The 115,343-nt window shown below is 62.8% G+C and carries 92 protein-coding genes, 10 pseudogenes and 1 other annotated feature (1 of these 103 running past the window's edge); of the genes and pseudogenes, 64 read left to right on the forward strand and 38 right to left on the reverse strand.

Going from position 1 to position 115,343, the window contains the following annotated elements; genetic code table 11:
* On the reverse strand, positions 1–916 hold a 916-nt coding region (locus QE385_RS19090), incomplete at its 3' end, for a hypothetical protein (protein ID WP_307104975.1).
* A 161-nt stretch (positions 917–1,077) separates the two neighbouring features.
* Here QE385_RS19090 and dapF point away from each other — a divergent pair.
* Positions 1,078–1,941: a diaminopimelate epimerase gene (gene dapF, locus QE385_RS19095; RefSeq protein WP_307104977.1), complete on the forward strand. Its 864-nt coding sequence runs from the start codon at positions 1,078–1,080 to the stop codon at positions 1,939–1,941.
* Between the two features lie 86 nt (positions 1,942–2,027).
* The gene (locus QE385_RS19100; protein ID WP_307104978.1) at positions 2,028–2,198 is read left to right on the forward strand and encodes a hypothetical protein; all 171 of its coding nucleotides are present in this window, start codon (positions 2,028–2,030) and stop codon (positions 2,196–2,198) included.
* Here QE385_RS19100 and QE385_RS19105 read toward each other — a convergent pair.
* A protein-coding gene (locus QE385_RS19105) for an IS3 family transposase (RefSeq protein WP_278434641.1) occupies positions 2,195–3,435 on the reverse strand; the annotation gives its coding sequence in 2 pieces (ribosomal slippage) (positions 2,195–3,088 and positions 3,091–3,435; 1,239 coding nt in all). The two genes, QE385_RS19100 and QE385_RS19105, sit on opposite strands and share 4 nt — an antisense overlap.
* Before the next feature lie 231 nt (positions 3,436–3,666).
* On the opposite strand from QE385_RS19105, the pseudogene QE385_RS19110 reads away from it, so the two are divergent.
* From QE385_RS19110 to QE385_RS19125, 4 pseudogenes are all read left to right on the forward strand, one after another.
* Positions 3,667–3,918 (forward strand): annotated as a pseudogene (locus tag QE385_RS19110) (transposase); the annotation flags it as partial.
* A gap of 76 nt (positions 3,919–3,994) precedes the next feature.
* A pseudogene (locus tag QE385_RS19115) lies at positions 3,995–5,243 on the forward strand (IS256 family transposase).
* A gap of 49 nt (positions 5,244–5,292) precedes the next feature.
* Positions 5,293–5,720: pseudogene (locus QE385_RS19120) on the forward strand (IS5 family transposase); the annotation flags it as partial.
* A 216-nt stretch (positions 5,721–5,936) separates the two neighbouring features.
* Positions 5,937–6,437: pseudogene (locus QE385_RS19125) on the forward strand (IS630 family transposase); the annotation flags it as partial.
* Positions 6,438–6,464: 27 nt separating this feature from the next.
* On the opposite strand, the gene rfbA reads toward QE385_RS19125, so the two are convergent.
* The 4 genes from rfbA to rfbC are packed head-to-tail and all read right to left on the reverse strand — an operon-like array spanning position 6,465 to position 9,873.
* Positions 6,465–7,361: a glucose-1-phosphate thymidylyltransferase RfbA gene (rfbA, locus tag QE385_RS19130; protein ID WP_307104982.1), complete on the reverse strand. Its 897-nt coding sequence runs from the start codon at positions 7,359–7,361 to the stop codon at positions 6,465–6,467.
* On the reverse strand, positions 7,358–8,254 hold the full coding sequence (rfbD, locus tag QE385_RS19135; protein WP_307104984.1) for a dTDP-4-dehydrorhamnose reductase: 897 nt from the start codon (positions 8,252–8,254) through the stop codon (positions 7,358–7,360). The genes rfbA and rfbD overlap by 4 nt, the downstream gene beginning before the upstream one ends.
* Positions 8,254–9,303 carry a dTDP-glucose 4,6-dehydratase gene (gene rfbB / locus QE385_RS19140; protein ID WP_307104986.1) on the reverse strand — a complete coding sequence of 350 codons (1,050 nt, stop codon included), beginning with the start codon at positions 9,301–9,303 and terminating at the stop codon, positions 8,254–8,256. The genes rfbD and rfbB overlap by 1 nt, the downstream gene beginning before the upstream one ends.
* A gap of 9 nt (positions 9,304–9,312) precedes the next feature.
* A complete protein-coding gene (rfbC, locus tag QE385_RS19145) occupies positions 9,313–9,873 on the reverse strand; it encodes a dTDP-4-dehydrorhamnose 3,5-epimerase (RefSeq protein WP_307104988.1) in 561 nt (186 codons plus the stop codon).
* Between the two features lie 750 nt (positions 9,874–10,623).
* Here rfbC and QE385_RS19150 point away from each other — a divergent pair.
* A pseudogene (locus QE385_RS19150) lies at positions 10,624–10,861 on the forward strand (IS481 family transposase); the annotation flags it as partial.
* A gap of 30 nt (positions 10,862–10,891) precedes the next feature.
* Here the strand turns inward: QE385_RS19150 and QE385_RS19155 are convergent.
* A pseudogene (locus QE385_RS19155) lies at positions 10,892–12,010 on the reverse strand (IS3 family transposase).
* A 186-nt stretch (positions 12,011–12,196) separates the two neighbouring features.
* On the opposite strand from QE385_RS19155, the gene QE385_RS19160 reads away from it, so the two are divergent.
* From QE385_RS19160 to QE385_RS19185, 6 genes are all read left to right on the forward strand, one after another.
* Entirely contained in the window at positions 12,197–13,042 is an 846-nt protein-coding gene (locus QE385_RS19160; protein WP_307104989.1) for a hypothetical protein, read from the forward strand.
* Positions 13,043–13,180: 138 nt separating this feature from the next.
* Positions 13,181–13,315, forward strand: a complete 135-nt coding sequence (locus QE385_RS19165) for a hypothetical protein (protein WP_307104990.1) — start codon at positions 13,181–13,183, stop codon at positions 13,313–13,315.
* 70 nt (positions 13,316–13,385) lie between these two features.
* Positions 13,386–15,086, forward strand: coding sequence for an asparagine synthase C-terminal domain-containing protein (locus QE385_RS19170; protein WP_307104992.1), 1,701 nt, complete (start codon positions 13,386–13,388; stop codon positions 15,084–15,086).
* A 28-nt stretch (positions 15,087–15,114) separates the two neighbouring features.
* Positions 15,115–16,062 (forward strand): glycosyltransferase family 2 protein, encoded by a 948-nt coding sequence (locus QE385_RS19175; RefSeq protein ID WP_307104994.1) that lies wholly within the window; start codon positions 15,115–15,117, stop codon positions 16,060–16,062.
* Between the two features lie 475 nt (positions 16,063–16,537).
* Positions 16,538–17,554 carry an HlyD family secretion protein gene (locus QE385_RS19180; RefSeq protein WP_307104996.1) on the forward strand — a complete coding sequence of 339 codons (1,017 nt, stop codon included), beginning with the start codon at positions 16,538–16,540 and terminating at the stop codon, positions 17,552–17,554.
* Positions 17,515–19,686 carry a peptidase domain-containing ABC transporter gene (locus QE385_RS19185; protein WP_307104998.1) on the forward strand — a complete coding sequence of 724 codons (2,172 nt, stop codon included), beginning with the start codon at positions 17,515–17,517 and terminating at the stop codon, positions 19,684–19,686. The genes QE385_RS19180 and QE385_RS19185 overlap by 40 nt, the downstream gene beginning before the upstream one ends.
* A 25-nt stretch (positions 19,687–19,711) precedes the next feature.
* Here the strand turns inward: QE385_RS19185 and QE385_RS19190 are convergent, their stop codons facing one another.
* Together QE385_RS19190 and QE385_RS19195 are read right to left on the reverse strand one after the other, a co-directional pair.
* Positions 19,712–20,845 carry a hypothetical protein gene (locus QE385_RS19190; RefSeq protein ID WP_307104999.1) on the reverse strand — a complete coding sequence of 378 codons (1,134 nt, stop codon included), beginning with the start codon at positions 20,843–20,845 and terminating at the stop codon, positions 19,712–19,714.
* Positions 20,845–21,618 (reverse strand): hypothetical protein, encoded by a 774-nt coding sequence (locus QE385_RS19195; protein WP_307105002.1) that lies wholly within the window; start codon positions 21,616–21,618, stop codon positions 20,845–20,847. The genes QE385_RS19190 and QE385_RS19195 overlap by 1 nt, the downstream gene beginning before the upstream one ends.
* Before the next feature lie 181 nt (positions 21,619–21,799).
* Between QE385_RS19195 and QE385_RS19200 the strand changes: the two genes are divergently transcribed.
* The 5 genes from QE385_RS19200 (at position 21,800) to QE385_RS19220 (ending at position 25,594) form a co-directional block, all read left to right on the forward strand.
* The gene (locus QE385_RS19200; protein ID WP_307105004.1) at positions 21,800–22,036 is read left to right on the forward strand and encodes a hypothetical protein; all 237 of its coding nucleotides are present in this window, start codon (positions 21,800–21,802) and stop codon (positions 22,034–22,036) included.
* On the forward strand, positions 22,033–22,854 hold the full coding sequence (locus tag QE385_RS19205; RefSeq protein ID WP_307105006.1) for a hypothetical protein: 822 nt from the start codon (positions 22,033–22,035) through the stop codon (positions 22,852–22,854). Before QE385_RS19200 ends, QE385_RS19205 begins: the two co-directional genes overlap by 4 nt.
* A 69-nt stretch (positions 22,855–22,923) precedes the next feature.
* Positions 22,924–23,838, forward strand: a complete 915-nt coding sequence (locus tag QE385_RS19210; RefSeq protein WP_307105008.1) for a transketolase — start codon at positions 22,924–22,926, stop codon at positions 23,836–23,838.
* Positions 23,835–24,770, forward strand: a complete 936-nt coding sequence (locus tag QE385_RS19215) for a transketolase family protein (protein ID WP_307105010.1) — start codon at positions 23,835–23,837, stop codon at positions 24,768–24,770. Before QE385_RS19210 ends, QE385_RS19215 begins: the two co-directional genes overlap by 4 nt.
* Entirely contained in the window at positions 24,764–25,594 is an 831-nt protein-coding gene (locus QE385_RS19220; RefSeq protein WP_307105012.1) for a galactosyltransferase-related protein, read from the forward strand. The genes QE385_RS19215 and QE385_RS19220 overlap by 7 nt, the downstream gene beginning before the upstream one ends.
* Positions 25,595–25,624: 30 nt before the next feature.
* On the opposite strand, the gene QE385_RS19225 is transcribed toward QE385_RS19220, so the two are convergent.
* Entirely contained in the window at positions 25,625–26,926 is a 1,302-nt protein-coding gene (locus tag QE385_RS19225; RefSeq protein ID WP_307105014.1) for a M1 family aminopeptidase, read from the reverse strand.
* A gap of 262 nt (positions 26,927–27,188) precedes the next feature.
* Between QE385_RS19225 and QE385_RS19230 the strand changes: the two are divergent.
* Positions 27,189–28,112, forward strand: a pseudogene (locus QE385_RS19230) (IS3 family transposase); the annotation flags it as partial.
* Positions 27,460–27,576 (forward strand) — a sequence feature (AL1L pseudoknot). Its footprint overlaps the pseudogene before it by 117 nt.
* A 2-nt stretch (positions 28,113–28,114) precedes the next feature.
* On the opposite strand, the gene cysN reads toward QE385_RS19230, so the two are convergent.
* From cysN to QE385_RS19245, 3 genes and pseudogenes are all read right to left on the reverse strand, one after another.
* A complete protein-coding gene (cysN, locus tag QE385_RS19235; RefSeq protein ID WP_307105015.1) occupies positions 28,115–29,965 on the reverse strand; it encodes a sulfate adenylyltransferase subunit CysN in 1,851 nt (616 codons plus the stop codon).
* 1 nt (position 29,966) lies between these two features.
* Positions 29,967–30,866, reverse strand: coding sequence for a sulfate adenylyltransferase subunit CysD (cysD, locus tag QE385_RS19240; protein ID WP_307105017.1), 900 nt, complete (start codon positions 30,864–30,866; stop codon positions 29,967–29,969).
* A gap of 607 nt (positions 30,867–31,473) precedes the next feature.
* Positions 31,474–31,602, reverse strand: a pseudogene (locus tag QE385_RS19245) (IS3 family transposase); the annotation flags it as partial.
* A gap of 741 nt (positions 31,603–32,343) precedes the next feature.
* Here QE385_RS19245 and QE385_RS19250 point away from each other — a divergent pair.
* From QE385_RS19250 to QE385_RS19310, 13 genes are all read left to right on the forward strand, one after another.
* A complete protein-coding gene (locus QE385_RS19250; RefSeq protein ID WP_307105019.1) occupies positions 32,344–32,832 on the forward strand; it encodes a sigma factor-like helix-turn-helix DNA-binding protein in 489 nt (162 codons plus the stop codon).
* A 25-nt stretch (positions 32,833–32,857) separates the two neighbouring features.
* Entirely contained in the window at positions 32,858–33,217 is a 360-nt protein-coding gene (locus tag QE385_RS19255) for a hypothetical protein (protein WP_307105021.1), read from the forward strand.
* Positions 33,217–33,696, forward strand: a complete 480-nt coding sequence (locus tag QE385_RS19260; RefSeq protein WP_307105022.1) for a hypothetical protein — start codon at positions 33,217–33,219, stop codon at positions 33,694–33,696. The genes QE385_RS19255 and QE385_RS19260 overlap by 1 nt, the downstream gene beginning before the upstream one ends.
* A complete protein-coding gene (locus tag QE385_RS19265; RefSeq protein ID WP_307105024.1) occupies positions 33,666–34,133 on the forward strand; it encodes a MarR family transcriptional regulator in 468 nt (155 codons plus the stop codon). Before QE385_RS19260 ends, QE385_RS19265 begins: the two co-directional genes overlap by 31 nt.
* 336 nt (positions 34,134–34,469) lie before the next feature.
* The gene (locus tag QE385_RS19270; RefSeq protein WP_307105027.1) at positions 34,470–35,330 is read left to right on the forward strand and encodes a replication initiator protein A; all 861 of its coding nucleotides are present in this window, start codon (positions 34,470–34,472) and stop codon (positions 35,328–35,330) included.
* Between the two features lie 499 nt (positions 35,331–35,829).
* Entirely contained in the window at positions 35,830–37,077 is a 1,248-nt protein-coding gene (repC, locus tag QE385_RS19275) for a plasmid replication protein RepC (RefSeq protein WP_307105029.1), read from the forward strand.
* A 132-nt stretch (positions 37,078–37,209) separates the two neighbouring features.
* On the forward strand, positions 37,210–37,824 hold the full coding sequence (locus QE385_RS19280) for a hypothetical protein (RefSeq protein ID WP_307105031.1): 615 nt from the start codon (positions 37,210–37,212) through the stop codon (positions 37,822–37,824).
* 51 nt (positions 37,825–37,875) lie between these two features.
* The gene (locus QE385_RS19285; protein WP_307105033.1) at positions 37,876–38,208 is read left to right on the forward strand and encodes a single-stranded DNA-binding protein; all 333 of its coding nucleotides are present in this window, start codon (positions 37,876–37,878) and stop codon (positions 38,206–38,208) included.
* A gap of 357 nt (positions 38,209–38,565) precedes the next feature.
* A complete protein-coding gene (locus QE385_RS19290) occupies positions 38,566–39,444 on the forward strand; it encodes a toprim domain-containing protein (RefSeq protein ID WP_307105035.1) in 879 nt (292 codons plus the stop codon).
* Between the two features lie 122 nt (positions 39,445–39,566).
* The gene (locus QE385_RS19295) at positions 39,567–43,787 is read left to right on the forward strand and encodes a strawberry notch family protein (protein WP_307105037.1); all 4,221 of its coding nucleotides are present in this window, start codon (positions 39,567–39,569) and stop codon (positions 43,785–43,787) included.
* A gap of 125 nt (positions 43,788–43,912) precedes the next feature.
* Positions 43,913–45,958: a ParB/RepB/Spo0J family partition protein gene (locus QE385_RS19300; RefSeq protein WP_307105039.1), complete on the forward strand. Its 2,046-nt coding sequence runs from the start codon at positions 43,913–43,915 to the stop codon at positions 45,956–45,958.
* A 131-nt stretch (positions 45,959–46,089) separates the two neighbouring features.
* Positions 46,090–47,019 carry an ArdC family protein gene (locus QE385_RS19305; RefSeq protein WP_307105041.1) on the forward strand — a complete coding sequence of 310 codons (930 nt, stop codon included), beginning with the start codon at positions 46,090–46,092 and terminating at the stop codon, positions 47,017–47,019.
* Entirely contained in the window at positions 47,016–47,984 is a 969-nt protein-coding gene (locus QE385_RS19310) for a phosphoadenosine phosphosulfate reductase family protein (RefSeq protein WP_307105043.1), read from the forward strand. Before QE385_RS19305 ends, QE385_RS19310 begins: the two co-directional genes overlap by 4 nt.
* 1 nt (position 47,985) lies before the next feature.
* On the opposite strand, the gene QE385_RS19315 is transcribed toward QE385_RS19310, so the two are convergent.
* Positions 47,986–48,339 (reverse strand): hypothetical protein, encoded by a 354-nt coding sequence (locus QE385_RS19315; RefSeq protein WP_307105045.1) that lies wholly within the window; start codon positions 48,337–48,339, stop codon positions 47,986–47,988.
* Positions 48,340–48,370: 31 nt separating this feature from the next.
* On the opposite strand from QE385_RS19315, the gene QE385_RS19320 reads away from it, so the two are divergent.
* The 5 genes from QE385_RS19320 to QE385_RS19340 all read left to right on the forward strand — a co-directional run bounded on the left by QE385_RS19320 (position 48,371) and on the right by QE385_RS19340 (position 51,480).
* Positions 48,371–48,607, forward strand: coding sequence for a hypothetical protein (locus QE385_RS19320; RefSeq protein ID WP_307105047.1), 237 nt, complete (start codon positions 48,371–48,373; stop codon positions 48,605–48,607).
* Positions 48,604–48,981, forward strand: coding sequence for a DUF2513 domain-containing protein (locus QE385_RS19325; RefSeq protein WP_307105049.1), 378 nt, complete (start codon positions 48,604–48,606; stop codon positions 48,979–48,981). The genes QE385_RS19320 and QE385_RS19325 overlap by 4 nt, the downstream gene beginning before the upstream one ends.
* A 169-nt stretch (positions 48,982–49,150) precedes the next feature.
* A complete protein-coding gene (locus QE385_RS19330; protein WP_307105052.1) occupies positions 49,151–49,783 on the forward strand; it encodes a hypothetical protein in 633 nt (210 codons plus the stop codon).
* A gap of 51 nt (positions 49,784–49,834) precedes the next feature.
* Positions 49,835–50,479 carry an antitoxin of toxin-antitoxin stability system gene (locus QE385_RS19335; protein ID WP_307105054.1) on the forward strand — a complete coding sequence of 215 codons (645 nt, stop codon included), beginning with the start codon at positions 49,835–49,837 and terminating at the stop codon, positions 50,477–50,479.
* A complete protein-coding gene (locus tag QE385_RS19340; protein WP_307105056.1) occupies positions 50,476–51,480 on the forward strand; it encodes a hypothetical protein in 1,005 nt (334 codons plus the stop codon). The genes QE385_RS19335 and QE385_RS19340 overlap by 4 nt, the downstream gene beginning before the upstream one ends.
* Before the next feature lie 203 nt (positions 51,481–51,683).
* Here the strand turns inward: QE385_RS19340 and QE385_RS19345 are convergent, their stop codons facing one another.
* Positions 51,684–51,995: an SDR family NAD(P)-dependent oxidoreductase gene (locus QE385_RS19345; RefSeq protein WP_307105058.1), complete on the reverse strand. Its 312-nt coding sequence runs from the start codon at positions 51,993–51,995 to the stop codon at positions 51,684–51,686.
* A 312-nt stretch (positions 51,996–52,307) separates the two neighbouring features.
* Here QE385_RS19345 and QE385_RS19350 point away from each other — a divergent pair, with 312 nt between their 5' ends.
* Positions 52,308–53,267: a DUF2493 domain-containing protein gene (locus QE385_RS19350; RefSeq protein ID WP_307105063.1), complete on the forward strand. Its 960-nt coding sequence runs from the start codon at positions 52,308–52,310 to the stop codon at positions 53,265–53,267.
* A 173-nt stretch (positions 53,268–53,440) separates the two neighbouring features.
* Here the strand turns inward: QE385_RS19350 and QE385_RS19355 are convergent, their stop codons facing one another.
* The 3 genes from QE385_RS19355 to QE385_RS19365 are packed head-to-tail and all read right to left on the reverse strand — an operon-like array spanning position 53,441 to position 55,675.
* Positions 53,441–54,253, reverse strand: a complete 813-nt coding sequence (locus QE385_RS19355) for a hypothetical protein (protein ID WP_307105065.1) — start codon at positions 54,251–54,253, stop codon at positions 53,441–53,443.
* A gap of 7 nt (positions 54,254–54,260) precedes the next feature.
* A complete protein-coding gene (locus QE385_RS19360; RefSeq protein ID WP_307105067.1) occupies positions 54,261–54,788 on the reverse strand; it encodes a hypothetical protein in 528 nt (175 codons plus the stop codon).
* Positions 54,785–55,675, reverse strand: a complete 891-nt coding sequence (locus QE385_RS19365) for a hypothetical protein (RefSeq protein ID WP_307105069.1) — start codon at positions 55,673–55,675, stop codon at positions 54,785–54,787. Before QE385_RS19365 ends, QE385_RS19360 begins: the two co-directional genes overlap by 4 nt.
* 788 nt (positions 55,676–56,463) lie before the next feature.
* On the opposite strand from QE385_RS19365, the gene QE385_RS19370 reads away from it, so the two are divergent.
* Positions 56,464–56,877 (forward strand): single-stranded DNA-binding protein, encoded by a 414-nt coding sequence (locus QE385_RS19370; RefSeq protein WP_307105071.1) that lies wholly within the window; start codon positions 56,464–56,466, stop codon positions 56,875–56,877.
* 52 nt (positions 56,878–56,929) lie between these two features.
* On the opposite strand, the gene QE385_RS19375 is transcribed toward QE385_RS19370, so the two are convergent.
* Positions 56,930–57,142, reverse strand: a complete 213-nt coding sequence (locus QE385_RS19375; RefSeq protein ID WP_307105073.1) for a hypothetical protein — start codon at positions 57,140–57,142, stop codon at positions 56,930–56,932.
* 17 nt (positions 57,143–57,159) lie between these two features.
* A complete protein-coding gene (locus QE385_RS19380) occupies positions 57,160–58,518 on the reverse strand; it encodes a hypothetical protein (protein WP_307105075.1) in 1,359 nt (452 codons plus the stop codon).
* A gap of 686 nt (positions 58,519–59,204) precedes the next feature.
* On the opposite strand from QE385_RS19380, the gene QE385_RS19385 reads away from it, so the two are divergent.
* Both QE385_RS19385 and QE385_RS19390 read left to right on the forward strand, forming a co-directional pair.
* Positions 59,205–59,369: a hypothetical protein gene (locus QE385_RS19385; protein ID WP_307105077.1), complete on the forward strand. Its 165-nt coding sequence runs from the start codon at positions 59,205–59,207 to the stop codon at positions 59,367–59,369.
* A gap of 104 nt (positions 59,370–59,473) precedes the next feature.
* Positions 59,474–60,781: a HEPN domain-containing protein gene (locus QE385_RS19390; protein ID WP_307105079.1), complete on the forward strand. Its 1,308-nt coding sequence runs from the start codon at positions 59,474–59,476 to the stop codon at positions 60,779–60,781.
* Between the two features lie 15 nt (positions 60,782–60,796).
* Here the strand turns inward: QE385_RS19390 and QE385_RS19395 are convergent, their stop codons facing one another.
* From QE385_RS19395 to QE385_RS19410, 4 genes are all read right to left on the reverse strand, one after another.
* On the reverse strand, positions 60,797–61,843 hold the full coding sequence (locus QE385_RS19395) for a phospholipase D family protein (protein ID WP_307105081.1): 1,047 nt from the start codon (positions 61,841–61,843) through the stop codon (positions 60,797–60,799).
* A gap of 26 nt (positions 61,844–61,869) precedes the next feature.
* On the reverse strand, positions 61,870–62,802 hold the full coding sequence (locus QE385_RS19400; RefSeq protein WP_307105083.1) for a hypothetical protein: 933 nt from the start codon (positions 62,800–62,802) through the stop codon (positions 61,870–61,872).
* 102 nt (positions 62,803–62,904) lie between these two features.
* Positions 62,905–63,759, reverse strand: a complete 855-nt coding sequence (locus QE385_RS19405; RefSeq protein WP_307105085.1) for an Abi family protein — start codon at positions 63,757–63,759, stop codon at positions 62,905–62,907.
* Between the two features lie 826 nt (positions 63,760–64,585).
* Positions 64,586–64,921 (reverse strand): hypothetical protein, encoded by a 336-nt coding sequence (locus QE385_RS19410; protein WP_307105087.1) that lies wholly within the window; start codon positions 64,919–64,921, stop codon positions 64,586–64,588.
* Between the two features lie 362 nt (positions 64,922–65,283).
* On the opposite strand from QE385_RS19410, the pseudogene QE385_RS19415 reads away from it, so the two are divergent.
* Positions 65,284–65,562, forward strand: a pseudogene (locus QE385_RS19415) (DUF3768 domain-containing protein).
* A 363-nt stretch (positions 65,563–65,925) separates the two neighbouring features.
* Positions 65,926–66,069, forward strand: coding sequence for a hypothetical protein (locus QE385_RS19420; protein ID WP_307105246.1), 144 nt, complete (start codon positions 65,926–65,928; stop codon positions 66,067–66,069).
* A gap of 242 nt (positions 66,070–66,311) precedes the next feature.
* Here the strand turns inward: QE385_RS19420 and QE385_RS19425 are convergent.
* Positions 66,312–66,551: pseudogene (locus QE385_RS19425) on the reverse strand (PIN domain-containing protein); the annotation flags it as partial.
* A complete protein-coding gene (locus QE385_RS19430; RefSeq protein WP_307105090.1) occupies positions 66,514–66,831 on the reverse strand; it encodes an antitoxin in 318 nt (105 codons plus the stop codon). The gene QE385_RS19430 and the pseudogene QE385_RS19425, both read right to left, overlap by 38 nt.
* Positions 66,832–67,392: 561 nt before the next feature.
* Here QE385_RS19430 and QE385_RS19435 point away from each other — a divergent pair.
* The 3 genes from QE385_RS19435 to QE385_RS19445 all read left to right on the forward strand — a co-directional run bounded on the left by QE385_RS19435 (position 67,393) and on the right by QE385_RS19445 (position 72,983).
* A complete protein-coding gene (locus QE385_RS19435) occupies positions 67,393–68,814 on the forward strand; it encodes a hypothetical protein (RefSeq protein ID WP_307105092.1) in 1,422 nt (473 codons plus the stop codon).
* Between the two features lie 120 nt (positions 68,815–68,934).
* Entirely contained in the window at positions 68,935–71,895 is a 2,961-nt protein-coding gene (locus QE385_RS19440; protein WP_307105094.1) for a LodA/GoxA family CTQ-dependent oxidase, read from the forward strand.
* Positions 71,892–72,983, forward strand: coding sequence for an NAD(P)/FAD-dependent oxidoreductase (locus QE385_RS19445; RefSeq protein ID WP_307105096.1), 1,092 nt, complete (start codon positions 71,892–71,894; stop codon positions 72,981–72,983). The genes QE385_RS19440 and QE385_RS19445 overlap by 4 nt, the downstream gene beginning before the upstream one ends.
* A gap of 294 nt (positions 72,984–73,277) precedes the next feature.
* On the opposite strand, the gene QE385_RS19450 is transcribed toward QE385_RS19445, so the two are convergent.
* From QE385_RS19450 to QE385_RS19460, 3 genes are read right to left on the reverse strand one after another with little or no spacing between them, the layout of a single operon-like run.
* Entirely contained in the window at positions 73,278–73,898 is a 621-nt protein-coding gene (locus QE385_RS19450; RefSeq protein ID WP_307105098.1) for a hypothetical protein, read from the reverse strand.
* Positions 73,899–73,946: 48 nt separating this feature from the next.
* Positions 73,947–74,240, reverse strand: a complete 294-nt coding sequence (locus QE385_RS19455) for a hypothetical protein (RefSeq protein WP_307105100.1) — start codon at positions 74,238–74,240, stop codon at positions 73,947–73,949.
* Between the two features lie 50 nt (positions 74,241–74,290).
* On the reverse strand, positions 74,291–74,875 hold the full coding sequence (locus QE385_RS19460) for a phage tail protein (protein WP_307105102.1): 585 nt from the start codon (positions 74,873–74,875) through the stop codon (positions 74,291–74,293).
* Positions 74,876–75,095: 220 nt separating this feature from the next.
* On the opposite strand from QE385_RS19460, the gene QE385_RS19465 reads away from it, so the two are divergent.
* The 3 genes from QE385_RS19465 (at position 75,096) to QE385_RS19475 (ending at position 83,917) form a co-directional block, all read left to right on the forward strand.
* A complete protein-coding gene (locus QE385_RS19465; RefSeq protein WP_307105104.1) occupies positions 75,096–76,580 on the forward strand; it encodes a putative Ig domain-containing protein in 1,485 nt (494 codons plus the stop codon).
* Positions 76,519–83,124: an Ig-like domain-containing protein gene (locus tag QE385_RS19470; protein ID WP_373424742.1), complete on the forward strand. Its 6,606-nt coding sequence runs from the start codon at positions 76,519–76,521 to the stop codon at positions 83,122–83,124. The genes QE385_RS19465 and QE385_RS19470 overlap by 62 nt, the downstream gene beginning before the upstream one ends.
* A gap of 451 nt (positions 83,125–83,575) precedes the next feature.
* Positions 83,576–83,917 (forward strand): hypothetical protein, encoded by a 342-nt coding sequence (locus QE385_RS19475; RefSeq protein ID WP_307105107.1) that lies wholly within the window; start codon positions 83,576–83,578, stop codon positions 83,915–83,917.
* Between the two features lie 159 nt (positions 83,918–84,076).
* Here QE385_RS19475 and QE385_RS19480 read toward each other — a convergent pair whose 3' ends face one another.
* From QE385_RS19480 to QE385_RS19505, 6 genes are all read right to left on the reverse strand, one after another.
* A complete protein-coding gene (locus QE385_RS19480; RefSeq protein WP_307105109.1) occupies positions 84,077–84,364 on the reverse strand; it encodes a hypothetical protein in 288 nt (95 codons plus the stop codon).
* Between the two features lie 4 nt (positions 84,365–84,368).
* A complete protein-coding gene (locus QE385_RS19485) occupies positions 84,369–87,632 on the reverse strand; it encodes an error-prone DNA polymerase (RefSeq protein WP_307105111.1) in 3,264 nt (1,087 codons plus the stop codon).
* A complete protein-coding gene (locus QE385_RS19490; RefSeq protein ID WP_307105113.1) occupies positions 87,629–89,413 on the reverse strand; it encodes a DNA polymerase Y family protein in 1,785 nt (594 codons plus the stop codon). The genes QE385_RS19485 and QE385_RS19490 overlap by 4 nt, the downstream gene beginning before the upstream one ends.
* A complete protein-coding gene (locus QE385_RS19495) occupies positions 89,328–90,068 on the reverse strand; it encodes an ImuA family protein (RefSeq protein WP_307105115.1) in 741 nt (246 codons plus the stop codon). The genes QE385_RS19490 and QE385_RS19495 overlap by 86 nt, the downstream gene beginning before the upstream one ends.
* Positions 90,069–91,099: 1,031 nt before the next feature.
* The gene (locus tag QE385_RS19500) at positions 91,100–91,606 is read right to left on the reverse strand and encodes a MucR family transcriptional regulator (RefSeq protein WP_307105117.1); all 507 of its coding nucleotides are present in this window, start codon (positions 91,604–91,606) and stop codon (positions 91,100–91,102) included.
* Between the two features lie 207 nt (positions 91,607–91,813).
* Positions 91,814–93,021 (reverse strand): IS3 family transposase gene (locus QE385_RS19505; protein WP_373424739.1). Its coding sequence is split into 2 segments (ribosomal slippage): positions 91,814–92,697 and positions 92,697–93,021, totalling 1,209 coding nucleotides; the frame shifts between segments, so codons are not numbered across the junction.
* Positions 93,022–93,348: 327 nt separating this feature from the next.
* Here QE385_RS19505 and QE385_RS19510 point away from each other — a divergent pair.
* The 6 genes from QE385_RS19510 (at position 93,349) to QE385_RS19535 (ending at position 100,519) form a co-directional block, all read left to right on the forward strand.
* The gene (locus QE385_RS19510; RefSeq protein WP_307105121.1) at positions 93,349–93,624 is read left to right on the forward strand and encodes an HU family DNA-binding protein; all 276 of its coding nucleotides are present in this window, start codon (positions 93,349–93,351) and stop codon (positions 93,622–93,624) included.
* A gap of 146 nt (positions 93,625–93,770) precedes the next feature.
* Positions 93,771–94,667, forward strand: a complete 897-nt coding sequence (locus QE385_RS19515; RefSeq protein WP_307105123.1) for a DMT family transporter — start codon at positions 93,771–93,773, stop codon at positions 94,665–94,667.
* A 129-nt stretch (positions 94,668–94,796) separates the two neighbouring features.
* A complete protein-coding gene (locus QE385_RS19520) occupies positions 94,797–95,072 on the forward strand; it encodes a hypothetical protein (RefSeq protein WP_307105125.1) in 276 nt (91 codons plus the stop codon).
* 250 nt (positions 95,073–95,322) lie between these two features.
* On the forward strand, positions 95,323–95,511 hold the full coding sequence (locus QE385_RS19525) for a hypothetical protein (protein WP_307105127.1): 189 nt from the start codon (positions 95,323–95,325) through the stop codon (positions 95,509–95,511).
* 192 nt (positions 95,512–95,703) lie between these two features.
* On the forward strand, positions 95,704–96,537 hold the full coding sequence (locus tag QE385_RS19530; RefSeq protein ID WP_307105128.1) for a hypothetical protein: 834 nt from the start codon (positions 95,704–95,706) through the stop codon (positions 96,535–96,537).
* Between the two features lie 214 nt (positions 96,538–96,751).
* The gene (locus QE385_RS19535; RefSeq protein WP_307105130.1) at positions 96,752–100,519 is read left to right on the forward strand and encodes a hypothetical protein; all 3,768 of its coding nucleotides are present in this window, start codon (positions 96,752–96,754) and stop codon (positions 100,517–100,519) included.
* Between the two features lie 25 nt (positions 100,520–100,544).
* Here the strand turns inward: QE385_RS19535 and QE385_RS19540 are convergent, their stop codons facing one another.
* A complete protein-coding gene (locus tag QE385_RS19540; protein ID WP_307105132.1) occupies positions 100,545–102,242 on the reverse strand; it encodes a hypothetical protein in 1,698 nt (565 codons plus the stop codon).
* A 587-nt stretch (positions 102,243–102,829) separates the two neighbouring features.
* Between QE385_RS19540 and QE385_RS19545 the strand changes: the two genes are divergently transcribed.
* The 5 genes from QE385_RS19545 to QE385_RS19565 all read left to right on the forward strand — a co-directional run bounded on the left by QE385_RS19545 (position 102,830) and on the right by QE385_RS19565 (position 110,039).
* Positions 102,830–103,405 carry a nucleoside monophosphate kinase gene (locus QE385_RS19545; protein ID WP_307105134.1) on the forward strand — a complete coding sequence of 192 codons (576 nt, stop codon included), beginning with the start codon at positions 102,830–102,832 and terminating at the stop codon, positions 103,403–103,405.
* Positions 103,402–104,943 (forward strand): hypothetical protein, encoded by a 1,542-nt coding sequence (locus QE385_RS19550; RefSeq protein WP_307105135.1) that lies wholly within the window; start codon positions 103,402–103,404, stop codon positions 104,941–104,943. The genes QE385_RS19545 and QE385_RS19550 overlap by 4 nt, the downstream gene beginning before the upstream one ends.
* A complete protein-coding gene (locus tag QE385_RS19555) occupies positions 104,943–106,283 on the forward strand; it encodes a hypothetical protein (RefSeq protein ID WP_307105137.1) in 1,341 nt (446 codons plus the stop codon). Before QE385_RS19550 ends, QE385_RS19555 begins: the two co-directional genes overlap by 1 nt.
* Before the next feature lie 109 nt (positions 106,284–106,392).
* On the forward strand, positions 106,393–106,980 hold the full coding sequence (locus QE385_RS19560) for a DNA adenine methylase (RefSeq protein ID WP_307105139.1): 588 nt from the start codon (positions 106,393–106,395) through the stop codon (positions 106,978–106,980).
* On the forward strand, positions 106,977–110,039 hold the full coding sequence (locus QE385_RS19565) for a class I SAM-dependent DNA methyltransferase (RefSeq protein ID WP_307105141.1): 3,063 nt from the start codon (positions 106,977–106,979) through the stop codon (positions 110,037–110,039). The genes QE385_RS19560 and QE385_RS19565 overlap by 4 nt, the downstream gene beginning before the upstream one ends.
* A 392-nt stretch (positions 110,040–110,431) precedes the next feature.
* Here the strand turns inward: QE385_RS19565 and QE385_RS19570 are convergent, their stop codons facing one another.
* Complete coding sequence (locus QE385_RS19570; protein WP_307105143.1) at positions 110,432–110,995, reverse strand: recombinase family protein; 564 nt, start codon at positions 110,993–110,995, stop codon at positions 110,432–110,434.
* A 231-nt stretch (positions 110,996–111,226) separates the two neighbouring features.
* Here QE385_RS19570 and QE385_RS19925 point away from each other — a divergent pair, with 231 nt between their 5' ends.
* Together QE385_RS19925 and QE385_RS19575 are read left to right on the forward strand one after the other, a co-directional pair.
* Complete coding sequence (locus QE385_RS19925; protein WP_373424740.1) at positions 111,227–111,475, forward strand: AbrB/MazE/SpoVT family DNA-binding domain-containing protein; 249 nt, start codon at positions 111,227–111,229, stop codon at positions 111,473–111,475.
* Positions 111,405–111,857 (forward strand): type II toxin-antitoxin system VapC family toxin, encoded by a 453-nt coding sequence (locus tag QE385_RS19575; RefSeq protein ID WP_307105146.1) that lies wholly within the window; start codon positions 111,405–111,407, stop codon positions 111,855–111,857. The genes QE385_RS19925 and QE385_RS19575 overlap by 71 nt, the downstream gene beginning before the upstream one ends.
* 870 nt (positions 111,858–112,727) lie before the next feature.
* Here QE385_RS19575 and QE385_RS19580 read toward each other — a convergent pair.
* A complete protein-coding gene (locus QE385_RS19580) occupies positions 112,728–113,687 on the reverse strand; it encodes an IS481 family transposase (protein WP_307105149.1) in 960 nt (319 codons plus the stop codon).
* Positions 113,688–114,606: 919 nt separating this feature from the next.
* Between QE385_RS19580 and QE385_RS19585 the strand changes: the two genes are divergently transcribed.
* Positions 114,607–115,287 (forward strand): ParA family protein, encoded by a 681-nt coding sequence (locus QE385_RS19585; RefSeq protein WP_307105151.1) that lies wholly within the window; start codon positions 114,607–114,609, stop codon positions 115,285–115,287.
* On the forward strand, positions 115,284–115,343 hold the 5' end (the start) of the coding sequence (locus tag QE385_RS19590; protein ID WP_307105153.1) for a hypothetical protein. Its footprint extends 282 nt past the window's final position; 60 of the gene's 342 nt are visible here — the first part of the coding sequence; the start codon lies at positions 115,284–115,286; its stop codon lies off the right edge, out of view. The genes QE385_RS19585 and QE385_RS19590 overlap by 4 nt, the downstream gene beginning before the upstream one ends.

Consider the following 115,343-nt stretch of genomic DNA (forward strand, 5'->3'; position numbering starts at 1 on the left):
ATGCTCGCTGCCGATCAAGAAAGCTGTCGCACGGTCCGAAACGCCCGCCCCGTTCGATCAACTCGGCGAACGCTGCGCGCACTTCTGCGATCAACGTCGGGTTCAAATCGGTTTCGCTACCCCAGACTGGAGTAGTATTGAGATCTATTGGGTAGACATTTCCCTGGTCATCTAAGACAAGGTCCAGCGCTGCGAAGTCGACGCGTAGCTCGCTCGCCAAGCGATGTGAAATCGCTAAAGCGTTGTCAGGTGCTAGGGGGAGCTGGCTCGCGTCCTGCGTCGATTGCAGCCCGCAACATAGACGCTGGTCCATTTCTTTGACCAGCCGGTCCGAGTGTGATGTGGCGACTGCAACGTAGTCGCCAACGACGTATGATCGTTGAAACGTGCCCGTGACGTTACCGATGTAGCGTTCGACTGTGATCCGACTGTCGTGCCAGTATTCTTGCGGCAGGTCTTTGCGTGCAAATTGATGGACCCGCTCGGGATAAGGCCACAGCGGGGGAACCATGTCTTGCGTCAATTCGGCGGGTAACAGCCTTTCGTAGCGTCCATAGTGGTTAGCGCGAGCCTTTACGACCAGCAGCTCGTCAGGATCGCCGTCGGGGCCAGTGCGGACGATGGGGAGCCCGGCTGCGGCACAAGCGGCCTGCAGCGCCCATTTATCGATACTTTCGAAGTATCCGTTCAATACCGGGCGACCTCTGGCTTCCAAGTCCGCTCGCCACTGAACGAAATTTGGAAAGGCTGCTGCTGGGCGGCTCAGATTAACGTGGATCATTGCCGCTTCGACATCAGAGTCGGCCATTCTCAGTTCGCTTCCCGGCTCGACCGTGATGGCTTTCGCATTGGGAACTGCGTGGGTGATCAAAAATCTGTCCCAGGCGTTCCATTCGAATACGGTCAGTTGCGTCATGCCAGCGGAACCCCAGCCGCGCGGCGCTCTCACGGCTCGCGCAAATTAATCCACTACACTCATCGCCTATGTGAGCGGAAATGACAAGAAAAATTGAAGTTGCTATTACTTGATGCAACGACCGATTCAGGACCCCAAAGAAACTGATTAGGGCACCCCGCGTGAAAATTTGGAAACTACATGCGCTCGGCAATCATTTTGTTTTCGTTCAACACCTTGACGGGTTGAATTATCCTGAGCTGGCTCGCCTTCTTAGCCGTACCGCCGTCTCTGTCGGTTCCGATGGCCTGCTTATGATCGATTGCGCTGTGAAGCCCCCTCGGGTGCGCATGTGGAACCCCGACGGGTCGGAAGACTTCTGCGGGAACGGCATGTGCTGTGCGGTGCATCTGCTAGACCGGCTCGGATTTGGACCGGTATCGAAGATTGACACGCCATACGCTGCTGTGCCTGTGCGCATAGAGCAGATTGACCGAGCGCAGTCGCAAGTCACGATCGAGATCGGCAAAGGTATCTTCGATCCAATACAAATCCCCTTGGCGGTATCGTATGCAACGCCCAACTCGTTCGGTTTCGACGTTTCAGTCGCTGGCGAGACGCTGCAGCTCGTTCCGTTGAACAACGGTAATATGCACAGCGTGATTTTCATCAACGAGCTTCCAGAAGACGACGCATTCTTCCGGTTTAGTCCGCTGATCGAAAATCATCCACTGTTTCCGGCACGGACTAATGTACTCTGGTGCGTTGTCCGGGACGGTGAGATATATATGCGAATTTGGGAAAGGGCAGTTGGCGAAACATTAGCATGCGGGACCGGATCGGCGGCGGCCGTCGTGGCCAGCGCACGTGCAGGCATTCCGCTCCCGGAATCGGTGCAGGTAATTATGCGCGGCGGACGAGCAGCCGTGTCACTGAAACCAAACACCGTTGCTTTGACGACCCGCGTTAAACTCGTTTTCGAAGGCGAACTGATCCAAGATATTTCGACAGCATTGGTGGCCCCCCGCCGTCCAGCAATCATGTAGCTTCGGGCCGGTCCATGCGTCGCCAAAGCCCAACCATCAATATTTGTTGAGGCAGTCGGCTTTGCCCGACCGTGAACGGGCTGCTTATGAAGGCATGGCTTCGCACAGAAGTGAGTTCCGTCGCGATGGTCTTAATCAATTTCGCCTTTGAGGCTGCCATCGTCGCACAGGTCCGCTTAGCCGTTGCCCTTGACGTGGTCGCACGCCAGCATCTACCGGACGCGCGGTACGGCAAGATCGATGTTGTTGCCCCCTAAATGGCTGACAGGGCCTCGCGTGTTGTCGCGATGAACTCGCGGGGTGACCTGTAGCCGAGGGCGCGGTGTGGATGCACCTCATTATAGTGGTCGAGCCAAGCTGGCAGCTGCGCGATGACGGTCTGCGCGTCGGGCTTGGGGTTCACGCGGACGTAATCGCGCTTGAGGGTGCGGACGAACGCCTCGGCCATGCCGTTGGACTGCGGGCTGCTGACCGGGGTGGTGCGCGGCACCAGCCCGATGTCGCGAGCAAAGGTGCGGGTGTCGCGGGCGGTATAGCAGCTGCCGTTATCCGTCAGCCACTCGATTGGCTGGGGTACGCGGTTCACCCGACCGTAGCGGTGCTCGACGGTGGCGACCATCAGGTCCTGCACATCCTCGGCGGTGATGCCGCTCGTGGTTGCCACATGCCCCATTGCCTCGCGGTCGCAGCAGTCGAGCGCGAACGCGACGCGCACCTTCTCGCCGTTGTCACAGGCGATCTCCAGCCCGTCGGAGCACCAGCGAGTGTTGCGCTGGTCGACGGCGACACGGCCGTCGTGACGGCGCTCCTCGTGCCGTCCGCCGCCTCTTTGGAGCAGCAGTCCATGCACCTTCATGACGCGGTAGACGCGCTTGGGATTGGGAGCAGCGCGACCGGTCTGCTCGGCTTGGCGGCGCAGCAGGGCATGGACGCGGCGATAACCGTAGGTGGGCAGATCGGCGACAAGCGCCCGGATGTCGGCGACTAGGTCGGCGTCCGGCAATGGTGGCCGTCCGCGCGGTCGTGGCGGTGGTCGGTTGCGCATCGCAGACAGATGCGGGCGGGCGACGCTGAGCGCATCGGCTACCGCGGTCACAGAATGTCCCCGGGCAGCGAGGTCGAGCGCAAGAGCAGTTTTTTTGGGCCTGCGGCCCGGGACACGGCCTCACGCAGCAGCTCGTTCTCCATGGCCTTCTTGCCGAGCAGCCGCTGCAGTTCGCGCACCTGCGCCTCCAGCGCCCGGTACTCGGACGCTGGCACCACCTCCTCGCCGGCTGCCGCGGCGGTCAGCGCGCCCTGGTTCATCAGGCGCCGCCAGGTGAAGACCTGGCTGCCGCTGATGCCGTGCTGGCGGGCGACGAGCGACACGCTCATTCCCGGAAGATACGTCTCCTCGACGATCCGGACCTTCTCCTCCGGTGTCCACCGCCTCCGGCGCTGGACACCGGAGAGGACCTCGCCGTCATTGTAACGCCTGGTCGTACCGTCAGTCATATGCCTCACTCTTATCCAAGAGCGAGGCCCTGTCAGGTCATTTGAGGGGCCACCTCAATCGATGAAAGCAAGTGGCCTGCGATCTCGCCGTCCAGCAGTCAATCGCAGGTCCTCAAAAATAGATCACTTTCGAAATAGCAGCCGATACTCGCTAGGGTCAAAACCCAATCAGCATCTTGAGGGATGATGGTTTTCTTGATTCACTGGTGCGTGGATCAGGAGGAGTGAGGCATGGCGCTGTTCTGGTTGTCTGATGAAGCGTGGGCAGCGATCAAGCCGCATCTGCCCAAGAACCAGCATGGTGCACGGCGGGTAGACGACCGGCAGGTGATCTCCGGGATCGTGCATGTGCTGAAGGTTGGTTGCCGCTGGTGTGACTACCCGGCCGATTACGGGCCATCGACCACGATCTACAACCGAATCAACCGTTGGTCGCGCCATGGCTTCTGGCTCAGGCTGCTCGATGCGCTGGTGGATGTCGGCGTGGTTACCAAAGGCACCGGGGACTGTCAGGATTTCCGTGTGTGAGCGGGCATAATGGGTACGAGGAGTTCTCCCTATGTCACGACGCAAAGAACCGACGATACCGAACGAACTGCTCGATCAGCTGCTGGCTGGCGGCGCGGCGAGCGCTGCGTTCGAGCAAGGCGGCCTGCTGGATTCACTGAAGAAGGCGCTGACCGAGCGCGCCTTGAACGCGGAGATGGACCATCACCTTGCCGGCGATGACGGCGCTGGCAACACTCGGAACGGTTACGGCCGGAAGACCGTGATGACCGACACCGGCAAGCTGGCGATCGACGTACCGCGCGACCGCCAAGCGAGCTTCGACCCGCAGCTGATTGCCAAATACCAGCGCCGCTTTCCCGGCTTCGATGAAAAGATCGTGTCGATGTACGCGCGGGGTATGAGCACCCGCGAGATCGTGGGGCACCTGCACGATCTGTACGGCATCGACGTGTCGCCCGATCTGATCAGCACGGTTACCGACGCGGTGCTCGACGAGATCGTTACCTGGCAGCAGCGACCGCTCGATCCGGCCTACCCGCTGGTCTTCTTTGACGCGCTGCGGGTGAAGATCCGTGACGAGGGCATGGTCCGCAACAAGCCTGTCCCGAGCATGTCGAGGGGGCCATCCACATCGCGCTGGGCGTCCGCGCCGATGGTGCCAAGGAGGTGCTTGGCCTGTGGCTCGAACAGAACGAGGGCGCCAAGTTCTGGCTGAGGGTGATGAACGAGCTTCGCAACCGCGGCGTCGAGGATATCCTGCTCGCCGTCGTCGACGGCCTGAAGGGCTTTCCCGACGCGATCACCGCCGTGTTCCCGGATGCAATCGTGCAGACCTGCATCGTCCACCTGCTCAGGAACTCAATGGACTTCGTCTCCTGGAAGGACCGCAAGGGCTTGGCGACCGCGCTGAAGGAAATCTACCGCGCAACCGACGCCGATACCGCTGAGAAGGCGCTGACGGCGTTCGAGGCAGGCCCTTGGGGCACCCGCTACCCCGCCATCGGGCAGAGCTGGCGGCGCGCCTGGGCCGAGGTGATTCCGTTCTTTGCCTTCCCCGACGAGGTCCGCCGGATCGTCTATACCACAAACGCGATCGAGGCGCTGAACTCCAAGCTCAGGCGGGCCGTCCGAGCCCGGGGCCACTTTCCCAGCGACGAGGCCGCCACCAAGCTGCTGTACCTGATCTTGAACCGCTCGAAAAAAAAGAGTGGAAGATGCCACCACGTGAGTGGACCATGGCCAAGGCCCAGTTCGCCGTCATCTTCGGCGAACGCTTCATCAAGGCCATGGCGGCGTAATGTTCAACCACCCGCTCACACACGGAAATCCTGACAGTCCCAAGGCACCGCGATCGACAGCACCTACATCAAGGCGCAACGCGCAGCCTTCGGCGGAAAAGGGGGCACCGGACCCAGGCCATTGGGCGCTCGCGTGGTGGATGGACGACCAAGATCCATGCGCTCACCGATGTCATCGGCCGTCCCTATGCGTTGATGTTGACGGCTGGCAATGTCAGCGACGTAAAGGCAGCGCCCGCACTCCTCGAACGTGCCGGCCGGATGCGATACCTTCTTGCTGACAAAGGCTATGATGCCGACCGACTACGCCGCTCGCTGCGTGACGCCGGAGCCGTTCCTGTCATTCCAGACCGGCTCAACCGGAAACGCGCCATTCGATACGACAAGGACCGATACCGTGTCCGACACCTAATCGAGAACGCTTTCTACAGTCTCAAGGACTTCCGCCGTGTCGCCACCCTCTACGACAAACTCGCCGCCACCATGCCCGAACTCGCCGCCCGGCTGCTTCGAGAGCGGCAGGTCGCAGTGCATCCGGCATCCTTGTCGCGTTTTCTCAAGGCGGCAGAATTCACCGTCAAAAAGATGCTACTGGCGAGCGAAGCCGGACGCGATGACGTAGCGCGGGCGCGCCGGACATGGCGGTCGGGCCGCCAACCTCGAATGCGCCAGGAGCCGCACCGGCTGGTGTTCGTGGATGAAACCGCGACGACCACAAAGATGGTCCGGCTGCGGGGGCGCGCTCGTCGCGGCCAGCGTCTCAAGACCAGCGCTCTCTTTGGTCGCTGGGGTACGCAGACCTTCATTGCAGGTCTGCGATGTGACGGCCTGAGCGCCCCCTGGCTCATCGACCGGCAGATGAACCGCGACATCTTCGAGACACGGGTCGAGACCCAGCTCGCTCCCACCTTGTCGCGCGGCGACATCGTCATCCTCGACAATCTTTCCAGCGGCAAGAGCCCAAAAGCCGCCGCGATCCTCAAGCAGCGCGGCGCCTAGTTCCTGTTCCTGCCGCCATACTCGCCTGATCTAAACGCCATCGAGATGGCGTTCGCCAAGCTCAAAGCCCATCTCCAGCGCATGGGGGCCAGAACCATAGATGCCCTCTGGCAAGCCGTCGGCCACATCTGCGACCTCTACTCGCCAGATGAATGCCGGAACTACCTCAAGGCCGCTCGATATGCGCCAGATTGAACGCTCGATGCTCTAGCGCGGCATTCATCACCTTGCAGATACTGTCACGCTCTGATGACGATCGTTCACTGCGTTCAGGATCGCGCGGCCATAGGCCGTTCTGGCAAATTTCTCGCCCGCCGCGCGCGCTTGATCCACTGAGATAAAGCCCTTTTCGAGTGCGATTTCCTCCAGACAAGCGATCTGGATGCCCTGCCTGCGCTGCAGCGTACGGACGAACTCGCTGGCTTCCAGCAGGCTGTCGTGGGTGCCGGTGTCGAGCCACGCATAACCGCGCCCCATCTGCTCGACGTGGAGGTCACCAAGCTCCATGTAGAGCCGGTTGAGATTGGTGATCTCCAGTTCGCGGCGCGCCGATGGTTTCAGCTCGCGGGCCATATTCACGACGCGATTGTCATAAAAATAAAGGCCGGTCACCGCATAGTTGGACTTTGGCGCGGCAGGCTTTTCCTCCAGCGACAGCGCTTTGCCGTCCACGCTGAGCTCGACTACACCATAACGCTCCGGGTCTTCGACGCGGTAGCTGAAGACGGTTGCGCCTTGGGTTCGTGCAGCCGCGCGCGCGAGTAGGTCCGTCAGGTGTGCGCCGAAGAAGATATTGTCGCCCAGCACTAGCGCGACGTTATCGTCGCCGATGAAATCCGCGCCGATCGTGAACGCCTGCGCCAGCCCCTCGGGGCGTGGCTGCTCGGCATAGGCGATCGACAGCCCGAGGGCACTGCCGTTGCCGAACAACCGCTGGTAATTGCCCAGATATTCGGGACTGGAGATGATGAGCACATCGCGGATTTCGGCCAGCATCAGGACCGACAGCGGGTAATAGATCAACGGCTTGTCATAGACCGGCAGCAATTGCTTGTTGATGGCCAGCGTCGCCGGGTGGAGCCGCGTACCCGATCCACCCGCCAGGATGATGCCCTTCACTTGCCGTTCTCCTTGGAGCCGATCAGTTCGTCGAGGATGTCGCCGAGTGCGTCCTGCCAAGGACGAGAGGTGATGCCATAGGCGCGCTGGATCGCGTCGTGCGAGAGCAGCGAATTGGCCGGACGCCGTGCCGCGGTGGAATAGTCGCTGGTCGCGATTCCCTCCACGCTGGCGGTGGCACCGCCGCGCACTCCGGACTGGCGGAATATTTCTTCGGCAAGGCCCGCCCAGGTCGTCGCGCCGGCGTTGCTGAAATGGAAGGTGCCGCTCGGCGCGTGTGGATCGTCCGCCAGCCGCACTGCGATTGTCACCAGCGCGGCGGCGAGGTCGGTAGCACTCGTCGGGCTGCCATGCTGGTCGGCGACGACGCGCAGATGGCCCCGTTCGGACCCGACGCGCAGCATCGTCTTCATGAAATTGTTTCCGTGCGCCGATATCACCCAGGCGGTGCGGACGATCGCATGGCGCGCGCCACTGGTGCGCACCGCCAGTTCGCCGCCCAGCTTCGACGCGCCATACACGCCGAGCGGCGCGACCGGATCGTCGACGGCCCACGCACCCCCACGGTCGCCGGGAAAGACATAGTCGGTCGAGACCTGCACCAACGGGATACCCGCACAGGAGCAGGCCGACGCGAGCGCGGCGGGGGCGAGTGCATTGACCTGCCACGCCGCGACCTGATCGCTCTCGGCTTTGTCGACCGCGGTATAGGCGGCACTGTTGACGACCGCCGCCCAAGACCGCTCTGCCACTGTGGCCGCGATCGCATCGGTGTCGATCAGGTCGAGCATGGTACGGTCGAGCGCGACCACCCGCCACCCCTCGGGCAGCTTTGCGCGTTGCAATTCCTGCCCGAGTTGTCCGTTCGCGCCGGTGACAAGCAGGTCACGCATCACGCGATTCCGCGTCGCTCGGTCGCCTTGGCCGCGACCAACGGACGCCACCATGCTTCGTTGTCGAGATACCAGCGCACCGTCTTCTCGATCCCGCTCTCAAATGTTTCCTGCGGCTGCCAACCAAGTTCGTCGCCGATGCGGGTCGCGTCGATCGCGTAACGCTTGTCATGGCCTGGGCGATCGGCGACCGAGGTGATCTGCTCGGCGTAGTTCTTGCCATCCTCGCGCTGGTGCAGCCGGTCGAGGATCGCGCAGACGGTGCGCACCACCTCGATATTCTGCTTCTCGTTATGCCCGCCGACATTGTAAGTCCGCCCGACCGCGCCGCGCTCGAACACCGCCTGCAATGCGCGAACGTGGTCCTCGACGAACAGCCAGTCGCGCACCTGATTGCCCGCGCCGTACAGCGGCAGCGGCTCACCCGCGAGCGCCTTGACGATCATCAGCGGGATCAGCTTTTCGGGAAAGTGATACGGCCCGTAGTTGTTCGAGCAATTGGTGATGAGCACCGGCAGGCCATAGGTGTGGCTCCAGGCTGAGACGAGATGGTCCGACCCAGCCTTCGACGCCGAATAGGGCGAGCGCGGATCGTAGGGTGTCTCCTCTGTAAACAGCCCGGCGTCGCCCAGCGACCCGTACACCTCGTCGGTCGAGATATGGTGGAAGCGGAACGCCGCCTTCGCCTCGTCATCCAGCGACAGCCAATAGGCGCGCGCCTCGGCGAGCATCACATAGGTGCCGACGACATTGGTCTGCACGAACGCGCCCGGCCCGTCGATCGAGCGGTCGACATGGCTTTCGGCGGCGAGATGCGTGACGATATCGGGGCGGAACTCAGCGATCGCGGCGCGCACGGTTTCGGCGTCGCAGATGTCGCCCTGTAAAAAGCGATAGCGGCTGGACTGCGCGACGCGCTTCACCGTCGATAGCGTGCCGGCATAGGTCAGCTTGTCGAAGTTGAAGACCTCATGGCTCGTATACTCGATCAGGTGGCGGACCAAAGCCGAGCCGATAAACCCAGCCCCGCCGGTGACGAAGATGCGCATCGCGATCCCTCAAGCCAAAGGAAGGAGGGGACGGCCGTCGTAAGAAAAGGGGCTTTCGAACGCATTAAGTGTAGGCAGCTCCTTGTCCTTCTCGCTTAACTCCGGCGCCGTGCCAGTGGGCATCGGCCAGTCAATCCCGGCGCTGTCCCAAAGGATACCGCCGTCGTTTTGCGGCGCATAAAGCGCCGAGCATTTGTAGATGACCTCGCAATTCGGCTCTAGCGTCAGGAAGGCATGGGCGAAGCCGGCGGGGATGAACAACTGGTGCCCGTTCTTGGCGGACAGTTCCGCACCGACCCATCGGCCATAGGTCGGCGACCCTGCGCGGACATCGACTGCGACGTCATAGACCCCGCCAGCGATACAGCGCACTAGCTTGTCCTGCGCATGCGGCGGTGTCTGGAAATGCAGTCCGCGCAGCGTGAAGGCGGGCACTGACAGCGAATGATTGTCCTGCACGAACACACAGTCGATGCCGAGCGCGTGGAACGTCGCCGCGTTATACGTCTCGGTAAACCAGCCGCGCGTGTCCTCTAAGCGACGCGTCTCGATCAACTGGACCCGACTCATTGTATCGCCCTTCCCCCTCTGGATAAGTGCGCTGGCCATAAAAACTTATATATGCCGTTGTCTCGCGTTTGCTCGACGCAACGTCCAACCCTTGCGCAGCAGCCTGCGCGGGCAGTGCTACTGATTAATCGCACGAATCGAAAATACGCCATTGATTTAACAAATCCAACGAGCAGCAACCTAATCTGCCGCCATAGTTAGAATTGATCAAGACGGCGTGTCATCGCAATGTCAGAGGCGGTTTTAGAATTTTGGAGGCTGGAACCTGGCGAGGACGGTTTTGAGTACGTCGCGAGAGGTAAAAAATGAAAGAGGGGCTGGGCGTTGTAAAAATAACTTAAGTTTGAAGAAGTTGTACGCGACATGGTCTAAATTGAAGATGTATGGTGGAGGATAGAGTAACTCCATTAACGCATTAACGAACGCTACAAACGTTGGAATTAGGCGGGTTGTGGCATGCGATGATGCTGCCGTGTCGCTTTTATTATGAATTCACTGTTCGAGACTATTGAAAGGTGAGGCTAGTCCTGGGCGTCTCGATTTGAGTTAAGCGCTGACACCAGGGTGCCGCTGTCGCGCTCACCAGTGAGATCGCGTTGCTCTGCTGGTACCTGCTGACCAGGGGGGCAATTATCGATGAGCGCGCCCGGCACTGATCGCGACGAAGCGCCGTGCCATGGAATTTCACTCCAAGTTTTTGATCCCACGGTTTGATGGTGCGATCCTTTCGCTGGAATGCAAGGATGCCGTATGGGACAGGTACGTCGTGGGTGCGCCACGACTACGCACGCCGTCCGAGCAGCAATACAGCACGCCAAGCTTCGCTCGCGACGCTCAGCCGAGAGCTGGGGATCAACCCCAAGACCGTGGCGAAGTGGCACAAACGGGCGACGGTAGAGGATCTTAAGACCGGGCCGCAGGCCCTACATTCGTCAACCCTGTCTTGGCTGAGGAGGCAATGATTGTGGCGTTCCGGCGGCACACGCTGTGAGCTGCTGCCGGTTCCACGGACACGAGGTTAAGCTACCTGCGCTTGCCTCTCGAAGTCCATGGGGCTGAGGTAGCCCAGGGTCGAGTGGCGTCGCGTGGGATTGTAGAAGCGCCCGATGTAGTCGAACACGTCTGCCTTTGCGTGATGGCGCGTGCGGTAGGTTTTATGTCCGATTCGCTCGGTCTTCAGCGAGGAGAAGAAGCTCTCCATCGCCGCGTTGTCCCAGACGTTGCCCGACCGGCTCATCGAGCAGGTCACACCGTTGTCGGCCATCAGTCGCTGGAACTTCTCGCTCGTATATTGGCTGCCCTGGTCCGAGTGGTGCAGCAGGGCGTCGGGCTTTCCGCACCGCCAGATCGCCATCATCAAGGCATCGGTGACGAGCTGGGCGGTCATGCTGTCGCTCATCGACCAGCCGACCACACGGCGCGAGAACAGGTCGATGACGACGGCGACGTACAGCCATCCTGCGGCGATCCACCGCTGGTTGGGTGCTTCGGCCGTGAACTGGCGATCGAGGAGGTTGTCGGCGATGACGGATCGCAGACCGTCGTCCTTCGGCAGACCACGACGCCGGGGTCGAGCCTTCAGGCCGTGAACACGCTTCAGCCGTTCGACGCGATGCAAGCTACATGACAGGCCTTCGGCCAGACGGTCGTGCCAGACGCGGCGTGCACCGTACGTCCGATAGCTGGAGATAAAGCTGGCCCGCACCTTGGCGCTGAACTCCTCGTCGCTATGGGCGCGGGCACTGGGCGTACGAACGAGCCAGGCATGAAAGCCACTACGCGAAACACCGAGCGCTTCGCAAATCCACGACACCGGCCAGATACCTCGGTGCTTCGCAATAAACTCTCATATCAAGTCCCTGGCGAAGTAGGCCGCCGCTTTTTTTAGGATGTCGCGTTCCGCCTTCATTCTGGGAAGCTCGCGGCGCAGCTGCTCAATCTCCTGTTGCTCTGGCTTCATCACGCCGTGCCCAGGGAACGCCGACCCCGTGGCCGCCACCTGCTCCCGTACCGACTTGCGCAGAACGTTCTCGTGCAGGTCCAGATCGCGCGCGGCCTGCGACACCGACACCCCGCGTTCCCGTACCAGCTTCACCGCCTCGAACTTGAACTCACGGCTGATCTTCCGTCGTTGCATCTCCACCCTCCGATCTCAAAAACACCTTATCTCGGTGTCCACGAAACCGGCAGCAGCTCATTTCTCCGCTGATTTGAGTTAGAAAACTTTGTCGGCGGCTGACAGAGCGAACTTTGCGTGGCAGACTGTTTAGAGTATCTACCGCCCAAATCATGCCTAGACCGGCTAGCCTATTCGAGGTCAACCATGGCCGATGCCAACTCCCAGTTTCTTTACGCAACAGACCATATGACCTATGCAAAACGGCACTATCTCTCCCAATTTCTGCGAGAAAAGACGGATTCGACGGTGCAGCGTGGCATTCTTACTGGCTACCGCATCGGTGACGTCCATTGGGGTGAAGCTGCGGTCGGCTCTTGGTTGCTGGGGACATACGAGGTCCAGGTTTGCGCACTGTTGGATCGACTCGCTTCTCCTGGCCGGCTACTTTTGGATATTGGAGCTGCAGACGGATTGTATGGCATAGGATTGGTTGCCGTTGGAGCATTCGGTCGCAGTATCTGTTTTGAGGCAAATTCGACTGCCCGCGACCGGCTGTCCAAGCGAGCAGAAGAGCTGGTTCTGGCTGAGAAAGTGACCGTCTATGGAGCGGCCGAGCAGGATAGTATTGCCGCGCTTTTGGCTTCGGAAGGGCCACTCGTCGAAGGTACGGTGGTACTATGTGATATCGAGGGAGGCGAATTCGATCTATTGACTTCAGAGGTGCTCGCCCTGTTTGCAAGATGTCACGTTATCGTGGAGTTACACGATACCTTGCTTTCGCCCCCGGCCCAAGCCCTTTCGCCATTGCCTGCATTGAAGGCGAGGGCAGAAGAGTTTTTCCATATATACGAAATTCGCGATGGCCTTCGTGATATGCGTGGAATCGCGCTGCTGGAGGACTGGAGCGATGCGGATGTTTGGTCGCTGTGTATGGAAGGGCGCAAGCGGATGATGAGTTGGCTTTATCTCGTGCCAAATGACGAGCCGGCGCTGACCGAAGCCGATCTCGACTCGGTCGTTCTGACCTATCAGCGTAACCTGAATGGGTGAATTTCTATTGCCGAGTTGGCGCGATGGGCTTTCTCAATTACCGTTAATTTGAGAACTCATTTTGCCGCATCAACATTGACTCGGCCGCCGCTGCTTAGCATGCTATCCACCGCTGATCGACAAGCAGGAGCAGTGACGATGGATACGACCAACAAGATCGAAAAGCTGACCAAGAAGCAAATCGAAGAAGTGAAGGGCGGCCTTCTGAGCCAGTATCGTTCCTTGCAGCAGGAAAACACCAAGACCGGGGGCGAGCAGAACAAGGCGCTCTGATTATCGGACGCGGTGGCCGTAGGCACGGTCGCCGCGTCGCGGGCGCCGCGAAATTTATGACATTCCCGAGGTGGCGCGCATCGTGAGTCGGTTTCATTGTGTGGTGTCCTCCGCTGGCGACATCGCGCATATGCGGCCCGATCAATGGCCGCGTTGCTTTCCGCAACTCGGTAGCGGCTGGATTTTCAGCGACTGCGGACGGTTTGCGGTCCATCTTGCGGCACGTGCCGCAGCAGATACGCGACAGCGTGCGTTCCACCTGTCGATTGGGCAGGGCGAGACCGCCGATATCGTAATCGACCTGGCAAGCGATCGGCTCACCATCGAGCGCGGTCATCTGGGCCGGGAACGCGTCCATTTCTTCCAGACGGACGCCTTGACGTTACTGTCCAATTGTCTGTCCGATATCCTCCACAGTGTTGAAAGCCGCATCCACTACGGCTCGGCGCTTCATTACCTCGCTTATGGCACGCCTCTGCCGGGTCAGACACTTGTGAACGGCGTCCGCTCGCTCGCCGCCGGGCACGCGCTGACCCTGTGCCCGTCGGTATTGCCGGTCCAACGCCGGACGTTCGAATTGCTATCGGCCACCGAACCCGTGACGCCCGATCCGGATCAGGTGACGGCGATCGCCGCCGCCGTGGATGCCGCCATCCTTCGATCCTGCGAGGGGCCTGGCCGTGCAGCGCTATTGCTGTCCGCCGGGGTCGATTCGTCCTATATGGCCGCCGTACTGGGTGAGAGAGTCGACACCTGCTACACATCTTGCTTTCCGGACCTGGACCAGGCCGGCGAATTCGAAGATGCAAGTCGTTTCTCGCGTCTGACGGGACGGCGTCACCACCCGATACCGATTCGGATCGCCGATGCGAGGCAAGGGCTGGAGCGGGTGCTGGCTGCGGACGAACCGAAAAGCGCCTGGTCCACCATCGTCCACGACCTTATCTGCCAGGCGGCCGGTAGCGACGGGAATAGCCGTTTGCTGTCGGGGCTCGGTGCCGACGAGGTCTTCGGCGGCTATTTCCATTATGCACGATCGTTCCGCGATGTCTGGGGAGAAGCGCTGCGGATCGACCCGGGCGGCACGCGCAATCCGCTCGACACGGTGCTGGGCAGCCCGCGCTCCTATCGTGGACGCCTGTTCACCGGCATACCATCCTTCTTCGATTCTCGGACGCTCCGGCGTGCGGTGGCCCCACGCCTGCGTCATTGGGATCCGTATCAGAGCTCGGTGCATTTCTATCGCGAAGCGCTGACCCGGAAACCTGACCTTCATCTGTTCGAGGCGATGATCGCGCATGAGGCGCAGCATCGCATTCCGGACCTGCTGATCGCCGGGTTCGAGGCCTTCTCGCGCGATCAAGGCCTGGCCAGCGGCTATCCATTCCTCGATGTCGACGTGATGCGCAAGGCCGCGGCGCTCGGAGCCGAGATGCGGTTTCGCCACGATGCCGCGGAGGATCGTACCTGGAACAAGCTTCTCTGGCGGGAGATGGCCGGGCGACGTCTTCCTGATTTTGTCATGGCTCGACCGCCCTCCGCCTATGACGCGCCGATCCACGACTGGTTTGCCGATCGCCGCTTCCTGGACATCATCTGCGATGCGATCAGCCTCCAATCTCTCTTGGATCTGGATGTGCTCTCCCGCGCTTGGATCGAAGGTTTCGTGGACAGGTTGCGAGCCGAAGATCGCTCCACTGGCATGATCGAGCAGGCCTGGGTGCTGGCTACCTTTGGGGCCTGGCAGGACCGCATGCTCGACAAGGGCTGATCGCATGAGTGGAATGATTTGCCTGACCATGATCGTGCGCGACGAAGAGCGTGTTCTGGCGCGCTGCCTGGCCTCGGTGGCGGGGCTGTACGACGCGCTGGTGATCGTCGACACCGGCTCGACCGATGGCACGGTGGCGATCGCCGAACGCCACGGCGCCACCGTCTATCACTATGCAGGCGCCAACGGCCCCGATGGCCTGATTCATGATTTTGCGGATGCGCGTAACTTGGCGCTGTCGAAGGTGCGCGGCGATTGGATCTGGCAGATGGATGCCGATGAGGTCCTTTTGGACGGCCATGCCGCAGTCAGGCGGATCATCGCCGGAGCAGCGGCCGACGCCATCGCGGTCCGGATGCGGTCCGACGGGTCGGAATGGCATAGTGCGCGTCTGTTCCGGCGGTCCGCTGTCCAATTCTATGTAGGGCGCATTCATGAATATCTTCAACATGACGGGACCACCCTAAACAGCGATGAGATCGTCGTGGCCAATCTGCCTGACAAGGCCGGGAAGGAAACCGCCTTTTGCCGAAATACGCGCATCGCACAGGCCGAGATCGAGGCGGGGCGGGGAACGAGCCGCCTGTGGCACAATCTGGGCAACGAGCATTTTCGCGCCGGCGACTTCGCACAGGCGGCTCTATGTTACGACATGTCCTTGGTGCTAGGGGGATATCCGATAGGGCGGTTCCATGGCTCTTTCTATAAGGCGTCGTGCCATCTCGTGCTTGGGGAGATCGACGCGGCCTTGAGGGAGGTGGAACGCAGCCTGAGGCTCGGTCCCCATTTTGCGGAAGCCCATTGCCTGCGCGGCGACTGCCTTTTCATGCAGGAGCGCTATTCCGACGCGGCCGAGAGCTATCGTGCCGCGCTTGCATGCAGGGGGCGGCGCCCTGACAGTCCCTTTCCGGCGCAGCCTGCCATGGAAGAGGAGCACCCGACCCGCCAACTGGCCCTGATCGAGCTGCTTCTCTGATCCCCCGTGTAGAGCCAGATGCGCTGAACACGATGCAGATCGACAAGATCTGCATCATCGCCGCGACGACTTGCTTCCTCTTGACGGTCTTGCCGACCAGGACCGTTTTTGCCACAAGGTGGTCCGCGCGTAAGCGAGGATGCACGGATGGGCCGGGCGACATGAGAACAGCATGATCCATCGTACGGGCATCTATGTGATGGTTGAGGTTGGGACCGATCTAATATTTAACTCGCGTCTGGTCGGGCGAAGGCAAGAGTGAACGCACCACTTTTTCGCGAGGAAGTGCTACGGCAGCGCACCGATCGTCTGCATGGCAACGTCACCATCGCCACCCCCATTGCTTGGCAGGTCGTTGGCCTGCTGCTGCTGATTGCCCTAGTCGCGACGGTCGTATTCCTATGTCGTGCATCTTATGCCCGCGTTGAGGTCGTAGCCGGGTGTCGTATCACTGGATAAAGGGGTTCCTGCAATCGTGCCGAGCCGGTCGGGTATCGTCGAGGACGTATTGGTGCGAGAGGGTGATCGGGTAAGGCGGGGCGAGCGCCTTGCCGTGATCCGCGCGGATGAAAGCGGGATCGATGGCAAGGACTCGTCGCAGCGGACGAGCGCCGCGCTGAAACAGCAGAATGACCAACTCGCCTATCAGGCTAAGCTTCTCGTCGAGGCGGCGGCGGCTGATCAGCAACGGCTCGCCGCCCAGATCGAGGGCGATGTCGCTACGATGTCGCTGCTATCGCGGCAGATCAAAGACCAGCAGGAATTGATTGGAACGGCACAGGCGGATTACGACAATGCCGTGCGGGTCGCCGCCCGAGGCTTCATCAGCAAACGTGACCTGGATCAGCGGCGGGCGACCATCCTGACCCGTAGTCAGCAGCTGGCCCAGTTGGAGCAGTCCCAGTCGGACAAGCTCGCCGAGATCGCGCAGGCACGGCGGGCGATGGTGCAGGCCGATATGTCGGCAAAGGCCCAGGCGGCCAACGCCCGCTCGAACCGCGCATCCGTCTCGCAGCAGCAGGTTCAGGCCGATCTCGCCCGCGGCTACGCCCTGACGGCGCCATTGGAAGGGGTCGTCACGGGATTGACCTTGCGGGCCGGACAGCCGGTCTCCCCTGGGCAGCAATTGATGATGGTCGTCCCGCCCAAGGCCAAATTACGCGTGGAACTCTACATTCCGACCAGCGCGATTGGATTCATCCGTCCGAGGCAGGAGGTGCGGCTGTCGATCGATGCGTTCAACTATCAGATGTTCGGGACGGTGACCGCGCGTGTCGACACCATATCGCAAGCGACGATCATGCGCCCGGGGCCGAACGGGCCGGTGCCGATTTACTTGGTGACCGCGACGATGAACCAGCCCTGGATCGAGGCCTTCGGGCGGCGGCAGTCTCTGTTGCCGGGTATGACCCTGTCGGCGCGGATCATCACGGAACGACGGACTTTGGTCCAATGGCTTTTCGCGCCGTTGTTCGCAGTCCGGCGACGGTAGGCGCCATGCTCGATTTCAGTCTATGGCGACGGCAGCGTGTCGCGCTTGTCCGGCAGAGCCAAGCGGCGGAGTGCGGGCTCGCTGCGCTCACCATGATCGCCAACTTTCACGGGTTTAATACCGATCTCGGCACCATGCGGCGGCGTTTCGAGCCGTCTTTGCGTGGTGCCACGCTGACATCGCTGATCGGCATGGCGGACGAAATCGGTCTGACACCGCGGGCCGTCAAGCTGCCGCTGGATGGCCTTACAGATCTGTACCATCCTGCCATTCTGCATTGGGACATGAACCACTATGTGGTTCTGGAAGCGGTCAAGAACGGCAAGGCGCTCATCCACAATCCCGAGGGGACTTCGAAGTGGTTGCCGATCGAGGCCTTGTCGCCCCACTTTACCGGTGTGGCGCTCGAATTGCGGCCCGCCGATGACTTCGTTCCTGTGGTGGAACGGCAGAAATTGAAACTATCGCAGTTGTGGCGACGGATCACAGGGCTAAAGCGCGCGATACTGCAGACGATCCTGCTGAGTCTCGTGCTCGAAGCCTTCGTGCTCGCGTCGCCCTATTACATGCAGGTGGCGCTGGACGACGCCCTGCCTGCACTTGACGGTGACTTGCTGACGATCCTTGCGCTTGGTTTCGGCCTGTTCACGGTCATCAATGCGGGGGCGTCCCTTCTACGGTCCTTCGTGCTGCTCTCGACCGGGACCTCGATCGGTTACGCCATCACTAGCAATGTCGCGCGACGGCTGTTCCGCCTGCCCATATCATGGTTCGAAAAGCGGCACGTCGGCGATGTGCTGTCCCGCTTCCAGTCCGTCACGCCGGTCCAGCAGTTCATGACCGAGGGCGCAGTGTCCGCCATCATCGATGGAACCCTGACAGCATTCACGCTAGCGCTCATGTTTTTTTATAGTGGGACCCTGACCTTGCTCGCCCTGGCGGCCTTTGCATTGTACGGTGCCGTACGGGGACTATCATTTCCGGTCCAGCGGCGAGCCCAGGAGGACGCCATCGTCGCAGGGGGCCGGGAACAGCTTGCGATGATCGAGTCGCTGCGCGGCATCGTCACGCTCCGGCTATTCAATCGCGAAACCGCCCGTCACATGCTCTGGCAAACCCGGCTGACCGATTCGACCAACGCCACGGTGTCTCTGGCGCGCATCCGCATATGGCAGACCACCGCCAATACGCTGATCCTCGGACTGGAGACGATCGCATCGGTGTGGCTGGCCGTCCGTCTCGTAATTGACGGCGGGTTCAGCATAGGAATGGTATTCGCCTATATGGCCTACAAGACCCAGTTTCTGCAGCGTGGGGGGTCTCTGATCGATCAGTGGATCGGGTTCACGATGCTGGGCTTGCATCTCGAACGACTGTCGGACATCGCACTTACCGAACAGGATCGCGGGATCGGGGAACGGGCGCAACCGGCTAGGCGGCTTATCGGCAAGGTTCAACTGATTGATGTGAGGTATCGCTATAGCCCGACCGATCCGGTGGTGCTGGAAAATGTCACCTTCGATGTTCAACCCGGCGAGATCGTGGCAATCACGGGTCCGTCAGGCGGAGGCAAATCGACGCTGGCCAAGGTGCTGCTTGGCTTGGTCGAACCCGATGAAGGCGAAATGCTGATCGACGACAAGACGTTGCAAAGCTTTGGTTACCGCAATTTCCGAAACCAAGTCGCGGCGGTACTGCAAGAGGACAGCCTGTTCGTCGGGTCACTCGCCGACAACATCGCGCTGTTCGACGACGATCCCGATTTCGACCGGGTCGTGACGGCCGCAACGGCGGCCGCGATCCATAGCGACATCATGGCTATGCCGATGGCCTATGACACACTGATCGGCGATATGGGTTCGGCTTTGTCGGGTGGGCAGAAGCAACGCGTGCTATTGGCGCGTGCGCTGTATCGGCAACCCAGGATGCTCGTCATGGACGAAGGGACGTCGCATCTCGATACCGAGCGGGAAAGGATGGTCAATCAGGCAATCGCCGGGCTGGGCATCACCCGCATCATCATCGCGCATCGGCTGGAAACCATCTTGTCGGCAACACGTATCTTCGCGATGGAACATGGCCGCATCACGGACGTGACCGAGCGGTATAACCGGATGAGGACGGGCAATTGACGGCGGCCGGGCGTTCCAGGTCCCGTCATGCGCATTCCTGATTGCTATGGCCGACCCGTAATCGCGTGGGCAGTTCCATGTTTGGTGAGAGGCGTTCGTCGATGGCGGACAGGCGCCGCGCAATAATGGCGGCGAAGTGCGGAGAGGCGATATCTGGGTCTTCGTCCATACGCTTCTTGGACGCCTCGGGCGAGAGGTGGCTGTCAGATTGCGAATGTCTGGCCAAGACATGGTCCGGCAACGGGGGTATCTCGCCAGGCGCCCCTATGGCTGTCAGGACCATGGCCAGAGAGTCCTGCGGGTGCCGGACAAAATCGTCATAGTCGAGTGCGCCCAACCAATGCGCCGCGCGGCCCTCGTCGAGATAATGACGGACGGGCCCGGCCCAGAGCATGGCCATGAGGTCATAGCCGTCAACCGGGCCTTCGCGTTCGCGCAGGATCGGGGCGATGACAGACCAGGCCTGCCGCTCGTCATCGCTCAGTACCCATGTGGCGAGCGGGCGCCCCGTCAGCCGGGCGTAGGACCGCGCCACGGCCGTCGCTTCGCGATAGAGGAACAGGCTGCGCGATGACGGCGCGGCCGAGGCTATATAGGCGGCATGCTCGCAGGAAAGGCTGCGAAGCTTGAAGGCGACCGGCGCGGTGTGGCCGCGCGTAAATATCCGCAGGAAGGCGCCGTACAGCGACCGGATCGCCGCTACGGCCTCCTTGTTCTCCGGGCGCCCCAGCATCGCCAGTTGCGAGAAGACATCGGGTTCCGACCATGTCGTGACGTCCAGGCTGCGCAACGCCCGCGCCAGAAGGGTCGAGCCGCACCGTCCTGTCGAATGGATCAGCAGGGCCACGGGGGGCGGTGGCATTTCTTCCGCGATCGTTACCAGGCTCTCCATCGGAAGTGCATGGATTCGCGTGGCATATCGATATTGGGCCTCATAGACGAACGGCATGGAGGTGAGGTCCAGATCATCGGGGGTCTCGACCAGCAGGACATCGCCGGAAATAGGGTCGATGCAATAGGGCGTGACCGAAGGCCGTGCGAGCAGCGCGCGTGCATCGGAGGATGTGGGCGCCGGGGTCAGATGGAAATCATCTCGGGCGGCAATTGCGATGGGGGTGCTCTTGACCCGCGCCGCGATGTCATAGGTGGACGGGATCATCAGGCGGTCCGGCTCGCGGCCAGAACGGCATGTCCGACTCCCGCGTCGGTCGCAACGAATTCCATAAGTGTCGAAGATGTAATCGGGTCGCCCATGAGTTTGGCCATGTTTTGATAATGATAGAAGGCGGGCAGGGATGCTCCGGCAAGCGGCATGCCCCAGCTCGGGAAATTCCATTCCACCGGCAACGGGGTGATCGCGGTACCGAGGCGTGCCGCCGCAATGGGAAGAGCGATCTGGTCGAGGAAGCGGTCGCGCAGCACGGTCGGAAGGTCGTTCAACGCCCGTACGCGCCGCGCACAGTCGGCCCATTCGTCCGCCAGCTCGCCGGCCATGGCAGCGACGCAAAAGACGAAGCCCGCGTTGAAATAGGGTCTGGTCCATTCGTCCGAGAGAAGAGTCCGCATGTTCGCCTCGGGCGTCTCCAGGCCGCAGGCGGTATAGCAGCGCGCCCAATCCTGCGAGGAAGCGGGCGACAGGCTTGCCGGGACCGCGCCGATCGCGACCGTGCGAAGCGACCTCAGGTCGGGCGGGCGCATCACCAGCATGTCGCTGTCGACGAAGACGAGACCGGCGCGGTCGCTTTCGATTGCCAGACAGTCGATCTTGTTGGCGATCGGATAGTGGGGCGAAACGCGATTGACCACCGAGACTCTTCGCACGCCGAGCCGATCGAGCGTGGCGATGGTGTGGTGCGAAAGCGTGCCCCACAGATGCTCGGGCCACGGCACGGCGGCGATTAACTCGTGCTCGTCGGAGAGATGGCGGCGCAACGAGGCGGCCAGAAGCAGGGCCTTGGCCTCGATCGGGCCCGCTTGGCAGACGAATACGAAGCCCAGTCCTTCCGTCGACTTTATGACGACCTCCTCTCAAACCGCTTGTCGCTCCACCAGCATAGCGGCATGAAAAAGCTCTGTCCGCTCACAAGATGCACCGGGAAAGGTGGTATCCCCCATGAAATTGCTCATAACCGGAGGCGGCGACCTGGCCCAGCGGGTACTGGCTGGGCTGGCCCGCGTGCCCGCATTGGTTGAGGTTCTGATCGCGGTGGGACGTGGGCAGGGCCGTGCGGCTCCTCTGGCCCGGCTATATGGGGCGGGGCTGGGCGTGCCGACCCGCGGTACGGAGGTCGAATGGGGGAACCCTGCCGATATCGCGCCGCACTTCTGCGGCGTGAGCGCCCGGATATGATCTTCCACGCCAGCGCGTTCATCTCGCCGTGGTGGGCCAAGGATCGCGACACACCGGCGGCGCGCGCGCTGGTCGGTGCCGGGTTCGGGATCATGGCATCGGCGCAGTTGCCCAAGATCCGGACTCTGATGCAGGCCGTCCGCGATCTTGATCTAGGCTGCCCGGTCGTCAACGCATCCTATCCAGATCTCACCCATGCGGTGCTGGCCGCGGACGGACTGGCGCCGACGATCGGCGTCGGGAATGCGGGCATGATCTTCCTGTGCATCCTGCGCGCCCTGAGGGAGGGGGCGCTGGCAAGGGACGGCATCCCTCGACTGTTCGCGCATCATTCTCAAGTGACTCCTTTTGCGAGGGATCAGATCGATCGGCGGGACGAAAGCCCGTGGTTGTTCCTCGGCGATGGCGAAGTCGAAATCGCTCCCCTGATTGACGGACCGCTGCCCGAAGGCATGCCGCTCAATGCGCTGACCGCCACGCACGCCATCCAAATCATCGGTGCTCTATCGGGGGCGGGTATGCTGCGGACGGCCGCACCCGGGCCTTTTGGTCTTCAGGGCGGCTGGCCCGTCGAAATAGACTCTGGTGGCGTCCGGCTCGACCTTCCTCCGGGTGTCGAGATGGCGCGCGCTGTCGCTTTCCAGAGCCGCGCCGCTATCCATGACGGCATTGCCGATATCGACCACGATGGCACGATTCATTATACCGAGAAGACGCGGCAACTCCTCGCGGCAGTCGCGCCCGATCTCGCCGAACCGCTGCGGTTGCAGGATGCCTCCAGACGCCTCACGCGTGTACTGGAGTTGGTCGCAGCATAACTTTGGCGGGCGGCTTGCCCGACCGCCGGGCTTTTGCTGTATAAGGCGTTGGGGGCAGGAAGTTGCGGCATGTCTGGCAGTCATGCCGCCGGCGCTATTGATGGAAAGAGCGGTTTGAGAAACGTGCTGCATGAGGCCCCGGCCGCCAGGAATATCGAGACGTGGTTGCCTGCGCTGACGCAGTCCGCTGCGGCGGTCCGCCGATCGATCGCCGAGACGCTGTTCCATACGGGCGGAGGTCATTACGGCGGCAGTTTCAGTGCGGTGGAGTTGCTGGTGACGCTCTACGCGCGTCATCTCCGCATCGATCGCGATAATCTCGGCGAGCGGCTGCGCGATCAGTTTATCCTGTCCAAGGGACATGCTGCGGTCGCCCTTTATGCTGTTCTTTCCCAGCGGAATATCGCGGATCTGGACCTCAATGATTATGCGACCTTCCGCTCCCCGCTGGCCGGACATCCCGACATGACCGAATTGCCTGGTGTCGACTGGTCCACCGGCTCGCTGGGCCAGGGCCTGTCGGCCGGTCTAGGCATGGCGCTCGGCCTGCGGCGGACGGGGCACCGTGTCTGGGTGATGCTGGGCGATGGGGAGTGCCAGGAAGGGCAGGTCTGGGAGGCGGCGATGCTGGCCGGTATCGCCGCGCCGGACAATCTCCACGCCGTGGTCGACCTCAACCGCCGGCAGGAATTCGGGTGGCATGTGCCTGGGCGCGCGATCGGCCCCATCGATCCCGTGCCGGACATGGCAGGCAAGTGGCGTGCCTTTGGCTGGCGGGTCCTGGAATGCGACGGGCATGATATCGAGGCGATCGACGAGGCATGCCGCATGGCGGTCCAAGGCCGTGGTCCATCCGTGATCCTCGCCGCGACCCGGAAGGGGCAGGGAAGCACGCTCGCGCAAGCTGACCCGGCGCGCTATCATTGCACGGACGTGTCCGTCGGGGAGCATGCGGCGATCATGGCGGAACTCGCCGAAGGATGAAGCTCGCGGATCATCTCGGCGACCTGCTGTGCGATTATGCCGTCGACGACGACGCCCTGTTCGTGCTCGACGGGGACCTGGCGGACTCGGACGGGGCCTATCGCTTCGCCGCGCGGTTTCCAGACCGCTTCCTCATGGCCGGCATCGCCGAACAGAATCTGGTCGGGGTCGCCGCTGGGCTTGCCAGTACGGGCAGCAAGCCTTGGGCCTTCTCCTTTGCGGCCTTCCTCGCGTACCGCGCCTATGACCAGATCCGCATCGGACTGGCCCAATCGCATCAGGCCGTGGTACTGGCCGGTTCCCATGCCGGCGGCCTGCCGGGCCGCAACGGCAAATCCCATGCGGCTCCGAACGATCTCGCGCTGATGCTGACGCTGCCGCACCTCCACGTCTTTGCGCCCGCCGACCGCCTTGACCTGGAATGGGTCACCGATACGCTAGTGCGCGAGCCGCATGGCGCCTATGTCCGCCTCTTCAGGGCGGATGCCGACGCGCTCTCGGCGCTGCCCGGCGCGGCCCGGGGCGCTGCGGGGCCGGTCCGGGTGATCGCCGCACCCGCGCCGTGCACGATCGTCAGCACGGGCTTGGCGACGCATTGGTGCGCAGCCCTTGTGCAAGCGCTGGCCGCGGAAGGCAGGCAGGTCGGCCTGATCCACCTGCCCCGATTAAAGCCGCTTCCCGATCTGTCGCCCTGGCTGGCGGGTGTGCGTTCCATCGTGGTGATCGAGGATCATGTGACGTTCGGCGGGCTGGGGTCGCTGTTGCAGGCTCAGGCTTACGGGCCTGCCGTCCACCTGTGGGGCTGGCCGGTCGAGTTCGCGGGTGCATCGGGTGCCGATGATGACCTGCGACGGGCGCATGCGCTCGATCATGACAGCCTGATGAGCAGGCTGCGTGACCTTATGGATGACGAGGACGAGGCCCCATGCTGACTATCGTGGTGACCTGGCGCGATCGCGACGAGCTTGGGCGGGCCATGCCATCCATGGTTGAATCAGCGCGCTCGGTCGGCGGAGAGGTCGTCATCGTCAATTTCGGCGGGGACGCAGACCGTCTCGCCACGCAATTGCGCGACGTGTCGCCGCCCTACCGTGTCATCGGCGGACCTGAGCAGCGCTATTTCCACAAGGCGGTCGCGAATAATATCGGAGCCCGCTTCGCCGCCAGCCCAATCTTGTTCTTCTGCGATTGCGACATCATCCTGCCGGATGGGCTGGTTCGGTCCCTGGTCGACCGACTGCAGGCTGCTCCCGGGCATTTCGCGACGCTGGCTGGCGTGCGCGAGACCGAAGTGAATGCCCGCGGTGGCCGTCACGTCGTGTCCTTCGGCTATCAGCTCGACATTCGTACTGCGGACGGCCGGCGTCTCCAGATCGTCGATAACGAGGAAGACGCGGAGAATGGAACGCGGCAGGCCCCCGGCCTGCTGCTGGTCACGAAAAGCGACTTTCTGGCGATCGAGGGGTATAACAGCCAGCTGCATGGCTGGGGTTGGGAGGATCAGGACATGATCTCGCGCCTTACCCTGGGCGGTGGCCTGACGCGCATTACCCAAGGCTATGCGCTGCACATCTCGCACGACGATGAAGGGCGGATCGGTGCCTATCCCCCGGTGGCCTCGCGCTGGGAAAGCCGCGATCGCATGTTCCGGACCGCCCTGGCCAATTATGACGAGGGCCGGTTCATGGGGAGCTATTCGTCTGACAATGAAACTCATTGCAGTTTTCGCGAAGTCGCTCCTTCCCCAGCCTGCTAGGTCCGGTGAAGCCAATCCCGATCGATCGGCCTAGCCATAGACCCACTTGGCGAAGAGTGGATCCAGGTCGCGGCCGCTCGCTCGTTCCATCGCCCGTTGCAGATCGTGGCTCGTCACGACGCCGCCCGCATGGGCGCGGGTATAGAGGCGAAGGCCCGCCCAGAAGGCCTTGTCCCCCAAGGTGCTGCGCAACGCGTCCATGAACAGCGTTCCCTTGCTATACTGGATCGCGCGCCGCAGGCCGAGTTTAGGATAGGTGCCGTTCCAGGCCAGCGGCTTGTCATAACCCGCGTCACGCGCACGGGCGAGCGCTGCACGGGCGTGCTCCATCTCGGCGTCATAGGCTGCCCGGCCATAGCGATGTTCTTTCCAGGCCGCCGACATGAACGTCGCGATCCCTTCGTTCAGCCAGAATTCTTGGATCGTGCCGCAGGTGAGGAGATTACCCCACCATTGGTGGGCCAGCTCATGCGCGATCGCCCAATCATCGTCCGGATCGTTCGGGCGATCGGGCACTGCCCGGTCGCCCAGGACCGCGTAGGTGGCCGCTTCCTGCGCCTCGTTTCCCTTGACCAGCAGTTGCGCATAGCGACGAACGGGCAACCGATACCCGGCCTTGTCGGCGTAGAAATCGACCATGGCGGGGGTATCAGCGAAGCGCGCATTCAAATTAGCCGCATCTGCGACGTCGCTGAAAAAGGGGAGCTGCGTTGAACCGGCCTGGATGAAGCGCCCGACGGCAAAGCCGAATAGATAAGGCGAATAGGGGCGCGGAGCCCGCCAGCTATGGATTTCGCTACCATCGGGGCCGGGGCGGCGGGACGTCTGCGTGCCGACCGATACGGTGGTCATGCCCAACGGGACCCGCAGCCGCAGCGCGAAACGGCCCTTGTCGCCAAAGGCGTTCTGACGGCAGATCATCCAGTCGCAGGCGAAGTAGCTAGTGTACAGCGCGTTCGCGGAGGTCGCAAAGCCTCGCGCGGGTTGCCCATGATAGGTTACGTCCAATTTTACCGTCCGGCCCCGACGAAGCGGTTCGGGAAGCGTAAAGGTGAGTGCATCGCGCTCCGAACGCACGGGCAAGGCGACACCATTGAGCGTCACGTAGTCGATCGTCAGCGCGTTGGGTGAGAAGCGAAGCTCGGTCAGCCCGTCCATGGTGGCGCGCAAGGTGAGTATTTCGTGGCCAGCCAGCGTCTTGTTCGCAATGTCTGGCGTCAGTGCAAGGTCATAGCCGATCACATCGAAAGATTCGTCCGGCGTAGCGGCTTGGGTCGAAATCGGCTGAAGCGCGAGCAGGATGCCAAGCCCCACAATACGCAAAGTTTTCATCACCGTGTCTCCGCATCCCGCTGGTTCTACATGTCCATGACATGAGCGATCTTGCCCGTCTACTTGGCAAGTGGTCATATGCATCACGCGAGAGACCATGCGTGTGACTTCTGGGGAGCGGCGTGATGCCGCTGGCATCCGGTCGGTATGCGCCAACGTTGCACACGACACGAAGCCATTACCTGTCCTTAATGCCAAACTGGCAAGTCTGAAGCGCTCCGGGTTTCGCGGGGGCTCCGCCATATGACTAGGAGTAACCGTAATGGGCAAGACGACGAACAAGTTTTCCCCTGAGGTGCGAGAGCGTGCGGTTCGGATGGTGGGCGAGCACCCGAGATCACGCCTCGGAATGGAGAGCGATCACCTCGATTGCCAGCAAGTTCGGTTCCATGGCGGAGACGTTGCGCTGCTGGTGCCGGGACGCGGCGTGCGGGGCCGACCGCGCAGGCGGCCGATGAGGGCGAGCGGCTAAGGCTGCGGGAGCGCGAGATGCAGGAGCCTCGCCGTGCCAACGAGATTCTTCGCAAGGCGTCGGCCTATTTTGCGCAGGCGGAACCCGATCGCTACGGGAAAGGACGATCGCTTTTATCGACGACCATCGTGCGGAGTTGGAAGGCGATCCGATCTGCCGGGAACTGGCGATCGCCCCCTGCGCCTATCGCGGGCATGTCGCACGACGCCTCGATCCACAAAAGCGCTCCGCCCGGACGCGGCCCAACGACGACTCGAAGAGCCATATCCGGCGCATCCATGTGGCAAGCTTCCGGCTCTACGGTGCATCCAAGGTGTGGCGTCAGTTGCTGCGCAAGCAAATCAGGATTGCCAGATGCACGGTGGAGCGGCTGATGAGGATCATTGGGGTGGCGGGCGTTCGGCGAGGCAGGAGCTGCATCACCACGCTGCACGACCAGAAAGCAACGTCCTCGCTCTATAAGGTCAACCCCACATTCGGGTCGAACGCCCGAACGCGCTGTGGGTGGTGGACTTTACGTATGTCCATATCTGGGCGGGGTTCGTCTACGTTGCCTTCGTCATCGAGGTCTTCGCGCGGCGGATCGTCAGATGGAAGGTCAGCGTACCCGCGACGGAGGGCTTTGCGCTCGACGCGCCGGAGCTGGCCATCCCTACCAGGCGGCCGATCGGCAGAGTCGAACCCGTGCATCACTCGGACAGGGGTTCGCAATATAATTAGATTTTAGATATATCCAGGATGATTTGAGTAGGTGGTGAATCTACATATAAAATATTGATGAGTTGTTTAAAATTGACGATAATTGGCTTGATTTTTTTGGTGACTCTAGGGGGGAGGCATGCATTCGTAATATCCGACGGTATGCCGACAAAAACCTCAATGAATTCGCCCTCGGGTAGCAGTGTGTATAGCATGTCGCGCTCAGCCTTGAGAGGCGAGATGAAGGTGGTCAGCACGATCAGCCCCGCGTCAGCCATCAGCTTGGCGACCTCGCCCACCCGGCGGATGTTCTCGACGCGGCCCGCCTCCGAGAAGTCGAGATCGCGGTTCAGGCCGTGGCGGATATTGTCGCCGTCCAGCAGGAAGGTGTGGCGGCCCATGCTATGTAGCTTCTGCTCGACCATGTTGGCGATGGTCGACTCGCCTGAACCCGACAGATCGGTGAACCACAGGACCTTGGGGGCCTGTCCCTTTTGCCGGGCATGGGCCTCTCGTGTCACCACGGCGGATTGCCAATGGACGTTCTGGGCGCGGCGCAAGGCATGGTCGATCATGCCCGCCGCGACCGTCGCATTGGTCGCGCGGTCGATCAGGATGAAGCCGCCGAGCGCGCTGCCCTTTGAATAAGGCTCGAACACGATCGGACGGTCGGCATAGACCTCCGCCAGCCCGATATCGTTGAGTGCCAGCGTGTCGGCAGGACGTTCCTCCTGGCTGTTGACGTCGACGACATGGCGCGGCGGCTGGACGGTCGCGCCGACCAGTTGCGTGCCGAGCTTCAACGAATAGCTGCGCCCCGGCACCAGCGGCGCATCGGCCATCCAGACGATCTTGGCGCCGAACTGGTCCGCGATCTCGGGCGGGTTTTCGGCCGCCGCGATCACGTCGCCGCGCGAGCAGTCGACCTCCTCGGCCAGCACCAGCGTCACCGCCTCGCCCGCGATCGCCTGCTCCCGGTCGCCGTCATAGGTGACGATCCGCGCGATGCTGGTCGTCTTGCCCGAGGGCGTGATGCGAACGCGGTCGCCGACCGACACCCGGCCGCTGGCGATCAGGCCCGCAAAGCCCCGGAAGTCGAGGTCGGGGCGGTTGACCCATTGCACCGGCATGCGGAACGACGCCGCCACCGCGCGGTCGCCATCGATCGCCACCGTCTCCAGATGCGGGAGCAGCGCGGGGCCGTCATACCAGGGCATGTCGGGGGAGGGCGTGGTGACGTTCGCGCCGGTCAGCCCCGACAGCGGGATGGCGGTAAAGCGCTCGATACCGATGCCACGCGCGAAGGCGGCATAATCGGCGACGATCGCGTCGAAGACCGACTGGTCATGGCCGACAAGGTCCATCTTGTTGACCGCCAGTACGATCTCCTTGATCCCGACCAGATGCGCCAGATAGCTGTGCCGCCGCGTCTGGGTCAGCACGCCTTTGCGCGCGTCGATCAGGATCACCGCCAGGTCGGAGGTCGAGGCCCCGGTCACCATGTTGCGCGTATATTGTTCGTGGCCGGGCGTATCGGCGACGATGAACTTGCGCTTCTCTGTCGCGAAGAAGCGGTAAGCCACGTCGATCGTGATGCCCTGCTCGCGCTCGGCGGCGAGGCCATCGACCAGCAGGGCGAAGTCGATATTCGCCCCCTGCGTCCCGACGCGGCGGCTGTCCGCCTCCAGCTGGCTCAGCTGGTCCTCGAAGATCGTCTTCGAATCGTAGAGCAGCCGTCCGATCAGCGTCGACTTGCCGTCATCGACCGAGCCACAGGTGATGAAGCGCAGCATCGACTTGGCGGCGTGCGTGGCGAGATAGGCGTCGATATCGGCGGCGATCAGCGCGTCGGGTTGATAGGCGGTCATCTCAGAAATACCCCTCGCGCTTCTTCTTCTCCATGCTGGCGGCCTGATCGTGATCGATCGCGCGCCCCTGCCGCTCCGACGTGGTGGCCAGCAGCATCTCCTGGATCACCTCGGACAGCGTCGCCGCCTCGCTCTCGACCGCGCCGGTCAACGGATAGCAGCCGAGCGTGCGGAAGCGGATCGAGCGATCGACCGGCACCTCGCCGGGCTTCAGGCGGAAACGGTCGTCATCGACCATCAGCAGCATCCGATCGCGCTCCACCGTCGGGCGGGGGGCGGCGAAATAGAGCGGCACGATCTCGATGCCCTCCTGCAGAATATACTGCCAGATATCGAGCTCGGTCCAGTTGGACAGCGGGAAGACGCGGATGCTCTCCCCCTTGTGGATACGGCTGTTGTAGAGGTTCCACAACTCCGGCCGCTGCGCCTTGGGGTCCCAGCCATGCGCGGCCGAACGGAAGGAGAAGACGCGTTCCTTTGCACGGCTCTTTTCCTCGTCGCGCCGGGCGCCACCGAATGCCGCGTCATAGCCACCGGCCGTCAGCGCCTGCTTCAGCCCCTCGGTCTTCCACATGTCGGTATGGCGGCTGCCATGGTCGAAAGGGTTGATGCCCAGCGCCTCGGCTTCCGGATTGCGGTGGACGATCAGTTCCATCCCCGCCGCCCCGGCCGCACGGTTGCGCAGTTCGTACATGGCCTGGAATTTCCAGGTCGTGTCGACATGCAACAGCGGGAAGGGCGGGCGCGCCGGAAAGAACGCCTTCTTGGCCAGATGCAGCATCACGGCCGAGTCCTTGCCGACCGAATAGAGCATCACCGGACGCTCGGTCTCGGCGACGACTTCGCGAAGGATATGGATGCTCTCGGCTTCGAGGCGTTGCAGGTGGGTAAGGCCAGTCATAATTTCGGTACTAAGAAGGGGGGGATTATTTTGCGAGCAATCATACCGAATACCGATTTTGGCAATAAACGATTATAACATGCTGCAAAATTCTGCTCTGGTTCGGTAATTTTCCTGAAAAGATAATTTTTGCAGATTATGTAAATATATGACCGTGGGTATTTTAATTGCTCTAATTTTGCAATGAGGTCGGCGAGAGGAAGGCTAACATTCAATTGCATTTTTTTGGATCAGATATTGCCTGGCGACTAGTGAGAAAATGCTACTGCGCAGGTAAATCCCTTCGCTTGGTGTCGTCATACCATGCGCGTACCGTTACCGGCGAGAGCTGTGACACCAGTGACAGCACCAGCAGTGTTGTTGCCCTTATTCAAGTGAGAGTACCTCGGGGGTTATCGCGATGAACTCGCGGGGGTGTGCTGTAGCCGACGGCGCTGTTTGGAGGCATCTCGTTATAATGGTCAATCTAGGCTGGCAGCTGCCGTTATCCGTCAGCCACTCGATCGGCCGGGGCACGCCGTTCACACGACAGTATTGCGTCCACAGAACCTCCCCCGGCAGCGAGGTCGAGTGCAACAGCAGTTTTTCAGCCTGCGAACCGGGACGCAGCCTCGCTTAGCAGCTCGTTCTCCATGGCCTTATTGCCTAACAGCCGTTGCGACTCGCGCACCTGCGCCTCAAGCGCCCGGTATTTCGACGCCGGTACCGCCTCCTCGCCCGCTGCCGTGGCGGTCATCGTTAGCACCGTCATAGGATGCGCGTCCTCGTTGCCGAGGAAAGCTATGGCACTGGCGACCCGTCGACAGCACATTCAGTGCCGTTTCTATCTAGCAGAGTGGTGTCATTTGTATTTGGCACCTACATCCTTCAAATTTGATAATATTTCTTATGTTAAATCGAGAATCCTATCGGCGTCGGGTGCGCTTACCGGGACCACTGGTGGCGGTCCGTCGAACCCGGTCGCAGGCTGACGCGACATGCACAACACTAAGCCCGTTCCGCTCGGGCCGATAGCTGAAAGTGCCTTGACCATGTAGCAAGACGGCGCCGGCCGGTCCAGCGAGCTGCGAGCACGCCGCTAGCCACAAGGTAGATCGCATCGAGGAACCTTCGGGATCGCCCCCTTCGTGGGGGCGTCCCATAGAACGGGCACAGATATACATTTTGGGCATTGATGCTGGCAGCATCGGTGTTTCGCGTCGTGTGCGCTGCCTCACTTGCGTGAGATCGTGCGGTAGCGTCGGCGTGTTGCTCCGGGCACTGCCTAAAGCCTGCCAGTCGGAAGACAATGACAGAGTTGGAAACCGATAATCCTATCGGTTTCAAAGACGTATGGCCGGAAAGTTGATCGCTTTCTCACGACCGATGGCGAACACGCCGGAAGGTAACCGGCTGGCACCATTTGCGGCTGTTGATTGATCTACGGTAATGGGACTTGGAAACGATTCATTCCAATCCCGGGTGATAAGTCATGCAAATGTCACAACTGGAACATGGTCCGAATCTTGGGGGCATCTCTTGCCCTGCTCTCGATGGATTGCCGGGCGCTTCTCGGCTCGAGGAGCTTTCCGAACGCCAACGATGCTACCTTCGCCTAGTCCTCCAGCTCAAAACTTCGAAGGAGATCGCCGCAGCGACGGGGACCAGCCCCCGCGCAGTCGATAAGCAGTTGCTTAAGGCCAATTCTTTGCTCGGAGCCTCAACGCGATTCCAGTCGGCGCAGATGCTGGCGGCATTCGAACAGGGGGTAGAGCCTTTGCCCGGGGCAACCGCTCTACCTATCCCCGCCGCTGATTTTCGGCTGTCCCGGCCTTGGCCAACCGCAGAGGCGGCCGTGAACATGCTCCCTTGGAAACAGGTGGCGGCCTGGATCGTGATCGTATCGATCGCAACCCCGGCCGGCCTGACTACCGCCGGGATGGCATATCTCACGGTGCTCTTCCTGCTCGGCCATCGACCATATTAAGGGCGGCATCGCCCGAGGAGCCGGAATGCAAGCACCCGAAGATACCAGCCGCGTTGTTGCTGACGATCTGCGCAAGGCTGAACGTTCGATCAATATCGCCACGCGCGACACCGCGCAGTTTTTGCTCACGACACTGGATGCCACGGAAATGCTGCGGCTTTCTCCTGCGATGACGCAGCGGACGGTCAAAGCTACTGTTGCTGCCCTGGGGGCCTTGGTGGAGGGGCAGGAACAGATGGCCATGCGCGCTCATCCGTCAATTCAGAAGGTGGGTCTACAGCTCGGTCTGAGTGAGACGAGCTGGGGTGAGCCCAATGAGAAGCCAGGTTCGGCGGTGCTGGGAGACGACCTTCTCAGAAGCTCGCGGGTTTCTGAAGCGTCGTAATGATTTCGAAACTGGCCCTTACCGTCCTGTTTGATTCTGTATGCGCAATCGTGTGCGTGACTTCGTTACTCCGGGGCGGTCGACCAGAGCGCTTCGAAGCAATGATTAACCTGACGGCGGTCGCGTTGACCTGGGCGCTGCGGCATTGGGACGTGGAGCACTTCGCCCCGGCCGACGTTTCGATCTTCACTATCGATCTTGCCGTAGCGGCGGGCTTTTTCTGGCTGGCCGTTACAACGATCCGGTTCTGGCCGATTTGGGCTGCCGGCTTTGCACTGTGCGACCTCTTCATGAGCGTTCTGGGCGGCCTGCTGCCCAGCGTTCCGCTCTTCGCCTATCACACCCAGCTCGGCATCTACGCCTATCTGGCGCTCGGTGCGCTCGCCATCGGCACGTACTGCCTGCCGCGAAATGCCGAGCCTCACATTCGCAATGGATCAAGACGATCATGGCTACAGCATCTGAAGGAGACGAACTGATCGACGTCGTCGTCCGACTCCCACGACAAGCGATCGAAGACATGCTCCTGTCGACGACGACGGCTGCTGACCCGGACCAGGCGGTTGCTGATCGGCGTTACCATGAAGCGAAGGCGCTCGTGACGGGGCGCAGACGCCGAGCAGCCTGCTTCGATGGCCTGCGCTTTTGCGATCCGGTTTGGGACATGATCCTCGAGCTCTATGTGGCGACGCGGGAGGGACGCCGCTTATCCGTCACCCAATTGTGCAGCCTGAGTGGCGGTGCGACCACCAGCGCCATTCGCCATGTCGACCATCTGCAGGCGTTAGGGTACATCGCGCGCGATCTCGACCCAGAGGATCGCCGTCGCGCCAATGTGTCCATGCTCGCACCGCTCCAAGAGGCTGTCGAGCGCTGGCTTGATTTGCAATTCGCCGCCTCGCGGATCGGTGCCTGAGCCAAGCCGCCGGATCGACCACTCCGGAAAGTCGCCAAGGAAGGCTTCTGATGCTCCGCAGTGACGTCCGGCGCGACGGGACGATCGATGGCGGGCTGCCAAAGGGTTTTGATCCGCTCAGCACGATGCTAAACGCAATTGCATGACCTTCCTTCGCCTCCATTCAAACCTTCCGGCGTCGCTGGCCATCCCCCCGCACGGTCCGCGAAAGCACGAACGGACGCGTGCCTGGAGGCTTTTTGCTCCCACGGACGGAGGGAAATCGATCCGCCTTCGTGCTTTCGCGGACCACCTGCCTTCCCCTTTCGTGCTTTCGCGGACCAAGGCGTCACCGGCGTGAGCAACACCTCCTCAAGCCAAGGCGACCTGTTCGTCCTCGACAGCCCGCTGCTGACGGAAGTCCGCGGTGAGCATTCGCTCATGGCCTACCCCTTTTTCGCGCTGACCAAGACGGCGACCAAGCGCTCACTAGTCTACAAGACGGATACAGTCGCGATCGAGATAGGCCCAGGGCCTCGGGGCGTAGCGACCATCTACGACAAGGAAATTCTGCTTTATATCGCCAGCCTTCTCGTGTCGAAGATGGACGCCGGTGAGCATGTGGCACAGGACTTTTATTTTACCGCACATGACCTATTTCGGGTAACCGGCGTCAACGGCTCGGCCCGATCTTATTCGCGCTTGGCGGATGCATTAGAAAGACTGCAGGGTACGCAGATCAAGACGAACATTGAGGCCGGCGGTGAAGGGCAAACTGGCTTTTTCTCCTGGCTCTCCGAGGCTCAAATCCAATATACGAAAACAAGAGGTGGCGAGCCGCGCATGAAGGGCGTGAAGGTCAGGCTATGCGACTGGCTGTACCGCGCGATCCTTAAAGACCGCCGGGTTCTCGAATATTCTCCCCAGTATTTCCAACTCGGGCCTGTCGAGCGGCGCCTGTATGAAGTGGCCCGTTCTGCCTGCATCGATGGTCCAGTTCAGGTTGGTCTGGACGAGTTGCGTCTCCAACTCGGCTATCAGAACACCCTCAAGCATTTTAGGCATGCCTTGCGAGGCATCGCCGACCTGGACTCGATCCCCGACTATCGTGTGGTCCTAAACGAACCTGAGTTGCCTGAAAACGGCGGACTTAAGCGGCGTCTCGTGGCTCCGACTGTCGTCACGCTGACGCCGAAGAATTCGCCTTCATTGGATTGAGGACGCTGTACCCGACTCTGCATTAGCCGATTCGCTAATCGGTCCGCGAAAGCACGAAGATCGGTTCCTGGGGCACCGCATACCGTCCGCAAAAGCACGAATGCCGGTCCGGGAAAGCACGAATCGCGGTCCGCCAAAGCACGAACGCGAATGCGGCGGGTCCGCAAAAGCACGAACTTTTCCTTGCCTTGGTCCGCGAAAGCACGAGTCGTAACCGCTTCCGAGCGACGCCGCGCGCTGGCATCTTCTGCTTGTGTTCTCCCCCGTCGACGAACGACGGGCGTGGGAGGAGCAGAAAGGGTGGCCGTGAGCACATAAACGAATGCCCGGCACGAAGGCCGGGCACCCAGAGATTGCAACGTGGTAGCGTCGCCAAACGCTGACCGGTCACGAGAAGACCTTCCACGTACCAATTTCCGAGCCTCGGTTCAAGGGAGCGCGCTTCGCGCCACGCCTCTGTTTTGCCTGCTGACGGCCCCTCGACCTGAGGGGACGAACGATGACCTACACTCAAACCGCTTTCACCGGTGGGACCGGCGCCCGACCGATCACGGCCTTCTCGCGCCAGATCGCGCGCGCACTCGAAGCAAGGCTGGAGGATGCGCCCGCTGAGGTCGACCGCAAGGCCGTTTTCGCGATCGTGAAGCGCGCGGCGCCGGCGCTTGGCATCGGAATCGGAGCGCTTCAGACCCTCGAGCATCTCATCAGCTTTACCCGCGCCGATGACTGGAAGGCGGGCCGAACTCCGATCGCATGGCCGAGCAACATCACGCTCGCTGAATGTGCTGGCAAGACGGTCAGTGCCATCAAAGCCCGACTGCGTCAGCTTCGCGCCCTCGGCTTGATCGTCGCGAGGGATAGCGGTCATGGTCGCCGAACCGGTCGTCGCGATGACACCGGCGCGATCTCGACCGCGTTCGGACTCGACCTGTCCCCCCTCCGTATCCGCTTTGAGGAGCTGCGCGAGCTGGCCGACGTCTATTCGGCGCAATCGCGATTGTTCAAGGAGGGGCGCCAGGAGATTGCTCGGGTACGACGCATCGTCGGCCAGGCGCTCGCACAAGCCGCGGATATGCGCCTGACCGGTCCGCACTGGCTGGCGCTGCAGGACGCGATCGAGCGGGTTGCGAGCGCGGCGGCCCATGCTCGATCACTCCGCGATAGCGAAGCCTTCACCGCTGCGATCGCGCAGCTTGCAGGCGTCGAGGATCAGGTGTCCCAGACCATCGACCGCTTTATGTTTCCTGAAGATAATAGAGGGTCGGGGTCAAAAAATGAGCCCTTCATACATATACAAACCAACCCTCACCCCATCAATGATGTACAGGCTAAGCGGGCTTGTAGTTCTGATCTGGACCCTCGAGCTTCAGCATCAGCCGAGCTCCCAGCCTCACCGTCCAATAGTCGTTTCAATGCCCGGCCGTCCGAACTGATGGAGATGTTTCCGACTACCGCCATGTACGTCGACGCACAAAGGCCTGCCTGGTCAGACATTCACCGGGCTGCCTCACGGCTTCGCCACGATCTTGGGATCCGCATTGGCGTCTATGTCGATGCGCTTGAGAACCTCGGTCCCGACGCTGCTGCGATCGCGATCATGATAACGGCGGAGCGTCACGCACGCGGTGAAATCCGCCTCACTCCCGGCGCATACTTCACCGGAATGGTCGGGAAGGCAAAGCGCGATGAACTCGACCTGGCGAGGAGCCTTTGGGGCTTCCGGACTGAGCGCGTGGCCACACATTGAGACGATGGATGTGGCGTCTGATATCGTCCCGTGGTATATATGGACTATGCTGCGCGGTTCTCGCCACGCCGACATCCGGCCCCGTTGTAAGGACGACGGGTGAGAGGCCGCGCGCTTCTGGGCGGTGCGACATTGCTCGCGGCGATCACCCTTTGGCACCGACCGTCATCCGATCGCGGCCTGACCGGGGCCGATGCCTTGGGATGCAAGAGATCTGGTGATGGCTCTGTCTGCGACGCTATGGCTGGCCTGCGCCGGGTGGTCGACATGGCCTTCATCCCGCTTCGTGATCCGTCACGCCTCCCGCCGCCCGACGTGCCTGGCGCGGTCGATCCTACGATCACGCAGGCGAACATCGGCCGGACCATCTGCCGACCGGGTTATGCTCGATCGGTGCGCCCCGCCTACGCGATCACCGGACCGCTCAAGCGGCGGATGATGGCCGATCAGCATCCCGGTGAACCCCTCTCCGCCTATGAGCTGGATCACCTGATCCCGATTTCGCTTGGCGGAGCACCGCTCGACCGTCGCGATCTCTGGCTTCAGCCGCGGCAGGGGCCGATGAATGCCGATGACAAGAATGTCCTCGCTTATGTCCTGTGGCGCCTGGTGTGCACCCGGCAGGTGCCGCTCGACGTCGCCAGATATGACATCAGTCATGATTGGACCCGCGCGTACCAACTCTATGCCACCCCTGCGAACATCAGGAAATATCACTTCCGGCACGGTGAACAGGATCGCCAATAGTAGACCCTGCCCCTGCCGCCCCGGTCTTCCGCCTCAAGACAGGAGAGTATGATGCCCCAGAATATCGCGGAGTTTCGGATCATTGGTCGCGTCGGCAAGATCACAGCCCGCGATCGCGTCACCTTCGTCAGCGTCGCGGCCAACTATAATCGGCGCGACGGAGACGACTGGAAGACGGACACGCACTGGAACAGCGTCGTATGTTTCTCGAACGTCGCCACCCAAGTGGAAGCCGCTGGAAAGGGTGATCTCGTACATATCACGGGGCGGGTCCGCGAAAACCAGCACGGCGGAGCCGAGGGGACGGATACGACCTATCGGACCGAGCTGATCGCCGACACCTTCTCGATTCTGGCGAAGGCCTCCACAGACGATGCAGGATGAGGGACATGGGCGACCTTCGGCACGGCTCTGCGCGGCATCGCCGCAACCGAACCCGTGAGCCCGGTTTCTGCCCTGCCGGGTCTCGATTCTCGCCTGTGCGGGAGGGGCGAGCCTACGCCCCCCTCCCCTATAAGGTCGAGGCGATTTTCGTCTCGAGCCGCCCGGCCCACGCAAGGATATGGCTCATGACTCCCAGAGCCTCCGGGGTCCTGGCGAACGGCGCAGACCTGCGATCCGCGGACACGCGGACCCGGGCGGCGGAGCCTCCCCAGGAGGAGAGGGAGCGGTCTGATCTCTGGTCCGATTTTGCCGGAGACACTCATGACAGCCATCCTTCAGGCCCACAGGACGTTCCCGATGGCACGGCTGCCGCTCGACGCTGAAGTCCGCGCCAAGGCCATCGTCGAACGCCTCGGCGGAGTCTGGCGGGGAACCCACGGCGAATGCCGCTGTCCCGCCCATGACGATACCACGCCCAGCCTCAGCGTCCGGCTCGGTGATCGTGCGATCCTCTTCCACTGCTTCGCGGGCTGCTCTTCGACCGAGGTGCTCAAAGCCCTCCAGCGCCGCAATCTCCATGATCGCGGCCCGCTATCGATGCCCGAGGCCAAGCCCAAACGGGACATGGGCGCGCTGGCGCAGCGCCTCTGGAGGGCGAGCCAGCCCCTCACCACGACGCTCGCCGAGGACTATCTGCTTGCCCGCGGCCTGTCCGGCCCCTACCCTAGGTCGCTGCGCTTCAATCCTGCCACGATCCTAGGGTCCGGCGAGACGAAGCGCATCATGCCGGCGATGATCGCGGCGTTCGAGAACGACGAGGGCCTCGTCGCCGTCCAGCGCACCTTCCTCGATCCGCTGGATGTGCTCCGCAGGCCGATCCCGAAACCGAAGGTGTCGCTCGGCCTTCTAGGGACAGCCGCCATCCGTCTCGCACCCGCGACCGACGAATTGGGCTTGGTTGAGGGCACCGAAGATGGCCTTTCGGTGATGGCATGGTTCGGCACGCCGACCTGGGCATTGGCCGGTGTCGAGCGACTGGCTTTCGTCGCGATCCCCGAGAAGGTCCGGCGCGTGACTGTGTACAGCGACCGCGGCCGAGCGGCCGAGCGGCTGTTTAAGAAGTCGCGCGACCATCTGGCAGCAAACGGCCGGGAGGTCATCAACCGTCCCCCGCCTGACGGCTTCGGCGACTGGAACGAGGCGTGGCGGGCGCGGCTGCGCGCCCAGCAGCAATAGATCGACGGCTCTGCGGGGATTAACCTCCCGGCACGAGGCCGGGCACCCGACCATGAGAGGAGAGGAAGCCTTCGGCTTGTCGGTCCGGTGATGAGCACCGGGCGACAGAACGGAGGCCCTCGATGCGTACCTCAGCCGCAGCTCTCGAACTCGATTTCACCGAACCCTCGATCACGGCCGCCAAGGCGGTTGCGCACACCATCGCCCGGAACGGCACGCTCCAGCGGGACACGCTGCTATGGATTATGGAACAGGCTTATGGCGTTTCGTCGGCCGATGGTCGCTGGTCGATCCGCGATGCCTATGATATGCTCGAACTCGCCGAGGTCATGCACCTCGCAACGGCCGATCTCCCTGTCGCGCCCGATGCCTGCCTCGCCGCGCTCGTTGACCTGATCGCACACCTGCCGACCCATAGCGTCCGCAGCGAGGAGCAGATCGCGCTCCAGCAATTCTCCACCCCTGCCCCGATCGCCTATCTCGCCGCCCTGGCTGCGCGGATCACAGCTACCGACCTGGTGCTCGAACCATCGGCCGGCACCGGCCTGCTGGCCGTCTTCGCGCGCCGCGCCGGTGCCCGGCTCGTCCTGAACGAGATCGATCCCCGCCGGGCCGAGATGTTGGAAGCCGCCTTCCCCGGCGTTCCCGTCACGCGGCACGATGCCGAACTGATCCACGACCTCCTTGCGCCGGCGATCCGGCCGACCGCGGTGCTCATCAATCCGCCCTTCTCGCGCAGCATCGGTCGCCACGCCGACCCGCTCGCGGCCTTCCGCCATCTCCGCGCCGCGCTGGCACGCCTCTCTCCCGGCGGGCGCTGCGCTGCGATCCTCCCCGACCGTGTCGATACGTCGAGCCGCGCGTGGGCGAAGGCCACGGAGGGGTGCACGCTGACCCTGCATCTCGAGCTGCCGGCGAATGCCTATGCGAAGCATGGCACGAACCAGACCGTGAAGATCATGGTGCTGGAAAAGGGCCGCGGCGACGAGGCCGAGCTGTTGCGATGCGCCACCCTCGGCGACGCCGTTGCTGCGATCGCCGCTGCGACCCTGGCGCAGGCAACCGCGTCGGCCCCGCGCCCGTCCACATTTCTGGCCCGTCCCGCACCGCAGTCCTCGCTGCTCGGCGGGCTCGCTGGCAGACCGCGCTTGAGCGCGCCGACGCCGAAAGTCGCCCCGGCCCTAGCCCCGAAGCCGATCGACTATAGCGTGTTCGCCGAGCCGCTGCCGACGGGCGAGGCGGTGGGCGTCTATCTTCCCTATCGGCCCAGCCGCATCGCGATCGCCTGCGCCGCGACGCATCCCACCGCGCTGGTGGAATCGATCGCGATGGGGTCGATCATGGCACCGCGGCCGTCCTATGTCCCGACCCTGTCCGCGGCCGTCGTCGACGCGAAGCTGCTGTCCGACGCGCAGCTCGAGACGCTGATCTATGCCGGCGACGCCTTCGAGCGTGACCTTCCCGGTCTGTTCAGCCCCGCGCAGGAGGGCCTCTCGCTCACCCCCGATCCAGAGGGGCGCCGCTATCGCACCGGGTTCTTTCTCGGCGACGGCACCGGCGTCGGCAAGGGGCGGCAGATCGCCAGCATCATCCTCGATCAATGGCTGCGCGGCCGTCGCAAGCACATCTGGATTTCGAAAACCGAGACGTTGCTGGAGGATGCGCGGCGCGACTGGACTGCGGTCGGCGGTCTGGCCCTCGACATCCAGCATCTCAACCAGTGGAAGCTCGGCACCCCGATCGCCGCTGGCGAGGGCATCCTGTTCCTGACCTATGCGACGCTGCGCTCCAATCGCGGCGACAAGGCCACCCGGCTCCAGCAGATCCTCGATTGGCTGGGCGACGACTATGAGGGCATGGTCGTGTTCGACGAGGCCCATGAAATGGCCGGTGTCGCTGGTGGCGAAGGCCGGTTCGGCACCAAGGACGGCTCGGACCAGGGCATCGCCGGCGTGCGGCTCCAGAACCTCCTGCCGCGTGCGCGCGTCCTATATGTCTCGGCGACCGGGGCCTCCGACGTCAACAATCTGGCCTATGCGACGCGGCTCGGACTCTGGGGGCCGGGCACGGCCTTCGCCGACCGGCGCACCTTCGTCGACTCCCTTCGCCGTGGCGGGATCGCGGCGATGGAGCTGATCGCCCGCGATCTTAAAATGCAGGGTCTCTACGTCGCCCGGGCGCTCAGCTTCGCGGGTGTCGAATATGACGTCCTCGAACACCAGCTCACCCCCGACCAGATCGAGGTCTATGATGCCTATGCCGACGCCTGGGCGGTCATCCATGCGAACCTGCGTGCGGCGCTCGAGGCGACGCGCGTCACCGACAGCTTCTCCAAGGAAACCTATAATAGCGGCGCCAAGGCGGCCGCGCTGTCGGTCTTCGAATCCACCAAGCAGCGGTTCTTCTGCCAGCTTCTGCTCGATATGAAGCTGCCCGCGCTGATCCCCGCGATCCGGGCCGACGTCGACCGCGGCGAGAGCGCGGTGATCCAGCTCGTCTCGACCTCCGAGGCGATGCTCGACCGGGCGCTGGCCGCGCTCACGCCGGAGGAGCGCGCGAACCTCGACATCGAACTGTCGCCTCGCGAGTTCCTCATGTCCTATTTAAAGGCCGCCTTCCCGGTGCGGCAGATGAAGACCTTCGTCGACGACAACGGCAAGACGCGCTCCGAACCCTTCTCGGATGCCGATGGGCGCCCGGTATTCAGCCAGGAAGCGCTCGCGATGCGCGACAATCTGATCGAGCAGCTTTGCGCCCTCCCCGTCGTCGGCTCCGCGCTCGACCATATCATTGCGCATTTCGGCACCGACGCCGTGGCCGAGGTGACGGGGCGCAGCCGGCGCATCGTCGTCGATGCCCATGGCCGGCAGCGCGTCGAAAGCCGCTCGTCCCGCACCAATCTCGTCGAAACCGATGCCTTCATGCGCGGCGCGAAGAAGATCCTGATCTTCTCCGATGCCGGCGGAACTGGCCGCAGCTACCATGCGAGCCTGACGTGCGAGAACCAGACGCGCCGCAACCACTATCTGCTCGAACCCGGCTGGCGCGCTGACGCCGCCATCCAGGGGCTTGGCCGTACCCACCGCACCCATCAGGCGAGCGCGCCGCTGTTCCGGCCCGTCTCGACCGACTGCCGGGGCGAACGGCGCTTCATCTCGACCATCGCGCGCCGTCTCGACAGCCTGGGTGCGCTTACCCGCGGTCAGCGGCAGACCGGCGGGCAGGGCCTGTTCGATCCGCGCGACAATCTCGAGAGCGATTATGCCAAGGAGTCGCTCGTCCAATGGTTCCGGCTCCTCGCCGACGGCAAGCTGCGTTCGACCAGCCTGGCCGAGTTCCAGCGGCTCACCGGCCTCGAGCTGGAGGGTGAAGGTGGCGGCCTGAAGGAAGATCTGCCGCCCATCCAGCGCTGGCTAAACCGCATCCTGGCACTGCGCATTGCGCTCCAGAACGCGATTTTCGACGAGTATCTCGGCCTGATCGAGGCACGCGTCGAGGCCGCCCGGGAGGCGGGCACGCTCGATCTCGGCGTCGAGAGCATCAATGCCGAGCGCATCACCATCCTCGATCGCACCGTCATCCGGCGCGATGCGACCAGCGGTGCCGAGACCGAAATCCTCCGGCTCGAAACGGAAGAGCGCTACAAGCCGATCGCACTCGAACGCGCCGCGCAGATGCTCGGCGACGATGCCCGTCCGATCGTCAACCGGAAGTCGGGCAAGGCCGCGATCCGGTGCAACACCTATTCGCTGACCGATGACGATGGCGAGATCGTTTATCGCTACGAGCTGATCCGCCCGACCAGAACCGAGCGGATGCGCCAGGACCTCCTCCTCGAAACCATGTGGGAGGAAGTGGACGGGGACGAGTGGGCGGCCTTGTGGGCGGCCGAGGTGGCGGAGATGACCGGCAAGACCCGCACCAGCACGCTCTACCTCGTCACCGGGTTGCTCCTGCCGGTCTGGGACCGCCTCCCCGACGATCATGTCCAGGTCTGGCGCCTCAATACCGACGATGGCCAGTCCCTGCTCGGCCGCATCGTGCCGGCGCCCCTCGTCGCGAAGCTCGCCGATGCCTTCGGGATCGCCGCGACCATCAACGTCTCCGGTGCCGAGACGTCCGCCCATGTCCTGTCGAGCGGTGAAATCGCCACCATCGGTGCGTACCGGCTGAAGCGCAGCCTGGTCGGGGGCCAGCAGCGGCTCGAACTCCTCGACTGGCCGCATACGCGGCTCGCCGAGCTGAAGGCGGCCGGATGCTTCACCGAGATCATCCAGCACAAGACGCGGATGTTCGTGCCGGTCGCGACCGCCGCAGCCGTGATCGACCGCATCGCCGCCTGACCCCCGAAAGGCTCTCTTCCCGCCCCGGCGAGGGAGGGGAGGGAGCCTTCGGCTTGATGAGCTTGGCGGTGCCGGGCTCGCGCGACCGTGAGGTGCGGCGCGCCACACATCAAGGAGTATGACCGATGATCCGGATGGTAAAAGTCAAGAACCTCTCGCTCTCGAAGTCCAATGTCCGTCAGCGGAATCGTGAAGTCGGCCTGGAAGAACTGGCCGAAAGCATTGACCGGAACGGCCTTCTGCAAAACCTGGTGGTCACGCCGCTCAAGAAGGCCGGCACGTTCACCGTGAAGGCGGGTGGTCGGCGCCTGCGCGCGATCCAGCTCCTGATCGACCGCGGCACGCTGCCCGTGGACCACGAGGTCCCTGTGCTCGTCCTCGCCGGCGAGGAGGCCGCATCGGTCGGAGCCAGCCTCGCGGAAAACCGCCAGCGCGCGCCGATGAACCCGGCCGACGATTGCGACGCCTTCCGGACGCTGATCGAGGAGTTCGGCATGACCGTCGACCAGGTCGCGATCCAGCAGGTTGTGTCCGTGCGCTTCGTCGAACAGCGCCTCGCCCTCGCCAATCTCGCCCCTGCAATCTTCGAGGCGCTGGGCGCCGGCGAGATCACGCTGGCTGTTGCCCAGGCTTACGCGGTTCGAGCCGATACCGATCTACAGGCGCGCGTCTTCGAGCAGATGCAGCGGGCCTATCACGGCAACAACCCCGATAATATCCGGCGGGCGATGCTGAACGGCACCGTCAAGGGGAACGACGCCAAGGCCCGCTTCGTCGGGCGCGAGGCGTATCTCGCGGCAGGCGGTCGCATCGCGGGCGACCTGTTCGCGACCGAAGCCGAGGAGAATTGGGTCGACGTCGATGTGCTTGAGGCCATGGCGACCCAGAAGCTGGAAGCGGCCGCGGCCGAGCTGGCGCAGGACCAGGGTCTCGGCTTCGTCACGCCGATCGCAGCAACCCACGTCCCCTACGACATCGAGCGCCGGCTCCACGAGTTCCACGCCCCTGTACGGGCACTCACCGAGGAGGAAACCGCCCGCGTCGAAGCGCTGTCGGTCGAGAATGACGCGCTGGTCGAGCAGCTCGAGCAGGGATTGTCGGAAGGGAGCGTCGAGGCCCAGGCGGCCGAAGCGCGCTTGACTGACATCGAGCGCGAACTGAACGAGATCCAGGCCGCCCGCCGTGCGATCGATCCGGCGCTGAAGGCGCAGCTCGGCACCTTCGTCTATATCGGCGGTGACGGCGGGGTCCGCGTTCATGCCCGCCTCTTCAGCGAACAGCCGTTGGTCGATCCTAATGCCCCGCCCAAGGTTTCGGGCGGCAGCGCGGTGACGGAATCTGGCAACGATGCGGACGGCGACGTCGACCATGGTCCGAAGCTCAGCGCGGCCCTGGTCGATGAACTGGCGACCCAGCGCCGTCAGATCCTGGTCGCGCATCTCGCCAGCGACCAGGCCCTTGCTCTCGACCTGACCATCTTCCTGATGGCGCAGAACGTCGTCTTCGAACACAGCTTCATCCGCGACCACTCGACGTTGAAGGTCGGGGCCGCCAGCTTCCCCATCTCCGCCTTTCGGGACGAGGGGTCGATGGCCTCGCAGACCATCGACGATCAGCGCCAGAAGCTCGACACGAGCTGGGCGGGCTATGACACCATGACGCAGCGGTTCGATGCCTTCCGCGCGCTCGACGACGAAGCTCGGGGTGCCTGGGTCGCCTTCGCCGTCGCCCGCACGCTGGAGCCCACGCTGAACGTCGCCGATGGCTACCGGAGCAACGGCTTCCACGACCATCTCGGCCGCCTGCTCGGCATCCAGGTCGAACATTGGTGGCGCCCGACCGCCGAGAACTTCTTCGGCCGCGTCAAGAAGGACGTCATGCTCGACGCGCTCTACGAGATCGGCGGGCCTACCTTACGCGGTCGCTACAAGGACGCCAAGAAGGGGGACCTCGCCCGCACCTGCGCGTCGCTCTGCAACGGCCAGGGCATCGTCGAGGCGGAAATCCGCGAGAAGGCGAGCGCCTGGTTGCCCGACGTGATGCGCTTCGATGGCATCGAGAAGCCCTCGCCGCTGCACTCGACCTTTAACGCTGACGACGAGGATGACGGCGATCCCGCCGACGAGGAGGATCTCGATGAGGATCACGAGGGATTGAGCCAGGCGGCCTGACGCCCGCTCGCCCATTTCGAGGCACCTCGGGGCGGCACTCTTCGCGGAGTGTCGCCCCTCTTTTTGTGACCCGCCGCAGCCCTCGGAAGAGGAGCACGAGCAGCCGGGTCCGTTTCAAAACCGCCAGGAGAATGACCGTGGCCAAGACCACCGATAAGCCGACGCCGGCCGACATCATCACCAATACCATCATCGACAAGCTCGAGGCGGGCGTCCGCCCCTGCGTGAAGCCGTGGCGCCCTGGCCTGGGCGGCCGACCGCTACGCGCGACCGGCGAACCCTACAAGGGCATCAACTGCTTCTGGCTGTGGCTGTGCGCCGAGAGCGCCGGGTACAATTCGCGTACCTGGATGACATACAAGCAGGCGCAGGCGCTGGGCGGGCAGGTTCGCGAGGGCGAACGTTCCCAGATCGCCATCTTCTATAAATCCTACCGTGCGACCGTGGCCTCGGTCGTGACCGGCGACACCGCCGACGAGATGCGACGCGTTCTGCGATCCTACGCCGTCTTCAACTGCGACCAGATCGATGGTTTGTCGCCGGATTTCTATCCGTCCCCGGTCAATGCCGTCCCGCCGGCCGACCAGCTTTCGCCCCGCGCGCAGACCTTCATCGACGCGCTGCCGGCCACCCTCCATATCCGTGGCGATCGCGCCTTCTACGATCGTACCGCCGACAGCATCACCATGCCCGCGATCGAGCTGTTCGCCACCCGCGCCTATTGGGCATCGACGCTCGCGCATGAAGCCGGGCACTGGACCGGCCATCCCGATCGGCTCGACCGCTCCTTCGGCAAGCGGTTCGGCGACGAGGCTTATGCGTTCGAGGAACTGTGCGCCGAGATGACCTCCGCCCTGCTCGGCGCGGATCTCGGCCTGCCCACGTCGCATCTCGACGATCATGCCGCCTATATCGGCTCCTGGCTGACAGTGCTGCGCAAGGACTCCCGCGCGATCATGACCGCAGCGGCGAAGGCCGAGGCCGCGGCGGGGTATCTCCTGCGCGCGACCGGCCTGGCCGCGTCCGCCGAGCGCCAGGACCAGATCCGTGAAGCGGCATGAGCGCGGCGGCCACCCGCCCCGACCTTGGCGCCTACCGGCGCTTCGTCGTGGCCTTCAGCGCCGGCAAGGACAGCCTTGCCGCCCTCCTCTACCTTCTCGATCTCGGCGTGCCGGCACACGCCATCGAACTGCACCATCATGATGTCGATGGGCAGGGGCCGACCTTCATGGATTGGCCCTGCACGCTGGGCTATGCGCGCGCGATCGCCGATCATCTCGGCGTCGCGCTCTATGTCTCGTGGCGCGAAGGCGGCTTCGCGCGCGAACTCGCCCGTGCCGATACCCCGACAGCCCCGGTCGTGTTCGAGACGCCGCACGGCATCGGCCGTGCCGGAGGCAAAGGTCCTGCCGGCACGCGGGGCCTCTTTCCGCAGACGTCTCCCGATCTCCGCGTGCGCTGGTGCCCCGCGCTCAGGATCGACGTCCTCGCCGCTGCGATCCGCAATCAGCCGCGCTTCCATGACGGTCGCACGCTCGTCATCATCGGCGAGCGCGCGGAGGAAAGCCCGGCGCGCGCTCGCTATGCGGTTTTCGAGCCGCATCGCACCTCGACGGCCGGCAGGGCGGTCGATCATTGGCGTCCGGTCCATGATTGGAGCGAACGGGAGGTTTGGGTCGCGATCGAGCGCGCCCGTATCCGTCCCCATCCCGCCTATGTGCTTGGGTGGGGCCGCCTCTCCTGCCGGGCCTGCATCTTCGGCTCGCCCGACCAATGGGCGACGATCCGCGACGTGTTCCCTGCGGCGTTCCGGCGCATCGCCGCGCGCGAGGCAGGGAGCGGCAAGACCATCCACCGTTCGTTCAGCGTTACCCAGCTCGCCGATCACGGCATCCCCTTCCCGGCCGTGCGGGCTCATCCCGACGAACGTGCCCAGGCCGACGATCCGGTATGGCGTCTCTCCATCCTGACGGATCCCTGGACCCTTCCTGCTGGCGCCTTCGGGGATCGTGCTGGCCCGGTATAGCTCAGGACCAAAGCTGCTGGACGAAAAGAACGAGGGTCGAAGCAATCGCCATGGCTGCGGCAATCTTCGGCGCCGTCTTGGCAACCCGACCGTTCGCGATGTCCAAACGCGAGCGCAGATCGATACCAAACTTGCGATGCAGCGCGGAAATGCGCCCGGCTGCAATAACGGGCTCATTGATGACCCCTAACCGGGTCGCTCCCAGCCGTTGCGATATGCGACAAAACACCGATTTTTTACTCAGAAGCTTGCCCGGCGAGGGTACGTCTTTACGCCCTACGGCCGTCGCGGAGCTTACGCACTCTTCGCTAACTATGCGGGTTATGCGATGTATGCGGGAAATCAAGACTTCCACCCACCCGAAGGCTTCTAACGCAGGAATTGTCATGGATTGGATTAAGTTGATCGGAGGTGGTTTCGCGCACGGTGTCGCAAACTTTGGCCTGCACGATACAGACCAAGACAAAGCAGAGCGGTATGCCATCGCTGTTGTAGATGCTGGTTTGGGGTGGGACGACGTGGAAGCGCATGTGAACGCCTACGCCGATCATCGGAACTGGGATGACGACAAGCGGGGAATGGAAATGGAAAACGTTCGCAGCTTCATGAGCGACTGGCTATGAAGTTCGACAAGGACCTGATGCGGGATATTTTATTGGCCGTCGAAGCCAGCGACGAAGTTCCGCTGAAATGGACGGCTCTCGATCTACCAGACAAAAGCCTGCAAGAAACCTCTTACCACGTCATGCTGTTGCATGAAGCCGGGTTCATAGAAGCGCAGAACCTAACCAACCTGAAAACCTATCAATGGCAGCCAAAGCGGCTTACTTTTAAAGGGCATGAGCTGCTAGATACTATCCGGGACGATGAGGTCTGGCGTCGGACCAAGGCAGGTGCCGAGAAAGCCGGCGGGGCTAGCATCAGCTTTATATGGGAATTGGCTAAAGCCTACGGAAAGCACGTCGCCAAAGAGCGGTTGGGCGTGGACCTTACATGACGCAGCTCGCCCGTCTCGCCCCTGTCCTTACCCTCCCGACGCTCATCGTCGCGGCCGACTCCTTCGGATGAGCAAACGTAGTATGATCGATATTCCTGATTTGTTCCAATCGGAGGAGAGGCAGCCTTCGGCCTTTTGAGCGCGCCTGTGCGCTCAGGAGGATCGATCCATGTTCTACGATACGCAATACCGCCACGACGAGGCGCTTTCGCCCGCGGCGCTCACCACACTGACCGCAGCGCTCCACGCCCTCAACAAGGGCGTCGAGGACTGCCAGCGGGCGGGCAAGCGGATCGACCGCGATGCGGCGATCCTGCTGCTGATCCGCAATTTGGCCGACGTTGCCGAGCGCGACGCGCCCAGCATCACCGCTCTTCGCGCCCGGTGTACCCGCGACCGGCTCGCCATTGTCGCCCACCCCGCCCTGCTCGATATCGCCGGCAACGACATTGCCACCGACGAGCCGGCGAAACGGGTCTTCCACTATCAGGTCCGCCGCGCCCTCAGGCACCTGCTGGCGGCGATCGGGCTCGATCCCGATGACGCCCGGATCAACACCATGATCCAGCACTCGCGCGACGAGGGGGCGACCGAGCTGCGCCATCCGGAGATCGCGATCCGCGTCGTTCCGCGCGGCCTCGTCCTCGACGGCGAGATGTCCTTCCATCGGTGCCGCGACGGCCAGGACGCCGGGATGCTCTTCCGCGCACCAATCGCCGAACTCGTCGACCCGGCAGCGTTCGTGCGGCGCCTGTCGGCGACGATCGGCGCGCTCGGCACGCCGCTCCAGGCGGCCGCCTGATCCCCATCCTTTGACGCGATCGCCGGCCTGCACCGGCGTCAGGAGGAATCCATGCCCGATTTCGTCATCACCCCGGTTTACCGGGTGGAGGAACTCGCCCCGTCCGCGCGCGAAGCCGCCCGGGCATGGGGACGGCAGCATGTCGTTCCCGACGATTGGCACGAATGTGTCGTCGACCATTTCGAGCAGATCTGCACGATTATCGGGGTCGACCTCGCGACCCGGCCATTGCGTCTATATGGCGGTGGTACGCGCCAAGTGCCGTGCGTCCACTTCTCGGGCTTTGCCAGCCAGGGCGATGGTGCGAGTTTCGAGGGCAGCTATCGCTACGCGCCCCGATCCGCCGCGAAGATCCGCGCCTACGCGCCCGACGAGGTTGAGCTTCACCGCATCGCCGACACGCTGGCCGGCGTCCAGCGGCGCAACTTCTACCAGCTCGAAGCCAGCGTCCGGCAGCAGGGTCGCTACTGCCATGAATATACGATGGCGATCCGTGTCGAGCGCGCCAGCCCTACGGGCCAGGCGACGACCCCCACCGCCGAATACGACGTCACGGAGGCACTGAGCGATCTCGCTCGCTGGCTCTACCGGCGCCTTGAGGGCGAATACGACTATCAGACGTCGGATGCCGAGGTCGACGCGGCCTTCCACGCGAACGACTATACGTTCACCGAACGCGGCGCGCGGTTTCCATGAACCGCCCTCCCGTCATCGCGGCGTGGGGCGCGGGGGTGGATTCTACCGCCATGATCGTCGAACTCGCTGAGCGCGGCGAGCCGATCGACATGGTGCTGTTCGCCGATCCGGGCGCCGAGAAATCGCGGACCTACGCCTTCATTCCGCTGTTCCGGGCGTGGATGGCCGAGCGTGGCATCCCCTCCGAGATCGTCCGCTACGAGCCGCGCCGGTTCAAGCATTGGCCGCCTTATGCCGGCATCGCCGAGAACATGCTGACGAACGCGACCCTGCCGTCTGTTGTCTTCGGTGGGCGGTCGTGCTCGCAGAAGTGGAAGGCGGCCCCGCAAGACGCCTGGACGGTCGGCTGGGAGCCTGCGCGCCGCTGCTGGGATGCAGGCGACCGGGTCGTCAAGCTGATCGGCTATGATGCGTCCGGCCGCGACACGCAGCGCTACAGACACGCGATCGGGTGCGAGGATCCGCGCTACACCTATCGCTATCCCTTGCGCGAATGGAGCTGGGGTCGCCCGGAATGCGAGGCTCGCATCCCGCGCGCCGGCCTGCCCGTGCCGCCCAAGTCGAGCTGCTTCTTCTGCGGGAGCATCAAGCCCGACGAGGTGATGGAGCTATCGGACGATGAGCTGCGTGTCATCATCCTGATGGAGGCCCGCGCGAAGCCGCGCCTCCGCAACGTCGACGGCCTCTGGCGTCGCCCGGTCCTGGGCCGTCGTGGTGCGACCCCTCGTCCGGGGAGCATCACCCAGTTCATCCGCGATAGCGGTCTCCTTCCCCCTGACGAAGTCGACCACATCGTCGCGACCGCGCCCACCGAGTTGCTTGCCTTCCAGTCCGCTCAGGCGGCCCTCCCGGTCGAGGAACGGACATCCATGGGGTGCTGGCTCGAACAGTTCCACCGTGCCGCTGGAGCGCTCGCCCCTTGCCGCTCGCACATCCCCGACATGCCCGATCCGAGACGTTCGGACCGACTCTCTCGCGAAACCCTCAAGGAGCCTGTCTAATGAAGACCTTCATCCCTCCGAACTCGTTGAATCGCCGGATTACGTCGACGCCGATGATGACGACTAATCCAACGAGCGCCAAAATATCCCGCGATGTGCAGATCTGTCGGAGACATCCTATGGTGACTTTCGAATTGGCTCTCGATCAGATGATCGATCACGCGATGTCCCGTGCCGGAATCTGTAAAACCGACTACGACCTCCTAGGCGACGCGATGGTCACGATCCTCGCTATCGCTCGTCGAGGTGGCTTCTCCGGCGTAACAGCGGACGCGATTGAGGACATGATCGTCAACAACCTCGGCGAGGACTGACCCGCTCGCATCGCTTCCTATCGAGCAGATCGAGCCGATCAGGATAATCGACGCTCCATCGGCGATCCGGGGTAGCAATGCCTGTACGGAGAAGAAGACCCCGCGCACGTTGAGATCGAACATGCGGTCGAAATCGGTTTCGGTGAGATCGCCAAATTCGGTCGCTTCGGCTGTGCCGGCATTGGCGACGAGGAAGGCCATCCTCGACGACATCGCGACGTGTGGGGTGCGTCCCACCGCAAGCCCAGTGCCGGATGTGGTCACGCTGCCGCCTCCCGCAACCTGACGCCCGACCGCCTTCCGCCAGAGGGATGCGACACATGGGCGTCCGCGAGCCCCCCGCAACCGCCAAAATCCGGGCCGTGTTGCCGCTTCGCGGCTGCCCGCTCCACCCCGGTTTTTGCGGTTTCCCTCCCGCTGACGCTCCGGTGCGGGTGCCTCTCTTTCGGCCGCCCAGGAGGTGCGCATCCGGCGGATAGGCCGCCGGGATCGCTCAGTTGGAGGGCTTGTCCCATGACCACTTCCCTTGCCGCAGCCCTTTCCGCTCTGGAACTCGGCCACCTCGAACCCCGCGTTGAAGACGTCGCCGGAATGGCCGCCCCCGCCCCCGAAGCGCTCGAACAGACCATCACCGCGATCTGGAGCGACCTGTTCGCCACCCTTCAGAATACGTCGCTCGAGCGCGACATCGAGGAGATGGGCTGGGCACTGGTCAACCTTTTCCACCGGGCCGCTGCCAAGAAGCACGCGACGATCGACCGTCTCACCGACGAGATCCGGCTGCTGCTGGCCGAACAGGACGGGTCCGAGATCAACACCGCCAACCTTGAGGACAGAATCGACCTAGCCAAGAAGATCGAGGAAGCCGCCACCTGCTACGAGCTGATGCGTGACACCGCGGCCGCCCTCTACATCCGCGAGACCGGCCGATCCTGGATCCCGTCGACCGGCAACCGCATCTCGCTCGGCGTCACCGCCGCCATCATCGACGGGCGAGCGTTCCTCCAGGCGCGCCGTGAGCGCAGGCGCGATGCCAATACCGCCCACGGCACCCCGGTCGTGTTCGCCGGCGGAAGGCTGACCTTCGGGACCGACGAGGACATGAAGGTGTTCGGCGCCAATCTGCTGCGTACCCTCAACGCGGTTCGCGAGCGCGTCGCCGACATGTATCTCATCCATGGCGGCGATATGAAGGGCATCGAGCGGCTGGCCGCCTCCTGGGCCGAACAGCACGGCGTCCAGCAGGTCCGCTTCAGCCTCGACCGCAAGCTCGGCGATCGCGCCGGTTTCCGTCGCAACGAGCAGATGCTGTCGCTGAAGCCCCGCTATGTCATCGCCTTCCAGGGCAACGGCGTCACCGAGCGCCTGGTGATCGACGCGAAGAAGGCCGGCATCCGCGTCGTGGATCGTCGCGGCCCGCTCGGCACCGCCCCTTCCGCTCGAAAGGCTCCAGGCGACCCCAAGGTCGCCTGAGTGCCGGGCTGCGGTCGCCGGCTCACCGGCGGCCTTCAGCCCTCACCGGCATCGTTCATGCGATCGGCTGTGAAGAGGGGGTTGGTCCAGTCGACCCGACTCCGGGACGGTACATAGAACGGACCCAGATATACGCTAGCTGGTGTGATGTTGCGGGCGTCGGTCTCACTGCCTCACCTGGCAGGTGGGGGAAGTCGCGTCGCGAGCTTGCGCATGAAGGCACGGGTGTTGTCGTAGATCGAAACCGCCTGCTCGGCGGTGAAGCTCATTTCGGGATGCATCGCCGGATTGCGGAACGCATCCTTGACGAAGGCGAGATAGGTCGCGGTTTCCGACGCCCATTGCTTCAGCTCGGGGTTGCCCTTGGCGGCACGTTCCTTGTCGAGCGCCTCGAGGACGTTGGCAATGGTGATGCCCCAGCTCGAACCTTTGACGATGCCAAGATGGTCGGCGAGCGCCGCCACGCCCACCTCAGCAACGCGCATCATGTGCATCACCGACGCGGTCCATAGCTCGTAGGCGCGGCAGCGCGCGGCATCGGCCACGTCCTTGCGGATTTCGGGCATTGCGCTCACCACCTCGAGCCCGAACAGGCCAATCCCGTTGTCGATCAGGTCGCCTTCGCGCGGACTGACTATATAGGCGTGATGCTTCTCCAGTTCGTCTGACAGGGAGACATAGAGCTGATGGGAATTGGTGACGATCTCATTGGCCAAGCGCCTGTCGATGATACCGTTGCAGGCGAGCAGACGATCGAAGCCGCCTTTGCAGCGCGACGTGGCAGCAAGAGTCGCGGGCAGGCCGAGCCGTTCCGCTGTGTCGGTCAGGAAGCGGAGCGACATCAGGTAGGTCCGGAACAGGTCTTGGGGATTGAGCTGCGCGACACCCTGCGGCCCGATCTCGTCGATGAACCTCGCCAGCTTGTCTGCGAACAGGGCAACGTTCGCGGCCGAAGACAGCAAATTGTTGATGGCAACCCGCTTCATGCATCGCCTATGCTCGGGGAAGGGTGTTCTGCGGCGCCGTGAGGTCGACCGAGAAGTCGTAGTCGCCGGATTTGATCTTGGCCTGGGCGGCGACGAAGTAACGTTCAGGTGGTGTGATGCTGCTCGATCGCGCAACGTCCATGCGATCCATCAGTTCACTCAGCGCCGTCTCCGCCGCGTCGACATCGGACAGAACCGTGATCGTGGCCAGCCGGCGAAAGCGATCCTGGAGCGCCTTGAAGGTGGCGGCGCTAGCGGTGATCTCATCAACGCTGGTGGTGATCTTCAAGGCATCCGCCAGCGCAGGGAAGAGGCTCGCGATCAGCGTGAGCGAGGCGACAAGGACCGCGGGCACATGCTCTTTGAACGCGGAAAAGCCGGCGATCGCGCCGAGGATAATCGGGACGACGACGAATATCTGCTTCTGTCGGCGGACCTGCCGAAGCCAGAGATAGAGGCTCGTCGAGGTGTAGAGGCAGGATTCCTCTTGGCGGCGCGCCTCGACGGCAATCGCTTGGGCGCGGGGGTCGGTCATCCGAGATAGCTCGCGATGCGCGTCCCGAAGAGCTTCTGCCACTCCTCGCCGGCTGACACGATGTAATCCTCCCGCTCATATTCGCACGCTTTCACCGCTCGCTCATAGGCGGTGACGGTGCGGCTATACCAAGCATCGCCGATCCCGACCATTTCGTTCGACGCCGGTGCGTAGATCAGCGCGTGACGCTTGCCGCACAAGAAATGCAGGAAGTCGCGCACGAACCAGTCGTAGAAAAAATAGTGCTGCTCACGAAACGCATAGGTGCGGATGAAATCGGCGACAAGCTGCTCGACATGGAACGACTTGATCGGGACGTTGCAGTGGTATTTCCATGCCTTGATGATTTGGATAAGGGGGCGACAATTGCGGTTGGCGACCATATCAGCGTTGTCGAGCGTCGCACCTTCCGCATCGGGGTAGACGGTGCGCCAACGACCGCCATTGTTGGTATCGGGCATCAACCAAGCCCCAGCATTGTCCCATCGGAACACCGGCACGACCTCGACCTTGATCGTGTTGAAGTTCACGACCACCACCTGACCATCGCCGCGCATGTCGGTCTGCCAGTAGGTTGAAGCGAGGTTGTTCTTTACCTCCTGAAGCAATGCGGACTGCTTATTTCCGGAATAACCGTCGATCCGGCTATATTCTTCCACCGGCAGCGGCATGAACAGGTCAACGTCGTTGGACGGTCTGACCATCGTCCGCTTGCCCCAGGAACCGACCATGAAGCCCGGAGGGTTGTCGGTCGTCGCCCCCCAATATGCACGCTGTAATGATTGGCGCACCCCGAGCTGTTTAGCGAGCGCGTCGTCGACCTCGACCGTGGTGGGTTGAAGCGCTGCATGGAAGCGCCGGAACCGTTCGGTTACTCCCGCCCACATCGGCGCTGTTCGCGATCTTCAGTTCTCATCGAACAACGCTAGCACCACCGCCCATCGATTGGCGATATCTTTGATAGCCGTAGCTTTTTCGCCTGCTGGATTAGAGCAGCAAGGTCGCAGCCGTCGGCGATCCAGGTCGATCATCGATTCCGAGAGCGCCTGCCCGGTGCCAGCTTCGGACCGACTACCTGTATCGTGGGATTGCACACCTGCGATATCTCGACACGGGAAATACCCTGTTCCTCACCACCGACTGAGCCGCTTCTATCGGCATCACAGCCATGCGCTCACCCTTCTCCCGCCCAGGCGGATCGTGGCGGCCCGGACGACACCCGTACCCCCTTCACGCCATAGGCGGCGACGCGCGCCGTTTCGGCGAGCGGCATCATAGGTCATCATCTGCGTCCTGTGCTATTGATGAGAGCCTTCCCTAACGCAGGGAACAAGGGCCGGCTGAAGGCCGATCAGGTCCGTCAGATGGGCTATGGCATGGGTTCAAGGGGAACGTTGCCACACCTAATGCCGAGGCGTCCTGCATCCGGTTCCGGTTGATTGGCCCGCCGGGGGTCATCCCCTCTCTTTCCTGAACGACCTAATCCGGCCGTCCGCCCCCTCCAACCCGCGATCATACGGGCCGAGTTGCCGCTTCGCGGCTGCCCGCACCACCCCTTTGATCGCAGGTTCCCCTCCGCGTCTTCGCGTTCCGGTGGAGGGGCCGTCCTGGCCGGCTTCGACGGTGTTCAGTCGAGGGAATGGACCCTCCGGCGACACAAAAAAGGAACCTCGAAATGCAGAACCTCGTCATCCTCGCTGGCAACGTCGGCGCTACCCCCGAGACCCGTACCACCCAGGGCGGCACCAAGATCACCCAGTTCAGCCTCGCCACCTCGCGCCCGAAGCGCGACAGCGAAGGCAAGATCCTTAAGGACAGCAACAACCGCCGCATCGAGGACACCGAATGGCACCGCATCACCTGCTTCAACGGCATCGCCAAGACCATCGCTGAATATGTCGAGAAGGGCCAGAAGGTCATGGTCCGGGGCCGCATCCACTACACCCGCTGGACCGACCAGCAGGACATCGAGCGCTACGGCGTCGAGATCATCGCCGATGAAGTGACCTTCCTCAGCCGGGGTCGCCAACAGCAGCAGGACGGCACGCAGGGCTACGGCGACGACGATGACGACGACGTGCCCTTCTGATCGGGGCATCGGCCCGGGCGCCCAGGCGCTCGGGCTATCTCTCCATTCGGAATCAGGTGACTTGCTGCGCTTTGTCGGTTGCGGCCTCTGACAGGCGCGCCGTCAGATCGGCAAATCGTTCGAAGTCGGGATAGACGATGATGAGGGTGAATTCCCCATCGGGCTCCGGGCGCCGTGTCACGCTGGTCGCGCCGGTATCCCAGGCCAGTTGCTCCTGCGCATCGACCGCATCAGCAGCGATATTGTTGATGATCCGAATACCCATATCCACCTCCCATGCCGTCAGTCCTGAAGATCCGCCTTCGCGCCCGCGTTCGCTTCTGTCCGCCGCAGCTCCTCTAAGATCTTCTCGACGGCGACCGGATCGCCGTCTGTCGCGTAGCCCGCTATATCGGGTGGCGTACTCGGCAGGCCGAGCGTCACCGCGGCAGCCTGGGCGAGCTTGATCCGGCGCTGCCGCTCAGTCACGGCCGTTTCGCTCTTTCCCTTGGGATTGGTGACATATCGGTTGAGGATGGCGACCGGCGAAATGGTCCGGATGCTGCGACCATTCAGGATGCTCACCGGCAAGCCCGCGGCATCAAGGAACGTGCCGCGGAGCTGTTCGTCCCGCGCGGCGCGCGTGGTGACGATGTCGCGGCAACTTGCGATGGTCTGCGGATCCTTTGCGCTTGGCTGCCCACTCGGGCGATCACCGACGTCCAGATAGGCGATGCAAAACATAAGCGCCTCGTCGATATCGGGCGCGAGCACGATGTTGGCGACCGCCGTGGCGACGCTGGAGACCGCGGCGTCGCTGGTTGTGTTGCCCCCCGCCAGTGACGTTCCCGTTCCGGTGCTGGCATTGCTCTGCGATGCGACCTGCCCGCCCGCCGCCAGCGCCTTGTCGAACCGGGCGGTTGCCGCGTCGTAGTCGCCTTGACGCGCCGCCTGCGTAGCGCTCGCCGCCTTGCAGCTTGTCCAGTCGCTGAGTTTTGGATCGCCGCTATCGTCGGCCGGCGCTGCGGAGACGGTATCGCATTTTCCTTTCGCGCGCGCCGCGTCATAGGCGGCGGTCGCCGTGTCCAGTGCCGACTCCGCGCTCTTGCGCTCGTCCGCGACTCCCTTGATGAGCGCCGCTGCCGTGTCGCCATCGACGTTCGTCGCAGCGGTCGAGGGCGGCAGAAGCACGGTCGAAGGGCTCCGGGCGACGCGCGTGAGCTGCTCGATCGCGAGTACCTTGATCATCATGCGCTGATCGCGTGCGGCCTGAACGACCAGCTCGCTTCGCCCGATCATGCCGTTCAGATACCGCTCGCAGGTCCGATACATGGCTTCCCGGAGCATGTTCACGGTCTGGGTTCGCTCGATCGTCCCGGCCGCCTCCGCCAGCGCCGCGGCCGCCCGGCCTGATTTCGTCGCTATGTTCGCGTCCAGCGAGGCGCTCGCGCTTAGTGCGCTGAAGACGTCGGGTGCCGCCTCCGCGCATATGCGCCAATCTCCCAGGCGATCCCGCGTGACGAGCACGTTACGCTGCTTCGCGTCCATCGTGATGACGCGGTCGCCTGCGGCAGATACCCGCCGATCATGATAGATACTGCTGCCCTCTGCACAGCCGAGCAGGAGTAAAAACAACCAGCAGGTTATCGAGGCCTTCGGCATGTGTCCTCCCGCGCTAAGCCCGAGTTGTCTCGATACTTAAGTCGACATCATGTGATGATGGTTCTCGACTGCCGATACGCGCGAATCCGAGATCGAGGATGATTGTACACGCGTCGTAGAAGCGCAATGATTCTTGTTGTTTCATCACCGGATCGGACGAGTTTTCTTATCGGCTTCAGTAAAGAGAGGAAGGGCGTCTCCCGGCCTTGCCGGGACCGTCGCTCTATTACGCTCTGCTTCACCGAGTCCCTGCGGGTCTCGGCCCATTCGGGTGACGATCGACTGACGGGGCGCGAGCGCGCAAGGAAGTATCTTTCCCCATAGCGGCAACATGGTACCGGCCCGCCCGGGCAAGAGACATGCTGCCCGGCGAACAGCTCTTCCGTGGTCGGCAGGGACGCGGAAGGGGGTGCGGGATCGGGCGGGCGTCCATCACCCCCGGCAACGTCGACGCGTCGGGCTATCCACCGTTGCGCAGCGAGGCTCCGGCCAGCGCGCTTCACCCCCACTCTTGGAGGCGCAATCCTTGGGCCGGCTCGGGGCCTTATGCGATCAACCCGTAAAGGGTCCGGGCGCTTCGCTACGGCTTTTTGCCGGGCCGGCAAAAAGTGATCGCGGCCCCCCCCGTCCTGTCGGGCGCCTGTCGAGCGGGGATGAACCCCGTCGGCTTCACAGGAGCCTCGGACATGTTCAACGATATCTGGATCGCCCGCAAAAACGCGCTCAACCTCGCCCAGACCCTCATGGTCGCCACCATGGTCATCGCCGTCGGCCCCCAATATGCCGTTATCACCGCCGACGATCACGACAGCTCGTTGACCGTCATCCAGGAATACGACCCTTTCACTTGACCGCCCCCGGGGGCCGTTCGGCCCCCGCCCCGTCCTCGTACCGGACAGATCGGGGACGCTGGTGTGCATTCTGCCGCCAGCCTATGTGCTAAACCCCCCGGTCAATGCCTATCCTCAATCCTATTCGCTTCGACGGTACTCTGTCGATCCGCGATCACGCCGTGCCGATCGCCTTCCGCGCGGGAATGGACGATGATGGCGGATTGACGCTCGCACTCGACCCGATTCAACCCGCCCGCGCGGGTACGCCCTTCCACGTTGAAGGCGAACCGCTCCAGGCGCAGGCCGCTTGCTCGCTGGATGGGCGGTCCGACGATGGTTGGCGCTTTGCGAGCGACACGCTCTACGTGACGAGCTGGCGCCGCCCTCCGAACGATCGGGTCGAGATCGAGGCCGATTGCAGCATCGCATCGTTTAGCCGGGACGTTCCCACTGATCACCAGGATTTGCGTGCTTGGTATTTTCGCAAGCTGGGCACCATTAGAGGCATCGAGCGGCAAACGCGTCTAGGGCGGCTCGTTTTCACTGGCTATACCCAACGCCCGATGCAGGTCCCCGCGGCCGTCATCGCGATTCATGCCGGGGCGCAGGAGCGCGCTGGCTGGTGGGAGGAGAGCGAGCGCTTCCTGATACACCTTGCGCGCGTGCTCTCATTCGCGAGTGACGTGTATGCCTTGCCTGTCTACGAGCAGTCCGTTCGACACGGCGTCATGACATTGCGCGTAATTCGGCGTGGACCGGCGCCCAGTCCCTACATGCCGCCGTTCGATGCCCTTTTCATGGACCAGATCTTTGCCTGCGCGGTCAGGATCTTCGACGAACGGCCCGGGGTGATCGAGCAACTCGAACCGGCGATCCGCTGGATGACCGCTGGCGTCGCGTACCAGGAGTCACGTCTTCTCAACGCGATGAGCGCGCTTGAGAGCATCCTCGCTCGATCCGACCTGCCCGATCGCTTCATGGACCAAAGTGCTTTCACGGAACTCAAAAGGCGCGTGCGGCGGTTCCTGCGCGCCGAGCATGCGCCGTCGCGCATGGGAGGCAAGGTCGACGAACTCAACAGACGGTCGTTCCGCGACAAAATCGCGGATTTGATCGCGTCCCGGGGCATCATCGTCGCCGATCTGCCCTCCGATTGGCTGCCGTCCCTGATCGAGGCCCGGAACGTCCTCGTTCATACCGGCGTCGCGCCTGACCTCGCTGCCCCCGACGGCCGCCTGCTCGACCATATCATATGGGCGCGCGAGATCGTCACACGCATCATTCTCGACGCCATCGGGTTCTCAGGCCAGTATCAGAGCTGGCTGCACCGTTCCGCCTATCTGAGTTTTCCTGGCTGTCGGCCCATGAGCGAAGTGGCTGCCGGTTTGTCCATCAATAGCGTCCGCATCGACAGGCGAACCCGGCGCTGACAACAGGATGGATGCTCACTGCGCGCTCTGGGCACGGTCGATCAGCCGGAGGAGCGCTTCACCGCTCTCGCAGAGCCAATGGCCCTGTTCTTCGCAACAGGCAAAGAGCCGCTCCAAGAGGGGCGCATCGGTCGCCAGCATCGCCGCCCGGCCATGTGCAAAGCCGAGGGCGGTTCGCATGCCCTTCCGGCGCTCCGCAAAGACCACCCCGCGATCGTCATCAAGCAGGATTTGTTCGACCCGCTCGTAGAACCAGTAGCTCACGCGGGTCCGTGGCCGATGAATGCAGATGAAGCGGCGCGGCCATGCATCCAGTTCGGCTTCGCTCCAGTCGGTGAAAAGGTCCCCGATATTCCACTTTCGGAGCTTCCGTCTGTCGTCACGCGATAGTCGCTTGACCGGTCGCTCGTCATCCCGTCGTTCGAGCGCCTCGCACGCTTCGTCCCGGTCCTCCCAGCGAGCCCGACCGTTGGTGAATACGAAGCCGATCCCACGATAGCGCTCGGGGTTCGCCGCTACGGTCGCCAGGAGCGATGGCGCGCCCGGAGCGATCGGGAGCGGACGGCGCGGATAGCCCATCTGCGCCCTCCTCTTCCAGGCCTCGGTCGCGCGATCGAGCGCCTGCTGGTCGATGGCCTTCGCGCGGCGAGCGAGCCGTCTTAGCCAGGCCTCTACCTGCCCATAGGCCGTGGTGTCTGGCGCGAGGCGGACGCCTGCTTCGATCAGGCCGGCGACATCGAGGAAGCCGATCCCGTTATCCGAGGCGTTCGCGGAGCAGATGATGGCGCCGCGGTCGGACAGATACACTTTTGCATGCAGCCGTTCGACATGCTTGAGGTGCCGGTTTGACGGCGCTCCGAGGAGCCGAAGTTCGTCCGGGTTCGTCGCCCCCATCGACAGGTCGCAGAGGATCCGAGCATCGGCCGGCATTCCCGCCAATCCGAATAGATGCTGGACGGCACCCGCCCCCCAGAAGGCGACAGCGCAGCGGACGTCGTTGCCACGCAGGATTTCCGCGATCGCCGGGCCAAGCGTCGCGTCGTCCAAGAACATCGTGGTCATAGCCTGCCGCTCCCTCCAGCTCTCGCTCAATCCCGCCGGTCGCCGTCCATGTCGACCGTCATCACGATCGCCGCGGTGATCGGCGCAGTGCGGGCGTAGAAGAGCGCCCGGAGGTTCGGATCGGCCTGGTCGTCGAACAATTTGCCTTCCTGGCAGCGGAGCACCTCGTCCGCGACGAAGCGCTCCAGCCGCCAGCCTCGCGTCGATCCGGGGTCAGACGCGTCCAGAGGCATGGCGAGCGTCAAATTCGCGACGCTGGGTGCTTGGCCGTCGGACAGTCTGGCCAGCGGCCCGTGAACGTCGCTGGATCGCAGGACGCGACAGCCGAATTCGTTGGCAAGATGGGAATTTGTATCGGGCGCAGCAGGATACAGGCCTTTGAACGGCAGCACCAACGGGTTGTATAGCCCGTAATAGACGGGGATGTCGCGCTCGCCAAAATAGGCCTCGATCCGGTTCACCTGTTCGTGTCCGGCGCGCGTCGCATCGTATGTGCTGCCCTGATCGAAGCCGAACGCTCGCTGCTGGTAAAAGGGGCGCTGCGGATCCGTCCGGTCTGCGAGACGGCCGATCCCGATCACATAATCTTCGGGCTCATCTGCCTCGGCGGGCAGCTCCTTGGAATAGAGCCGCTTGGTCTGGAGCAGCGCGACCTTCCGTTGTTCCAGATGCCCCCGACGCCGCAGCATGACGATCAGCGCGATATCGGCGATCTCCCAGCGGCGATACATCCACCGGCCGCCGAGCCAGTGCGTCTCGATGTTGAGCGCTATCTGTTCCGCTGCGAAGAAGGCGGGCGGTGATGCGCTGAGCTCGGCGATCAGGATCCCGTCGAGCATCGGCTCATGCATGGACGGATGATCGGTCAGTGCGCGCGAGACCTTCTCGTTTGCCCCTGCGAACACGTCACGAACATAGTCGATGACGACGTCAGGAATGCCACCGAAGCCTGGACCCATGCTAGCCTGCCCTCTCCGGGTTAGTCTTTGCCCATGCGACACCCTGCCTTGGTTCTGGCGCGAACGACAGGGTCTTGTGTCGGGCACCGGGATTTGGCCGTTCTAGTAGCCGACCTCGGCCGGCGGCACCTCGGGGAAGCGAGCGATGATCCTGCCGACCTTGGCGACGATCCCGACCGGGGCACCGCGCTGGGCCAGCAGATAGTCGAGGCACTCGAGGATGGCCTTCAGCTTGTTCCGTGGCGCCGTCGGCAGCCCGGCACGGCGCAGGCCCTGAGGCTGCTTCGGAAAACTCCGGTTGAACAGCCGATCATGGTGCGCGCAGATATTGCGCAGGTCGACCAGGCACTCGAGCCAGTTGGTGAAGACCTGATCGCTCGGCACGCCGAACTGTCCTGCGATTTGGGTCCGGAGCGAGCCCTCGAGGGTCTTGAAGATGCGCACCGCCCGCCCGAAGGTCAAAAACTCCTTCATCGTCCAGATCGGGGGGAGGATCGGGCTGCCGTATCGCTGCCGGTAGTGAAGCGCGCGCTGATCCTTCGTCTGGCCATAGGCCGACGTGAAGCTCTGCAGCGCCTCGATGTTCGCTGCGGCGTCGCGGAAGGCGGCGGGTGTGAAATAGGGATGACTGCCGTGGCGATCACTCAGCGTCTCGGACATCGCATTGCGCAAGAGGAGTTCGAACTGCCCGACCGCCGCAAAGCACGCCTCCCGTAGGAGCCCGTCGCACGCGTAGAGCTGCAGGATGTGCTGGTAGGTCGTACCCGGCACGAATGGCCGATTGGGTACGCCCGACTGGCGCCGGCTGATGAAGTAGATGCGGAGCCGCTCATATCCAATCAGCTCGATCTTGCGGGCCGCGACGTTGGGGCGCAGCACGACCAGACCCCGATTGCGCAGGTGTTGAACGCGCTGGGCAGCCGTGGCGTGGGGTTTGGTATAGGGTGCGAGCGTCATTCAAAAACGCGAAGGGCCGCCCTTTTGCACTCCCCGAAAGGACGTGTGGCGACCCATGACCCGAATGATGTAGCGTGAAGAGGGAGGTTATGCAAGAGGGGCACCCTGACACTCTCGTAAGACTCCATCCATAGCAGGCTGATCCGGACCAGCAAAGTGGCGGGTGCTTGTGCCCTGGCCAGGAAAGATGATCCGGCGTCTCCTGGCTATAGCCGGGACCGCCGCTCTACTCCGCTTCGCTCCGCCGAGCCTCCGCCGGGTCTCGGCCCATCCGGGTGACGATCGGCTGACAGGGCTCGAACCCGGCGGGCATGTCGTCCTCGCTGGCCGCGTTTGCGTAAGCGTACGGTGAAGGTGCCGCGTCAGGCGGGACGACATGCTCACATGCTCACATGCTCACATGCTCACATGCTCACATGATCACATGCTCACATGCTCACATGCTCACATGGTCACATGGTCCGGTAAATTTGTGCTTTTTGCTCTCGCTCGCGAAGATGTTGATGGTCCGTCGTGCCGGTGCGCCCTAGGCCGACCTTGCGGTTCGTCAACCTGACGGCCCCGACGACGTGATTACTATAGGGACCGCAACAATCGTAGCACTGGTACTCGGCACCGCGCCGCTCGTTGTCGCGATCCTCAGCTTGGTGGTGAAGATCATCGAGCTGTCGCGCCACTTAGGTCCAGTTGGGGACCCCCGGCGCTGGAACGCCGGGGCGTCCTTAAACAATTTGAGCCCCGAACGCCGGAACGCTCGGGGCTCAGGAGATGATCTATAGAAACAGAACTTCGTAGCGGGCCCTACATAGGCCTCGATCCTTACGTTTCAAGTCGGCCCCGCGCGGCTCCGGGCGGGCGGCAACGCCTCGAATGCGGCGACCAGGCCGGGATCACGCAGCAATGTCGTCCATGTCCCTCCATAGGTGCGCGTGGCCAGATAAAAGGTGGCGCTGATACACTCGACCATGCGGCATCGCTCCAGCCTGTCGACCAGCGAATAACCCGGGCCGTACCGGGCGACGACATCCTGCAGGTCCACCCGCATGAGCGTCCCACATCCCGAGCAGCGGGTGCGGACCAGCGCATTCATCCGCAGCATCTCGCCCGCAGTGTCCATCCAGCGGGGCCACAGGGTGACGATGTCGGCAGCGGGTTGCATCATCGGACGATACCTCCCCATCGGCACGATCGTCCAGCATCAGCCTCAGCATGAGGACTCGCTCTTGGCCGACGATCATAAGGGCATTTCGGGCTCCGAGTCCTAGCCGATGCGCTTCCCCGCGCAAGCCCGCGCCGCGGGCTTCTCCACTCACGTTGCGACCCTGGGGGTGTGCCGGGGCGCTATGCATCGGCCGTCCTGTCGCTTGTCGAAAGGCCCCGATCGTCGGGGTCGCTGGCAGGAGACGCATCATGGCCGAGCAAAGCCCACATTCCGAAAGCGCCAAGGGCGGGGCATCCCCGATCGCGCGCCTCAACGATCTGCTGCGCCACAACATCCATGCTCCGGGTCGCAACCGGGTCATGATGACCAGCGGCGTGGCTGAGCTGATCGGAGACGTTAGCCTGTTCCGCAACTTCCAGAAGCGCGCCGAACTGATGCGCGCCGTTCGCGATTACGACGCCTTCGACCGATCGATCGACCCCTATGGGGAACGCGACATGGGCCGGTTCGTGTTCGAGGACACCGACTGCTACTGGTAGATCGATTATTACAACGCCGATCTCTCCGCCGGCTCTGAAAATCCGGCAGACGCCTCGTTGACCAGGCGCGTCCTGACGATCATGCGCGTCGACGAGTGGTGAATGCCTCCTGCCCCGGCGGCTAACGCCGGGGCTCTCCTTTTGCCCGCGGTCATGAGGATCAGACGGCTGTCCAGGGCTTTCCCGCGCGAAAGCACGAATATGGGGCAGCGGAAAAAGACGTGCGGGGATCACCGCATCCGACCCACAACCGTCGGAAAGCGCTGTCGTCGACGCCCCACCATCGTGACGACCGGGCAGCGCCGGCGTCAAGGATGCGCGGCGCCCCCAATTTTGCCGCGGCCTTCGCTTCGCTCCGTCCACGACAAAATCGGCTCCCCCACGCCCCGCTGGCGCGGTCCTGTGACCCCGACCCCGCCTGATCGTCAGGCCGCCCCCGTCATCCACGAACAGACGGAGGTTCACATGCAAACGCAAACCGCACGCACCCAGGCATGGCTCGCGGACCTGGCCAAGATCCAAGTTGAGATCGATCAACATGGAATGCCCGAGGCACCGCGGCGGACTCGCAAGCGGACCCGCAAGCTCAAGCCGCTCTGGGAAGAGTGAGCGGCGACGGGGCGGCAGCGCCGCCCCGCTATCGTCCTGTCTTGTGGTTCAAACGTGCCTGGTTTGTCGCCGTCGGCAATAGGGTATCGCTGATCAGGCGAGCCAGTTTTCGACGGCGAGGCTCCGGACCCGTTCGAAGTCGCCGACGTTCGGCGTGACCAGCGTTGCTCCGGTCGCATAGGGTGCGCCGCTATCGGTAGGTCATTTGGCCCGATCGATTTCCCCGCAGCTTCCAACTCTGCCCGGATACCGGCATATTCCGTGTCGGCCGGAACATCGAGGGGAAGGATCTCGATTGCGCCCAGGATGGCCTCGACCTGCGCGAGCAGCCGGGGGGATCTCTTCTTCGCGCGACCATAACGCAGCTCGGCCGCCGTCACGATGCTGATGCACACTGCCTCGCTTCCCCGCGTCGCGATCTGATCGAAGACCCGGCCTCGAGGGCTACGCACCAAGTCGGACACGATGTTTGTGTCGAGCATGTAGCGGGTACGGCTCACAGCTCGATATCCTTGAGCGGCAGCAAGGACGCATCCAGATCGTCTGGAAAGGCATCATCCGGGCCCAGCGGTTCCAGTGACCGAAGGGTGTCGAGGAGGTTCGGTCGCGGTTCAGGCTCGATGATGAGGCGATCCCCTCTTTGTGGATCAGCACACGGCTGCCGGAGAACTCAAACTCGGCCGGGATGCGGACAGCCTGACTCCGGTTGTTGCGGAACAGCTTCGCTTCGCCGACATCCCGGTTCAGTGCGGGTTCGGCCATCGCTAAAACCTCCATGGCATATCTCGTGTATATACCTAGGGAATCCGAGGCGGGGCAAGTGATCCAGTGGCACCATGCTGTTGGAATCGTGGCCGGGCGCGCGAATGACGTCGGGCGCTGTTGTCACCCCATCATCGATTGTAGTTCCCGATCCCGTTTGACGCGACCGCTTAGCGCCGTTGAATGGCTCCCACTCCCGCCACCGTCCGTCGGCGACCCGTGTGCATCTCGGCGCGAAAGGTGGGCGCTCCCTAGCGGTAGGCGGCACGACGAGAGGCTAGCACGATAGTGGAAGCGGCCGAATTTCAGCCGCGGTCAAGCTCTTATACTAATCGCAGTCACTGCGCCCCTCGGCTCAATGTTGAAAAATGACCGACCCCTCGCCTTCTCTCAAGGAGAAAAATTGCATCCAAACTGGATAGTAATTCATGAGTTGTCGTGAACGCAACACTTTGGCGATATTTCGTCATATATTAGTTATACATTTGTGCGTTGTATGAGCGCAGGGTCGTGCATCATCTTGGTGCGCTCACTATGTGGACACAAGGCGGGGGGCGAAGAGTGACAAGCAAGGGTATCGATTATTATTTTGTAAATTCGTCGCTATTCGACCTTCATGCACAAGCGGAAAATACCGACGGGAGTTGGGCGCTGACGCCCATATCAGTAGGATGTTTGCCCCTGATCAACAATGGTAACGTGCAGATAAACTGGCGGGGACTCCACGAGCCATACGGATCTTTTTCATTTTCTACAACGGCACATACCCCGCAATCATTTACACAAAGTATCAATGTTGTTACTGGGAACACCAGCGGGCCACTCGATACTTTGATGAATACCCGGTCGATCATCGGTGCCGACTCTGCACTCTCCTACGGGATGTTCGATGCGGGAACCGGCAAGGGCACAGGGCTTACCAATCAAGATCAGATCTATGCCTATCTGACGAGTCCGCAACGCGGATGGATGGGTGCGCTGGCCTCTGCCGATCCAGCCGTCCGACAGGCGCCGTTTGCAAGCTTTGTTTTGCCTGGCGCTCATGATGCTGGCATGTTCGACCTGACGCAAGTCGACATCCTGTGCCTCTCCGCAGATGGCATCGCCGCCTTGATAAGGGCCTTTCTTGACTGGATTCCAGGGGCTGCTCAAATTGCTGGCCTTGCGGCGGTTCAGCTGAAAGGTGTGGTGATCGGCGAGGCCTTCACTCAGAAGGACAATATCGCAACGATGCTCGACCTGGGGTGTCGATATTTCGATTTCCGGCCAGGCTATGCGCCTTCCCCGATCAAAAAAATTCTCGGTGACTTGTATCATATCCATAACGTTATTCCTGGGCAGAAGCTCGATACGTTTTTCGAAGACGTCCTCAGGTGGCTGCTTGCGAACCCAACAGAAATCGTTGCCATCAGCTTGAGCACCGATGGTTTCAACGATCATGCGACCATGGATCCAAGCGCTGATGCACTACGGACAAGCTTCGCTGCGGCACAGCAGGCCGTTGGCGCAGTATCTATACAGATCGGTTCGGCAACAGACCTATCGACCAGCTATGCGGATCTTATCGCAGCCAACAAACGCCTTTTCTTTCTGAACCAGCCATCGCTAGGCTGGTTTCCCGCCACCAAGTACGACTCCTACACGGATGCGTACCAGACCACTGACCCTCAGGTCATTATCGACGCGCTGAGGGCAATGACGAAGGCGGAGCAGACCAAGGATTATACGGTCCTGCAATTGCAGGCCACTGCCACGGGTAAAAATCCCGTCGCAAATGCCATCGCCTTGGCAGACTCGATGAGCGCCGCCTACGCTCCGCTTATGTCAACGAAGCCGATGATGGACTCGAATACGTATCCATGGCTGCTCGAGAATGTCGGTAATCTGTCCAGTAGCAATCTACTGATCATTCTGAACGATTTTGTTGACAATGCACTCGCCGGTTGCGTTGCCAGCGTATTGACAGCACAGCGTTGTTCATAAGTATCAAATGTGCTCAACCTCTAAAGAACCCCGGTTTGCTGATGCAAACTTAAATCTGATCGATACGCCATCTCAACATAAATTCGCAAAATCGCGCGAATTTTCGGACGAGGACGAAATATGAAGGACGAACGTTCAATGCCGAAGTGCTTTGCCCCCGTGGCCGATGCCGGCAATCGCCTGACCGAAATGTTCGTCGACATCAGTCAGGCGCGTGCTACGAAGACGAACCTGCCCCCTGCGCAGCGGGCTGTCTTTCGGAAGCTGCACGGTGTCGCCCATGGCCGTTTTGAAAGGCGGCCGGATTTGCCCGACGGGTGGCGGGTCGGCATTTTCGCACACGAGCGTCTGGACGCCTGGATCCGCTTCTCGAGCGATATTGCCCCGACATCGCCCGATCTGGGCGGCATGGCGGGCATCGGCATCAAGCTGTTCGGTGTCGATGGCCCCAATGCGCTAGGGGAAGACGGGGCGACCGCCGACCTCATCATGCAGAATATCGATCGGTTTTTCCTCGATACCGCGCAAACCATGGTCGAGTTCACCTATGCCGGGGTCGTTCAGCATGATTACAGCAGCTATCTGGCTGAGCATCCTGACATCCAGGCGGTGCTCGACGCGATGAAGGCACCGCGTGGATCGTGCCTGACCAACGCCTACTGGGCGATCCTGCCCTTCCATCTCGGCGACGAGATCGTCAAATACCGGCTGACTCCGCATACCGAAGCCGAGGACGTGCCGGACGATGCCAATGACTATCTCAAGACCGATTTGATCAATCGGCTGGCTGCAGGCGAATATCGCTTCACTCTGTCCGTACAACGACGCACCAATCCACAGACGATGCCGCTCGACGCCGCCAATATCGTTTGGCCGGAGGATGAAAGCTCCTTCGTGCCAGTCGCGACGTTGGTTCTGCCGCAACAGCAGATCGACGTTCGAGGCCAAGCGGAATATGGCCAGGGTCTCGCCTTCAACATCTGGCGGGTGCCGGACGCGAACCGGCCATGTTCGGAATCCTCGATCGCGGTTGCCCGTCGCCAAGTCTATGCGGCCGGAGCGGCGATGCGCCACCATGCCAATGGTCAACCGATGGCCGACCCGCGTGTCCCCCGTGCTGCCGAGGCGCCGGCGCCAGCGCTGGCGGCCGACGATTGTATCGTCCGCGCTGTCATCCATCCGGCGATCGGCATCGCCCGCGTTGGGTCCAGCGACGAGTATTTCTACGGTCCTGAAGTCACCGACCCCCTGCCCTTGCCCCCTGGGAGCTACCGCGACGCAGACATGCGCCTGAAGCGTCAGGCGGCAAGATTTCGCATCTATGGCGTCAACGCCCGCGGGGACATCGTTCGGGAGCTGACCGGAGAAGACAGTGGAGCGACGATCGAGTGGCAGGTGCAACTCGCCAACCATAAGGCGGCCTGGTACGGCTTTCAGCTCGCGCTCGATATTCCGGAAGCGAGCTATGCGCCTCCAACGACGTTGCGCAACCCCGGGGTCGCGCATCGCGACACCCTGAAGATCGAGGGCAAGCGCCAGACACTCCTTGGTCCCAACGCGCCGACCGTAACGTTCGAGGACCGTTTCATCAGCGTCCCGGTCTATCTGGGTGAAGCGATGACGGATGCCGAGCAGCGGCTCACGGTACTGGGCGGCAAGGGGGTCTCCGCCAGCGTCGATGGTAGCGTCGCCATTACCTTTGCCAATAATGAGGGATGGTATGACGACGTTTCTGACGGTCCGGTGACCGCGACTGTGACCCTGGATGGGCAGGCGCTCGAAGTCGTGCCCGCCTGGCTCGTGGTCGCACCGCCAAATTACGGACCGCAGCGCAAGTCGGTACGGACGATGTGGGATCTGATGCGCGATGTTGCGATCAAGAGTGGGACGCTCGCCGCCCCCGCAAGGCCGTCCTTCGCGCGCGACATCCTGCCGATCTTCCAGCGTATGGAAGGGCTGCAATGGACCAATGCGGGTTTTGCGGCAGGCTTCGGCTGGGATGGGGTGTTCGACCTGACCAGTCCCAAAGCGGTCGCCCGGCTCGGCAGCACGAGCCCGGCTTATCGCGAGCAGCGTCGGGTTATCTATAACAACTTCCGCGACTTCGGCACCGATGCCAACTCGCCGGTGCCCTGGCCTTGGCTCTATGGCGATGCGATGGCGATACCTCCGGTCGCCAGCCCGCGCCAGAATGCGGTGCTCAGCGATTGCCAGATGGCGATGCTGCGCCAATGGGCGGACGGCGATTTTGACGCTGATGGCGATATCGCGGCAGCGCCGCCACGTTCGATAGACGAGGTGCCGCTCGCAGAACAGGGCGACATGCTGACGCGCGCCGCACTGGAATTCTGTCTGGCGGATGCCTTTCATCCAGGTTGCGAGATGACCTGGCCGGTCCGCGCCGCCTCGATGTACATGGCGCCGTTCCGGTTCCGCCACGCGCCCGATGGCTGGGTCGAACCGCGCCCGAGCGAAGTACTGACGCCAGATGACGTGAAGATCGGTAATGGGCCGCTTTACGGCCAGCTCGCCGGTGGGATTACCCGATGGATGGCGGTGCCCTGGCAGACCGACACCAGCAGTTGTCGGTCGGGCTATACCCCGAGTTATGACCCCTATGTGCCCAGTTTCTGGCCGGCTCGGGTGCCAAACGAGGTGCTAACACGGGAGAATTACGAGATCGTCATGGACAAATCCCGCCCGCTGTCGGAGCGCCGCAAGGCTTTCGCCAATCGGGAGGCGTGGATTGAACCCTTGGGCGCGGATGGTTACACCCAACAGATCAACAACATGATCCATCATTTCGACTTCATGGGCGTGGTCGAGGTGCGGGAGGGACCTGGCGATGCCGATTTTCCCGCCACGATCGAGGTGGAGGATTTTGCGCGACTGATCCCCAGTCATCTCGACACGGCTCAGCAGGGGCACGCGCTGACCGGGGCGCCGTGCGTTGGGGTCGCGCCCGGTGCGGTGGATGGACCGGTCGAGCGACGCGGCAGCCGTTCGGCGACTGAAGTCGATCTCTCCGGCATCGCGTTGGTCAATCGCTACCCCAATGGTTTGCCACCGCAGTCGCGATGACCGATCGCAAATTCGATGTGGTGATCGTCGGTGCGGGCGCGGCCGGATCGGCCGCCGCTCTGGCGCTCGCGCCGCACGCCAGCGTGGCGCTGGTCGACCGGGTAAAGACGCCTGCTTGGCGGATCGGCGAAACGCTGCCAGGGGCCGCGCGGCGCGTGCTAACGACGCTGGGTGCCTATGATAGGTTCGCATCGGCTGGCCACGGTGCCGCGCCCCTCAAGGTCAGCCGCTGGGGATCGGACCAGCCCGTCGAGCTCGACTCGATCCGCGATCCCGATGGTCCCGGCTGGCGGCTTGACCGGGCCAGGTTCGAGTCCGATCTACGGGCAGACGCGGTGGATCGCGGTGCCACCTTGATCGAAGCATCGGTCGGGGTGATCAGTCGCGAAGCAAGTGGGTGGCGCGTCAGGCTCGACAATGGCAGGGCAATCACGGCGTACCGGCTGATCGACGCGAGCGGACGAGGATCCTCGCTGTTGCGCGATCACGGTCAGCGCCGCGCCGTTCTGGATCGACTGGCGTGCGTGTATCAACGTGTAAGGCAGCCGAATGCCTCCGACCCCATCACCTATACTGAAGCATGTCCAGATGGTTGGTGGTATACAGCCCTGTTGCCGGGTGGTGAGCGGATCGTTGCCTTCCATGGCGATGCGGATGGCCCTGCGATCCGTTCGGTGTTGAAGCAAGGGCCGCTCCGGTCCGGGCTGTCGCTGCCGGGGCTGGCAGAGGCAATAGGCTCGGTATGCCAGGACCGGGCGACTGATCCGTCGGTCTGTTCTGCGAATAGCGTCGCGCGCAGCGCGGCGGGCGACGGTTGGCTCGCCGCAGGGGACGGAGCGATCGCGTTGGACCCCTTATCCTCGCAGGGGTTGTTCAATGCCTTAGTGACAGGGCTGGAAGCCGGTGAGGCGACGCTTGCCCTGCTTGCCGGTGACGGTGACGCCGCCCGCCGTCATGCCATGCGTATGGGGCGTATCTGGCAGGCTTATCTCCGCCATCATGAGATTTTCTACGGGATGGAGCGCCGTTGGCCGGACACGACCTTCTGGAGCAGCCGACAAATGTCCGCAACCACGTCGCATTTCTGACAGACCCTCAACGCAGATACGATATCAACACAAATAGATCGCATATCTGCAGCGGTACTGCGTCCAGCGGAGGAGGGGAGCTTCGGCAGTCGTGGATTTTTGTCATCGACCTGCGTGTCAGTGATTTAAAGGTTTTTTTGAGAGGCGTCGAACTACGACCCACTGATCACGACCCAAATTCGCTCCGCCGGAACAGAAAATCTATATTAACAATATTGCTCGAATATTCGAACCGGGCTGGTGACGGGTAGAACGCTCCGCCCGATCATCAGGTGTCAGAAAAACCCCAATTTCTTAGACAAGTCGCCCGAGGTAAATCATACATTGATACCAGATCGTTTCGGCGTCCAAATCTGACAATGCACCGTTACATATCTGAACCGCCAGCGCTTTTGCGACATCGCTAGGGAAAAGTGCTCCTAGGTCGATAATGGCCAACGTCTGATCGGTATTTGGCGTACCCGTGCCAACCGTATTGCCGCTGCCAGCCCATGTGAGCGTCGAAACCGCGTCTGGCGTGGCAGGCCATGGTCCCGTTTTTGTGAAAGCGATGACGTAGGGCCCGCCATGGGCGGTAGCATTTTGGACAACGGCTTGAATGTAGTGCGAACTGTTGTCGTTACTTCTCGCCTGGAGCCAGACGACGTTCTCGGCGCCGCGGTTCTGATTGCCCGCATTCATTTGAATGTCGGCGGCATCATCTTCGTCGCCCACTCCTCTGTAGAATTGCATCAAATAGGTTGCCGAGCCCTTACTGGGGGCGATCAAGGCGGGATACGGATTTGTTATTGCATTAAACCATGCAAACATCTGATATTGGTGAAAGAAACCTGCATTGTCGCCACCTCCTCCCGTCGTAATATCCTGTCCGGTAATGTTAAGGACCGTGAGATTGGAATATACGTCGGGGGTCATGGCAAAATCCTCGCAGCAAAGTGTATAACCAATAATATATAGCTAATTTTAATTAAAAATTGCTTGATACCAACGACTATTTCCTATCTGCTGAAGTTGGCTGATAAATATGACGTGTGGGCCGCCAATGCCACAATCGAATTCGTAGCTTCCGTCGATCATGTTTTGATCGAGGGTCGAGCTGAAGATCAGAGTAAATGGCTGTCTGAAGCCGTCAATCGCGATGGGATGTGCATTTTTTTCTATGTGGTCCAGCACAACCGACGCGTTTTTCGGGACTGCGGTGACTTGGACGCGCTTTCCTACCCAAGCCTCGAAATCGGATGCGTCCAGCAGTCTCATTGGAATCTCCACTGCGCTCTCATGTAAGCGCTACAATCGCTTGGCTGTGATCAAGATCGGGTTGGGAAGCTGCCAGTCATTGCTATCACCGTGGTGACTGCAAGAAACGGCTGCATTAGCGGGAGGGGCAGTCCTCCGCCGGCAACACCAGTCGCTGGGGCGCCAATACCTGCAAGATTGACCGGAGTTCCCGTGCCAGCGGGCGCGTAAATCGATGGATTGCCGCCAGACCCAGTATCGGCCGTATTTGCAAGGAATGCGCCAGGCGACGGCGTATTGCTGAGTTGTGTTGCGGGCACGTTCGATAGCGCGCTGAGGGTCCCGCTCGTTGTTACTGGCGGATGGCTATGCGGCGGCATCTGAGCGCTGGTGATTTGTGTTGTTTCAGCCCCCCCATTTGTACCCACATTGTATGCCGTGCCGGAGATAGCCTTTCCAGTACCGACCAAAACACGGCCTCTCGCATCGGGCAGGCAAAAAGTTGTCACTCCATCGCCGCCAAAGCTTTTCCCTAGTAACGAGAACAGGCTTACATTTTGTTGAATTTGTAGCTTGGCGCCATCGCAGATAGCCCAACCTTTGGGAGCGAAACTCCAAGCCCCTTGGGTAATTTCACCGAGATATGGATCAAGCATTTGCAGCGCTCCTCAACGAGAATGTGATTCGTAGACCGCAAAGAGGATCGTCTAGCAATAAGATTAGCACATTATGAATCTGGTGATTTACCCCATATTTACCGTTTCGTAGGCAGTATCGGCGGAACGTATCTATAATGGTGGCTTGGTTATGGGTTTTTCAAACCGCTAACCAGCGAGCGCACAATCGGGTTTTGTGCCTATCGTGCGCAGGGGCAATATGCAGATGACGAAATACGGTATCGAGGCCATGCAGGCCATTCAGCAAGCGCCTCGACCCGGTATTTTCGGTGGCCTTTGCAAAGCCTTTGCTGTGGCTGCGGCTTTGCTGATCCCCGCTGTTGCCCACGCTTCCGCAGGTTGCAACGATATCAACAATGGTATTCTCAATACGACAGTGAGAGCAAACGGCGGCTCCGCATTTACGACGAACCCGTTTACTCCAGGCGATGTCATCAACTGGCAATACAGTGTCCAGGGCACCGGTCAGGCGAATGCCCGCTTAATCGTGAGATATGGCACTTCAACGCCCACGAACACGAACGTTGTTGATGATGGCGGGGTGATTGCGGGAGCTCAGCGAAGCGGCAATTATACCATCACTAGTCTTGCTACCGTCGTTCGAACCTATACAACGCCTGTTTCGAGCACGGGTACGACATTCGACAGCACTGCGTCAGTGGCTTGGTCAGCAACATGTACCCCGGCCGGTGCGGCATCAGCGCCGACCTTGACGGCAGTATCGCCATCGTCCGGCCCGACCGGTGGCGGTACCAATGTCGTTATCACGGGCACCGACTTCACCGGGGCGACGGCGGTCGCCTTCGGTGGCACCGCCGCTAGCTCGTTCGTGGTGAATAGCGCCACACAGATCACGGCCACGTCGCCTGCCCGGTCCGCCGGCACCGTCAACATTTCTGTTACGACGGCCGCGGGTACTGGGGCGGCCAATTCGGCCTATACGTATGTCGCTGCCCCGGTCGCCGGCGCAGTCAACACGACAGTCGCCGCCAACAGCACCGCCAATGCCGTCACCCTAAACCTGTCGGGTGGCACCGCCACCTCGGTCGCGGTCGCAACCCAGGCCGCGCACGGCACCGCGACGGCGTCGGGCACCTCGATCACCTACACGCCGACCGCTGGTTATTCGGGCAGCGACAGCTTCACCTACACCGCCACCAACGCATCGGGCACCAGTGCGCCTTCGACCGTCACCGTCACGGTGACCGCGCCCACCCTGACGCTGGCTCCGGCGACCCTGCCGAACGGCACTGCAGGGACCGCTTACAGCCAGGCGCTCAGCACCTCGGGCGGCACCGCGCCCTACAGCTATGCCGTCACCGCCGGCGCGCTGCCGGCCGGGCTGACGCTGTCGAGCGCCGGCACGCTGTCCGGCACGCCGACCGCATCAGGCACGTTCAACCTGACCGTCACCGCGACCGATGCGCAGAACTTTACGGCCACCCGTGCCTACACCATCACTGTCGCCGCCCAGGCACCGATCGCGGGTGCGGCCAGCGTCACGGTTGCTCCCAATAGCAGCGCCAATGCGGTAACGCTGGCCCTCTCGGGCGGGACTCCGACCTCAGTCGCGGTCGCTGCGGCACCGTCGCACGGCACGGCCCATCGCATCGGGCACTTCGATCAGCTACACACCGAGTGCGGGCTATTCGGGCAACGACAGCTTCACTTATACTGCCACTAACGCAGCGGGCACCAGCGCGGCTGCGACCGTCACCGTCACGGTGACGGCGCCGACCCTCGTGCTGGCCCCGGCGACCTTGCCGGGCGGCACGGCGGGCAGCGCGTACACCCAGACGCTCGCCACCTCGGGCGGCACCGCGCCTTACAGCTATGCTATCACGGCAGGTGCTCTGCCGGCTGGCCTGACTCTGTCGAGCACCGGCACGCTGGCGGGCACGCCGACTGCTTCGGGGACGTTCAACTTCACGATCACCGCGCTCGACAGCTCGACTGGTTCTGGCCCGTACGCCACATCCCGCAGCTACACGCTCAACATTGCAGCACCGACGTTGACGCTGGCCCCAGCGACGCTGGCCAATGCGATGGTTGGTTCGGCTTATAGTCAGGCGCTGGCAGCGACTGGCGGGATAGCGCCATATAACTATGCGGTTTCGGCAGGTGCACTGCCGGCTGGCCTGACTCTGTCGAGCACCGGCACGCTGTCGGGCACGCCGACTGCTTCGGGGACGTTTAACTTCACGATCACGACGACGGATGCTCAGAACTTCACCGGTGCGCGTGCCTATGCCCTTACCGTTGCCGTCCAAGCACCGGTGGCTGGCGCGGTCAGCATGACCGTCGCCGCCAACAGCCCCGCCAATGCGGTGACGTTCAATCTGTCAGGTGGTACCGCGACCTCGATCGCGATCGGCACGCCACCAAATCATGGCACCCTTACCGGATCGGGAACGTCTATCAGTTACACGCCTAGCCTGAACTATTCGGGCAGCGACAGTTTCACCTACACCGCGACCAACGCCAGCGGCACGAGTGCGCCTGCAACGGTTACCATCACCGTGACCGCACCGACCCTGACGCTGAGCCCGACAACGCTGCCGGGCGCGACTGCGGGCACCGCCTACAGCCAGGCGCTCGCCACTACGGGCGGTGCCGCACCGTACCGCTATGCCGTCACCGCCGGCGCGTTGCCGGCCGGGCTGACGCTGTCGAGCGCCGGCTCGCTGTCCGGCACGCCGACCGCATCGGGCACGTTCAACCTGACCGTCACCGCGACCGACGCACAGAACTTCACCGCCTCGCGCGCCTATACCCTCACCGTCGCTGCTGAGGCACCGATCGCGGGTGCGGCCAGCGCCACGGTCGCGGCCAACAGCACCGGCAACGCGGTGACGCTGGCCCTCTCGGGTGGCGCCGCCACCTCGGTCGCGGTCGCGTCTGCACCGAGCCACGGCACCGCCACGGCATCGGGCACCGGCATCACCTACACGCCGACCGCGGGCTTCTCCGGCAGCGACAGCTTCACCTACACCGCCACCAACGCCTCGGGCACCAGTAGCCCTGCGACCGTCACCATCACCGTGACCGCGCCGACGCTGACCGTCTCGCCCGCAGCAGGACCGCTGCCGTCGGCCACCGTCGGCACCGCCTATACCGGCACGCTGACCAGCACGGGCGGCACCGCGCCCTACAGCTACACCGCCACGGGCCTGCCTGCCGGCGTTACCTTGTCGTCCAGCGGCACCCTCTCGGGCACGCCGACCACGCCGGGCAGCTACACCATCGCCGTCGCCATCACCGATGCGCACGGTGCCACCGGCACCGCGACCTATACGCTCACCGTCGCCGCCCAGGTGCCGGTCGCCGGTGCGGCCAGCGCCACGGTCGCGGCCAACAGCACCGGCAACGCGGTGACGCTGGCCCTCTCGGGTGGCGCCGCCACCTCGGTCGCGGTCGCGTCTGCACCGAGCCACGGCACCGCCACGGCATCGGGCACCGGCATCACCTACACGCCGACCGCGGGCTTCTCCGGCAGCGACAGCTTCACCTACACCGCCACCAACGCCTCGGGCACCAGCAGCCCTGCGACCGTCACCGTCACGGTGACCGCGCCGACGCTGACCGTCTCGCCCGCAGCAGGACCGCTGCCGTCGGCCACCGTCGGCAACGCCTATACCGGCACGCTGACCAGCACGGGCGGCACCGCGCCCTACAGCTACACCGCCACGGGCCTGCCTGCCGGCGTTACCTTGTCGTCCAGCGGCACCCTCTCGGGCACGCCGACCACGCCGGGCAGCTACACCATCGCCGTCGCCATCACCGATGCGCACGGTGCCACCGGCACCGCGACCTATACGCTCACCGTCGCCGCCCAGGTGCCGGTCGCCGGTGCGGCCACCGCCACGGTCGCGGCCAACAGCACCGGCAACGCGGTGACGCTGGCCCTCTCGGGTGGCGCCGCCACCTCGGTCGCGGTCGCGTCTGCACCGAGCCACGGCACCGCCACGGCATCGGGCACCGGCATCACCTACACGCCGACCGCGGGCTTCTCCGGCAGCGACAGCTTCACCTACACCGCCACCAACGCCTCGGGCACCAGTAGCCCTGCGACCGTCACCATCACCGTGACCGCGCCGACGCTGACCGTCTCGCCCGCAGCAGGACCGCTGCCGTCGGCCACCGTCGGCAACGCCTATACCGGCACGCTGACCAGCACGGGCGGCACCGCGCCCTACAGCTACACCGCCACGGGCCTGCCTGCCGGCGTTACCTTGTCGTCCACCGGCACCCTGTCCGGCACCCCGACCACACCGGGCAGCTACACCATCGCCGTCGCCATCACCGATGCGCACGGTGCCACCGGCACCGCGACCTATACGCTCACCGTCGCCGCCCAGGTGCCGGTCGCGGGTGCGGCCAGCGCCACGGTCGCGGCCAACAGCACCGGCAACGCGGTGACGCTGGCCCTCTCGGGTGGCGCCGCCACCTCGGTCGCGGTCGCGTCTGCGCCGAGCCACGGCACCGCCACGGCATCAGGCACCGGCATCACCTACACGCCGACCGCGGGCTTCTCCGGCAGCGACAGCTTCACCTACACCGCCACCAACGCCTCGGGCACCAGCAGCCCTGCGACCGTCACCATCACCGTGACCGCGCCGACGCTGACCGTCTCGCCCGCAGCAGGACCGCTGCCGTCGGCCACCGTCGGCAACGCCTATACCGGCACGCTGACCAGCACGGGCGGCACCGCGCCCTACAGCTACACCGCCACGGGCCTGCCTGCCGGCGTTACCTTGTCGTCCAGCGGCACCCTCTCGGGCACGCCGACCACGCCGGGCAGCTACACCATCGCCGTCGCCATCACCGATGCGCACGGTGCCACCGGCACCGCGACCTATACGCTCACCGTCGCCGCCCAGGTGCCGGTCGCCGGTGCGGCCACCGCCACGGTCGCGGCCAACAGCACCGGCAACGCGGTGACGCTGGCCCTCTCGGGTGGCGCCGCCACCTCGGTCGCGGTCGCGTCTGCACCGAGCCACGGCACCGCCACGGCATCGGGCACCGGCATCACCTACACGCCGACCGCGGGCTTCTCCGGCAGCGACAGCTTCACCTACACCGCCACCAACGCCTCGGGCACCAGTAGCCCTGCGACCGTCACCATCACCGTGACCGCGCCGACGCTGACCGTCTCGCCCGCAGCAGGACCGCTGCCGTCGGCCACCGTCGGCACCGCCTATACCGGCACGCTGACCAGCACGGGCGGCACCGCGCCCTACAGCTACACCGCCACGGGCCTGCCTGCCGGCGTTACCTTGTCGTCCAGCGGCACCCTCTCGGGCACGCCGACCACGCCGGGCAGCTACACCATCGCCGTCGCCATCACCGATGCGCACGGTGCCACCGGCACCGCGACCTATACGCTCACCGTCGCCGCCCAGGTGCCGGTCGCCGGTGCGGCCAGCGCCACGGTCGCGGCCAACAGCACCGGCAACGCGGTGACGCTGGCCCTCTCGGGTGGCGCCGCCACCTCGGTCGCGGTCGCGTCTGCACCGAGCCACGGCACCGCCACGGCATCGGGCACCGGCATCACCTACACGCCGACCGCGGGCTTCTCCGGCAGCGACAGCTTCACCTACACCGCCACCAACGCCTCGGGCACCAGTAGCCCTGCGACCGTCACCATCACCGTGACCGCGCCGACGCTGACCGTCTCGCCCGCAGCAGGACCGCTGCCGTCGGCCACCGTCGGCAACGCCTATACCGGCACGCTGACCAGCACGGGCGGCACCGCGCCCTACAGCTACACCGCCACGGGCCTGCCTGCCGGCGTTACCTTGTCGTCCACCGGCACCCTGTCCGGCACCCCGACCACACCGGGCAGCTACACCATCGCCGTCGCCATCACCGATGCGCACGGTGCCACCGGCACCGCGACCTATACGCTCACCGTCGCCGCCCAGGTGCCGGTCGCCGGTGCGGCCACCGCCACGGTCGCGGCCAACAGCACCGGCAACGCGGTGACGCTGGCCCTCTCGGGTGGCGCCGCCACCTCGGTCGCGGTCGCGTCTGCACCGAGCCACGGCACCGCCACGGCATCGGGCACCGGCATCACCTACACGCCGACCGCGGGCTTCTCCGGCAGCGACAGCTTCACCTACACCGCCACCAACGCCTCGGGCACCAGTAGCCCTGCGACCGTCACCATCACCGTGACCGCGCCGACGCTGACCGTCTCGCCCGCAGCAGGACCGCTGCCGTCGGCCACCGTCGGCAACGCCTATACCGGCACGCTGACCAGCACGGGCGGCACCGCGCCCTACAGCTACACCGCCACGGGCCTGCCTGCCGGCGTTACCTTGTCGTCCACCGGCACCCTGTCCGGCACCCCGACCACACCGGGCAGCTACAGCATCACCGTTGCCGTCACCGACGGTAATGGTGCTATCGGTACAGCCAACTACACGTTGACCGTCACCGCACCTCCTCCGCCGGTCGCTGCCGATCCGGTGACCACGTCGGTCGCGGCCAACACCAAGACGGAGGCAGGGCAGAGCGTCAGTCTCAACCTGTCGAGCCTGGTGACGGGCGTCTTCGACGACATTCGGATCGTCACGCAACCGACCCATGGCACGGTCACGATCTCTCGAACCCTTGCGATGCGCGGGTTCGGTGGCTCACCGTTCATGGCGGCTGCACTGGCTGCATCGTCGATCTCGATCCCGGGCCAGGTCATAGCCGTCTACACACCGGAAGCGGGCTACCAGGGCACCGATACGTTCCAGTATGTCGCGGTGGGTCCGGGTGGTACTTCGACGCCTGCGACCGCCACCATCCAGGTGGTCGGCAAGGCGCCAACGGCACCGAGCCTCACGGCATCCGCGGTCGACGGTCAGACCGTCTCGGTCGACCTGACAGCGGCAGCCGCCGGGGGACCGTTCACCGCAGCTACTATCACCAGCGTGTCGCCTGCCGATCATGCAAATGCCACGATCCTCACTAGCGGGAACGCGGATGCACGAACCTTCCGTCTGCAGGTGACGCCGAAGGCGCACTTCAGCGGCACGATCGCGGTAGGATACACCCTCGCCAATGCGTTCGGCACGTCCTCGGCCGCTGCGGTGATCGTCACCGTCACGGCGCGCCCGGACCCTTCGCAAGATGCGAATGTCCGCGCGATGAGCGACGCACAAGCAGAGGCCGCTCGTCGCTTCTCACGGACCCAAGTTACCAATTTCATGGGTCATGCCGAAACGCTGCACGGTGCCGACTGTGCCCGTTCGACGAACGGACTGCGGTTGAGCTCCACCGATCAGGTCTATGACCGACATGTCCCGGGGCAGCCGATCGATAACAGCGCGTCTGATGGTGACCGTCGTTCGGGGCGCAGTGCCGTGCCCTCGACGCGGGAGGAAGTCGCGCCGGCGGCCTGCGGTGGTCGCGTCGGCCTCTGGGCAGGCGGAACCATCGATATCGGGACACGCGACGCGGTCACCGGGCGCTCGAAGGTCAGTGCAACCACCTCTGGCGTGAGCGCTGGTGTCGATGTGCACGTCGCCAAGGGCGTCACCCTCGGGGTTGGCGGCGGCCTCGGCCGTGATCGCAGTGCGATTGCGGGTGGAGTGGACCGGGTGACTAGCCAGAACCAGGTACTGGCCGTTTATGGAAGCATGGTCCCGGTACAGGGCCTCTTCGTCGACGGCATGATTGCGCGCGGATGGCTGGACTATACGCTGCGTCGTCAGGACAACGAAGCGGGGGCCCTGGCCATGGCCGACCGAAAGGGCACGTTCACTACCGGTGCGCTGTCGTCGGGGATCGATCGTGTCACCGGGGCTCTGCGCTGGTCGCTGTATGGCCGGGCCGAATATCTGAACGGGCATCTTGCTGGCTACCGTGAAGAAGGTGCGGGCATCTACAACCTGCGCTTCGACGATCGCGAGCTCCGGTCGGTCACCGGGGCGCTTGGACTGCGCCTCGCCTGGCAGCAGCCTTTGTCAGTCGGAATGCTAACCGGACGATTGCGGACCGAGTGGATGCACGAGTTCACCAGCGGTACGCGGCAAGGTTTGGATTATGCCGATGTTGCAGGACCATCCTATTACAGCCTGATGGCATCGGGATGGTCGCGCGAGCAGTTCCTATTCGCACCCGGTATCGGCCTGACGCTACCGTCGGGTTGGGATCTTGGGCTCGATCTCGGCGTACGCATCGCCGACGGTGAGCGAGCCGCGACGACAGGTGTCCAGGTTCGCAAGAAGTTCTAAAGTCCAAGGGCTGTCAACCAGAAGAGGTCTGAACGGACATTCCCCACCCGGCCGCGACCGACGCCTTGCTCTTACGACGGGTTTTTGCTCAAGCGTGCAGTGTCGCCAGAGCTAGCGCATAGAAGCAGCTCGGGTGACCTTCAATACGGACGAGGTGAACCGCCACTCTTCAAATGCGGAATCATGGTGTCGCTTGGCTTTGGTGAGAGCGACTGATAAACGACCCGCGCGCTGCAAAGCGGCAGCGCCGGGACTGGTAATCCCGTTAGGAACGGCAACTCGGTGTGATTTCGCGCCGGGGTGCCTGCGTATATGTCCAGGCGCCTCGGCGCTAAAAACGTGGGCGCATGTCCTGACGTGTTACCAGCCCCGGCTCCCGCGCCGCCAGCGCGGGAGTATCGGGCGCCTCCAGCTTTCCAACGGGTGGAGGTGCAAAGGACACGGGGGGCGTATGACAGAGAGCATCATACCGCAGTCGCGCGACACTGACATTCCGGGCAATATCACGACCGTGCACGCGATGGGGCATTTCGCAGTACTGTTGCTGACGGTCCTGAACCGTCAAAAGGCTGTGAACATGCGCGAATTTGCCGACCATCTGGCGGTCTTCGCGTTCGTCACCGATGAGAGTGATCCGCCAAGCGGTCTGATATTGGCCTATTGGGCCGGTCTCATCAAAGAGGCAGCCGCCCAGGATTGCGATCGGCCTGACAGTCCTAGCGACGCAGGGCGGGGATCGAGGACACCGACGCATGGCCCCGACGCCGGCAGCTCTGGCACCGCAGGCGGATGACCTTGGATGCCACCTCGCCATCGCCTTTGAAGCGGTCGAGGATGCGCTCTGCCGGGAGATTGATCGTCCGTCCGCAGGCGCAGACGATCCGCATGTCGGCGCGATCCTTCGCCCATTCGGCGAGCGTGCGATATGGCGCTGCGATCGTCGGGCGACTGCTCACAGCGGTGACACGTCCTCATACCGCCCGGCCTTCCGAAGTTGCCGCACGATCCCGTTGAACGCGGCAGTGACCCCCTGGGCGCGCCCGATCTCGTTCGATTGGGAAGCCGCATCCCAGTACAGTTCGAGCGGCCAGCGCTCAGGACAATGCGGCAGCAGGCAGCGCAGTGCGAGCCGCACCTCGATCCCGTCGACCGTCGTCTCCGCGCATCTGGCCACGCCGGCACGCAGGATATGCAGCGACAGCGCGATCACGACGCGCTGATGTCTGGGCAGCTTCGACATGAGGTCAATGGAAGTCGTGCGATTTGAACCGCACGACATCCTCCGGATCCCTACCCTCTGCGTGGGGCGGCCAGTAGCAGTTGCGCGGCTCGGGGCGCCATTCCCGGTCTCCGCGGTCCGGCGAGCCGGGATGCTGTCCCGCATCGCCGCGACCCGTGCGGTGCGGGAACGACATTTCGCCGACGCGATGCAACAGATCGCCATGATCGACGATCCGGTCGCAAATGACGTGGATGACCTCCCCTTCCTTCTGCACACGTCCCTTTAGGCCCACCATGGAGGCCGACATGACGGTGCGCCGTTGCGCTTCGAAGCGGTCGGGCCAGAGGATGCCATTGGCAATTCCCGTCTCGTCCTCGATCGTGATGAACAGGACGCCCTTGGCCGAGCCCGGCTTCTGCCGCACGAGGATGATCCCCGCGACCTCGACGTGACGGCCGTCGCGAACGCTGGCGAGATCGGCGCAGCAGGTGACGCCGCGCCTCTTCAGCTGGTCACGCACGAACGTCAGCGGATGAGCGCGGAGCGAGAGTTGGAGGTTGCGATAGTCCTCGATGACCTCGCGACCATCGGTGAGCGGCCGTAAAGCCACATGGGGCTCAATGCCCTCCGCGCTCTGCATGAAGCTCGTGCGGTCAGCCGCGGCGAACAAGGGCAGCGGTGCTTCGCCCAGCCCCTTCACCTTCCAGAGCCCTTGCCGCCGATCGGCGCCGAAGCCATGGAATGCGTCGCCGTCCGCGAGCTTCTCGATCGAACCCCGCTGAGCGCCGGACCGGCGCCAGACCTCCTCGATGCTCTCATAGGGAGCCGTCGCTCGCGCACCGACGATCTTCGCGCCATCGGCATTCGACAGACCACGGATGACCCGCAGCCCGAGGCGGACGGCAAGGTAACGACCGCCCGTCGGCTCCAAGGTGCAATCCCACCGGCTGGCATTGATGCAGGGCGGTCGCACCTCGACACCGTGCTCGCGCGCATCGCGCACGATCTGCGCCGGCGCGTAGAAGCCCATCGGCTGTGCATTCATGAGAGCTGCGCAAAATACATCGGGATGATGATGCTTCATCCACGCCGAGGCATAGGCGATCTTGGCAAACGACGCGGCATGGCTCTCGGGGAAGCCATAGGAACCGAACCCTTCGAGCTGGCGAAACGTGCGCTCGGCGAAGTCTCGCGGATAGCCGCGCGCGACCATCCCCTCGACCAGCTTCTCGCTGAAATGGCTGACTCCGCCGGTGAATTTGAAGGTGGCCATGGCGCGCCGCAAGGCGTCCGCCTCCGCAGGCGTGAAGCCTGCGCCGACGATTGCGACCTTCATCGCCTGTTCCTGAAAGAGCGGCACGCCGAGGGTCTTTTCCAACACCGCGCGCAGCTCGGGCCGCGGATATTCCGGTCGCTCCAGCCCCTCGCGCCGACGCAGATACGGGTGAACCATGTCGCCCTGGATCGGCCCCGGCCGCACGATCGCAACCTGGATGACGAGATCGTAGAACCGCCGCGGCTTCATGCGCGGCAGCATGCTCATCTGCGCGCGGGACTCGATCTGGAAAGTGCCGAGCGTGTCCGCCTTCTGGATCATCGCAAAGACCGCCGGGTCATCGTCCTGCAGGTCCTTCAACTCGACGTGCAGCCCCTTGTCGGCCTCCAGCATGTTGAAGGCGCGGTTCATGCAGCCGAGCATGCCTAGGCCGAGCACGTCGACCTTCATGAACTTCAATGAGTCGATGTCGTCCTTGTCCCATTCGATGATCTGACGGTCCGCCATCGCGGCGGGCTCGATCGGCACCAGGTCATCGAGCCGATCATGGGTCAGCACGAACCCGCCGGGATGCTGGCTCATATGGCGCGGCACCCCGATCAGCTTGCGCGCGAGATCGAGCGTCAGGCGCAGGCGGCGATCGCCGATATCAAGGTTCAGCTCGTCGACCTGTTTTTCGCCGACCCCCTCGGCCGACCAGCCCCAGACCAGCCCGGCCAGCGACGAGGTCAGATCCTCCGGCAGGCCCAGCGCCTTGCCGACGTCGCGTACCGCGCCGCGCGCACGGTAGCGAGTGACCACCGCGGTCAGCGCCGCGCGATCACGCCCATAGGTCTCGTAGATCCACTGGATGATTTCCTCGCGCCGCTCATGTTCGAAATCGACGTCGATATCGGGCGGCTCGCGCCGCTCGCCCGATACGAACCGCTCGAACAGCAGCTCGTGCTTGATCGGGTCGATCGAAGTGACGCCGAGGACGAAGCACACGCAGCTATTGGCCGCCGAACCGCGCCCCTGGCAGAGGATCCCGCGCCGGCGCGCCTCGCGGACGATGGCGTGCACGGTCAGGAAATAGGGAGCATAGCCCAGCTCGCCGATCAGGCGCAGTTCGTGCGCAATCTGATCGCGATACGGCTGCGGCACGTCGCCGTCGAACATGCGATCGACGGCCTCAGCCGTGAGCTGCTCGAGTGCGCCTTGCGCGCTCAATCCTTCGATCACCCGTTCATGCGGGTATTGGTACGCGAGCTCGCCCAGGTCGAAGGTGCAGAGCCGCGCGATATCAACGCTCGCCTGAAGCGCATCGGGATAGGCGCGGAAACGCCGCACCATCTCGTCTGGCGATTTCAGCGCGCGATCCGCATTGACCTCGCGGGCGTAGCCGAGCTCGTCGACGGTGCATTTCTCGCGCACCGCGGTCACGACGTCCTGCAGGAGGCGGGCCTCGGGCGCATGGTAGAGGACATCGCCGGTGACGACGGCGCGGACCCCTGCCCCGCCCGCTTGGCGCGCAAGCGCATCGATGCGGACGGCATCGCCCGGCCGGCGCCGTTGGAACAGTGCCATGTAGCCGCGCCGCCCATATACCGCCGTCAGGTCCTTCAGTGCCGCAAGATTCTCTTCGTCGGCCTCATGCGGCAGCAGGATGGCGATCACGCCGTCCGACCACGGCTGCAGGTCGTGCCAGTGGAGCAAGCAGCCCCCCTTCCCTGCCCGCTTCTTGCCGACGGTAAGAAGCCGCGTGATCCGTGACCAGGCTGCGCGATCGGTGGGATAGAGCAGCAGGCGCCGACCGCAGGACAGGTCGATGCGGGTGCCGGCGATCGACCGCACATGGGTCGCCTTCTGCGCCTCCCAGGCGCGCACCACCCCGCCCACCGTGCCGATGTCGCTGATGCCGATCGCCGGATAGCCGAGCAGCGCCGCAGCCGCGAACAGCTCGTCGGGCGACGATGCACCCCGGAGCAGCGAGAAGTGCGTTAGAACCTGCAGCTCGATATAATGGGTCATCCGAAGACCCCATGCATCCACCAGCTAAGGTTGCCGGTGGCGTCCTCGAAACCGTCCCCGCGCCGGAAAACCCAGTAGCGGCCGCCCTCCTCATCCTCGACGCGGTAATAGTCTCGGACCGCCCAAATCTCGGCGTCGCGCCGCCACCACTCGCCGTGGATCCGTTCGGGGCCATCGCCCGCCACGACCTTGTGCGTCCTGCCGCGCCATTCGAACCGCCGGGGGGGCTGATCCGGCATCAGCGCGATCACACGCGCGAGGGGTTCCGGTCTTGCGAACAGGCGGATCGGCCGTTGCCAGGACGGCCAGTGGCCGGGCATGCCATTCGGGTCGGAGCGGGCGACGGCCCGCTCCGGCACATGGCTTTCGATCGGCGCGGTGCGAAAGACCGCATGTGGTCCGATCCTGCCAGCGATGATGTCGACCAGACGCGCCGGATCTCGCACCAACGTCTCGCCGGCAAGGACCGCGCCCAGGTCGACTGCATCGAGCGGTTCGGTATGTGGCGCCACCAGCCAGAATTTCTCGATCCCCATGCCAGGATCGATCCGTTCGATTCTGAGGTTCAGCAGCCGCAGGAGATGCGGCACCTCGCGCGTCGGCCGGGACGTGCCGATGGCGACCATCTGCTCGGTGCCATCGACACGCAGGCCGGTCAGGCGCAGCGAGCGCGCGCCGATCCCCCGCGCCTGTAGAACGCCGGCAAGATCGCCAAGAAGATCGGCCATCACCTGTTCGATCGCCTCAGCAGTCTCGATCGGTTCGAGAAGCCGACGCTCGACCATCGGCAGTTCGGCATCCTCGCGCGGCGTGATCGGCTCGGCGACTGCGCCGAGCGCCTGGTCAAGCCGAGTGATCGCCGCCAGGCCGAGCCGGCGCGCCAGCGGTCCCCGTGCAACCGGCAGCAGATCAGCGACCGTCTCGAATCCGAACCGTTTGGCTGCGCTCAGCGCGCTTGGTTCCAGACGCAGCGCCGCGATCGGCAGAGGTGCGATCGCGCCGGCGGTTGCGCCTGGCGCGACGTGGATGCAATCGCTCCGACCAAATCGCGCAAGGGCATGCGCCGCGCCCCCGGTATCTGCCACGGCAGCCCGGGCAGTGAACCCGGCGCGTCGGCAGAAGGCGAGGAGTCGCTGGCAGAAGCGCTCCTCCCCGCCGTGGAGGTGGGCGCAGCCGGTGAGATCGATCCAGAGGCCGTCACTGGGCGTGACCGCGGCGATCGGCGACCACCGGCGCACTGCCAGTAGCGCAAGCCGGTCGAGCAGCGCGGCGTCGGCCTCCGGCTCAGCCGGGCGGAAGTCGAGATCGGACACCAGCGCGCGGGCGTGGGTCGCTGCCATCCCTGGGTGGATGCCAAGCGCGCGCGCGCCCTCACAGGCGGCCACCACCTCTTCGCGTCGACCGGATTTGCCGATCAGCGCGAGCGGCGCGTGATCGAGCGGTGCCATCTCCGGAACGCTCATGCGCTGTATGGGCGCTGTCGCCTTGTAAGGATGGCTTGCTGCTTCCGACCGTCGACCAAGCTCGCGCATGGGTGGCTGTGCATGCGTCGGCAGCATCGCGATCTGCGCCGCGACATCGGCGCGGGAGCGCAGACCTTCGCGCGCCCAGCGTGCGCCCGGCCGCCACCCGCCGCCCCGCGGCACCGAACAGGCACCGGGGTTGTCGTCGATCGGCAGCTCGAGGGCGGCCCGCTCAAGCCGCGACGATGCGGACCGCTCCGCCCGTCTCAGCCGCTCCACGGCCAAGTTCGGCAGGAACAGCGAGACGACCCGTCTCATCGCTACCCTCCACAATTAGGGAGAAGTCCCCTCCCCCACGCTGTCGGACGCATTCTACAAACCATCGCGCCCGTCCTACGCCCGCGACGTCGAGCCGCTCGGACGGCGCGGCTCCGATCCGCCAGCGGGTCCACGCGGCAGACGGTTCGGCCAACGGATCCTCGTTGCGGCTCCGCCTGCGCCGAAGCAACAGGATCGGCAGGTCAGCCTCCGCCGCGACGAGCTGGAGGCGACGGGTCGCAACCATAGACACCTTGCTCGCCTCCGCGACGATCGCTGACGGCGTTCCGTCGCGCACCGCGTCTTCGACGACGGCAAGCAGAGCTGCATCATCGCGCGGCTGCGCGTGGATGACCCTCGCGGCCGGCAGCCCCGCCTGTTCGAGGGCCGGCGCATAAAGATCCGTCCTGCCGCTCACCCAAAGAACGGGACCGCCGATATGTGCCGCTTCCCGCGCCGCGATGCCGGCCAGGAACAACGTCGTTGCGGCATCGTCGACCAGCGCGCTGCTGCGAGCTGTCGCCTCGTGCAGCGCACCCGATCGCAACCCCCCGGCACCGAGCCGTGTGTCGATCGCATCGATGCCGAAAGGCGTGATACGATAATCCGCGATCGGCATCACGATCGTCCGGAGCTGGGCGATGGTCGCAGGCATGGTGCGAGGGAAGACAGACATAACCTGGAAGACTCAATGTGTTCCCTTTATGTTCCGTATTTTGGTGGCAATCGTCAATCGGATTTTGGATGGGATTCTAGGGGTGTATCGTCCAGTCTCGTGAATCAATGGCGGCGCATTGTCGCGCGGCCAGCATGTGCTGGCATGCGGCACATGATCAAATCGGTGCCCTCTGCCAGGATAGGCGCCGCAATCCGACAGGGGAGCATATCTCCTGCCCGCCTGCCCTGGCGATTGGTTACGTCTCGCGGCTTAGGTGTTTAGTCCCGGCCTCTGCTGGACCGTATTGATGACGAACCGCTCGGGCTCTGACGTTCGCATCAGTGCCTGTTCGCTATCGCTGATTGGAGCGGGTGTCAGGACAAGGTATCCCCCGATATGCCTAAGATGGAACGGGAGTTGTACAAATCATCAACAGAAAGTGAATTTACCCCTTTCGCCTTTCTATAAATTGACTCATAAAATTCCAATGCCGATCCGCTCCGAAAACCGTTGGCTCTATCCGATCGACTGGCAGCAGCTGTCGGATCGCATTCGGTTCGACCGGGCGAAATCTCGCTGTGAACGATGCGCCCGGCCCCATCTGCGCCTGGTTCCGCACTTGGGCGACGGTCGATGGTGGGACGCCGACCTTCAATGTTGGCGTTCCGCGCGAGGCAAGCGCGTCACAGTCCGTTATGTCGATATCGCTGCGGTACGGACGACTTATGTCGTCCTGGCCTGTGCGCATCTGGATCATGACCCAGGTCACAACTGGCCTGCCAATTTGGCGGCCTTATGCCAACGATGCCATATGCTGCACGACGCGGCGGAACATCGTTGGCAAAGGTGGTGGAACAACTTCAGGCGCCGCGCCCTTCGCGACCTCTACGAAGACCCTCGTCTGGCACGCAAACGGCTTGGACAGGCGCGATACAGGGCGAGGTTGAGAGGCACAGGCTGAAGAGGTCCGCACCGTAATCAGGTGTAACCGGCGGGCGTACCTCGTTGAAGGCCGCCCGCTAGCTCCGTTATTCTCCGGACAGATGGGCCGCAGCGGCACTTTTGGCGGCCTTCACGCCCTTGGGCTTTGCGGGTACCTTGCTGCCGGGCTTGCGGCCCAGACCGATCTTCTTGGCCATCGCGCGACGGCTTTCCGAATAGCTCTCGGCGACCATTGGATAGTCCGCCTTCAGATTGTAGCGCTCGCGATATTGCTCGGGCGTAAGCCCATGGGTTGCCAAATGGCGGCGCAAGGTCTTGTAGGGCTTGCCATCGATCATCGAGACGATGTGATCCCTCGAGGCCAGCGACTTCCGCACCGACACTGCTGGGGTGTATTCGATAGTATCGACCGCCTCCCCTCCCGAAGGTGCGCTACCGCCAGCCAGCTGTAGAATGGCGCTGTGCATGCTGCCCAGGAAAGCCGGAACCTGCTCCGCGTCTATCCGGGTGTTGGGGTTGCCCAGCCAGGCAATGGTCAGTTCGGTCGCGAGTTCGACAGCCTGTGCAGTGTCGGTGATGTTTTCGTCAGCCATGTTTTGTCCAGATGGGAGTGTCAGGAGCTTTACGGTGCTGCTCGGTCTATTGAACCGTTGACGGCCATGCCACAGCACGCGTCTTGCAGCAGCAACGGGTGCAAATCGTCAAGACATTATTTTCCTGATAAGTCTTATCGCTCAACTAATCATATGGTGAGGCGGAACGTATCGCCGCTGATCTGCCCCCCGTTTCACCGGACGGATTTAAGCGGTTGCAAAAACCAGTGCGCGATGTTCGCGCGGCGAACGCATTTTGAGCCCTGAATGCGGGTGGTTGTCGTTGTAGTCCTCGATCCACCCGGCCAGCGATGTCAACGCGTTGAGTGCATTGGGGAGCGGCGAGACGCGGACGTAATCGCGTTTGAGGGTATGCACGAAGGCCTCGGAGATGCCGTTGGATTGCGGGCTTCGGACAGGCGTGAAGCAGGGCTTGAGCCCGAGTTGCCGGGCAAAGGTCCGCGTTTCGCGGGCGGTATAGGCCGAGCCGTTATCGGACAGCATCTCGACCGGCGTGGTCGTACGTACAGCGCCGAAGCGGGTTTCCACGGCTTCCAGCATGATGTCGCGCACGTCCGAGCCACTGATGCCGGTATTGGCGACCGCACGCCAGGCGATGATCTCGCGGTCATGGGCGTCGATGATGAAGGCGCCGCGCACGACCTCGCCGTTCCAGCAGGTGAACTCAAAGCCGTCCGAGCACCAGCGTAGGTTCGAGCGGATCGTCACCACGACGCCGTCATGGCCATAGTCGGCCCGCTCGGTATAGCGCCGCGCCAGCAGCAGGCGGTCCGCCGCCATGATGCGATAGACACGCTTGTGGTTGACCGGCGCCGATCCTTCGGCGCGTTGCTGTCGATTGAGGACCGCCGCGATGCGGCGGTAGCCATATGTTGGCCGCTGCGCGGCGATCTGGCGAATGCGCGGCAGCAAATCCGCATCCTCGGCCTTCGTGTACGCCCCGCGAGCCTTGGTGCTGCCGCCCAGGCAGTCGTACACCGTCGAGCGCCCGACGCCCAGCGTGCTGGCGACCAGGCTCACCGGATAGTCTCCGGCAACGGCGAGTGCATGAGCAAGCTCGCTTTTTTTGGGCGCGAGCGCTCCATCGCCTCCTTCAGGATCTCGACCTCCAGCGTCTTGCGGCCGAGCTGGCGCTCCAGTTCACGGATGCGGTTGTCCATCTCGCGGACCTGGCGGTTGCTGGTCACCTCGTCGTCGCCAGCCACCGCTACGCTCCCGCCTTCCAGCATTAGCCGCCGCCAGCGGTACAACAGGTTCGGCGCCACGCCGTTGCGGCGCGCCACCACCGAGATGCTCTCGCGACCATCGAGCGTTTCCTCGACGATCCTCAGCTTCTCGGGCGTGCTCCAGTGACGGCGACGACCGCCGTCGGTGATGATCTCGGACACGGACATAAGCCTATGCTTAGGGGATAGCCCCAAGCCTCCTTCTTAGGCTTGAATCCGTCCGGTCGAAATGGGGGCCAGCTCAGCCGCTTTATTTCATATCCATATGATCGCCTCTGCCCTTTGACCGGGGTATTTAGCACCCCGCGCAGGCAATCGGTGCCCTTTGGAAATGATTGGTTGTTCGAATTATTGAGCCACTTAGGGCGGCTCCCCGTCGGCTCGCTCGACCTCTACAAAACTCCTGATGTGGCCCCATTCCATCTGCAGGATAGTGGATGGCAAAACCTTCATGCTTGGCGATATGGAAGCACCTTCACCACATGGGAGTCTGACATGAATAACGCCGACCTCGCCGACCGCATCGCCGGTAGCCACGACATCGGCAAGGCTGATGCACGCAAGCTCGTCGACGGTGTATTTGCCGCTATTGTCGAGGCAGCCACAGCTGGAGACGAGATTGCCATCAATGGCTTTGGCAAGTTCAAGGTCAAAGACAGCCCTGCCCGCGAGGGCCGCAATCCCGCCACTGGCGAGGCCATTCAGATCGCGGCCGCCAAGAAGCTGGCCTTTACGCCTGCCAAGGCCGTTAAGGACAAGCTCAACGGCTGATCGCCTGTCGCCCCGCACGCACGTCGAGCGGGGCGATGTTGGCATTCCCGGCCGTTCGCTCCCCGTTTCCGGCTCTGCAATAGCGGACGTTAGATCATCGGGCACCGCCTATCGCCAAAAGCCGCGAAATGCGGCAACGACACGGTATGAACCGTCTCGCCTTTCTTGCCCTCACTCTGGCGGGACTTGCCTGGGGGCTCGGCTTTCCGCTCGGCAAGTTGGCCCTGCGCGAACTCGACCCGGCGCATATGGTGCTGCTCCGCTTCTTCGTTGCCAGCATCGTCGCTTGTCCGTTCGCCCTTGCCACCAAGGAAGCAAGAGCGCTTTTCCGTTCGCCGCCGGTTCTGCTTGCGGGCGCGCTTTACGGATTAGCCTTCGTAATCCAATTCGAGGGGTTGGCCGGGGTTACCGTCACTCTCGCGGCCCTGCTGGTCGGAGCGATGCCCGCGCTGATCGCAGGCTCGGCATATCTGATCGGCGAACGGGTCACGCGTGCCTCGTGGATCGGCGTCGTCGCAGCGACGGGTGGCGCGACTTTGATCGCTGGCAAGCCTGGCGGCGCCGGCACTGCGATCGGGATCGCACTTTCATTGGTATCGCTCCTGATCTTCCTGGCGTGGCTTCTGGCGCTGAAGCGCGTGCCTGTGACGCGATCGGCGATGGCTGTGCCTGCGGTCACATTGGTCGTGGCGACGCTCACCGTGCTGCCGATCGCGCTGCTGCTCCATGGTGCGCCCCCACTCGCGCTGAGCCCGGTCGCCTGGAGCGGGATCATCGGGCAGGGTATTCTCTCAACCTTCTTTGCCACGGCCGCATGGCAGTATGGCGCGGCCCGCGTCGATAGCGCCAGTGCAGGCGTGTTCATAAACATCGAGCCGTTGATCGGTGCCGCGCTCGGCATCGGCCTGTTCGGTGATCCGGTGGGATGGCCAGTCCTGCTGGGCGGAATGCTGATTGTGGTCGGCAGCATTGTCGTCGTTCGCGGCGAGCGCCCCAACGCCAGTCACGCAGCGGACGCTACGCATGGTCTGTCGATGGACTAGGTTATGGTGACCCACAATCGGTCATTCAGACCGCCATCCCCGCTCCCCAACTCCTGCCATTCATTCATCTTCTAAATCGGGTTCGAAGGCCTAGGTACTTTAGATGCCAACACGGCGAGATTTGGGACTTTGCTGACGTTCGCCTGCGGCGTGCCGAACGGCGGCTCGTTGTCGAAGCCGACGTTCAAAGTTCGTGTGACCGGCACCTCGGAACGTCAGAAGCCGGGCCGGATGCAGACTGTCAGCTCTTGGTCAGGCGATCAGCGAAAGCAGACGCTGACTGATCAGCCGATGCCGACGGCCAGATATGGGCCGCTAGCCGCCTGTCTGCACAGCGGTACTGAAAGCCGAAAGGCCGCCGATCGAATGCCGCCCCAGAAGCCGCCTGTCGGCAAAGCGCTCTGAATTTGGTCACGCAGCTTAGCTTGACGCGGTTGCACGGTCCAAATGGCAGGGGGCAGCGCGGCGCGCTGCGGCGCGCGACGATGGCAGCGTCAGCGTCAGCTCGAGCTGCGGCAGCATTTCGGGGGAATAAAGATCGAGATCAACCGATCGGCAGGACACGAAGCGCGGTGACCGACGGCTGGCATTTTTCGGCCCCGGGCAATTGCTCTGGGGCCGGGTCGCGTTGAGGTAAGGCTGGGAGGACACGACCGTGCGCGCAGCCTATCAGCGGCAGCTCGACCATTATGCTGTGATCGGCGAGATACTCGCGATCGGTAATCTCAAACGCATGGTGCACGAAGGGAAAGACGAGCATGAGCTCAAGTCCGATCTGTCGGGCGGGCGGACGCCACCGCTGACACCAGCCGCGCGCAAGGTCGCGAAGCGCCAGCGGCCTTAAGGGTCTGTCCCCCGCCCGACGCGGCATACGCCGAGACCCGGCACGGGGCTTGGTAGCGCGGACAGCAGGCCAGCACCACGAAGCGGCGGTCGCGCGACACTGTGTCGCGCGAGGCGTACTAATCCATCCGATCTGGACTTAAACTGGGCGATCGGCTCGCGTACCTTACCCTCGACGCCTATTTCTGCGCCCATGACCGACCAATTCTCGCGCGGCCGCTCCGATCGGATGGTGGCTTACTACACGCAGTATCGCACCGCGCTCGACACTGTGCCAACCGGTGGCACTTTCATGCCCTATCGCTGGTGGACGCTGCCCGATTCCATGACCATGATCTGGATGCCTTACAGCCAGATGCTCGACGAGTACGCGACCGACCTTTCGAACATCATCAACGCGCTCACGCACAATGTTGCACGGCTGCGTGCGTGGGACGACGTGATGCAGGGCCTTGGCGACGACGAGCAATTCGAGCTCAGCCACGAATTCATCGACACGCTCGGCACGGTTGCGCTCGGCCAGCCTTATGCGATCAAGTCACGCTTCACCTTGGCGGTCGGCCATCTCAGCCATCAGGCGAACCAGGCAAAGGACATGGCGGGCTGGAAGGACGAATTTCCGACCAAGAATCTCTATCTCAACGATATCGAGCCGTTCGGTGCGCCGTGGCGCAAATACCGTGCTTTCAAGCTCAAGCTCGAACCCTTGGCGGGGAGCGCGTTCAAGGAGGCGACCGACGATTTTCGCAACGCCTATAACCACGGCTTCTCGTCGCGCTTCGTCCTCGGCATGACCGCGATGGTCACGCGGCACGTCCGCAACGGCCGGGTCAGCTACGCCTTCGGCGGCAATGAGCCGCTGGGGATCGCCGCGGTCGCGGATCTGCTCGAAATCGAACGCGACCATTGCTACCGCGCTTATGCTGCCTTCCAAGTGCTGATCGAAGAACAGATTGCCGCGATTGTAGCGATGGAGACGAGTGGCACTGCGACAAGCGGTGGCAGGGCAACCGCTGCACCCACCTGAGGCCACTTGCTCATCATAACGCCGGACCCGACGAGATCATCCTGAGCAACGATATCAACGTCTTGCCGATTCGAGCCTCGCCACCCGAAGCCGTGCACGATAGTTGCGTGGCCTTGGGGTTGCGACAATATCGTAGCGACCGTTTGGCAACCTCACCAGACCCAGTTGACCAGAAACGGTCGGAACCTTGGTGACCTCATGAGAGACACGAACCTTGGCGGAAACTAAAGTAAGTTCGATGGGCAGTCCGGCAAGACCATGGTCTATCCCGGAAGCAGACCTTTTACGCCAGGCGACCGCGTCGTTGCGCGGTTACGTTTACCAGTTGCACCAGTCCGCTGCCGCCTGGATCGATCTGCCCGAAGGCAATACGCTGCAAATCGAGGTCGCCGAGGACTTCTCAGAGATTCTCAAGCAGCCCGATCAGATTGACGAGATTCTCAAGGCGACCCAGGTCAAGGACACGCGTGAATCGGGACGCATTACCCTCAATTCGGGCGATGTACTTGACACTATCGAGAGCGTGCATCGTCTGGGACAGGCCAATCCCGGCCGTATCGTCGATATCGTATTCCTGACGACGTCCGAGATAGGCAAGGAGCGAAAAAATCCACTTCCTTCGGGGGATCGTGGGCTTGACGCTTGGCGAAAAGCTGCGGCTGGCGGCCCAGTTGCCGAGATAAGCAAAGCGTTGGTTGCTCGTCTTCCCAAGGGACCCGCAAGGACGTTTGTGCGCAAGAGCAACGCCGCAACGCTTAGGGAGCAGCTGCTGGCCAGGCTCACATTCGAATGTGGCGCGCCGGATTGGCAGCTAATCGCCAGCAGCAACCGGACGAAACTGTCGGCGATGTGCGAGGAAGTTCAGGCGACGCCTGCTGCGGCGCATGCTGCCTATGATGTGGTGTTTGGGGAATTGCTGACCACGATCCTCACATCTTCGACGCGACAACTCACGCGCACTCATCTGATCAATTGCCTGAGGCGGGCCACCGCGATCGCAATGCCGTCTCAGATCGTCGAGCAGTTGGCGATCGCCGGTGCCGCGCTTAGGCCTGAAGCGGCAATCGATCCGGTTGCATTGCGGATGATCGCGTCTGCGATGCTAGAGGTGGCCGAACCGCCGTCCCTCGCAGCGCTGGTCGGGGACGACCGGGTCGGGGGACGCACCGCATTCGATCAGATCGCGGCGCTTGAGCGGACGCTTACGCGCTCCAACCCTTCCCAAAAGGACGGTGACCGGGCTACGATTAACACGCTCGCCGGTCTGATGGGCAAGCGGCATATGGTCATCGGAGGACCGGGGTCGGGGAAATCGCACGCGCTCTGGCGATCGGCGCGACAACTACTCGACAAACAGGAAGTTTTTCCGCTCTTTCTGTCTGCCGCCGAGCTCTCCACCAGTGACGAACTCTTCGCGCCACTGACATATGCTGCAGCCGGTCTGTCCATCGAGGCAATCGTGTCCGATCCGCGCGTCTGCTTCATGATCGACGGATGGTCCGAATTTGCCAGCGGGGATAAGGCGGGCGAAAGGCACAAGGCGCTAACAAGGCTCCGCAACGCGCGCATTATCGCGACCGCAAAATCGGCGGAAGGCGCGGGTGCCGCGTTCGAAGTTTGGACGCTGGACCTGTTCACCCCCGAGCAGGTCGCGGCGAGCACAGGCGTCGCGCATCCGGGCCGGCCCGTACTTTCGCAAGCGATCATCGATCTGCTTCGCCTACCCCTGCTTTTGTCGATCTATCTTCTGACAGACGCAGATGCTTTCTCCACGGGCGAGCTCCTGCGCCAATTCCATGATCAATTGGCGCGTGACCTGCCCGGCCGATTCACCGACGCCCTTGCTCGAGCCGCTGCGGCATCGGTCCTGACAGACGATCGGGGGTTCGGCAGGTTCATCGCGCAACTCGAGGCTCACGCCGGGTCCGCCGGGATCACGGAGTCAAAGCAGCTTCTCCGTCGGCTGGGCACCATAACGGAACGCAACGGGAAGGCCTTGCCCATCCATGACCTTTACTGGAACTGGCTGGCAGGACGTGGGCTGCTGCGGCATTTTTCGAGCAGCGATGCGCTTCGATCGATCGCGACGCGGGAATGTTATGCCTTGGCATTGCAATCCGGTGACGTGGCCGCAGCGGAAGACGGCCGTGCGATTGTTGACAGCGATATCGTTCTCAGCGCTACTCTGGAAACCGGCCGACCGATCGGGGCCGTCGATCCGATGATTGGCGGCGCGATCGACCGGGGGCTTGGGGATGCCAGCCTCGCGCGGCGCAGCCGCGCCGGCCTTGCCGCACTGGCGATCAACAAACCCGACTACCTGGGTCCCGCCCTTGATGTCCTGAGCGAAGTGTATGAAGCGAGGCTTGCGCTGCCCGAATGGTCAGCGGCTCTGCACCCTGAATTGCTGTACCCGCATCGATCGATCCTCGCGAGCTGGATGCCAGCCCGCGGGACCGAACTCGTCCTTGGGATAATCGCCGATCACGGCGGACCGGAATGGTCGGATTGGCTCGGGCAATTGGCGGTCAACAATACGGTGTCCGGCGCTGCAGCGCTGGCAGCGGCACTGGGCTGCCGACCGGACTTCCCGGAGTGGGGACACCCATATTTCGACGAGCTGGTACGAGCTGCTCCATGGCTGCTGCGGAGCGCAGCAGGGCGGCGCGCAAACCGCGCGCTGGCAAGACATATTGCGGCAACCTACGACCATCTCGTCGATACGGCAGTCAAGCCAGGAAGCAGTGGGTGGCTCGAGCTCAATCGCGTACTGGTCGATTGCGGCGACAACGCGGTATTCGCCGCATTGCTCGAGCGGTTTCCCGCGATGAGCGAGCAAGCACAGGAATATCTGGGATTTGCCGTGGTCGAGCGAGGTGAGCCGTGGATCGGCGCGTTCCAGAAAATTGCCTTTACGTCGTTCAAGATACACCATCACCGCCTTACCAAGTATCTTTCGCCGGACATCGATGACGAAACCGCCCGAGCATGGATCGCCAACGGTCACGCCACGACCGGCTGGCGCGTCCTTGTCGCGCGGCACGGGAATGCCCTGCTTCCGGAACTGCTAGCGGGACTGCCGCAGTCATATTCCGGCATGCCGGACGTTCCCGCACTGGAGCCCCTGCGGTTCCTCGAGGACGCCCCGGCTTCGCTGATCGAGACTTTATGGTCCCGGATCGGCGGCGTCATGCTACCCAAAACAATGGATCAATTGCTGGAAGCGACCGCGGCAATCTATCCGCAAGGCGTCGCGCATATTGTCGGCTTCGTTTGCCAACAGCCCAACGCACTACCCGCCTATCATCTGCATCGGACTGTCGCTCTCTATCGGGATTGGCGGAACCGGCTCGGCACCCGTCTCGACGTGGAAGCCGAAGGCAGCGGCCCGGTCGAATTCGATCGCTGGATTTCGACCTTCAGCGCAACTAGCCGATGGGACCCGAATTTCACCCCAGAGATGCTCTCGGCTTTGCCTGAGGCCGCGGTTGCATTGGTCCTGACCACGTTTCAGCACGATGACGCTAAGGCCGAGGCGGTGCTTCGGGCGCTTAAGGACGTCAAAGCATATAACAAGCCGTTGCTGGATCGCATGCTATCCACGGCTCGCCTCGCGACGCTAATTCCCGCTGTATTCGCCGACGCGTTCGGCACCTTTCCGTCGAGTGCCTTGGGCCAGTGCCTGGAGCATCCCGATATCGACCAAGGCCAACTGATCTTTCGACTCGGCGCGACCAGCAACCCGCTCCACCGCGACGTCCATCTGGCATTGATCAGGCGTGTGTTGAGCGAGCCGATCGACGTGCATCATTATCGCTATGTGGCGGCCATGATGCGGGCCTACCAGCGTTTCGAGGTCAGGGACATGCTCGGTGACATCGGGGATCAAGGCGGCGATGATCGTGTTTGGCTGATCCGGGAGATCGAGACGGCGCGCGGCGAGCGCTTGATCGACGAACAGGGATTGCCGCTGGCGAGCTAGGCGTGCCCGTCACGCGACGCTAGCTTCAATCCCGGCTGCTGCGCCAGTAGCCTGTGCTAAACGACGGCGACCCGTCCGCCCAGCCCGACCGCTGCCACATGCGATCGAAGGCGTCGTGCAACGCGTCGCCGACCGAACCATCGAGCGTGTCGACCAGCACGAACGGCATAGCAAATCCGGGCACCCGCATCTTTCTCCCGCCCGGCTGCGCGCGCGACAGCTCGACATCCTCGGTACCGTCAAACGCGATCGACAGGAGCGTCGGCCCGACCAGCCCGAGTTCGGCGAGCGCGGCGCCGAGTCGGGCGAACGCGCCGACTATCATCGCTTCCAACAACAAGCCATCGATCACGATCTCGGGATCAATGTCCAGCCGCTCGCCGATCATCGCCTCGATCTCGATAGCGCCGGGCCGGACAAGTCGCGTCCGCCAGCGTGCCTCCGGATTGTGGTGGCCGACATCACGACCAGGTTCGATGCTCCACCATTGATCACCGTCGGTGCCGGTTTCAACCCGCACATTCGCGTCGGGCGGGAAGAGCAGCTGGGCCTTGGCGACCTGCCCCGCGTCAAGCCGGCGCCCCTCAAGCGCGCTAAAGGGGACGGCGCGGAGCATCACGCAGGGCCGGCTCACGAGCCCTGGAACTCGGCCCATTCCGCGATGCTGCGCCATCTCGTTCAGGATGTCGCCAGCGCGCGCAACCAGCGCATCGCGCTGCGCACCGGCGTCCGCCGCATCGCCGGCCGTAACCCGAATACGATCGCGAGCAACGCGTTCGAACGCGTCGACCGCATCGACCAGCGCCGTCGCCCCCGCATCCATCTTGCCGATGGCCTCGACCGTGGCAGGCTGGGTTCCCTGCGCCCGGTCGCGGCCGGTGAGCGGGGTCATCATCCCCTGCATCGTGTCGCTCATGTAAAGATGCGCGTGCATCAGACCGTCCAGCGCGTCGGCCGCACGGCGGACCTCGGCGAAGGCCGCCTGGATGACGTCATCGTGGAATTCGTACCGCGCGCCGATCCAGTCTTCGGCAATCTCGTACACCGGATTGAGATTGTCGCGGCGCAAGGGCCCGCGAAAGCTTGTATCGCGCAGGAACCTGAGATGAGCCGGCGTTATCAATTCGCGGAAGCGGGCGAACAGGGCGACATCCTCGGGATGCGGTTCGACCGGTCGGTCCGGCACCTTCGCAGCGCGCAGCGCGGTGTCCACGAGGATTGCGCGCAACGCGACGACCAGCTTTCCCGCCAGATCCTCTCTGGCGGCGCGACGCGCCACCTCGTCGGCGTCCTCGGGACAATTGAAAAAGATCGGCCGCCGAAAATGCTGCAGGTCGAACGGCAGCGGGTGCTCGTCGGGGTGACCGTGCGCGACGTTCATCACCGATATGAGCGCGCGCCAAGTCAGCGACTTCATCGCATAGCCATGCTCGATCAGCACATTGGGGTTGGGCATGCGGCGACCGTCGACGCGTTCGGCGACATAGGTCAGGTCGGACAGAAAGGCCGTGGCGCCATCGACTTTGGCGAAGATCGTGTCGACCAAGGGCGGCTGGCCGGGCACGTTGGCGGTATCGCGATCGATCTCGAGCCGGTCGGCGGGGTCGATCTGAGCATCGGCCTCGAGCGTGGCGATCGCCGCTTCGAGCGCGCGCTGGATGAGGTTGCGCCCGGTGCGCGGCGCGCGATCGAGCTGCCAGGAAAAGAAGATATGGCTTGGCATGTTGCACACAACATATCAACGCGAGACCGAATTGCGCGACTCTTGTGGGATCAGTAGGCTCAGCGACGTAGCTTCGCGGCCGCCTTCTCGATAGTTTTCCCCAATGCTAAGCGGCCGGTTTGTACTACCCAAATGGCGAGTTTCAGCGAAAGCCGACGCTCGCATCACCGACGCTGAATGTCGTGAGTTGGTCGCCAGCGGCCGCAAGCGGGAAGACCCACTTTCGGTCATGCAAGGTCGCGTGTTGGCTCCCAACTTCGGCCATACGTTTAGGTGTGCTTGTAGATCACGTGGGGGTGGAGGTGCGATCAATTGCTCGAAGCTGCTCACGAAGCCCCCACGACGAATGGACGGCTTTGGCGCGTTCATCTCGAGGACGGTGACGAAAGATAGCTCGTCTACGCGATCGTCGCCCCTCCCACGACCGGCGTATGGGAAGACCGTTACGCAACCCGGTGCCGGAAGGCCTGACAGTCGTGGCCCAAAGGGCCGTAGTCGGTCTAGATTCGGGATGCGGTGCCGTTCGCAAATCTATGTTTACGAGCATGAATATTCCGTTACAATCGGAATAGAAAAGCGGAGCCCGAGTGACGGTTATTTCTTTATTTGGCCGGCCCGGAGCTGGAAAATCGACCGTCGCCCGTAGCTTGGCGGAGCGGCACGGGTTCTTGCAGTTACCGCTCGGCGACATGCTCAAAGACCCGGCGACGCTGGCGAACATCGGCATCGATCCCGATGCAATGCAGGCCGCGATTGCGAGTGGCCGCACGATTACCAGTGAAAAGCTTTACCCTTGGCTGGATCAACGAATCCACGCCGCTACCGCCCTGATAGTTGATGGTTACCCTCGCGCAGCAAATTCTCTTGCGCCGTATGCGGCCTTAGTTGACTCGCTTCCAATCGAGCGAAGTGTCTTTGCGCTCTATCTTGAGTGCTCCACGGCGATCACGCACCCCCGCCTTGCGGCGCGGGGACGGTCGGATGACGACGGCCGTATCACAAGTCGCGATCTAGAGTTCCAGACAGTGCAACTGCCTCTACTGGATCACCTTCCCCCCGCAGTGACGCTGATAAGGATCGATGCGGCACGCGATACCGAGACCATCCTGGCCGATGTGGAAGCAGCGCTTGGACTTAACCGGACAGGTGCGAATCAAGGATGACGCGCGTGCCGCCCCGCAGGAGGCCCGCATCGCGAGAGGCGTCACACGTCATCGAGATGATGCTTGGATCAGATGATCCCGCGCAGGTCAAGACGGGGCTGCAGCGAGCCTGCGAGATATTCGAAGGCGGACAAGCGTTCACCGATCCGACGTTTCTAAAGATCGGCCTCGCGGCCCATCTGTCGTCGCGCGATCTTAAGGTCCGACGATGGGCCTACAAGCTTGCAGCTCTGCTGCGGGACACCGGCCAGATCGGCGCTTTGGAAACCGCCCTGCTTGGAGGGGAAACCGATCTAGAAAACCGCGGCTGGGCTTCCGCCGCTTTCAATGGCGTCGCGGATGAGGATCGCAGAACTAAGCTCAACCTTCAGCTCGAGGACTACCGCGGGACTTCGCTGGAACTGGCTGCCAAGCTCTACGCGCGAGGCGAGCCAGCGAGAGACGACCTCAACATCTCCGCTTGGCAAAAGCACGCTATCACCCGCAAATGGCTTTGCCTTCTATGCGGCTATGCCAAGGACAACGCGCGCACAATCGACCAGCGGTACGCTGACCTTGATCTCGTGCGGAACTGCGCGTTCGACGATGATCGCGAGAACGTTGAATACAGCGTCTGGGCCGAGCATCGCCACCCCGCAGGTTCGTTCGGAAGCCTGCTGCGCACGCCACAGGACCTCTTAGACTATCCCAATGTACGTCGGTGGGTTTACCGGTTGATCACCAAGACGGCGGACGCGGCTCAACATCATCTTGACCTCCTCACCGCAATGATGAACGCCGCCAACGAGCCCTCGGACCTCGCGCGTGAGGGCCTCGCGCTGGGGCTGGCCACCATTGCGCTCGAAGATCGGCGCATGGAAACGATCGATTGGTATTCGACCGAAGCTAGCCCGCGAGTGAAGATCGCACTCGTCGACCACCTAGCATTGCTCGCGAACACGCTCGACGACGCGGTGGCGCGCGACGTGCTAACCGCCGACTATAGCCGCTACGGGCCAGACGATATTATCGGCGCCAAGATATTTTCAGTTGCAAAGCCGGACTGGAGATTAGCCGAAGTTGCAGTCCGCGCCCCGCTGCCCCGTCTCTTGATCGAGGGGCCAGCAAACCTCTTCGACAGCGTGAACGCGCAGGGCGGCGGCAACACCTTCATATACGTAGCGAAGCAGGAGATCTACATGGGTAACAAGATAGAACAGTCTGGGAGCGGCAATGTAATTAGCGGCAACGTACTGGGGGACGCCATCCAGTCGACCATTAATACGCTGAATCAGCAGCCCGACCAGAACATCAAGGAGCTCACCCCTCTCGTCGAAACGTTCCTGCGCGCTCTCGCAGCCAGTGACGTTGACCAAGGCGACAAGGAACTGGCCGTCAAGGCCGCGGAGGACGCGGCTAAAGCAACAGGCGACGAAAGGAAGGGTAAGTGGCAAACGCTCAAGGGAGTGGTCAGGGGCATGCTCCAGCTACCCGGCATGGCAGCGGGAGCGATCGAAGGCGGGGAGAAGCTGGTCGCTGCCATCCAGCACGTCGTCTGATGACGCGGCCACTGCGCATTTATCTCTCGGGGAGCATCCGCAAGGGGGCGCAGGACCCGCGCTCGCCTGATCACTTCTGGTCGCACGACGACGAAGAAGCGATCAGGTCCGGTGTCGGTTCACCTGTGGAGCTGCTGAACCCTGCCAAAACGGACATCAGGAGGCAGGACTTCGGTCTCAACTTTGGATGCGATCTGCACCTCGTTTCAATCAGCGATGTAATGCTGGTCGACGCGCGGCGAGCGAAAGGTATCGGCATCGGCGCCGAGATGATGTTCGCCGCCCAGCGCGGCATACCCATAATTACCTGGGCTCCATGGGAGACGCACTACCGCCGATCGTCAGTGCCCGACGTCTTCGGAGAGGACCTGACTGATTGGATCCACCCGTTTGTCTTTGGGCTCTCCGACCATGTGGTAGACGAACTTGAGTGCGCGATCGACATCATACGTGGTCTGGCTCGCAGCGAACCCATCTCGAAGACCGTGGCAATCGGTGAGCAAATCGACCGCTACCGCCGGAGCATCGGCTTCGTCACGGGCGAGTCAGACGAGCGGTTCGTCCATGTGGGCGGCGGCGTGTTCCAAGACCTGCTAGGTGGCGGCGCGGAGACCGAGATGGTCGACGGAATGCTGCGGCAGCGCTTTATGGACGTACTCTATTTGCCAACTGACACGGCGCACCTTCCCCATGAAGCCTTGCTTAGCGTCAATCGCTGGCGTGAGCGTCGGCTCGCCAAGAGGCCCCTACTCCACAGTTCGCGCATACGGCGCGTGGTGGCCGCCGCTATCCGGCATCTTAGCGACTCGCCGCGCGTGTTCGAAATTGGCTGTGGCAAGTTCCCTATCGCAGATGACGTGGCTTGCCAAAACTGGTGGGGCCTGGAGACGGACGAAGAGGCAGTGCGGCACTTGGCCGGTCGCGGACTCCACGCCGTGACCTCACCCGATCAAATTCGACCCGGATATTTGGACGCCGACATCGCCGTCGCGCTGTTCTCCATGCAGTTCGCCATCGACAACACCGAGCTGGGGCTGCTCTCCAAGCTGCCGGCGGACGCGCTCGTCGCCTTCAACCTGCCGACGCGCAGTGACGAGCTCGTCGAGCTGCGGCTGCGGCAGTTCGCTGAACTCGGCTTCTCAACAAGCATCCTCAATCTTCATCCCACCGGAGCGCGAGACATCTTCGTGCTGGCCGGGCGACCCGCAGCGGCGGCTCGCCTACACGTGGCTCGCGTCGCTGCCTTAGACGCGGCGCTCATCGAATGGCCGTCAGCCGGGCCAGAGCTAGGGTGGGCCGAACTCGCGCCCCCTATCGCGCATCGCAAGAACGTGCGATAGTGTCTGCATGGGCTACTTTGGAGGCAAGGGGAACTGTTGTTCGCGCGTGATCGGCGCAATGCCGTCTCACCGCGTTTACATTGAAACCCACCTCGGTGGTGGAGCCGTGATGCGCGCCAAGCGGCCCAGTGAGCGGCAGATAGGCATCGACGCCGACCGCCGCGTTGTTGACACTTGGCAAAGCGCATGCCCACCTTGCGAGGTGGTTCACGGCGACGCTATCGCTTTCCTGCGCGACTTCACGTTCAGCGGCGATGAGCTGGTCTATGCGGACCCGCCGTACCCATTAGAAACCCGCAAAACCCGCAACCGCTATCGCTACGACTACGACGATTCAGATCATGCCGAACTGCTTGACGTCTTGCTCGGCCTCCCTTGCAAGGTGCTAGTATCGGGGCAGCCGACCCGGTTATACCAGGAGCGCCTCGCCGGGTGGCGGCAGATCGAATTCCGCGCAGGCGCTCGCTCCGGCGGAAGGACGGAGACGCTCTGGGCTAACTACCCTGACACTCTCTCGCTGCACGAGCCGACGCGAGCGGGCGCCGACTTCCGCGAGCGCGAACGGTCCAAGCGCCGCGTTGCAACTGTTTGCCGCAAGGTCGAACGGCTCACCGCCCCCGAACGCAGCGTCTTTGTCCAGTGGCTCGCCAGCAGCTACCCCGGACATGTGCCCGGCACCGGGGAGGGGGCCGAATGACCTCCGTCCCTGGCTTCTGGGATCTGATGGAGCGAGCGGGCTTTACTCGCGGCGGTGGTCCAACCGATGGCATGATCACGTTTAAGCCGCAGCAGCCGCGCGACACAGGTATCGGCCGTTACGCATTTCTATTTGACCGCACGCGCTTCCCGCTCGCGATTGAGGGCGTGTTCAAGAGTGGCACGGCGCCCGTACTCATGTTTGTGGACGCCAGCGGGGCGGGACTAGATGACGAAGCTGCCGTTGACTGCCACAGATTGGCGTGGAACGTCGGTCTGGCGCCCTTACTGTGGGTGAGCCTGCCAGACAGGGTTCTGATCCTAGACAGCTACCGTCGGCCATCTGGGCGATTGGCCGACGTGCAGCTCGCCGAGTTTTCGCTTGCTCACCGCAGCGGCGTCGAGCAGCTCGTCACTACTTGCGGGCGGCTGGCTTTTGATACGGGCGCCTTCTGGGCCTCGGACTTCGCGCGACGCATTGACCGCCATCACCGGGTAGACGCCGTGCTGCTCCGCGAACTTACGGCGGTGGAGCTGACGCTAACACGGGGCGGATTGACCGCGCTCATGGCGCAAAAGTTGATCGGGCGTACGATTTTTTCGCAGTACTTGATTGATCGCGGCGTGCTCGGCGTTGATCTTCTGCGGCGCCTCTTTGGGTACGAAAGGCTCAGCGACACCCTACGCTCCACTGATACCGCCCCGCGACTCTTTGAGTGGTTGCGCATGACCTTCAACGGCGATTTATTTCCACCAAACGTTGTCGACGAGCGCTCGCTTATCAAGAGCCAACACCTCGCAACTCTCGCCGACTTCCTTGATGGCCATGAGGCCGCGACCGGGCAGATGAGCGCATTTCCGTTCCGTTTCGACTTTATTCCGGTCGAACTAGTTTCTTCAATTTACGAGCAGTTCGCTCACACCGTCGCAGGGACCTCCGCTGCGATGCAAGGTCTGCACTACACCCCGGTTAACCTCGTGGACCTTACACTCGATCAAGTGATGGAGGGCGTCACTGGACATGCAAAAGTGCTCGACCCGGCGTGCGGTTCGGGGGTTTTTCTTGTAGAGGCCATGCGACGCCTAGTCTGGCTGCGCACGCGCAACGAGCCTAACACCCGCGAACTAGTGCGCGACGTGCTCCGCAACCAAATATTCGGCGTCGACATCAACGCTGGCGCGCTGCAGGTCGCCGCTTTTAGCCTTTACCTGGCCGCTCTAGAGCTGGATCCTGACCTAGACTCCTGCGATCTCGAGTGGCTCAAGTTCGACCACCTTATCGGCCGCAACCTGCTTCAGACTAGTTTCTTCGATGCCTCGTTCGATGGTCGGACGTTCGACGTCGTAGTGGGGAACCCTCCTTGGACATATGGAGGGGCCGCCTCAGACGATGGTGCGAAGCCGGGACAGGCCAAGGTCGTTCAACCCAGGCGATCGCCCGACTGGGCCTTCCTGTGGCAAGCGCGCCGCCATGCGGCGTCAGGCGCCCGCATGGCGCTGCTGATGAAGGCCACACCCTTCTTTAGTAAGGACCGGCTCGCCGGTGAGGCCCGGCGGCTGCTGTTTTCCACGTTCCGCGATGCCAAGCTGGTCAACTTTTCGCAGATGAGGGGCGAGGGGCTTTTTCCGTCACTTATCGGGCGGCCTGGGAGCCGGAAGCCCAACGCCGGCCCTGCACTCCTCTTCTGCGGCACGCTGGGCGCGCCCACAGAGGGCGCGGTATTGGAGACCGCCAACGTGAGGTGGAACCCGAACTTCCGTCGCAACGGGGTGTTGGACTTATCAAGCGACGATTTTCACAATTCGCCGCTTCCAGCTGTCGTTGGAGACCCGGTGCTACTTAAAGCTGCCGTGTTCGGCAATGCGCGCGAGTACCAAGTTGTTGAGACAATCCAAGGCTCGCCCGCCCTAACCCGGTTGGGAGCATGGTGCCACACCAACGGCCTGCGGATGGAGCAGGGCTTACAAGTCGGCGGAGGTAGCAAAGGCAACACTGCAAGCCTCACAGGCCTCCCTTTCCTTGATCCAGCTGGTTACCGCCCGTTGAGGATCAACACGCGCCGATTGCCCCGCTTTAAACTGGAACACGCGCACCGCCCGCGAGAGCGTGCAGCTTACTGCGCACCGCTGGTCCTATGCCCCGAAGCAGGCTTCGCAGGCGCCCTGCAGCGCGGCCGCTACTCCGCTGCGGTTGTGTCCGAAGACACCATCTTCACCGACTCCTTTGTTGGAATCTCATTCGCGGGTCATGACCCGCAGCTCGCCGACGCGCTATCGATCGTGCTGAACTCGCGGACGGTTGCGTTCTTGCTGACCATGGGCGGATCGAACACCGGCCTGAAGCAACCCAAGATCGAGAAAATTGATCTGGAGATGCTGGCATTTCCAGATCTCTCCATTCTCTCGCCGCGCGAACGGAACAGACTGAGCCGGCTGCACCAAGCGCTCGGCGAGCGTTCGGCAACCGCTGCGTTGGACATGGCCGACGAGATTGTCATGGAGTTATACAATCTGGACGGGCATGATCGTCCAATTGTTCAAGACGCACTTGCGCGAACTCGGCCAATCCTGCTGGACTCTCGTGAGGAGCGCCAGAAGGAGGTCGACAAAATCACGCCTAGGCTGCTGCACGACTACGGTTGCGAAGTCGCGCACTGGCTAGACACCGTTCTCAGGATCGCGAGTTCTGCGCGAGCGGTGGCGACACGGGCCGTCCGAGTCTCTGCGGATATGGTCGCACTCAAGTTTGAAGTGCAGGAAGGACCGCCACGACCAACGGAGGGGCTGAGTATTCAAGATCCCGATCTTTTTGAGATCGGAATTTTTTCCGACGAGATGGAAAGGCTACCGAGATTTCGAACCGGGCGTAGTGTCCGTGTCTACGCGGGTACTGCGGTCTATGTAGTGAAGCCTGACGAGCGCCGGAATTGGACGAGTTCAACTGCCCAGGTAGACTTTCTCTGCATACTCGACGACATCCGGTCGAATCGTGTGCGCATTCCAGGCATATCTGGTGCGCCACCTTCGCGAACCCATAAAGACGCCCTGGTTCTCAATTGAGCAGATCGACTTAATAAGTGGAGAAATTTCTAATTTTGGACAAGATTATTTTTAGAAATTGTTCAAAGACTTGCGTACACCATAGTGGCACCGAGCGATTGTTATGTAACGATTCTTGTGAGCAAGCTGAACCAAGGCTCACTTGCACGCTTAAATTTGCGGAGGGGCGATCTGCCGCTTTCTAATAGGAGGTGGCTCCCTGGCCCCAACCCTAGTTGAACGGATGGCGGCTTACTGAAACGGCTGTCCGAAAGCGGACTACCTGCTTCCTACCATCGGTGGGCGTCCAAGCCCCTGACGTGCCGTCTGTACGAGCGTCCGCTTTGTCGCGATCGGCGCCGGAAAGCGGACAGGCCGGTTACCACCAGGAATGCCGGAGGGCGGGAGGCACGCTACGAAGTGACCGTGTCGGACCGTTTGGGCATGTACTTGTAAACGGTGCCCCGCGAGATGCCGAGTTGCCGTGCGATGTGTGCCGGTTTCATGCCATCCGTTATGAGACTTCGCACGGCATCTGGATCGATCCTCGCCTTGCCGCCCTTATAGACGCCCCTCGCCTTCGCCGCTTCGATTCCTTCTGCCTGCCGCTCTCGTCGAAGGTTCGTCTCAAATTCGGCAAACACGCCTAGCATATCGAGAAAGGCTTTGCCTGCCGCCGTGGTGGTATCTATCGGTTGCTCGGTCGCCTTGATCTCGACCCCCCTCCCCTTCAGCTCATGCACTATATCCTGAAGGTCTTTCATCGACCGGGCCAACCGATCGATGCGAGTGACGACCAATGTGTCGCCCTCGCGTAAAAAATCGAGCAAGATCTGTAGCTCGGGCCGGGCGCCTCGCTCGGTGCCCGACTTTTTCTCGTACCGGATCGTTTGGCAGCCGGCGGCCTTCAGGGCAGCAATCTGGATGGCGAGATTCTGACCGACGGTTGATACGCGGGCATAGCCAAAAAGCGACACTGAGATCTCCACTGTTCAGGCAGGCTCTAGACCGTGGGTGCGGAGTGTTCAATATCTCTGCAAACGGCCCTGATTGAACGCTAGGCCTGTCCAGCGATGTGCGGTCACACAGGGTATACCTAAAATGACGTGCAAAACAAGTTTGGACCTGCTGTGAGGTGGTACCACTTGTCGCCTCGGGTGTGCACCTGTATGTTCGGCATCAATTTGTATAGCTAAGAGGTCAGCGCCATGAATGCCCATAACGGCCGGCTCGTAAGTGGCGGGCGATTACAGCTGCCATCCGACATTCGGCGGGAGCTCGGCCTGGCTGATGGCGATCAGGTTGTCATGCGTGTAATTGACGGAGAACTGCACGTCCGTCCCCGGCGAGATGTGCTGAAGCGAATTCAGGCGATGCTACGGCCTTATGCTTCGGCCGACGGCCTTGTCTCCGACGAACTTATTTCTGATCGGCGGGCTGAGTCTGCCCGTGACTGACAAGCCAGTCATTCTTGACGCCTCTGCAATCCTTGCGGCGTTCTTCGATGAGCCTGGCGCAGACAGCATTGCGGAGCAGATGAGTGGCGCCCTGCTGAGTGCCGTTAACTACGCGGAGGTTGTCGGTAAGCTAGTCGACCGCGGGACACCTCGTGATCAAATCCTGGAAATTATGGCGCAGCTCGACGTCGACGTAATTCCGGTTGATCGCGATCAAGCCACCATCGTGGGCTTGCTAAGGTCTGAGACCCGTTCGGCAGGACTATCGCTCGGCGATCGGAGCTGCCTTGCGCTTGCGATAAGCCGTGGGGGCGTTGCGCTCACGACGGACCGGGCATGGGCGGCACTGCAATTAGAGGTCGAAGTCAACATAATCCGTTAAATCATTCGAAGGCACTACGTAGCTGCATCGCTGGTAGTGGCAGCATGTCTTGCCCCGTTTGGGCGCGCGTTCGGTGCTATCGGTAGCGAGATCGGTAAGATCGACGGTGCCTGAACAGGCTGTTGGGCGCCCTGCCCTAGATGGTTGCAATACGCAGTTCAGCCTCCAGAAGCGGTAGCGCGCTGAACCTTTCTATTTTCCACGTGAGGACGACTTCGTTTGGCTAAAGGCTATGAATTATTCGCGGCAATTGGCGTCGGTCGATTTTGAAGGTGGATACCGTTTGCGGAGACACAGCGGCGGTACAGAAGCCAACCGTCTCCGGGCCATCGATATGGCCCCGTGGCGTCGATAATCCGCGCGCGTCCGTGCTGACTGACCGAGAAGCTCTCAGGGCGGTCGCATGTTTACCCTGTCAACCGCCGATCAGGCCTAGGCTATTACGGCCATACCCATAGTAGCCACTCTCGGAACTCCTGGCTACGCTTGATGTCGCCCGAGCCTATGTAGCCTAGCTGAGCGGTCCGACCCTAATGAGCCTAGATGGGAAAGATGTCCTGTCTGTCGGTCGGTCCGGAGGGGCGGCGCTCGCACATCGACTGAACGATGTTCTCCCATCCGGTCGCGGGCCTATACCTCGCAGGGAGGGTGAGCGAGGGAGGCCGTGTTTGCGAAATGGACATGTCAGCAAAGTGAACAAGTGAGCGTGGGCCGGATCGCCCCCTCCCCTAGCGATGCAACGGCTTCGGCCGGTGTACTACGCCGTCCGATCGATCGACCAGCCAGGCATTCTGTTCGTTCTATCCGAGCTGGGCGAAAGCGACCCGCGTCTGGTGCTCTTGCCCACGTCACGCGGCGCTTTTGAACGCCCTAGGTGTTCAGTCCCGGCATCTGGTGGATCGGGTTGACGATGAACCGGTCTGGCTCTGACGTCCAGATTTTGGCGATGTATTCGTAGGGTGTGAGCCCGCTGAGCGTCTTGAGCCGTCGGGCGAAGTTGTAGGCGGCCATGAAGTCGGCGAGGTGCGTCCGGAGCTGGTCGTGGCTCTCGTAATGGAAGCGTTTGACGGTCGCCTCCTTGATGGTCCGGTTCATCCGCTCGACTTGTCCGTTGGTCCACGGATGGTTCGGTTTGGTGAGCCGGTGCTCGATATCGTTTGCCTCGCAGATCATGTCGAAGCGCATTTGGCGGGACCAGGCGGTGTTGCGGTTGCGGGGCTGCTCGGCGAACTGGATGCCATTGTCGGTCAGGATAGTGTGGATGCGGTACGGCACGGCTTTCAGCAGATGTTCGAGGAACTCCCACGCTGTGCGTCTGTCAGCCTTGTCGACCAGTTGAGTGACCGCGAACTTGCTGGTGCGGTCTATGCCGACGAACAGGTAGAGCTTGCCTTCGGCAGTCTGCACTTCGGCAATATCGATGTGGAAGAAGCCGATCGGGTAGCGTTTGAAGCGTTGCCGCTTCGGTTTGTCGCCTTCGATGTCCGGCAGCCGGGAGATCCCGTGCCGCTGGAGGCATCGGTGCAGCGCTGAGCGCGTCAGATGCGGGAGTGACGGTTGCAGGGCGTAGAGGCAGTCATCCAGCGGCAGCAGGGTGTGACGTCGAAACGCCACAACCATCGCCTCTTCGGCCTCGGACAAGGTTGTCGAATGAGGGGCCTTCGGCCCGGTCTTCAGGTCCTCGACGGTCGCCCGCTTACGCCACTTCGCGACCGTCTTTGGGTTGATCCCCAACTCACGGCTTAGCGTCGCGAGCGAAGCTTGCGATCGCTGTATTGCTGCTCGGACGGCGTGCGTGGTCGTGGCGCACCCATGACGTACCTGTCCCATACGGCATCCTTCCATTCCAACGAAAGGATCGCACCATCAAACCGTGGGATCAAACACCTAGGCATGGGATCGCGTCGCGAAACGTGAAGTTTGAGGGTATCCCATCCTCCAGCATAGGGAGCGGTTCCTGGCGAAAGGGACCCGGCCAATCGAAGCCGTCGATCAAAGTCCGCCAAGTGGGGCTCTGCGCGATGAAACATTTCGGTGGTGAATATGTTCGCACCGGCGACATGTAGTAAAAGTGGACATGTCTGCGACGTGGACATGTGACAGGAGTGAGCATGTGTTCCTCTCTATGGTTGCGGGGCAGGCCACCTATCCGTCGGAACGGATCGATGATTGTCGCGCGGAAGCCCCATGCCTGGGACATGGAGGGACTTGCTCGATAACCATGCTCACATGCTCACATGCTCACATTCCCCGTCTGCGCACACCGGTCGCAAGCGAACATGTTCACATGGGCGACCTGCTCACATCGGCTACAGGCGCACATGTCCACTTTGAGGCATGTTCACGAAGCTCACGTGTGAACGACATGAGCAGGTGAACATGTGGTAGGTGTTCTTTCTGGGCGCAAGCGAACCTCCATCACTTAGCCTCCGTCATTGCGGTCGGCGATGGCCGTCCGTGCTGAGGATCGGTTAGGCGCAACCCCGAAACGCGCGGAGGCGGTTCTCGGGCGAAAACCTTCGAAGCCCCGTTCTTGCGGCGTTGCTACGCCGGGCGGGTAGAGGAACCATATCCTGGATAATCAAACCTTCAACCTGTTGCACATGTGCACAAATGAGCATGTGCCCGAAGCGGACATGAGAACATAAAACACTTGTCCTCAACTATGCCTTGTGCCACGAGCGTTACATGGTCGCAGCGTGAGCATGTGAGGCAGGCTCACGACCGCCGCAGCGCTAGGAGATGGCAGATGCCGGTAATCACGATGCTCTCCCCGAAGGGAGGGGTCGGCAAAACGACGACGGCCCTCATATTGGCGACAGAACTCGCCGCTCGTGGGTCGACTGTAGTCATGATCGATGCTGATCCGAATTTCCCGCTGACACGGTGGGCGCAGAAAGACGGTCGGCCATCGAACATAGAGGTCATCCCACAGATCGACGAGGACGAGATTATCGGGACGATCGACGACGCCCGGAAGCAGGCCGACTACGTCATCGTGGACCTGGAAGGGAAGGCGAGCGCCCGGGCGACAAACGCGCTAATGATGTCGCATTTGGCGCTTGTTCCAATCCAGGGATCCGAACTCGACGCGGTCGAAGCCGCGCGGGCGTTCAAAGTCGTTCGGAACGCCGGAACGGCGCGGCAGCGTCCGTTGCCGTTCGCCGCAGTCCTTACCCGGACCCCAGCCTCCGTGCGCCTTTGGCCGCGCGATCTGAAAGCTGTTGTAGCCAATTTGGAGGGTGCCGGTATCCCTATGATCCCCACGGCGCTTGCCGAACGCGGTGCCTTCAGAGGCCTCTTCAGCATAGGCGGCACCCTGCACGAAATGACTGCGGCCGACGTCGGATCACTCGATAGCGCCCGGCAAAACGCGACCGCATTTGCCTACGACGTGCTCAGCATGCTGAAGGAAGGATTGTCGGCATGACCGAGAAACCAACCCCCCCATCTCGTCGATCGATCACGAGCTTCGCCGACGAAGAC

Source organism: Sphingomonas sp. SORGH_AS_0950 (assembly GCF_030818415.1).
Taxonomy (GTDB): Bacteria; Pseudomonadota; Alphaproteobacteria; order Sphingomonadales; family Sphingomonadaceae; genus Sphingomonas.

Bases quoted from the DNA above. Each gene is read 5' to 3' on its own strand.
- QE385_RS19100 (WP_307104978.1), top strand. From the start codon at position 2,028: ATGAAGGCATGGCTTCGCACAGAAGTGAGTTCCGTCGCGATGGTCTTA.
- rfbD (WP_307104984.1), bottom strand. From the start codon at position 8,254: ATGCGTGACCTGCTTGTCACCGGCGCGAACGGACAACTCGGGCAGGAA.
- rfbB (WP_307104986.1), bottom strand. From the start codon at position 9,303: ATGCGCATCTTCGTCACCGGCGGGGCTGGGTTTATCGGCTCGGCTTTG.
- rfbC (WP_307104988.1), bottom strand. From the start codon at position 9,873: ATGAGTCGGGTCCAGTTGATCGAGACGCGTCGCTTAGAGGACACGCGC.
- QE385_RS19160 (WP_307104989.1), top strand. From the start codon at position 12,197: ATGGCCGATGCCAACTCCCAGTTTCTTTACGCAACAGACCATATGACC.
- QE385_RS19165 (WP_307104990.1), top strand. From the start codon at position 13,181: ATGGATACGACCAACAAGATCGAAAAGCTGACCAAGAAGCAAATCGAA.
- QE385_RS19175 (WP_307104994.1), top strand. From the start codon at position 15,115: ATGATCGTGCGCGACGAAGAGCGTGTTCTGGCGCGCTGCCTGGCCTCG.
- QE385_RS19185 (WP_307104998.1), top strand. From the start codon at position 17,515: ATGGCTTTTCGCGCCGTTGTTCGCAGTCCGGCGACGGTAGGCGCCATG.
- QE385_RS19190 (WP_307104999.1), bottom strand. From the start codon at position 20,845: ATGATCCCGTCCACCTATGACATCGCGGCGCGGGTCAAGAGCACCCCC.
- QE385_RS19200 (WP_307105004.1), top strand. From the start codon at position 21,800: ATGAAATTGCTCATAACCGGAGGCGGCGACCTGGCCCAGCGGGTACTG.
- QE385_RS19205 (WP_307105006.1), top strand. From the start codon at position 22,033: ATGATCTTCCACGCCAGCGCGTTCATCTCGCCGTGGTGGGCCAAGGAT.
- QE385_RS19210 (WP_307105008.1), top strand. From the start codon at position 22,924: ATGTCTGGCAGTCATGCCGCCGGCGCTATTGATGGAAAGAGCGGTTTG.
- QE385_RS19215 (WP_307105010.1), top strand. From the start codon at position 23,835: ATGAAGCTCGCGGATCATCTCGGCGACCTGCTGTGCGATTATGCCGTC.
- QE385_RS19220 (WP_307105012.1), top strand. From the start codon at position 24,764: ATGCTGACTATCGTGGTGACCTGGCGCGATCGCGACGAGCTTGGGCGG.
- QE385_RS19225 (WP_307105014.1), bottom strand. From the start codon at position 26,926: ATGAAAACTTTGCGTATTGTGGGGCTTGGCATCCTGCTCGCGCTTCAG.
- cysN (WP_307105015.1), bottom strand. From the start codon at position 29,965: ATGACCGCCTATCAACCCGACGCGCTGATCGCCGCCGATATCGACGCC.
- cysD (WP_307105017.1), bottom strand. From the start codon at position 30,866: ATGACTGGCCTTACCCACCTGCAACGCCTCGAAGCCGAGAGCATCCAT.
- QE385_RS19250 (WP_307105019.1), top strand. From the start codon at position 32,344: ATGTCACAACTGGAACATGGTCCGAATCTTGGGGGCATCTCTTGCCCT.
- QE385_RS19255 (WP_307105021.1), top strand. From the start codon at position 32,858: ATGCAAGCACCCGAAGATACCAGCCGCGTTGTTGCTGACGATCTGCGC.
- QE385_RS19260 (WP_307105022.1), top strand. From the start codon at position 33,217: ATGATTTCGAAACTGGCCCTTACCGTCCTGTTTGATTCTGTATGCGCA.
- QE385_RS19265 (WP_307105024.1), top strand. From the start codon at position 33,666: ATGGCTACAGCATCTGAAGGAGACGAACTGATCGACGTCGTCGTCCGA.
- repC (WP_307105029.1), top strand. From the start codon at position 35,830: ATGACCTACACTCAAACCGCTTTCACCGGTGGGACCGGCGCCCGACCG.
- QE385_RS19285 (WP_307105033.1), top strand. From the start codon at position 37,876: ATGCCCCAGAATATCGCGGAGTTTCGGATCATTGGTCGCGTCGGCAAG.
- QE385_RS19290 (WP_307105035.1), top strand. From the start codon at position 38,566: ATGGCACGGCTGCCGCTCGACGCTGAAGTCCGCGCCAAGGCCATCGTC.
- QE385_RS19295 (WP_307105037.1), top strand. From the start codon at position 39,567: ATGCGTACCTCAGCCGCAGCTCTCGAACTCGATTTCACCGAACCCTCG.
- QE385_RS19300 (WP_307105039.1), top strand. From the start codon at position 43,913: ATGATCCGGATGGTAAAAGTCAAGAACCTCTCGCTCTCGAAGTCCAAT.
- QE385_RS19305 (WP_307105041.1), top strand. From the start codon at position 46,090: ATGACCGTGGCCAAGACCACCGATAAGCCGACGCCGGCCGACATCATC.
- QE385_RS19310 (WP_307105043.1), top strand. From the start codon at position 47,016: ATGAGCGCGGCGGCCACCCGCCCCGACCTTGGCGCCTACCGGCGCTTC.
- QE385_RS19320 (WP_307105047.1), top strand. From the start codon at position 48,371: ATGGATTGGATTAAGTTGATCGGAGGTGGTTTCGCGCACGGTGTCGCA.
- QE385_RS19325 (WP_307105049.1), top strand. From the start codon at position 48,604: ATGAAGTTCGACAAGGACCTGATGCGGGATATTTTATTGGCCGTCGAA.
- QE385_RS19330 (WP_307105052.1), top strand. From the start codon at position 49,151: ATGTTCTACGATACGCAATACCGCCACGACGAGGCGCTTTCGCCCGCG.
- QE385_RS19335 (WP_307105054.1), top strand. From the start codon at position 49,835: ATGCCCGATTTCGTCATCACCCCGGTTTACCGGGTGGAGGAACTCGCC.
- QE385_RS19340 (WP_307105056.1), top strand. From the start codon at position 50,476: ATGAACCGCCCTCCCGTCATCGCGGCGTGGGGCGCGGGGGTGGATTCT.
- QE385_RS19345 (WP_307105058.1), bottom strand. From the start codon at position 51,995: ATGGCCTTCCTCGTCGCCAATGCCGGCACAGCCGAAGCGACCGAATTT.
- QE385_RS19350 (WP_307105063.1), top strand. From the start codon at position 52,308: ATGACCACTTCCCTTGCCGCAGCCCTTTCCGCTCTGGAACTCGGCCAC.
- QE385_RS19355 (WP_307105065.1), bottom strand. From the start codon at position 54,253: ATGAAGCGGGTTGCCATCAACAATTTGCTGTCTTCGGCCGCGAACGTT.
- QE385_RS19360 (WP_307105067.1), bottom strand. From the start codon at position 54,788: ATGACCGACCCCCGCGCCCAAGCGATTGCCGTCGAGGCGCGCCGCCAA.
- QE385_RS19365 (WP_307105069.1), bottom strand. From the start codon at position 55,675: ATGTGGGCGGGAGTAACCGAACGGTTCCGGCGCTTCCATGCAGCGCTT.
- QE385_RS19370 (WP_307105071.1), top strand. From the start codon at position 56,464: ATGCAGAACCTCGTCATCCTCGCTGGCAACGTCGGCGCTACCCCCGAG.
- QE385_RS19375 (WP_307105073.1), bottom strand. From the start codon at position 57,142: ATGGGTATTCGGATCATCAACAATATCGCTGCTGATGCGGTCGATGCG.
- QE385_RS19380 (WP_307105075.1), bottom strand. From the start codon at position 58,518: ATGCCGAAGGCCTCGATAACCTGCTGGTTGTTTTTACTCCTGCTCGGC.
- QE385_RS19385 (WP_307105077.1), top strand. From the start codon at position 59,205: ATGTTCAACGATATCTGGATCGCCCGCAAAAACGCGCTCAACCTCGCC.
- QE385_RS19390 (WP_307105079.1), top strand. From the start codon at position 59,474: ATGCCTATCCTCAATCCTATTCGCTTCGACGGTACTCTGTCGATCCGC.
- QE385_RS19395 (WP_307105081.1), bottom strand. From the start codon at position 61,843: ATGACCACGATGTTCTTGGACGACGCGACGCTTGGCCCGGCGATCGCG.
- QE385_RS19400 (WP_307105083.1), bottom strand. From the start codon at position 62,802: ATGGGTCCAGGCTTCGGTGGCATTCCTGACGTCGTCATCGACTATGTT.
- QE385_RS19405 (WP_307105085.1), bottom strand. From the start codon at position 63,759: ATGACGCTCGCACCCTATACCAAACCCCACGCCACGGCTGCCCAGCGC.
- QE385_RS19410 (WP_307105087.1), bottom strand. From the start codon at position 64,921: ATGATGCAACCCGCTGCCGACATCGTCACCCTGTGGCCCCGCTGGATG.
- QE385_RS19420 (WP_307105246.1), top strand. From the start codon at position 65,926: ATGCAAACGCAAACCGCACGCACCCAGGCATGGCTCGCGGACCTGGCC.
- QE385_RS19430 (WP_307105090.1), bottom strand. From the start codon at position 66,831: ATGGCCGAACCCGCACTGAACCGGGATGTCGGCGAAGCGAAGCTGTTC.
- QE385_RS19440 (WP_307105094.1), top strand. From the start codon at position 68,935: ATGAAGGACGAACGTTCAATGCCGAAGTGCTTTGCCCCCGTGGCCGAT.
- QE385_RS19445 (WP_307105096.1), top strand. From the start codon at position 71,892: ATGACCGATCGCAAATTCGATGTGGTGATCGTCGGTGCGGGCGCGGCC.
- QE385_RS19450 (WP_307105098.1), bottom strand. From the start codon at position 73,898: ATGACCCCCGACGTATATTCCAATCTCACGGTCCTTAACATTACCGGA.
- QE385_RS19455 (WP_307105100.1), bottom strand. From the start codon at position 74,240: ATGAGACTGCTGGACGCATCCGATTTCGAGGCTTGGGTAGGAAAGCGC.
- QE385_RS19460 (WP_307105102.1), bottom strand. From the start codon at position 74,875: ATGCTTGATCCATATCTCGGTGAAATTACCCAAGGGGCTTGGAGTTTC.
- QE385_RS19465 (WP_307105104.1), top strand. From the start codon at position 75,096: ATGCAGATGACGAAATACGGTATCGAGGCCATGCAGGCCATTCAGCAA.
- QE385_RS19475 (WP_307105107.1), top strand. From the start codon at position 83,576: ATGACAGAGAGCATCATACCGCAGTCGCGCGACACTGACATTCCGGGC.
- QE385_RS19480 (WP_307105109.1), bottom strand. From the start codon at position 84,364: ATGTCGAAGCTGCCCAGACATCAGCGCGTCGTGATCGCGCTGTCGCTG.
- QE385_RS19485 (WP_307105111.1), bottom strand. From the start codon at position 87,632: ATGACCCATTATATCGAGCTGCAGGTTCTAACGCACTTCTCGCTGCTC.
- QE385_RS19490 (WP_307105113.1), bottom strand. From the start codon at position 89,413: ATGAGACGGGTCGTCTCGCTGTTCCTGCCGAACTTGGCCGTGGAGCGG.
- QE385_RS19495 (WP_307105115.1), bottom strand. From the start codon at position 90,068: ATGCCTGCGACCATCGCCCAGCTCCGGACGATCGTGATGCCGATCGCG.
- QE385_RS19500 (WP_307105117.1), bottom strand. From the start codon at position 91,606: ATGGCTGACGAAAACATCACCGACACTGCACAGGCTGTCGAACTCGCG.
- QE385_RS19510 (WP_307105121.1), top strand. From the start codon at position 93,349: ATGAATAACGCCGACCTCGCCGACCGCATCGCCGGTAGCCACGACATC.
- QE385_RS19515 (WP_307105123.1), top strand. From the start codon at position 93,771: ATGAACCGTCTCGCCTTTCTTGCCCTCACTCTGGCGGGACTTGCCTGG.
- QE385_RS19530 (WP_307105128.1), top strand. From the start codon at position 95,704: ATGACCGACCAATTCTCGCGCGGCCGCTCCGATCGGATGGTGGCTTAC.
- QE385_RS19540 (WP_307105132.1), bottom strand. From the start codon at position 102,242: ATGCCAAGCCATATCTTCTTTTCCTGGCAGCTCGATCGCGCGCCGCGC.
- QE385_RS19550 (WP_307105135.1), top strand. From the start codon at position 103,402: ATGACGCGCGTGCCGCCCCGCAGGAGGCCCGCATCGCGAGAGGCGTCA.
- QE385_RS19555 (WP_307105137.1), top strand. From the start codon at position 104,943: ATGACGCGGCCACTGCGCATTTATCTCTCGGGGAGCATCCGCAAGGGG.
- QE385_RS19560 (WP_307105139.1), top strand. From the start codon at position 106,393: ATGCGCGCCAAGCGGCCCAGTGAGCGGCAGATAGGCATCGACGCCGAC.
- QE385_RS19565 (WP_307105141.1), top strand. From the start codon at position 106,977: ATGACCTCCGTCCCTGGCTTCTGGGATCTGATGGAGCGAGCGGGCTTT.
- QE385_RS19925 (WP_373424740.1), top strand. From the start codon at position 111,227: ATGAATGCCCATAACGGCCGGCTCGTAAGTGGCGGGCGATTACAGCTG.
- QE385_RS19575 (WP_307105146.1), top strand. From the start codon at position 111,405: ATGCTTCGGCCGACGGCCTTGTCTCCGACGAACTTATTTCTGATCGGC.
- QE385_RS19580 (WP_307105149.1), bottom strand. From the start codon at position 113,687: ATGGGACAGGTACGTCATGGGTGCGCCACGACCACGCACGCCGTCCGA.
- QE385_RS19585 (WP_307105151.1), top strand. From the start codon at position 114,607: ATGCCGGTAATCACGATGCTCTCCCCGAAGGGAGGGGTCGGCAAAACG.